At 69.6% G+C, this 108,923-nt stretch carries 119 protein-coding genes and 1 riboswitch (1 of these 120 running past the window's edge); of the genes, 57 read left to right on the forward strand and 62 right to left on the reverse strand.

What is annotated here, in order from left to right:
* Positions 1 to 291: 291 nt before the first annotated feature.
* Complete coding sequence (locus UG56_RS03215) at positions 292 to 1,917, reverse strand: GMC oxidoreductase (RefSeq protein ID WP_218145117.1); 1,626 nt, start codon at positions 1,915 to 1,917, stop codon at positions 292 to 294.
* Positions 1,918 to 2,197: 280 nt separating this feature from the next.
* Between UG56_RS03215 and UG56_RS03220 the strand changes: the two genes are divergently transcribed.
* The 10 genes from UG56_RS03220 to UG56_RS03265 all read left to right on the forward strand — a co-directional run bounded on the left by UG56_RS03220 (position 2,198) and on the right by UG56_RS03265 (position 10,439).
* Complete coding sequence (locus tag UG56_RS03220) at positions 2,198 to 3,541, forward strand: hemolysin family protein (RefSeq protein ID WP_045550369.1); 1,344 nt, start codon at positions 2,198 to 2,200, stop codon at positions 3,539 to 3,541.
* A gap of 82 nt (positions 3,542 to 3,623) precedes the next feature.
* Positions 3,624 to 4,682: a hemolysin family protein gene (locus UG56_RS03225; protein ID WP_045550365.1), complete on the forward strand. Its 1,059-nt coding sequence runs from the start codon at positions 3,624 to 3,626 to the stop codon at positions 4,680 to 4,682.
* 49 nt (positions 4,683 to 4,731) lie between these two features.
* Positions 4,732 to 5,424: a CDP-alcohol phosphatidyltransferase family protein gene (locus UG56_RS03230; RefSeq protein WP_084100426.1), complete on the forward strand. Its 693-nt coding sequence runs from the start codon at positions 4,732 to 4,734 to the stop codon at positions 5,422 to 5,424.
* Positions 5,417 to 6,337: a DUF881 domain-containing protein gene (locus tag UG56_RS03235; RefSeq protein ID WP_045550364.1), complete on the forward strand. Its 921-nt coding sequence runs from the start codon at positions 5,417 to 5,419 to the stop codon at positions 6,335 to 6,337. Before UG56_RS03230 ends, UG56_RS03235 begins: the two co-directional genes overlap by 8 nt.
* Positions 6,334 to 6,666 carry a small basic family protein gene (locus UG56_RS03240; RefSeq protein ID WP_008359542.1) on the forward strand — a complete coding sequence of 111 codons (333 nt, stop codon included), beginning with the start codon at positions 6,334 to 6,336 and terminating at the stop codon, positions 6,664 to 6,666. The genes UG56_RS03235 and UG56_RS03240 overlap by 4 nt, the downstream gene beginning before the upstream one ends.
* A gap of 19 nt (positions 6,667 to 6,685) precedes the next feature.
* Positions 6,686 to 8,008, forward strand: coding sequence for a DUF881 domain-containing protein (locus tag UG56_RS27430; RefSeq protein WP_052693919.1), 1,323 nt, complete (start codon positions 6,686 to 6,688; stop codon positions 8,006 to 8,008).
* Between the two features lie 93 nt (positions 8,009 to 8,101).
* Positions 8,102 to 8,488 carry a glycine cleavage system protein GcvH gene (gene gcvH / locus UG56_RS03250; protein ID WP_371264374.1) on the forward strand — a complete coding sequence of 129 codons (387 nt, stop codon included), beginning with the start codon at positions 8,102 to 8,104 and terminating at the stop codon, positions 8,486 to 8,488.
* Positions 8,489 to 8,690: 202 nt separating this feature from the next.
* Positions 8,691 to 9,173, forward strand: coding sequence for an FHA domain-containing protein (locus UG56_RS03255; RefSeq protein ID WP_008359550.1), 483 nt, complete (start codon positions 8,691 to 8,693; stop codon positions 9,171 to 9,173).
* 3 nt (positions 9,174 to 9,176) lie between these two features.
* Positions 9,177 to 9,929, forward strand: a complete 753-nt coding sequence (gene ftsR / locus UG56_RS03260; RefSeq protein WP_045550362.1) for a transcriptional regulator FtsR — start codon at positions 9,177 to 9,179, stop codon at positions 9,927 to 9,929.
* Between the two features lie 42 nt (positions 9,930 to 9,971).
* The gene (locus UG56_RS03265) at positions 9,972 to 10,439 is read left to right on the forward strand and encodes a bifunctional nuclease family protein (RefSeq protein WP_040755456.1); all 468 of its coding nucleotides are present in this window, start codon (positions 9,972 to 9,974) and stop codon (positions 10,437 to 10,439) included.
* A gap of 7 nt (positions 10,440 to 10,446) precedes the next feature.
* Here the strand turns inward: UG56_RS03265 and UG56_RS03270 are convergent, their stop codons facing one another.
* The gene (locus tag UG56_RS03270) at positions 10,447 to 11,274 is read right to left on the reverse strand and encodes a helix-turn-helix transcriptional regulator (protein WP_256206405.1); all 828 of its coding nucleotides are present in this window, start codon (positions 11,272 to 11,274) and stop codon (positions 10,447 to 10,449) included.
* A gap of 151 nt (positions 11,275 to 11,425) precedes the next feature.
* On the opposite strand from UG56_RS03270, the gene UG56_RS03275 reads away from it, so the two are divergent.
* The 3 genes from UG56_RS03275 to gcvP all read left to right on the forward strand — a co-directional run bounded on the left by UG56_RS03275 (position 11,426) and on the right by gcvP (position 16,717).
* A complete protein-coding gene (locus UG56_RS03275; protein ID WP_045550360.1) occupies positions 11,426 to 12,826 on the forward strand; it encodes an MFS transporter in 1,401 nt (466 codons plus the stop codon).
* 152 nt (positions 12,827 to 12,978) lie between these two features.
* Positions 12,979 to 13,596: a MerR family transcriptional regulator gene (locus UG56_RS03280; RefSeq protein ID WP_218145118.1), complete on the forward strand. Its 618-nt coding sequence runs from the start codon at positions 12,979 to 12,981 to the stop codon at positions 13,594 to 13,596.
* 82 nt (positions 13,597 to 13,678) lie between these two features.
* Positions 13,679 to 13,769: riboswitch (glycine riboswitch) on the forward strand.
* Positions 13,770 to 13,828: 59 nt separating this feature from the next.
* Positions 13,829 to 16,717, forward strand: a complete 2,889-nt coding sequence (gcvP, locus tag UG56_RS03285) for an aminomethyl-transferring glycine dehydrogenase (protein WP_045550359.1) — start codon at positions 13,829 to 13,831, stop codon at positions 16,715 to 16,717.
* Between the two features lie 119 nt (positions 16,718 to 16,836).
* On the opposite strand, the gene UG56_RS03290 is transcribed toward gcvP, so the two are convergent.
* From UG56_RS03290 to pepN, 4 genes are all read right to left on the reverse strand, one after another.
* Positions 16,837 to 18,060, reverse strand: a complete 1,224-nt coding sequence (locus tag UG56_RS03290) for a hypothetical protein (protein WP_045550358.1) — start codon at positions 18,058 to 18,060, stop codon at positions 16,837 to 16,839.
* A 123-nt stretch (positions 18,061 to 18,183) separates the two neighbouring features.
* A complete protein-coding gene (locus tag UG56_RS03295; RefSeq protein WP_071326853.1) occupies positions 18,184 to 21,105 on the reverse strand; it encodes an AAA family ATPase in 2,922 nt (973 codons plus the stop codon).
* Positions 21,105 to 22,313: an exonuclease SbcCD subunit D gene (locus UG56_RS03300; protein WP_045549780.1), complete on the reverse strand. Its 1,209-nt coding sequence runs from the start codon at positions 22,311 to 22,313 to the stop codon at positions 21,105 to 21,107. The genes UG56_RS03295 and UG56_RS03300 overlap by 1 nt, the downstream gene beginning before the upstream one ends.
* Before the next feature lie 60 nt (positions 22,314 to 22,373).
* Positions 22,374 to 24,824, reverse strand: coding sequence for an aminopeptidase N (gene pepN, locus UG56_RS03305; protein ID WP_052693772.1), 2,451 nt, complete (start codon positions 24,822 to 24,824; stop codon positions 22,374 to 22,376).
* Positions 24,825 to 24,861: 37 nt separating this feature from the next.
* Here pepN and UG56_RS03310 point away from each other — a divergent pair, with 37 nt between their 5' ends.
* Positions 24,862 to 25,299 (forward strand): OsmC family protein, encoded by a 438-nt coding sequence (locus tag UG56_RS03310; RefSeq protein ID WP_045549781.1) that lies wholly within the window; start codon positions 24,862 to 24,864, stop codon positions 25,297 to 25,299.
* Positions 25,300 to 25,309: 10 nt separating this feature from the next.
* Here UG56_RS03310 and UG56_RS03315 read toward each other — a convergent pair whose 3' ends face one another.
* On the reverse strand, positions 25,310 to 26,371 hold the full coding sequence (locus UG56_RS03315; RefSeq protein WP_045549782.1) for an S-adenosylmethionine:tRNA ribosyltransferase-isomerase: 1,062 nt from the start codon (positions 26,369 to 26,371) through the stop codon (positions 25,310 to 25,312).
* Positions 26,368 to 27,066 (reverse strand): SDR family NAD(P)-dependent oxidoreductase, encoded by a 699-nt coding sequence (locus UG56_RS03320; RefSeq protein WP_084100438.1) that lies wholly within the window; start codon positions 27,064 to 27,066, stop codon positions 26,368 to 26,370. Before UG56_RS03320 ends, UG56_RS03315 begins: the two co-directional genes overlap by 4 nt.
* Positions 27,067 to 27,127: 61 nt before the next feature.
* Here UG56_RS03320 and soxR point away from each other — a divergent pair, with 61 nt between their 5' ends.
* Positions 27,128 to 27,601: a redox-sensitive transcriptional activator SoxR gene (gene soxR / locus UG56_RS03325; protein ID WP_045549784.1), complete on the forward strand. Its 474-nt coding sequence runs from the start codon at positions 27,128 to 27,130 to the stop codon at positions 27,599 to 27,601.
* Positions 27,602 to 27,682: 81 nt separating this feature from the next.
* Here soxR and UG56_RS03330 read toward each other — a convergent pair whose 3' ends face one another.
* Complete coding sequence (locus UG56_RS03330) at positions 27,683 to 28,402, reverse strand: peptidylprolyl isomerase (protein WP_045549785.1); 720 nt, start codon at positions 28,400 to 28,402, stop codon at positions 27,683 to 27,685.
* Between the two features lie 186 nt (positions 28,403 to 28,588).
* Here UG56_RS03330 and UG56_RS03335 point away from each other — a divergent pair, with 186 nt between their 5' ends.
* Positions 28,589 to 29,059 (forward strand): GNAT family N-acetyltransferase, encoded by a 471-nt coding sequence (locus tag UG56_RS03335; RefSeq protein ID WP_084100441.1) that lies wholly within the window; start codon positions 28,589 to 28,591, stop codon positions 29,057 to 29,059.
* On the opposite strand, the gene UG56_RS03340 is transcribed toward UG56_RS03335, so the two are convergent.
* The 6 genes from UG56_RS03340 to UG56_RS03365 form a co-directional block, all read right to left on the reverse strand.
* Entirely contained in the window at positions 29,014 to 29,541 is a 528-nt protein-coding gene (locus tag UG56_RS03340) for a MauE/DoxX family redox-associated membrane protein (protein ID WP_045549786.1), read from the reverse strand. The genes UG56_RS03335 and UG56_RS03340 overlap by 46 nt on opposite strands.
* Entirely contained in the window at positions 29,538 to 29,729 is a 192-nt protein-coding gene (locus UG56_RS03345; protein WP_045549787.1) for a hypothetical protein, read from the reverse strand. The genes UG56_RS03340 and UG56_RS03345 overlap by 4 nt, the downstream gene beginning before the upstream one ends.
* Positions 29,730 to 29,830: 101 nt before the next feature.
* Positions 29,831 to 30,955, reverse strand: a complete 1,125-nt coding sequence (locus UG56_RS03350) for an endonuclease/exonuclease/phosphatase family protein (RefSeq protein WP_045549788.1) — start codon at positions 30,953 to 30,955, stop codon at positions 29,831 to 29,833.
* A gap of 22 nt (positions 30,956 to 30,977) precedes the next feature.
* Entirely contained in the window at positions 30,978 to 31,727 is a 750-nt protein-coding gene (locus tag UG56_RS03355; protein ID WP_045549789.1) for a VOC family protein, read from the reverse strand.
* 96 nt (positions 31,728 to 31,823) lie between these two features.
* Positions 31,824 to 32,099 (reverse strand): hypothetical protein, encoded by a 276-nt coding sequence (locus UG56_RS03360; RefSeq protein ID WP_045549790.1) that lies wholly within the window; start codon positions 32,097 to 32,099, stop codon positions 31,824 to 31,826.
* 84 nt (positions 32,100 to 32,183) lie between these two features.
* Positions 32,184 to 32,549, reverse strand: coding sequence for an MmcQ/YjbR family DNA-binding protein (locus UG56_RS03365; RefSeq protein WP_045549791.1), 366 nt, complete (start codon positions 32,547 to 32,549; stop codon positions 32,184 to 32,186).
* Positions 32,550 to 32,686: 137 nt separating this feature from the next.
* Between UG56_RS03365 and UG56_RS03370 the strand changes: the two genes are divergently transcribed.
* Positions 32,687 to 33,121, forward strand: a complete 435-nt coding sequence (locus UG56_RS03370; RefSeq protein WP_045549792.1) for an SPW repeat protein — start codon at positions 32,687 to 32,689, stop codon at positions 33,119 to 33,121.
* Positions 33,122 to 33,191: 70 nt separating this feature from the next.
* Here UG56_RS03370 and UG56_RS03375 read toward each other — a convergent pair whose 3' ends face one another.
* Positions 33,192 to 33,614, reverse strand: coding sequence for a PPOX class F420-dependent oxidoreductase (locus tag UG56_RS03375; protein WP_045549793.1), 423 nt, complete (start codon positions 33,612 to 33,614; stop codon positions 33,192 to 33,194).
* A gap of 152 nt (positions 33,615 to 33,766) precedes the next feature.
* On the opposite strand from UG56_RS03375, the gene UG56_RS03380 reads away from it, so the two are divergent.
* The 3 genes from UG56_RS03380 (at position 33,767) to UG56_RS03390 (ending at position 36,743) form a co-directional block, all read left to right on the forward strand.
* Positions 33,767 to 35,188, forward strand: coding sequence for a S28 family serine protease (locus tag UG56_RS03380; RefSeq protein WP_045549794.1), 1,422 nt, complete (start codon positions 33,767 to 33,769; stop codon positions 35,186 to 35,188).
* A 79-nt stretch (positions 35,189 to 35,267) separates the two neighbouring features.
* Positions 35,268 to 36,146 carry an LLM class F420-dependent oxidoreductase gene (locus tag UG56_RS03385; RefSeq protein ID WP_045549795.1) on the forward strand — a complete coding sequence of 293 codons (879 nt, stop codon included), beginning with the start codon at positions 35,268 to 35,270 and terminating at the stop codon, positions 36,144 to 36,146.
* Between the two features lie 96 nt (positions 36,147 to 36,242).
* The gene (locus UG56_RS03390; RefSeq protein WP_052693774.1) at positions 36,243 to 36,743 is read left to right on the forward strand and encodes a DUF5994 family protein; all 501 of its coding nucleotides are present in this window, start codon (positions 36,243 to 36,245) and stop codon (positions 36,741 to 36,743) included.
* A 93-nt stretch (positions 36,744 to 36,836) separates the two neighbouring features.
* Here the strand turns inward: UG56_RS03390 and UG56_RS03395 are convergent, their stop codons facing one another.
* The 5 genes from UG56_RS03395 to UG56_RS03415 all read right to left on the reverse strand — a co-directional run bounded on the left by UG56_RS03395 (position 36,837) and on the right by UG56_RS03415 (position 43,415).
* Positions 36,837 to 37,274 (reverse strand): DUF3592 domain-containing protein, encoded by a 438-nt coding sequence (locus UG56_RS03395; RefSeq protein ID WP_008359604.1) that lies wholly within the window; start codon positions 37,272 to 37,274, stop codon positions 36,837 to 36,839.
* A gap of 73 nt (positions 37,275 to 37,347) precedes the next feature.
* Entirely contained in the window at positions 37,348 to 38,847 is a 1,500-nt protein-coding gene (locus UG56_RS03400; protein ID WP_045549796.1) for an acyl-CoA carboxylase subunit beta, read from the reverse strand.
* Positions 38,844 to 40,664 carry an alkyl/aryl-sulfatase gene (locus UG56_RS03405; protein ID WP_256206406.1) on the reverse strand — a complete coding sequence of 607 codons (1,821 nt, stop codon included), beginning with the start codon at positions 40,662 to 40,664 and terminating at the stop codon, positions 38,844 to 38,846. Before UG56_RS03405 ends, UG56_RS03400 begins: the two co-directional genes overlap by 4 nt.
* Positions 40,664 to 41,848 carry an acyl-CoA dehydrogenase family protein gene (locus UG56_RS03410; RefSeq protein WP_071326854.1) on the reverse strand — a complete coding sequence of 395 codons (1,185 nt, stop codon included), beginning with the start codon at positions 41,846 to 41,848 and terminating at the stop codon, positions 40,664 to 40,666. Before UG56_RS03410 ends, UG56_RS03405 begins: the two co-directional genes overlap by 1 nt.
* Position 41,849: 1 nt before the next feature.
* Positions 41,850 to 43,415, reverse strand: coding sequence for a class I adenylate-forming enzyme family protein (locus tag UG56_RS03415; protein WP_045550449.1), 1,566 nt, complete (start codon positions 43,413 to 43,415; stop codon positions 41,850 to 41,852).
* Positions 43,416 to 43,525: 110 nt separating this feature from the next.
* On the opposite strand from UG56_RS03415, the gene UG56_RS03420 reads away from it, so the two are divergent.
* The 5 genes from UG56_RS03420 to UG56_RS03440 all read left to right on the forward strand — a co-directional run bounded on the left by UG56_RS03420 (position 43,526) and on the right by UG56_RS03440 (position 46,754).
* Positions 43,526 to 44,131: a TetR/AcrR family transcriptional regulator gene (locus tag UG56_RS03420; protein WP_045550448.1), complete on the forward strand. Its 606-nt coding sequence runs from the start codon at positions 43,526 to 43,528 to the stop codon at positions 44,129 to 44,131.
* 114 nt (positions 44,132 to 44,245) lie between these two features.
* Positions 44,246 to 45,565 carry an MFS transporter gene (locus UG56_RS03425; RefSeq protein WP_045550447.1) on the forward strand — a complete coding sequence of 440 codons (1,320 nt, stop codon included), beginning with the start codon at positions 44,246 to 44,248 and terminating at the stop codon, positions 45,563 to 45,565.
* Complete coding sequence (locus UG56_RS28205) at positions 45,562 to 45,930, forward strand: YidH family protein (protein WP_045550446.1); 369 nt, start codon at positions 45,562 to 45,564, stop codon at positions 45,928 to 45,930. Before UG56_RS03425 ends, UG56_RS28205 begins: the two co-directional genes overlap by 4 nt.
* A complete protein-coding gene (locus tag UG56_RS03435) occupies positions 45,927 to 46,190 on the forward strand; it encodes a DUF202 domain-containing protein (protein ID WP_045550445.1) in 264 nt (87 codons plus the stop codon). The genes UG56_RS28205 and UG56_RS03435 overlap by 4 nt, the downstream gene beginning before the upstream one ends.
* A gap of 42 nt (positions 46,191 to 46,232) precedes the next feature.
* A complete protein-coding gene (locus UG56_RS03440; RefSeq protein ID WP_045550444.1) occupies positions 46,233 to 46,754 on the forward strand; it encodes a hypothetical protein in 522 nt (173 codons plus the stop codon).
* Here the strand turns inward: UG56_RS03440 and UG56_RS03445 are convergent.
* The 4 genes from UG56_RS03445 to UG56_RS03460 all read right to left on the reverse strand — a co-directional run bounded on the left by UG56_RS03445 (position 46,751) and on the right by UG56_RS03460 (position 50,103).
* The gene (locus tag UG56_RS03445; protein ID WP_045550443.1) at positions 46,751 to 47,779 is read right to left on the reverse strand and encodes a glutathione synthase; all 1,029 of its coding nucleotides are present in this window, start codon (positions 47,777 to 47,779) and stop codon (positions 46,751 to 46,753) included. The two genes, UG56_RS03440 and UG56_RS03445, sit on opposite strands and share 4 nt — an antisense overlap.
* A complete protein-coding gene (locus UG56_RS03450; protein WP_256206407.1) occupies positions 47,776 to 48,957 on the reverse strand; it encodes a flavohemoglobin expression-modulating QEGLA motif protein in 1,182 nt (393 codons plus the stop codon). Before UG56_RS03450 ends, UG56_RS03445 begins: the two co-directional genes overlap by 4 nt.
* Positions 48,958 to 48,994: 37 nt before the next feature.
* The gene (locus UG56_RS03455; protein WP_256206408.1) at positions 48,995 to 49,501 is read right to left on the reverse strand and encodes a pyridoxamine 5'-phosphate oxidase family protein; all 507 of its coding nucleotides are present in this window, start codon (positions 49,499 to 49,501) and stop codon (positions 48,995 to 48,997) included.
* Between the two features lie 92 nt (positions 49,502 to 49,593).
* On the reverse strand, positions 49,594 to 50,103 hold the full coding sequence (locus UG56_RS03460) for a hypothetical protein (RefSeq protein WP_256206409.1): 510 nt from the start codon (positions 50,101 to 50,103) through the stop codon (positions 49,594 to 49,596).
* A gap of 287 nt (positions 50,104 to 50,390) precedes the next feature.
* On the opposite strand from UG56_RS03460, the gene UG56_RS27785 reads away from it, so the two are divergent.
* Entirely contained in the window at positions 50,391 to 50,768 is a 378-nt protein-coding gene (locus UG56_RS27785) for a hypothetical protein (protein ID WP_143054890.1), read from the forward strand.
* Here the strand turns inward: UG56_RS27785 and UG56_RS03465 are convergent.
* Entirely contained in the window at positions 50,748 to 51,974 is a 1,227-nt protein-coding gene (locus UG56_RS03465) for a M20 metallopeptidase family protein (RefSeq protein ID WP_045550440.1), read from the reverse strand. The two genes, UG56_RS27785 and UG56_RS03465, sit on opposite strands and share 21 nt — an antisense overlap.
* Positions 51,975 to 52,032: 58 nt before the next feature.
* Between UG56_RS03465 and UG56_RS03470 the strand changes: the two genes are divergently transcribed.
* Complete coding sequence (locus tag UG56_RS03470; protein ID WP_045550439.1) at positions 52,033 to 52,401, forward strand: hypothetical protein; 369 nt, start codon at positions 52,033 to 52,035, stop codon at positions 52,399 to 52,401.
* Here the strand turns inward: UG56_RS03470 and UG56_RS03475 are convergent.
* The 3 genes from UG56_RS03475 to UG56_RS03485 all read right to left on the reverse strand — a co-directional run bounded on the left by UG56_RS03475 (position 52,398) and on the right by UG56_RS03485 (position 54,898).
* A complete protein-coding gene (locus UG56_RS03475; RefSeq protein ID WP_084100444.1) occupies positions 52,398 to 52,841 on the reverse strand; it encodes a cytidine deaminase in 444 nt (147 codons plus the stop codon). The two genes, UG56_RS03470 and UG56_RS03475, sit on opposite strands and share 4 nt — an antisense overlap.
* Positions 52,842 to 52,850: 9 nt before the next feature.
* Entirely contained in the window at positions 52,851 to 54,212 is a 1,362-nt protein-coding gene (locus tag UG56_RS03480) for an FAD-binding oxidoreductase (protein ID WP_045550438.1), read from the reverse strand.
* Between the two features lie 83 nt (positions 54,213 to 54,295).
* Positions 54,296 to 54,898, reverse strand: coding sequence for a TetR/AcrR family transcriptional regulator (locus UG56_RS03485; RefSeq protein WP_256206410.1), 603 nt, complete (start codon positions 54,896 to 54,898; stop codon positions 54,296 to 54,298).
* 79 nt (positions 54,899 to 54,977) lie between these two features.
* Between UG56_RS03485 and UG56_RS03490 the strand changes: the two genes are divergently transcribed.
* Both UG56_RS03490 and UG56_RS03495 read left to right on the forward strand, forming a co-directional pair.
* A complete protein-coding gene (locus tag UG56_RS03490; RefSeq protein WP_045550436.1) occupies positions 54,978 to 55,940 on the forward strand; it encodes an NADP-dependent oxidoreductase in 963 nt (320 codons plus the stop codon).
* A 118-nt stretch (positions 55,941 to 56,058) separates the two neighbouring features.
* A complete protein-coding gene (locus tag UG56_RS03495) occupies positions 56,059 to 56,835 on the forward strand; it encodes a class I SAM-dependent methyltransferase (protein WP_045550435.1) in 777 nt (258 codons plus the stop codon).
* Here the strand turns inward: UG56_RS03495 and UG56_RS03500 are convergent, their stop codons facing one another.
* Positions 56,836 to 57,831: a tyrosine-type recombinase/integrase gene (locus UG56_RS03500; RefSeq protein ID WP_071326855.1), complete on the reverse strand. Its 996-nt coding sequence runs from the start codon at positions 57,829 to 57,831 to the stop codon at positions 56,836 to 56,838.
* A gap of 108 nt (positions 57,832 to 57,939) precedes the next feature.
* Here UG56_RS03500 and UG56_RS03505 point away from each other — a divergent pair, with 108 nt between their 5' ends.
* Positions 57,940 to 58,929 carry an alpha/beta fold hydrolase gene (locus UG56_RS03505; protein WP_045551712.1) on the forward strand — a complete coding sequence of 330 codons (990 nt, stop codon included), beginning with the start codon at positions 57,940 to 57,942 and terminating at the stop codon, positions 58,927 to 58,929.
* 40 nt (positions 58,930 to 58,969) lie between these two features.
* Positions 58,970 to 59,479 (forward strand): anthrone oxygenase family protein, encoded by a 510-nt coding sequence (locus UG56_RS03510; protein ID WP_256206411.1) that lies wholly within the window; start codon positions 58,970 to 58,972, stop codon positions 59,477 to 59,479.
* Positions 59,480 to 59,492: 13 nt separating this feature from the next.
* Here UG56_RS03510 and UG56_RS03515 read toward each other — a convergent pair whose 3' ends face one another.
* Positions 59,493 to 59,882, reverse strand: a complete 390-nt coding sequence (locus UG56_RS03515) for a DUF1304 domain-containing protein (RefSeq protein ID WP_218145119.1) — start codon at positions 59,880 to 59,882, stop codon at positions 59,493 to 59,495.
* A gap of 77 nt (positions 59,883 to 59,959) precedes the next feature.
* On the opposite strand from UG56_RS03515, the gene UG56_RS03520 reads away from it, so the two are divergent.
* The gene (locus tag UG56_RS03520) at positions 59,960 to 61,192 is read left to right on the forward strand and encodes a low temperature requirement protein A (protein WP_084100447.1); all 1,233 of its coding nucleotides are present in this window, start codon (positions 59,960 to 59,962) and stop codon (positions 61,190 to 61,192) included.
* Here the strand turns inward: UG56_RS03520 and UG56_RS03525 are convergent.
* Positions 61,156 to 62,073: a LysR family transcriptional regulator gene (locus UG56_RS03525; protein ID WP_045551713.1), complete on the reverse strand. Its 918-nt coding sequence runs from the start codon at positions 62,071 to 62,073 to the stop codon at positions 61,156 to 61,158. The genes UG56_RS03520 and UG56_RS03525 overlap by 37 nt on opposite strands.
* Positions 62,074 to 62,155: 82 nt before the next feature.
* Here UG56_RS03525 and UG56_RS03530 point away from each other — a divergent pair, with 82 nt between their 5' ends.
* Positions 62,156 to 63,085, forward strand: a complete 930-nt coding sequence (locus UG56_RS03530) for an EamA family transporter (protein WP_045551714.1) — start codon at positions 62,156 to 62,158, stop codon at positions 63,083 to 63,085.
* A gap of 13 nt (positions 63,086 to 63,098) precedes the next feature.
* Here the strand turns inward: UG56_RS03530 and UG56_RS03535 are convergent, their stop codons facing one another.
* The gene (locus UG56_RS03535; RefSeq protein WP_071326856.1) at positions 63,099 to 63,611 is read right to left on the reverse strand and encodes a putative immunity protein; all 513 of its coding nucleotides are present in this window, start codon (positions 63,609 to 63,611) and stop codon (positions 63,099 to 63,101) included.
* The gene (locus tag UG56_RS03540; protein ID WP_045550806.1) at positions 63,608 to 63,997 is read right to left on the reverse strand and encodes an MmcQ/YjbR family DNA-binding protein; all 390 of its coding nucleotides are present in this window, start codon (positions 63,995 to 63,997) and stop codon (positions 63,608 to 63,610) included. The genes UG56_RS03535 and UG56_RS03540 overlap by 4 nt, the downstream gene beginning before the upstream one ends.
* 182 nt (positions 63,998 to 64,179) lie before the next feature.
* On the opposite strand from UG56_RS03540, the gene UG56_RS03545 reads away from it, so the two are divergent.
* The 3 genes from UG56_RS03545 to UG56_RS03555 all read left to right on the forward strand — a co-directional run bounded on the left by UG56_RS03545 (position 64,180) and on the right by UG56_RS03555 (position 67,272).
* Positions 64,180 to 65,109: a zinc metalloprotease gene (locus tag UG56_RS03545; protein ID WP_045550792.1), complete on the forward strand. Its 930-nt coding sequence runs from the start codon at positions 64,180 to 64,182 to the stop codon at positions 65,107 to 65,109.
* A gap of 105 nt (positions 65,110 to 65,214) precedes the next feature.
* Positions 65,215 to 65,844: a GyrI-like domain-containing protein gene (locus UG56_RS03550; protein WP_045550793.1), complete on the forward strand. Its 630-nt coding sequence runs from the start codon at positions 65,215 to 65,217 to the stop codon at positions 65,842 to 65,844.
* 87 nt (positions 65,845 to 65,931) lie between these two features.
* Entirely contained in the window at positions 65,932 to 67,272 is a 1,341-nt protein-coding gene (locus UG56_RS03555) for a lipase family protein (RefSeq protein WP_045550794.1), read from the forward strand.
* Here the strand turns inward: UG56_RS03555 and ddaH are convergent.
* From ddaH to UG56_RS03575, 5 genes are all read right to left on the reverse strand, one after another.
* Positions 67,263 to 68,033 (reverse strand): dimethylargininase, encoded by a 771-nt coding sequence (ddaH, locus tag UG56_RS03560; RefSeq protein WP_045550795.1) that lies wholly within the window; start codon positions 68,031 to 68,033, stop codon positions 67,263 to 67,265. The genes UG56_RS03555 and ddaH overlap by 10 nt on opposite strands.
* 14 nt (positions 68,034 to 68,047) lie before the next feature.
* Complete coding sequence (locus tag UG56_RS03565; protein WP_045550796.1) at positions 68,048 to 68,542, reverse strand: GNAT family N-acetyltransferase; 495 nt, start codon at positions 68,540 to 68,542, stop codon at positions 68,048 to 68,050.
* A 64-nt stretch (positions 68,543 to 68,606) separates the two neighbouring features.
* Positions 68,607 to 68,792 carry a hypothetical protein gene (locus UG56_RS29095; RefSeq protein WP_371264372.1) on the reverse strand — a complete coding sequence of 62 codons (186 nt, stop codon included), beginning with the start codon at positions 68,790 to 68,792 and terminating at the stop codon, positions 68,607 to 68,609.
* Positions 68,708 to 68,977 (reverse strand): DUF5615 family PIN-like protein, encoded by a 270-nt coding sequence (locus UG56_RS29100; protein WP_177191413.1) that lies wholly within the window; start codon positions 68,975 to 68,977, stop codon positions 68,708 to 68,710. Before UG56_RS29100 ends, UG56_RS29095 begins: the two co-directional genes overlap by 85 nt.
* On the reverse strand, positions 68,974 to 69,204 hold the full coding sequence (locus UG56_RS03575) for a DUF433 domain-containing protein (RefSeq protein ID WP_045550797.1): 231 nt from the start codon (positions 69,202 to 69,204) through the stop codon (positions 68,974 to 68,976). Before UG56_RS03575 ends, UG56_RS29100 begins: the two co-directional genes overlap by 4 nt.
* 60 nt (positions 69,205 to 69,264) lie before the next feature.
* On the opposite strand from UG56_RS03575, the gene UG56_RS03580 reads away from it, so the two are divergent.
* Positions 69,265 to 69,891, forward strand: coding sequence for a class I SAM-dependent methyltransferase (locus tag UG56_RS03580; RefSeq protein WP_045550798.1), 627 nt, complete (start codon positions 69,265 to 69,267; stop codon positions 69,889 to 69,891).
* Here UG56_RS03580 and UG56_RS03585 read toward each other — a convergent pair whose 3' ends face one another.
* The 6 genes from UG56_RS03585 to UG56_RS03610 all read right to left on the reverse strand — a co-directional run bounded on the left by UG56_RS03585 (position 69,892) and on the right by UG56_RS03610 (position 74,827).
* The gene (locus tag UG56_RS03585) at positions 69,892 to 70,374 is read right to left on the reverse strand and encodes a GNAT family N-acetyltransferase (RefSeq protein WP_045550799.1); all 483 of its coding nucleotides are present in this window, start codon (positions 70,372 to 70,374) and stop codon (positions 69,892 to 69,894) included.
* A gap of 21 nt (positions 70,375 to 70,395) precedes the next feature.
* The gene (locus UG56_RS03590; protein ID WP_045550800.1) at positions 70,396 to 70,866 is read right to left on the reverse strand and encodes a VOC family protein; all 471 of its coding nucleotides are present in this window, start codon (positions 70,864 to 70,866) and stop codon (positions 70,396 to 70,398) included.
* 39 nt (positions 70,867 to 70,905) lie between these two features.
* Positions 70,906 to 71,403: a DUF6069 family protein gene (locus tag UG56_RS03595; RefSeq protein WP_052693990.1), complete on the reverse strand. Its 498-nt coding sequence runs from the start codon at positions 71,401 to 71,403 to the stop codon at positions 70,906 to 70,908.
* 112 nt (positions 71,404 to 71,515) lie between these two features.
* The gene (locus tag UG56_RS03600; RefSeq protein WP_045550801.1) at positions 71,516 to 73,888 is read right to left on the reverse strand and encodes an ATP-binding cassette domain-containing protein; all 2,373 of its coding nucleotides are present in this window, start codon (positions 73,886 to 73,888) and stop codon (positions 71,516 to 71,518) included.
* A gap of 49 nt (positions 73,889 to 73,937) precedes the next feature.
* Positions 73,938 to 74,360 (reverse strand): VOC family protein, encoded by a 423-nt coding sequence (locus UG56_RS03605; RefSeq protein WP_045550802.1) that lies wholly within the window; start codon positions 74,358 to 74,360, stop codon positions 73,938 to 73,940.
* A 5-nt stretch (positions 74,361 to 74,365) separates the two neighbouring features.
* A complete protein-coding gene (locus UG56_RS03610; protein ID WP_045550803.1) occupies positions 74,366 to 74,827 on the reverse strand; it encodes a helix-turn-helix transcriptional regulator in 462 nt (153 codons plus the stop codon).
* Between the two features lie 112 nt (positions 74,828 to 74,939).
* Between UG56_RS03610 and UG56_RS28215 the strand changes: the two genes are divergently transcribed.
* Positions 74,940 to 75,110 (forward strand): hypothetical protein, encoded by a 171-nt coding sequence (locus UG56_RS28215; RefSeq protein ID WP_177191414.1) that lies wholly within the window; start codon positions 74,940 to 74,942, stop codon positions 75,108 to 75,110.
* A 10-nt stretch (positions 75,111 to 75,120) separates the two neighbouring features.
* Here the strand turns inward: UG56_RS28215 and UG56_RS03615 are convergent, their stop codons facing one another.
* Both UG56_RS03615 and UG56_RS03620 read right to left on the reverse strand, forming a co-directional pair.
* The gene (locus tag UG56_RS03615; protein WP_045550804.1) at positions 75,121 to 75,792 is read right to left on the reverse strand and encodes a response regulator; all 672 of its coding nucleotides are present in this window, start codon (positions 75,790 to 75,792) and stop codon (positions 75,121 to 75,123) included.
* Positions 75,789 to 76,973, reverse strand: a complete 1,185-nt coding sequence (locus UG56_RS03620; RefSeq protein WP_071326857.1) for a sensor histidine kinase — start codon at positions 76,971 to 76,973, stop codon at positions 75,789 to 75,791. The genes UG56_RS03615 and UG56_RS03620 overlap by 4 nt, the downstream gene beginning before the upstream one ends.
* A gap of 132 nt (positions 76,974 to 77,105) precedes the next feature.
* On the opposite strand from UG56_RS03620, the gene UG56_RS03625 reads away from it, so the two are divergent.
* The 5 genes from UG56_RS03625 to UG56_RS03645 all read left to right on the forward strand — a co-directional run bounded on the left by UG56_RS03625 (position 77,106) and on the right by UG56_RS03645 (position 81,686).
* Entirely contained in the window at positions 77,106 to 78,014 is a 909-nt protein-coding gene (locus tag UG56_RS03625; protein WP_045551243.1) for an ABC transporter ATP-binding protein, read from the forward strand.
* A complete protein-coding gene (locus UG56_RS03630) occupies positions 78,011 to 78,856 on the forward strand; it encodes an ABC transporter permease (protein WP_045551242.1) in 846 nt (281 codons plus the stop codon). Before UG56_RS03625 ends, UG56_RS03630 begins: the two co-directional genes overlap by 4 nt.
* A 168-nt stretch (positions 78,857 to 79,024) precedes the next feature.
* Positions 79,025 to 79,963 carry a MetQ/NlpA family ABC transporter substrate-binding protein gene (locus UG56_RS03635; RefSeq protein ID WP_045551241.1) on the forward strand — a complete coding sequence of 313 codons (939 nt, stop codon included), beginning with the start codon at positions 79,025 to 79,027 and terminating at the stop codon, positions 79,961 to 79,963.
* Positions 79,960 to 81,006 carry a methionine ABC transporter ATP-binding protein gene (locus tag UG56_RS03640; protein ID WP_045551240.1) on the forward strand — a complete coding sequence of 349 codons (1,047 nt, stop codon included), beginning with the start codon at positions 79,960 to 79,962 and terminating at the stop codon, positions 81,004 to 81,006. Before UG56_RS03635 ends, UG56_RS03640 begins: the two co-directional genes overlap by 4 nt.
* The gene (locus UG56_RS03645; RefSeq protein WP_045551239.1) at positions 81,006 to 81,686 is read left to right on the forward strand and encodes a methionine ABC transporter permease; all 681 of its coding nucleotides are present in this window, start codon (positions 81,006 to 81,008) and stop codon (positions 81,684 to 81,686) included. The genes UG56_RS03640 and UG56_RS03645 overlap by 1 nt, the downstream gene beginning before the upstream one ends.
* A 10-nt stretch (positions 81,687 to 81,696) precedes the next feature.
* Here the strand turns inward: UG56_RS03645 and UG56_RS03650 are convergent, their stop codons facing one another.
* The 4 genes from UG56_RS03650 to UG56_RS03665 all read right to left on the reverse strand — a co-directional run bounded on the left by UG56_RS03650 (position 81,697) and on the right by UG56_RS03665 (position 84,563).
* On the reverse strand, positions 81,697 to 82,488 hold the full coding sequence (locus tag UG56_RS03650; RefSeq protein ID WP_045551238.1) for a class I SAM-dependent methyltransferase: 792 nt from the start codon (positions 82,486 to 82,488) through the stop codon (positions 81,697 to 81,699).
* A 47-nt stretch (positions 82,489 to 82,535) separates the two neighbouring features.
* Positions 82,536 to 82,838: a hypothetical protein gene (locus UG56_RS03655; protein ID WP_218145120.1), complete on the reverse strand. Its 303-nt coding sequence runs from the start codon at positions 82,836 to 82,838 to the stop codon at positions 82,536 to 82,538.
* Positions 82,839 to 82,942: 104 nt separating this feature from the next.
* Positions 82,943 to 83,440 (reverse strand): DUF4919 domain-containing protein, encoded by a 498-nt coding sequence (locus UG56_RS03660; RefSeq protein WP_143054893.1) that lies wholly within the window; start codon positions 83,438 to 83,440, stop codon positions 82,943 to 82,945.
* A 118-nt stretch (positions 83,441 to 83,558) separates the two neighbouring features.
* Positions 83,559 to 84,563: an LLM class flavin-dependent oxidoreductase gene (locus UG56_RS03665; protein WP_256206413.1), complete on the reverse strand. Its 1,005-nt coding sequence runs from the start codon at positions 84,561 to 84,563 to the stop codon at positions 83,559 to 83,561.
* A 746-nt stretch (positions 84,564 to 85,309) separates the two neighbouring features.
* Between UG56_RS03665 and UG56_RS03670 the strand changes: the two genes are divergently transcribed.
* Together UG56_RS03670 and UG56_RS03675 are read left to right on the forward strand one after the other, a co-directional pair.
* Entirely contained in the window at positions 85,310 to 85,999 is a 690-nt protein-coding gene (locus UG56_RS03670; RefSeq protein ID WP_045551234.1) for an alpha/beta fold hydrolase, read from the forward strand.
* A gap of 10 nt (positions 86,000 to 86,009) precedes the next feature.
* Positions 86,010 to 86,888 (forward strand): lytic transglycosylase domain-containing protein, encoded by an 879-nt coding sequence (locus UG56_RS03675; RefSeq protein WP_084100450.1) that lies wholly within the window; start codon positions 86,010 to 86,012, stop codon positions 86,886 to 86,888.
* Here UG56_RS03675 and UG56_RS03680 read toward each other — a convergent pair.
* A complete protein-coding gene (locus UG56_RS03680; protein ID WP_045547561.1) occupies positions 86,885 to 87,388 on the reverse strand; it encodes a GNAT family N-acetyltransferase in 504 nt (167 codons plus the stop codon). The two genes, UG56_RS03675 and UG56_RS03680, sit on opposite strands and share 4 nt — an antisense overlap.
* A gap of 57 nt (positions 87,389 to 87,445) precedes the next feature.
* Entirely contained in the window at positions 87,446 to 88,474 is a 1,029-nt protein-coding gene (locus tag UG56_RS03685; RefSeq protein WP_045547562.1) for a zinc-dependent alcohol dehydrogenase family protein, read from the reverse strand.
* Positions 88,475 to 88,612: 138 nt separating this feature from the next.
* Here UG56_RS03685 and UG56_RS03690 point away from each other — a divergent pair, with 138 nt between their 5' ends.
* The 4 genes from UG56_RS03690 to UG56_RS03705 all read left to right on the forward strand — a co-directional run bounded on the left by UG56_RS03690 (position 88,613) and on the right by UG56_RS03705 (position 93,104).
* Positions 88,613 to 90,139: a UDP-N-acetylglucosamine 1-carboxyvinyltransferase gene (locus UG56_RS03690; protein ID WP_045547563.1), complete on the forward strand. Its 1,527-nt coding sequence runs from the start codon at positions 88,613 to 88,615 to the stop codon at positions 90,137 to 90,139.
* A gap of 130 nt (positions 90,140 to 90,269) precedes the next feature.
* Positions 90,270 to 91,127: a glycerophosphodiester phosphodiesterase family protein gene (locus UG56_RS03695; RefSeq protein WP_045547564.1), complete on the forward strand. Its 858-nt coding sequence runs from the start codon at positions 90,270 to 90,272 to the stop codon at positions 91,125 to 91,127.
* Complete coding sequence (locus UG56_RS03700) at positions 91,124 to 92,476, forward strand: MFS transporter (RefSeq protein ID WP_045547565.1); 1,353 nt, start codon at positions 91,124 to 91,126, stop codon at positions 92,474 to 92,476. The genes UG56_RS03695 and UG56_RS03700 overlap by 4 nt, the downstream gene beginning before the upstream one ends.
* Positions 92,477 to 92,717: 241 nt before the next feature.
* Complete coding sequence (locus UG56_RS03705) at positions 92,718 to 93,104, forward strand: RNA polymerase-binding protein RbpA (RefSeq protein WP_008359714.1); 387 nt, start codon at positions 92,718 to 92,720, stop codon at positions 93,102 to 93,104.
* A 63-nt stretch (positions 93,105 to 93,167) separates the two neighbouring features.
* Here the strand turns inward: UG56_RS03705 and UG56_RS03710 are convergent, their stop codons facing one another.
* The 6 genes from UG56_RS03710 to UG56_RS03735 all read right to left on the reverse strand — a co-directional run bounded on the left by UG56_RS03710 (position 93,168) and on the right by UG56_RS03735 (position 98,654).
* Positions 93,168 to 93,650, reverse strand: coding sequence for an FxsA family protein (locus UG56_RS03710; RefSeq protein WP_045547566.1), 483 nt, complete (start codon positions 93,648 to 93,650; stop codon positions 93,168 to 93,170).
* Positions 93,647 to 94,447, reverse strand: coding sequence for a polyprenol monophosphomannose synthase (locus UG56_RS03715; protein WP_084100453.1), 801 nt, complete (start codon positions 94,445 to 94,447; stop codon positions 93,647 to 93,649). The genes UG56_RS03710 and UG56_RS03715 overlap by 4 nt, the downstream gene beginning before the upstream one ends.
* A 463-nt stretch (positions 94,448 to 94,910) precedes the next feature.
* On the reverse strand, positions 94,911 to 95,309 hold the full coding sequence (locus UG56_RS03720; protein WP_045547567.1) for a hotdog domain-containing protein: 399 nt from the start codon (positions 95,307 to 95,309) through the stop codon (positions 94,911 to 94,913).
* A complete protein-coding gene (locus tag UG56_RS03725; RefSeq protein WP_045547568.1) occupies positions 95,306 to 96,061 on the reverse strand; it encodes an OAM dimerization domain-containing protein in 756 nt (251 codons plus the stop codon). Before UG56_RS03725 ends, UG56_RS03720 begins: the two co-directional genes overlap by 4 nt.
* Positions 96,058 to 97,611, reverse strand: coding sequence for a lysine 5,6-aminomutase subunit alpha (locus UG56_RS03730; RefSeq protein ID WP_045547569.1), 1,554 nt, complete (start codon positions 97,609 to 97,611; stop codon positions 96,058 to 96,060). Before UG56_RS03730 ends, UG56_RS03725 begins: the two co-directional genes overlap by 4 nt.
* Positions 97,608 to 98,654, reverse strand: coding sequence for an L-erythro-3,5-diaminohexanoate dehydrogenase (locus tag UG56_RS03735; RefSeq protein WP_045547570.1), 1,047 nt, complete (start codon positions 98,652 to 98,654; stop codon positions 97,608 to 97,610). The genes UG56_RS03730 and UG56_RS03735 overlap by 4 nt, the downstream gene beginning before the upstream one ends.
* A gap of 111 nt (positions 98,655 to 98,765) precedes the next feature.
* Here UG56_RS03735 and UG56_RS03740 point away from each other — a divergent pair, with 111 nt between their 5' ends.
* A complete protein-coding gene (locus tag UG56_RS03740; protein WP_256206414.1) occupies positions 98,766 to 100,151 on the forward strand; it encodes a KamA family radical SAM protein in 1,386 nt (461 codons plus the stop codon).
* A gap of 25 nt (positions 100,152 to 100,176) precedes the next feature.
* Here the strand turns inward: UG56_RS03740 and UG56_RS03745 are convergent, their stop codons facing one another.
* The 3 genes from UG56_RS03745 to UG56_RS03755 form a co-directional block, all read right to left on the reverse strand.
* Positions 100,177 to 100,635, reverse strand: a complete 459-nt coding sequence (locus tag UG56_RS03745) for an Lrp/AsnC family transcriptional regulator (protein WP_256206415.1) — start codon at positions 100,633 to 100,635, stop codon at positions 100,177 to 100,179.
* 77 nt (positions 100,636 to 100,712) lie between these two features.
* On the reverse strand, positions 100,713 to 101,414 hold the full coding sequence (locus UG56_RS03750; protein WP_045547572.1) for a cache domain-containing protein: 702 nt from the start codon (positions 101,412 to 101,414) through the stop codon (positions 100,713 to 100,715).
* Positions 101,411 to 102,151 carry a FadR/GntR family transcriptional regulator gene (locus UG56_RS03755; RefSeq protein ID WP_084100456.1) on the reverse strand — a complete coding sequence of 247 codons (741 nt, stop codon included), beginning with the start codon at positions 102,149 to 102,151 and terminating at the stop codon, positions 101,411 to 101,413. The genes UG56_RS03750 and UG56_RS03755 overlap by 4 nt, the downstream gene beginning before the upstream one ends.
* An 86-nt stretch (positions 102,152 to 102,237) precedes the next feature.
* On the opposite strand from UG56_RS03755, the gene UG56_RS03760 reads away from it, so the two are divergent.
* The 7 genes from UG56_RS03760 to UG56_RS03790 all read left to right on the forward strand — a co-directional run.
* Positions 102,238 to 103,308 carry an ABC transporter ATP-binding protein gene (locus tag UG56_RS03760; RefSeq protein WP_045547573.1) on the forward strand — a complete coding sequence of 357 codons (1,071 nt, stop codon included), beginning with the start codon at positions 102,238 to 102,240 and terminating at the stop codon, positions 103,306 to 103,308.
* Positions 103,309 to 103,334: 26 nt separating this feature from the next.
* Positions 103,335 to 104,522 carry an ABC transporter substrate-binding protein gene (locus UG56_RS03765; RefSeq protein WP_045547597.1) on the forward strand — a complete coding sequence of 396 codons (1,188 nt, stop codon included), beginning with the start codon at positions 103,335 to 103,337 and terminating at the stop codon, positions 104,520 to 104,522.
* Complete coding sequence (locus UG56_RS03770; RefSeq protein WP_045547574.1) at positions 104,519 to 105,379, forward strand: ABC transporter permease; 861 nt, start codon at positions 104,519 to 104,521, stop codon at positions 105,377 to 105,379. The genes UG56_RS03765 and UG56_RS03770 overlap by 4 nt, the downstream gene beginning before the upstream one ends.
* The gene (locus UG56_RS03775) at positions 105,376 to 106,188 is read left to right on the forward strand and encodes an ABC transporter permease (protein ID WP_045547575.1); all 813 of its coding nucleotides are present in this window, start codon (positions 105,376 to 105,378) and stop codon (positions 106,186 to 106,188) included. Before UG56_RS03770 ends, UG56_RS03775 begins: the two co-directional genes overlap by 4 nt.
* A 24-nt stretch (positions 106,189 to 106,212) precedes the next feature.
* Positions 106,213 to 107,121, forward strand: coding sequence for a 5'-3' exonuclease (locus UG56_RS03780; protein WP_045547576.1), 909 nt, complete (start codon positions 106,213 to 106,215; stop codon positions 107,119 to 107,121).
* A 101-nt stretch (positions 107,122 to 107,222) separates the two neighbouring features.
* Positions 107,223 to 107,660, forward strand: coding sequence for an SsgA family sporulation/cell division regulator (locus UG56_RS03785; RefSeq protein WP_045547577.1), 438 nt, complete (start codon positions 107,223 to 107,225; stop codon positions 107,658 to 107,660).
* Positions 107,661 to 107,800: 140 nt separating this feature from the next.
* Positions 107,801 to 108,923, forward strand: the 5' portion of a protein-coding gene (locus tag UG56_RS03790) for an OFA family MFS transporter (RefSeq protein ID WP_143054894.1). It continues 275 nt past the right edge of the window; only the first 1,123 of its 1,398 coding nucleotides appear in the window; its start codon is at positions 107,801 to 107,803; its stop codon lies off the right edge, out of view.

Raw genomic sequence — 108,923 nt, forward strand, 5'->3', positions numbered from 1 at the left:
GCACCCTCCTCGAGGTCACCGGACCCGACCTGGCCGCGTTCTGCGACGCCCGGCTGCCCGAGCAGCACGACGCCTACCGCGCCAAGCTCCGGAGCAACCTCAACAAGGTCGCCGACAAGCTCGCCTGAGGTGCGGCGAAAACGTAAGAGCCCCGCTGGCGTCTCGGGTCACCAGCGGGGCAAGAACAATGTTGCCGCATCACCCAAGGGGTTGTCACCCCCTTTCGGCAAAATCTGCAGAATTTTGCATTGCAGTTTCTTGTGGCTCCGGGGGAGGACTCGGCAAGACCCTTCAGATGAGCGTTCCGACGTCCTTGGCGACGATGTTGTCCATCGCGCGCTCGGCGACGGCGGCGATGGTCATCGAGGGGTTGCAGGCGCCGGTGGTCCCGGGGATGAGCGCGCCGTCGAGGACGTAGAGGCCGTCCTGGCCCTGGACCCGGCCGTCGAGGTCGCACACGGTGCCCATGTTGGCGCCGCCGAGCGGATGCCAGGTGCTGTTGACGATGGTGTTGGTGTCGATCAGGGCGCCGATCCCGCGGCTGATCTTGGAGACCCGCTCGTGGATCGCGCGGTAGCTGGCCGAGTCGCCGCCGAACGGGAAGCGCAGCGACACGGAGTCGGTCAGCGAGCTGTAGCGGAAGCTGCCACGGTCGGCACTGACCCCGAAGCCGACCAGCATCGTTCCACCCAGGTCGAGGCCGAGGGGGAGGGGCGGCAGGGAAGCCTGGATGACGGTGTTGGCCGTGGTCGGGTCGTCCCACTCCTGGCTCTGGTAGACGACGGGGCCTCCCTGCGTACCGGTGAGGTCCTCGTCGAAGGGGCGCCACATGTAGATCCGGTCGCCGTTGGTGCCCCAGCCCTGGCCGAGCTGCTCGGGAAGGTCCGGGATGGTGCCCGTAGCGGAGGCGCGGACCAGGAGCTTGCTGGTGTTGAGCGAGCCGGCCGCCATCACCAGCGCGCGGGTGGTGAGGATCTTCTGCTCGACCACGTCGCCGGCGTCGTTCGTACGGTCGACGTGCACCTCCCATCGTCCGTCGGCGGCCCGGGCGACCGACGTCACGTTGTGGCGGGTGGCGACGTGCACCAGGCCGGTGGCCTCGGCCTGCTTGATGTAGGTGACGTCGACGGAGTGCTTGCCGCCGTTGTTGACGCCGAGTGCGCAGTCGCCGTTGGTGTAGGACGGCGCCATCTCGCCGCGCAGCTCCGCGAGCGCGTAGGACCAGTCGATCGGCATCGGGATCTTCCGCAGGTCGTAGCCGGCGGCCTCGACGCGCTCGCCGAACGTACGCGAGACCCGGTAGTTGTCCGAGGCGATCAGCTCGTCGGGGGCGGTCGCGGCCCCGAGCATCTTGGCGACGCGCGGGTAGTGGACCCGGTCCATGAGGTCGTAGTCGAGCTCGTTGGGGAACCAGGTGTTGAAGACCTCGGCAGAGGGCTGCAGCGTCATGCCCTGGTACACCAGCGAGCCGCCGCCGACCCCGGCCGCGCACATCGCGAGCATGTTCTGGCCTGCGACGGGCTCGAGCAGACCGACGTACGGACCGAAGTCCAGGGGAGTGCCGACCAGCTTCTGCAGCGGCTTGAGCGCCTCCGGGGTGGTGGTGTGGAACAGCACCCGCTTGTCGAGCGAACGGATCGTCGGGAAGGTCTGCGCGTCCGGGCCCGTCGGCCAGCGGCGGCCACGCTCGAGCACGGTCACCGGTACGCCGGCCTCGGCCAGCCGCAGCGCGGCGACCCCGCCACCGAACCCCGAGCCGATGACGACGACCCGGTGCTCCTCCCGCACCAGGGAGACCCGGCGAGGCGACGAAGCCGAGGCCGGCACGGCGAGCAGCCCCGCCGCGGCGGCGCCGGCTCCGGCTGCGCCGGCGAGGAACGTACGCCGGGAGGGTCTGGACAACGAGGACTTGGTCAAGGGGGCTCCCTGGGCTCGTGGAGTCGGTTGTTGCCGCGTAAGAGTTGACGAACGGCACGGGTGTGTCAAGGCTCACGGCGCCGTTCTGGACAACGGTGTCCGGATCGCGACACGTCCCCGAACCCGCGGCGCAGCAACGCAGGTGGCGCAACCACAGCCATGTAGGCTGACCGCACTTCCAACAGCTAAGGACGATCTGAACCCCGATGGACGGACCGCAACCCGGCCAATATCCATGCCCGCTGTCTGATCTGGGGCCGTGCCGATCGAGGTCGGCGCGATGACCGAGATCCTGTTCATCCTCCTGGCGCTGCTGCTGGTCGCCGCCTGTGGAGTATTCGTGGCGGCGGAGTTCTCCTTGGTCACGGTCGACCACTCCCAGGTGGAGATGGCCGCCGAGCAGGGCGACAAGGGCGCCCAGGGCGTGCTGCGCGCGATGAAGGAGCTCTCCAGCAACCTCTCCGGCGCGCAGGTCGGCATCACCGTGACCAACCTCGGCATCGGCTGGATGTCCGAGCCGGCGATCGCCGAGCTGATCGACGCGCCGCTGCTCGCCACCGGCCTGCCCGAGGGCGCGGTGGAGGCGATCGCGGTGACGATCGCGCTGATCCTCTCCACGATCGTGACGATGCTCTTCGGTGAGCTCGTCCCCAAGAACCTCGCGCTGGCCCTGCCTCTGGAGACCGCGCGCGTCACCCAGGGCCCGATGCGGGCCTTCACCCGGATCATGCGCGGCCCGATCAAGGTGCTCAACGGCACCGCCAACGCGATCGTGCGCCGCCTGGGTATGGAGCCCCAGGAGGAGCTGCGCTCGGCGCGCAGCTCGGCCGAGCTCTCCTCGCTGATCCAGCGCAGCGCCCACGAGGGCACGCTCGACGCCGACACGGCCGAGCTCATGGAGCGCTCGGTCGAGTTCGGCACCCGCACCGCGGGGGAGATCATGACCCCGCGCGTACGTGTCCACAGCCTCGACCACAACGACCGCGCCGAGGCGCTGATCGAGCTCACCCGGCGTACAGGCAACTCGCGCTTCCCCGTGCTCGACGACAACGAGGCCGTGGTCGGCACCGTGCACGTCAAGGCCGCCGTGGCGCTGCCGGTGCACGAGCGGTCCACGGCCAAGGTCAAGCACCTGATGGTGCCGCCGGTCGTCGTGCCCGACTCGCTGCGCCTGGACCCGCTGATGGCCCTGCTGCGTGCCGAGGGGTTCCAGCTGGCCGTGGTGCTCGACGAGTACGGCGACCAGGCCGGCATCGTCACCCTCGAGGACGTGATCGAGGAGATCGTGGGCGATATCGCAGACGAGCACGACCCGCTCAGCGCCCGTGCGCGCCTGCGCCGCGACGGCGGCTGGTCGCTGTCGGGGCTGCTGCGTCCCGACGAGGTCGAGGACATCACCGGTGTCGCCCTGCCCGAGGGGGAGGACTACGACACCGTCGCCGGCCTGATGCTGAGCCTGCTCGGCCGCATCCCCGAGCGCGGTGCGAGCGCGGAGCTGACCGTCCCCGGCAACCCGCCGCCGGATGCCGATGACGACGACGTCTACGCGAGGTACGTGAAGCTGACCGTGGAGGTCATGGACGGCCGCAGGATCGACCGGATCTCGATGCAGGTGATCGGCTAGTGAGCGAGCGTCAGCGAGTGAACCGCGGAGGCAACACGCCGCCGCGTCCGTATTCTTGCCTCTCCTCGACGGAGGTGGCGGCGTGACGACGACGATGGGACTCTTGCTCGGACTGGTGCTGCTGCTCGCCAACGGCTTCTTCGTGGGCTCGGAGTTCGCCCTGGTCTCGGCCCGGCGCAGCCAGATCGAGCCCGCCGCCCAGGCCGGCTCGCAGATGGCCAGGATCACGCTGCGGGCGATGGAGAACATCAGCCTGATGATGGCCGGCGCCCAGCTCGGCATCACGGTCTGCTCGGTGCTGCTGCTGGCGATCACCGAGCCGGCCCTCGCCCACCTGCTCGAGCCCGGCTTCGACCTGGTCGGTCTGCCCGAGGCGTTCCACCACCCGGTCGCGTTCGTGTTCGCGATGCTCGTGGTCACCTATCTGCACGTCGTGGTCGGCGAGATGGTGCCGAAGAACATCGCGCTCGCCGGACCCGACCGGGCCGCCCTGGTCCTCGGCCCGGCCATCTACGCGATCGTCTACGTCCTGCGCCCGATCATCGTCGCGTTCAACTACGTCGCCAACGTGTGCGTCCGGGCGCTCGGCATCGAGCCCAAGGACGAGGTGAGCTCCGCGTTCACCCGGGCGGAGGTGGCCGCGATGGTGGAGGAGTCCCGCGGCGAGGGGCTCCTGGAGGAGGACGAGTACGGCCGCCTGGCCGGTGCCCTCGGCTTCACCGAGAAGACGGTCGCCAAGGTGACCATCCCGATCGTCGACTGGACGATCGTGCCGCGGGGCGCCTCGGGAGCCGACATCGAGGCGGTGTGCGCCACGACCGGCTACAGCCGGTTCCCGGTCGCCGACGAGAACGGCGACCTGGTCGGCTATCTGCACATCAAGGACGTGCTCGAGCCCGATGACGTACGCCGCCACCAGCCGGTCCAGAACAAGTGGATCCGGCCGTTCGCGACGGTCACCCCCGATGACGCGCTCCACGAGACGCTGGAGACCCTCCAGCGTCGCGGCGCCCACCTGGCACGCGTGGTCCGCGAGGACGGCAGCACGATCGGGCTGGCGACCCTGGAGGACGTCATCGAGGAGCTGGTCGGCGAGATCCGCGACGCCGCCCATGCCGATGACTTCCCGACTACCGAGTAACCACTAGGGTTTGTCCGTGCCGCGTCTGGTGACAGAGGAGAGCCCGCAGATGCCCAACCGTCGATCCGGTGATCCCCGCCTGCAACATGGCCGGGGATCGCGGCAGCGACCGCAGGGCTCGGCCGACCGCAACCAGCCCGCGCTCGGCAAGCTGCTGAGCATCCTGCGGCTCGTCTACGCGCCGGTGATGCTGTGGGCGGTGGTGATCGCGAAGGACGACACGATCGCGCTGGCCGCGTTCGGTCTCGCGGTCGTCACCGACCTGCTCGACAGCTGGCTCAACCGCAAGCAGCTCGGCCGTCGCCGCGCGGGGGAGCTGCTCGACGTGGCGGCCAACACCGCCTTCGTCCTGGCGGGCACGTTCGCGCTCTGGCAGATCGACGTGATTCCGTGGCCGATCGCGCTGCTGGTGCCGCTGCGACTCGCCGGCCTGCTGGCGATGATCCCGGCGCTGCGCAGCCGCGGGGTGCGTACGCTGCCGGTCCATCTGCTCGGCAAGGTGGGCGCCTTCTTCATGCTGGCCTCCTTCCCGCTGCTCCACCTCAGCCACGACATCCCCGAGACGCTCGACCTCGGCCTGGAGCCGAGCCTCCCGATCCAGCTGGCGCAGGCGTTCGGCTGGGCGTTCGCGCTGTGGGGGATCCTGCTGCTGTGGTGGAGCCTGGTGCTCTATGCCCAGGAGCTGCGTCGCCTCATGGCCACCACGCCGCCGCTGGAGAAGGGCGGAGCGGCCCGTGCCTGACCAGATCCCCGGCTCCGAGGACCTGCGCGCCTACGTCACCAAGCCACTGCTCGACCGCATCACCGACCAGGCGATCGACTCCGACTACAAGGCCGCCGCCGCGCGCCGCGAGCCCTCGGAGGAGGAGTCGAACCGACGCCGCCGGCCGGGCCTGCGGGCGATGGTGATCGTGGGACTCTTCGCCCTGCTCGCCACGACCGCCGCGGTGCAGACCTCGCGCACCGAGGACATCCGCCAGACCAGCAGGCAGGTCCTGGTCGACCGCATCGAGCAGCGCCAGGCCCGGATCGCCGACCTGCACCGCCAGATCTCCGCGCTCCGGGAGGACAACCAGCGCAGCGAGGCGTCGCTGAACTCGCTCAACCTCCGGGCCAAGTCGGCGTCCTCGACCGCCGCCTCGACCGCGGAGGAGACCGGGTTCGCCCCGGTCACCGGCTCGGGGATCAGGATCACGATCGACAACGCCGCCGACGGGAACGAGGGCGGCACGGTCCGCGACTACGATCTCGCCGTGATCGTCAACGGCCTGTGGGAGGCGGGTGCCACCGCCGTGTCCGTCGACGGCCAGCGGGTCACCCCGCGCAGCGGCGTGATCACCTCCGGCTCCACGCTCCGGATGAACGACGTCTCGCTCTCGCCGCCCTATGAGGTCTCGGCCATCGGCGACCGGCGTACGCTGGCCGCACGCTTCGCCGAGACGGTCTCGGGCGCGATGATCCGCACCACGACGCAGGACTACGGGATGCCGTTCGAGATCGAGAACATCGACCGGCTGACGCTTCCCGCGGCACCACCTGATCTGCTGGAGTTGACCCAGCTCGGGACCAAGTCCGACGACAAGGGCTCCGCGAAGCCCACCGACAGAACCGACGAAGACAAGCAAGAGAACAGCGAAGGGGACCGCGAAGAATGATCGCCGTCATCGGCCTAGTGATCGGCATCGTGCTGGGACTGTTCTTCCAGCCCGAGGTGCCCGTCGGTCTGGCGCCTTACCTGCCGATCGCCGTCGTCGCCGCGCTCGACGCCGTCTTCGGTGCACTGCGCGCGTTCATGGACGGCATCTTCGACGACAAGGTCTTCGTCGTCTCGTTCATCAGCAACGTCGTCATCGCCGCCGGCATCGTCTACCTCGGTGACCGTCTCGGCGTCGGCGGCCAGCTGTCCACGGGCGTGATCGTCGTCCTCGGTATCCGCATCTTCACCAACGTCGCAGCCATCCGGAGGCACATCTTCCATGCCTGACCGGAAGAGGAGGCCGCCGGTGAAGCGCACCGCGGCCAAGCGGACCCCGGCGAAGAAGGCACCGGCCGCGAAGCCCGCCGAGCCCGTGGAGGAGACCGTCAGCGAGACGGTGGACGAGACTGTTGCCGACGACGGCGTCACCCCCGAGGCCGGGGACGAAGGTACGCCGGCCGCCGAGCAGGCATCGACGGGCGATTCTGCTGAGGCGCCCGAGACCGACGAGCCTGCCGAGGCGCCCGAGACCGAAGAGTCGTCGGTCGCGGACGAGGCCGATGAGGCCGGGTCCGTCGAGCCTGATGAGGCTGCTGCAGGCGATGCCGCCGAGTCCGAGAAGGCGCCCGAGGAGCCGAGCGACGCCGAGGTGGCGGAGGACGGAGCCCTCGGGTCGACGGACGAGACGGACGGCGTCGAAGAGGCCGACGAAGAGGCCGACGACGAGCCGTCCGGGACCGCTGAGGCCGACGAGCCCGCTGAGCCCGCTGAGCCCGCTGAGGCCGACGAGCCGGCCGAGAGCGACGAGCCCGCTGCGGCACAGGACGCGCCTGAGACCGACGAGGTCGAGGATGAGCCTGACGAGCCCGAGAAGCCCGAAGAGGTCGACCAGGCCGCCGAGCCCGAGGAGGAGCCGGCGCCGCTGGTCGGCCGGGCACGCCTCTTCGACGCGCTGACCCACTTCCGGCGCGGCCAGGCGGCCGTGGCGGTCCTGCTCTGCGTACTCGGCTATGCGGCCGTGGTGCAGGTCCAGACGAACACCGAGGACTCGACGTACGCCGGTCTGCGTGAGCAGGAGCTGATCGACATCCTCTCCGGCCTGGCCGGTACGACGCAGAAGGCCCAGGAGCAGATCGAGGAGCTCGAGAGCACCCGCGACGAGCTCGAGGACCAGACCCTCCAGCAGCAGACCGCGCTGCAGCGCGCCGAGGAGCAGGTCGACACGCTCCGGGTGATCGCCGGGACGGTGCCGGTCAGCGGGCCGGGGGTCACGATCGAGATCGACCCCGGCCCCGACCCGCTGCGGCTGACCGCTCTGCTCGACCTGATCGAGGAGCTGCGCACCAGCGGCGCCGAGGCGATGGAGATCGAGGGGGCCGACGGAGAGGCCGTACGCCTGGTCGCGTCGTCCGCGATCGAGGTCAGCCAGCCCGCTCCCGGACTCAACGTCGGCGGCGAGCTGATCAGCCCGCCCTACCGCCTCAAGGTGATCGGTCCGCCCGACACGCTGGCCGGTGCGATCGACTTCTACCAGGGCCCGCAGGACCAGCTCGAGCAGCAGGGCGCGGAGGTCAAGGTGGAGTCGGAGGAGAAGATCGACATCGAGTCGATTCACACCGTGTCCCGCTGAACCTTTCGCCGGTGGGTCGCAGTAGGGTTTCGTCAACAGGTTCGCGGGACGATCTTTCGCGGCCAGACCAGTACGCATGATGAGGAGATGCCCGTGTACCCCGAGGACCTGAAGTACACCAGCGAGCACGAGTGGCTGCGCAACCCTGGCGAGACCGAGGGCTCCGTACGGATCGGGATCACCGACTACGCCCAGGACGCGCTAGGCGACATCGTCTACGTCTCGATGCCGGCCGTCGGCGACACGATCAAGGCGGGCGAGAGCTGCGGTGAGCTCGAGTCGACCAAGTCGGTCAGCGACATCTACGCGCCGATCTCCGGCGAGGTCGTCGCGGTCAACGGATCGCTCGACGCCACGCCCGAGCTGGTCAACGACGACCCTTACGGCGGCGGGTGGCTCTTCGAGGTCACCCCGGCCGATCCGGCCGAGCTGGAGAGCCTCCTCGACGCCGCGGCGTACGAGGCATCACTCGACGCCTGAGGCAGTGCGCCAAGAATTGGCGCAGCCCAACCGAACACCTGGGCCGAGACGACCGAGCGAGGTCGGGCGGCGAGCTTCCTCGTCCGCACGAACCGAGCGAGGGAGTAACCGCGCGTAGCGCGGACCTGATAGGTTTCGAATACCATCCCTCAACGTTGACTTGAGGGTGTGTGCCGGCCCTCGATGAACCTGGAGCTACAAAATGTCCGTGTGCCCCGCTTGCGGCAGCCAGAACCCCGACGAAGCGCGGTTCTGCTCGCAGTGTGGCGTAAGCCTGACCGGGACCGACCAGACCTCGACGATTCAGCTCGGGGCTGACGCCGACACCTCCGACCGGGTGCTCAGCCCGATCGAGGCGGCCACCGTCGAGGCCCTGCCACGTGGCAACGGCATGCTCGTCGTGCAGCGTGGTCCCGGAGCCGGAAGCCGCTTCCTCCTCGACCAGGACACCGTGGTCGCCGGCCGTCACCCGGACAGCGACATCTTCCTCGACGACGTCACCGTCTCGCGTCGCCACGCCGAGTTCAAGCGCACCGGCGACACCTTCGAGGTCTCCGACGTCGGCAGCCTCAACGGCACCTACGTCAACCGTGACCGCATCGAGAACGTCGTCCTCAAGGACGGCGACGAGGTGCAGGTCGGGAAGTTCCGGCTCGTCTTCTACGCCGGGCACGAAGGGGCGTAGCCGATGGCCGCCGCCGCGATGCCCGACCCTCAACGGCCGGCCAGCGACTCGGGGGAGCGGCTCAACATCGGGCAGGTCCTGGACCAGCTGCGTCCTGACTTTCCCACGGTCACGATCCCGAAGATCCGGTTTCTCGAGGACAAGGGACTGATCAAGCCGGAGCGTACGCCCGCGGGCTACCGCAAGTTCTCCCGCCGTGACGTGGAGCGGTTGCGCTACGTCCTGCGGATGCAGCGCGACCACTACCTGCCGCTGAAGGTCATCGGCGAGCACCTCGACGCGATCGACCGCGGCCTCGAGCCGCCGGCGATCGAGCCGACCGTCCCGACTGTCCCGACGGTCGCTCTGACGCCCGACGGCGCGCCGGGGGCGGAGTCGTTCCGGCGTACGGATCACATGCGGATCTCGCGACGCGAGCTCCTCAAGATCGCCGAGGTCGACGACGCGCTGCTGAGCGAGCTGGAGAAGATGGCGCTGGTGGTGCCGCTGCGCAGCGGTCACTACGACACCGATGCCCTTGCGATCGCGCGCACGGCCAAGGAGCTGTCCGAGTTCGGCATCGAGCCCCGTCACCTGCGCGGCATGAAGGCCGCCGCCGACCGCGAGGTCGGGCTGATCGAGCAGATCGTGGCGCCGCTGCGACGCCCGGGCAACGCCGGAGCGCAGGGTCGCGCCGAGGAGATCGGCAGCGAGATCGCCTCCCTGGCGGTCCGTCTGCACGCCACATTGGTGAAGTCCGGGCTGCGCGCCCGCTGACCGGGCTGCTGTCGCGCCCCGGAGGCGGGTAGGGTGGATGACATGCGCGAGGTCGATGTGCTCGGAGTCCGAGTGGAGATGCCCTCCAACCAGCCGATCGTGCTGTTGCGCGAGGTGGCGGGTGAGCGATACCTGCCCATCTGGATCGGCGCGGTGGAGGCGACCGCGATCGCCTTCGCCCAGCAGGGTGTGGTGCCGCCCAGGCCGTTGACCCACGACCTGCTCAAGGACGTCGTGGAGGCGACCGGCAACGAGCTCACCGAGGTGCAGATCACCTCGGTGACCGACCGCGTCTTCTACGCCAACCTGGTCTTCGCCTCGGGCGTCGAGGTGAGTGCGCGGCCCTCGGACTCGATCGCGCTGGCGCTGCGTACGGGGACCAAGATCGTGGTCGCCGACGAGGTCCTCGACGAGGCCGGGCTCGCCGTCCCGGCCGAGCAGGAGGACGAGATCGAGAAGTTCCGCGAGTTCCTCGACGAGATCACGCCCGAGGACTTCGAGTCCCACTGAGACCTGTTCAGTCGCTGAGCGAGAGCATCGCCTTCTCGTCGACCGTGTCGGTCTCGGCCTGGTAGACGATCATGCGCTGGCCGCCGGTGCGGGCCAGCTGCATGACCTCGTAGGTGAGCGTCATCCGGCCCACCCGCGGATGCTCGAACGTCTTGGTGCCGCCGCTGCGCTCGCACACGTCGTAGAGCGCCCAGATCTCGGCGAACTCCGGCGACTTGAGCAGCAGCTCGCCGACCAGCGCGGCCAGCCGGGGTGAGTCGAGGTCGGTGCCACCGACGGCGCGCAGGTGGGCGACCGAGCTGGTCACCGTCTGGTGCCACGGGTCGAGCAGGTGTCGGCCGACCGGGTCGAGGAAGTGGTAACGGGTCAGGTTCCGGTGCTCCCGCGGTCCGTCCCACAGGCCCGGATAGAGCCGTCGACCCGGCCGATTGACCGCCAGGACGTCGTTGTGCCTGCTGACCACGAAGGCCGGCAGCGGTTCCAGCGTCTCCAACATGACGAGCACCGACGGACGTACGGTCGTATCGGTCGTCGCCCGGGGAACGCTGAAGCGTCCCGAGGCCACCTCGGCGAGCTCGTGCAGGCGCTGGTGGGCGTCCCCGGTGAGGCGCAGCGTACGGGCCAGGGAGTCCAGGACCGCCGCAGACGGGTTGGTCTCGCGGCCTCGTTCCAGCCGGGTGTAGTAGTCGACCGACACGCCCGCGAGGGCAGCCAGCTCCTCCCGCCGCAGTCCAGGGGTACGCCGCACCCCGGTGCCCGCGGGCAGACCTGCCTCCTCCGGGGTCACCCGTGCGCGCCGGGCCCGCAGGTAGCGCCCGAGCTCAGTTGCAGCCATATCGCTCATCCTCTCCAGTGTGCCGCACGTCGCCGCGGCGTGAGGGGCCGTGTCATACCCACCCCTGGCGGCACCGCGGCATCGCGCGGTCTGCCTCATCGCGCGAGGCGCGACCAGACTCTCCGGCAGGACGATCCTGAGGAGGAACCCGATGACCGTAGCTGCCGACGAGACGTCGACACGAGAGCCGGCCGCGCCGCCGGCGGGGAGCGTTCGAGCGCTCCTGGCCGCGTTGCTGGGCTTCACCGTGATCACCGTCGACGTCTCCGCAGTGAACATCGCGCTGCCGTATCTCCACCGGGACCTCGGCGGAGGGATGGCCGGTCTGCAATGGGTGGTGGACGCGTACACGTTGATGTTCGCGGCGCTGATGCTCTCTGCCGGGGCCGTGACCGACCGCATCGGTCCGGTGCGCGCCTACGGGCTGGGCGTGGTGCTGTTCACCGCTGCGTCGCTGGCCTGCGCGGCGGCCCCGGTGATGCCGGTGCTCATCGCGGCGCGGGTGTTCCAGGGCGCCGCCGCAGCGCTGGTGATGCCGGCCTCGCTCGCGCTGGTCCGGGTGGCCTATGACGACGCCCGGGCCCGTGCGCAGGCCATCGCGGTGTGGACGATCGGGGGATCGGCGGCGATGGCGCTGGGGCCGGTGGCCGGCGGCCTGCTGAGCGAGTACGCCGGCTGGCGCTGGGTCTTCCTGGTCAACGTGCCGATCGGGATCCTGATCGTGGCCCTGCTGGCAGGCCTCCGGATCCGGTCGATGAGGCACCGGGCGCCGCTCGATCTCCCGGGCCAGGTGCTCGCCGTGGTCGCGCTGTCCGCGCTCACGTACGCCGTCATCGAGGCCGGCCACACCGGCTGGCACTCGGGCGCTCTGCTCGCGGGGGCGACCTCCGTCGCGGCGGCCCTTGCCTTCGTCGTGGTGGAGCATCGCTCGGCCGCCCCGGTGCTGCCGCTCGGCCTGCTGGCTCGCGGCCGGGTGGCGGTCGCCCTGGTCTCCGGGTTCGGGATCAACTTCGGGTTCTACGGCGGCATCTTCCTGCTCGGGCTCTACTACCAGCAGGTGCGGGGCTGGACCGGCGCCGAGGCGGGGTTGATGTTCGTCGTCCCGGCGGCGCTGACCACGTGCGCCAACATGGTGGCCCCGCGGCTGGCGCAGGTCGTCGGCCGGCGCCCGCTCATCGTCGGCGGTCAGCTGATCCTGGCGGTGGCGATGCTCGTGCTGCTCCCGCTCGCGACGACGACGCCGGTCTGGCTGGTCCTCGTCCTCCTGGTCCCGCTGGCGACGGGCGGAGCCCTGGCGATCACCCTCGTCACCGCCGACCTGATCGACGCCGTCGAGCCCGCCCGGGTGGGCGTCGCGACCGGTGCGCTCAGCACGTTCCGGCAGACGGGTGGCGCCATCGCGGTCGCGGTGTTCGGTGGTCTTGCTGCCGGTGCGACCGGGATCCTCACCCTGCCCGGGATGCGGGCCTGTCTCCTCGTCGGTGGCGTCGTGCTCGTGCTGACGGCTGTCGTCGCCGCCGGTGGTGCGCGCAAAGCCTCATCCTCTGGTTGAGGGTTAGCCCCGGCGACACGCCGGAGGGGGTTCTTTGACCAGGGACCTTGCGGCGCTTACCTTGTAGTTGTCTCTGTTGTAACTCCAACGATGTGGTCCCCCCGCCGCAGCCGTTCATTCCCCGAGTGGAGTTACGCTCAACGGAGTAGACGATGGAGGACATCGTGTTCGACCACGAGCAGAAGCCCGGCCACGGCGCCGACGACGCGCAACGCGCGGCGGAGCAGGCTGACGAGCAGGGCCTTCTCTTCACCGACGATGTCTCGCCTCTGCCGAGCGACACCGGTTACCGCGGCCCGACGGCGTGCAACGCGGCCGGGATCAGCTACCGCCAGCTCGACTACTGGGCCCGCACCGGTCTCGTCGAGCCGAGCGTGCGCGGTGCCACCGGCTCCGGCACCCAGCGGCTCTACTCCTTCCGCGACATCCTGATCCTCAAGGTGATCAAGCGACTCCTCGACGCCGGCATCTCGCTGCAGCAGATCCGTGCCGCCGTGCAGCACCTGCGTGAGCGTGGCACCGACGACCTGACGCGCGTCACCCTGATGAGCGACGGCGCCTCGGTCTACGAGTGCACCAGCAACGACGAGGTCATCGACCTGCTCCAGGGCGGGCAGGGCGTCTTCGGCATCGCCATCGGCGGCGTCTGGCGCGAGATCGAGGGGACCCTCTCGGAGCTGCCGAGCGAGCGTACGACCGACGACGGCGAGGTGGTCGCTTCGGCGGCCGACGAGCTGGCCGCCCGCCGCGCCGCCCGCAACGCCGGGTGATCCAGGACTCATTCGAAACAGGGCCTCGAGGCCCCGCTAAGGCGGGACCTCGAGGCCCTGTCGTTTATGCTGGAGGTGCTGACCATCCCGCACGGGAGAGCCCCACTTGCTGGGGCGCCGAAGGGGCAATTCCTCCCCGGAAACTCTCAGGCACCCACGACTGTGCGGACCAGGCAACTCTGAAGCGGCACTGATGCCGTGACAGAGGGGGAGGGCTTACGAGTTGTCTCAAATGCCCTCAGGAGCCACTGTGTCCGACACGCCCACCCTGTCCGAGCTCGATGCCGCCTCCCCGTTCGTGGAGCGCCACGTCGGGCTCTCGGCCGCCGACGAGGCGACCATGCTCGCGCGGCTCGGCTACGACTCGGTAGCAGCGATGATGGACGCCGCCGTCCCGGCGGGGATCCGCTCGACGGAGTCCCTCGACCTGCCGGCCGCGCTGACCGAGGCGCAGGTCGCGTCGCTGGCGCGCGAGATAGCCGCGTCCAACAAGCCCGGTGAGGCCATGATCGGGCTGGGTTACCACGCCACCGTGACGCCGCCGGTGATCCGTCGCAACGTGCTCGAGGACCCGAGCTGGTACACCGCCTACACGCCCTACCAGCCCGAGATCTCCCAGGGCCGCCTCGAGGCGCTGATCAACTTCCAGACCATGGTCGGCGACCTGACCGGCCTGCCGGTGGCCAACTCCTCGCTCCTGGACGAGGGCACCGCCGCCGCTGAGGCGCTCGCTCTGGTGCACCGCGCCAACCGGAAGGGCTCCGGGCCGTTCGTCATCGACGCCGACGCGCTGCCCCAGTCGATCGAGGTCGTGAAGGTGCGCGCCGAGGCGATGGGCCTCGAGGTCGTCGTGGCCGACCTGTCGCAGGGTCTGCCCGAGGGCGATGTGATCGGCGTGCTGGTGCAGTACCCCGGTGCCTCCGGCCGCGTACCGGACCTGAAGCCCATCGTGGACGCCGCCCACGAGCGGGGTGCGCTGGCCGTCGTCGCGGCCGACCTGCTCGCGCTGACCGTCCTGGAGGCGCCCGGCACCCTCGGTGCCGACGTCGTCGTCGGCTCGACCCAGCGCTTCGGCATCCCGCTCTTCTACGGCGGCCCGCACGCCGGCTACATGGCCGTCCACGAGGGGATCGAGCGGCACCTGCCCGGTCGCCTGGTCGGCGTCTCCGTCGATGCCGAGGGGCGGCCGGCGTACCGGCTCGCGCTGCAGACCCGTGAGCAGCACATCCGTCGCGAGAAGGCGACCTCCAACATCTGCACCGCGCAGGTGCTGCTCGCCGTCGGCGCTTCGATGTACGCCGTCTACCACGGCCCCGCCGGGCTGAAGACGATCGCGACCCGCACCCACCGCTACGCCGCCGTGCTGGCCGCCGCGCTCAAGTCGGCCGGGCTGCCGCTGGTCTCGGAGACGTTCTTCGACACGCTGGGCGTCACCGTGCCCGGGCGGGCGGCCGACGTCGTCGCCGCGGCACGTGGTTTCGGCGTACATCTGCGTCTGGTGGACGCGGACACCGTCGGCATCTCGACCTCGGAGGCGACCACCCGGTCGACCCTGTCGGCGGTGCTCAACGCGTTCGGCGTCTCGGGCGTGGACCTGGAGGAGATCGACCGCACCACGGCGAGCGCGCTGCCCGACGGGCTGGTGCGTACGACCGACTACCTCACCCACGAGGTCTTCAACGCGCACCACAGCGAGACCCAGATGCTGCGCTACCTGCACAAGCTCTCCGCGCGCGACTACGCCCTCGACAAGGGCATGATCCCGCTCGGCTCGTGCACCATGAAGCTCAACGCGACCACCGAGATGGAGCCGATCTCGCTGCCCGGCTTCGCCGACCTGCACCCGTTCGTGCCCGCCGAGGACGCCGCCGGCTACACCCGTCTCGTCGGTGAGCTGGAGGGCTGGCTGGCGGAGGTCACCGGCTACGACGAGGTCTCGATCCAGCCGAACGCCGGCTCGCAGGGTGAGTTCGCCGGGCTGATGGCGATCCGTGGCTACCTCGACGCCCAGGGGGAGGGTCACCGCGACATCTGCCTGATGCCGTCCTCGGCCCATGGCACCAACGCCGCCTCCGCCGCGATGGCGGGCATGAAGGTCCAGGTCGTGAAGTCGGCCGAGGACGGCACCGTCGACCTCGACGACCTGCGCGCGAAGCTCGCCGACCACGGCGAGAAGGTGGCCGCGATCATGGTGACCTACCCCTCGACCCACGGGGTCTACGAGGAGGGCATCACCGAGGTCTGCTCGCTGGTCCACGAGGCCGGCGGTCAGGTCTACATCGACGGCGCCAACTTCAACGCGCTCCTGGGCTACGCCAAGCCCGGCGAGTTCGGCGGCGACGTCTCCCACCTCAACCTGCACAAGACGTTCTGCATCCCGCACGGCGGCGGTGGCCCGGGCGTCGGTCCGGTGGCGGTCCGCTCCCACCTGGCCCCCTACCTGCCGTCGCACTCGCTCCACCCGGACACCTCGAAGCGCTCGGGCATCGGCGCGATCTCGGCGGCCCCGTACGGCTCGGCCGGCATCCTGCCGATCTCCTGGGCCTACATCCGGCTCATGGGTGCCGAGGGGCTCACCCGGGCGACGGCGGCCGCGGTGCTGTCGGCCAACTACGTGGCCGCGCGGCTCAACGAGCACTTCCCGGTGCTCTACCGTGGCGAGACCGGCCTGGTCGCGCACGAGTGCATCCTCGACCTGCGGCCGATGACCAAGGAGACCGGTGTCACCGTCGACGACGTCGCCAAGCGGCTCATCGACTACGGCTTCCACGCCCCGACGATGTCCTTCCCGGTCGCCGGCACGCTCATGGTCGAGCCCACCGAGTCGGAGGACCTCGCCGAGCTGGACCGGTTCATCGACGCGATGATCGCGATCAAGGGCGAGGTCGACCGGGTCGCCTCGGGCGAGTGGACCGCGGAGAACTCCGTCCTGCGCGGAGCCCCGCACACCTCCCGTGCCCTCGTCGGCGAGTGGGACCGTGCCTACTCCCGCGAGGAGGCCGTCTTCCCGCGCGGCATCGACCCCGACAAGTACTGGCCGCCGGTGGCCCGGATCGACAACACCTACGGCGACCGCAACCTGGTCTGCTCCTGCCCGCCGGTGGAGTCCTTCGCGGAATGATCACCACCCGCCGAGTCGGCTCGTTCTGACCGAAATGCATGCCGAGTCGGCGCGTCATGACGCGCCGACTCGGCGTGGTTCTACGTCAGGATGAGCCGACTCGGCGGGGTTGTGCGTGATCAGCTGAGGGTCATGACGGGCTCGCCGTTGGCGGTGAGCCCGGTGCCGTGGGTGCACGTGCCGGACCGCGGCGCGCCGCCGTTGTAGGCCTGGCGCAGGCAGTTGCGCAGGGCGAGCTGGCCCCAGTAGTTGGGGTGCAGGCTCTCCTGGATGTAGTAGTTGCCGCTCGCGGTGGAGACGGTGCGGATCTGGTTGACCCACTCGGTCTTGTCGACCGCACCGGCGGCCTGCCAGCTCGACAGCCCCTTCTCCTCGAGGAGGCCCACGGTGTTCTCGCACAGGCGGCGGCCCGCGAACGCGCCGGTGACGTCGAGGGTCTTGATGTTGGTCAGCCCGGAGTCGGTCGCGGCACCCGAGATCGCGTTGTTGATCGTCGGCAGGATCGTGCTGTACGCGTAGTCGGCGTCCGCGTTCCAGAAACCGCAGCCGCCGGTGTTCTGACGAGTGTAGCCGGACTCGCTGTAGCGGTAGACCGACGAGGTCGCCAGCGGTGAGGGCACGTTCTGGACGATCAGGGTCCACGCGCTGTCGGAGTAGCCGGCGTTGCGCATGGCGGTGCGTACGTTCTGGAAGGCGGTGGCGATCCTTGCCCGCACCGCGGTGACGTTGCTCGGCGCCATCGCGCTGGTGACGACGGCGTCGTCCTTGCAGTAGTCCTTGAACCAGGACGGCGAGGCCAGGAAGTCCTGCACGCACTGGGTGACGATGGCGGCGAAGTTGAAGTCGTTGCCGCCGATGCCGATCGTCACCGCCTTGACGTTGTGGGTGGTCGCGAAGCTCTGCAGCATGAGGGCCTGGCCCTGGTTGCCGCCGCTGGAGTAGAAGTCGATGCCGGGCTTGAAGTAGCCCTCACTGGTCGTGGTCGTGGCGACCTTCGCACCCGAGCAGGCCAGGTTGAGCCCGCTCACGCCACCGCCGATGTAGGCCTCGGCCGCGGTGCTGCGGTGGCACCGGTTGATCGTCTCGGCGGTGTGGGTGGCGTTGTCGAAGTACGTCGCGCTGCCGCCCGCGTCGATGAGCGACTCGCCTGAGTTGGTGTTGCCGGCCCAGCGGCCGGCCTCACCGGAGACATAGCTGTCTCCGACGGTGACCACCCACGGGGTGCCGCTGCCGGGGCCGTCGGCGTGGGCTGGTGAGGCCAGCATCGTCGTTGCTGAGAGCAGGGACGCGGGTAGGAGAAGGGTCGCGGCGACCTTGGCGACACGGGTGGTGAGACGTGGCACGGAAACCTCCGGGTGGTCTGGGACGGCTTCCGCGGTGCGGAGCCGCCTCAGGCTAGTGACGTACGTCACTCCCGGGGAACTACTGCTGGGTAATAACCGTCGCCTCGACGGTTAATTTTCGGCTCAGGTGCCGAGGACGTGGAGGGTGGAGCCCTCGCGTCCCTTGGCGACGGCCAGCTGGGTGGGGATGCGTTCGCGCATCTCGGTGACGTGGCTGACCACGCCGATGATCCGACCGCCCTCGCGGAGGGTGTCGAGGACGTCGAGCACGTCGTCGAGGGTGTCGGCGTCGAGGGAGCCGAAGCCCTCGTCGACGAAGAGGGTGTCGAGCATCTGGCCGCCTGCCTCGTTCATGATCACGTCGGCCAGACCGAGCGCCAGGGCGAGGGAGACGACGAAGGTCTCGCCGCCGGAGAGCGTGGCGGGATCCCTCGACTCGCCGGACCAGTCGTCGCGGACCATCAGGGCCAGGCCGCCGCGGCGGTCGCCGGCGCCCTTGGCCGCGGAGTGCTCCAGGGCGTAGCGCTGGTCGCTCATCTTCGCCAGCCGCTCGTTGGCGGCCGCGACGACCTGGGTGAGGCGGTAGGCCACGACGTAGGCCGACAGGCTCATCTGGAGCTGGTTGTCGCTGCTCTTGCCCTCGGCGAACGAGGCGATCCGGGCGGCGACCTCGAGGTCGTCGCGTACGGGTGTCCAGGTGGAGAGCGCCCGGGTCAGGTCGCGCTGCAGGGAGTCGAGGCGGGCGGCGCGGTTGGCGGCGGTGTCGGCCGCCGAGCGAGCGGCGTCGGCCGCGTCGGCGGCCTTGCGGTGGGCCGCGGTGAGCGCCGGCAGGTCGGGCTCGTCGGTGGCCAGGATCTCGGCGGCGCCGGGGGAGTCCAGGGTGGCTCGGGCGGCCGCCAGGCTGTCGGCGTACGTCTTGATCTGACCGTTCAACGCAGCGACCCGCTCCGGCGGAAGGGCGGCGGCGAGGGCGCTCTGCGGGCTGTCGAAGCCGGCCCGGACCGCGGTCGCGGAGAGAGTGTTCTCGGCGCCGGCGAGCGCCTCGGCGGCGCGCGCGGCGGCCTCGAGGCGTTCGAGGGCGGTGGATGCCGACCGGTGGTCACGGTCGAGCGCGGCGAGGAGGGCGTCGAGATCGGGGTGATCGCCGCGGACGTCACGCAGCTGCTCCTCGAGACGTTCGCGTTCCTCGGTGAGATGACGCACGGTGGTCTCGAGCTCGGCGGCGCGGGTCTCGAGCTCGGCACGGAGGGTCGCCGAGCGTGAGCGGGCCTCCTCCGCGGCGGTGAGCTGGGCGCGCAGGCTCGGCTCACGCGCGGCGGTGCGCTCGAGCGCAGCCAGGCGCTCGGCCATCGACGCGGCGTCCTCGTCGGTCTCGCCGGCCGCCTCCTGAGCGAGCTCGAGACGGGTGATGAGGTCGCGCACGTGCTGGTCGCGGGCATGCTCCTCGGCGCTGGCGTTGTCGTAGGTCGCCTGCGCGGCCTTCTCGGCGGCCGCGTCGGGGGCACCCTCGGCGGGGGAGGCCTTGTGGGGGTGCTCGTGGGACCCGCACACCGGGCAGTCCGCGCCGACCGCCAGCGCACCTGCGAGCTCGGCGGCGATGCCGTCCAGCCGGGCCTGGCGTACGTCCAGATAGTGGGTGCGCGCCTCCATGGCGGCCGCCCGGGCCGACTCGTGCCGGGCCCGGGCCTCGGCCAGATCCCGGGTGAGCCGGCCGACCTCGGTGACCGCTGCGACCCGAGCGCGCAGCAGTGGGACCGCCGTGGCGGCCTCGGTGGCCGCGGCCAGCTCCGCGGCGAGCGCCTCGGTCTGCTGGGGCAGCTCCTCGGCGAGCCGTGCCTGCTCGCGGATCTGGGTGAGCACATGCTCGCGCTGAGCGCCGGTGGCCGTGAGCTCGCGACCAACCTCGCTGAGGCGGCGCTGGACCGGCACGAGGGCACGGGCCTGGGCGAGGCGTCCGGCAAGATCGTCGACGGCTGCCTTGGCATCGCTCAGGCTCAGGTCGCCCGGGGCGAGCGCCGCCGCCTTCGCGTGCTCGCGCCGCGCCTGCTCGGCGAGCTCGCTGACTCCGGCCACGGCTTCGGCGCGCTGGGCGGCCTCGACGCGGCGTACGCGCTCCTCCTGCTCCTCGGCCGCCGCGACCAGACGGCTCTCGGCGGCGGCCGCAGCACGGAGGCCGCGCTGCTTCTCGGCCATCGCGCGGCCGGCGTCGAGGGCGGCCAGGGTCTCCGACTCCGCCGCCAGGGCCTCCATCGCGGCGCCCGAGGTGACGGCCTGGGCCTCGGTGGCCTCCTCGGCCAGGGTGCGGGCCCAGGCGGCGATCGCGCCCTCGCCGGCTGGGAGACCGAGATCGTGGACGTCCCAGTCCTCGGGGAACGTGACGGCAGCGGTCTCGCTGATCCGGCTGACCACCTCGGCCACACCGGCGTTGAGCTCCTCGGAGCGGCGCCTCAGCTCGACGCGGCGCTCCCGCAGCCAGCGCTCCACATCGGCGAAGCGCTCGGTGCGGAAGAGCCGCTCCAGCAGGCGCTTGCGCTCCTCGGCGCTGGAGCGGAGGAAGGCCTGGAAGCGACCCTGGGGGAGCATCGCGACCTGCACGAACTGGGTGAGGGTCATCCCGAGCAGGTCGGAGACCAGGTGGCCGGCCTCGTCGAGGCGGTTGGTGAGGGTGCGCCACTCCGCGCCGACCTGCTCCATGAGCACGACGGAGGCCTGCTGGGTCGTGGTGCCGGAGCCACGTCGCTTGGGGCGCTCCCACGACGGCGAGCGGGTGATCCGGAAGCGGCGCTGGGCGAGCGTCGCCTCCAGGACGACACGGGTGGCGACCTCGGCCGGGGCTCGGTCGCTGCGCAGGCGCTTGGCGACCGAACGGTCGCCGGGGACGTCACCGTAGAGCGCGAAGCAGACCGCGTCCAGGACGCTCGTCTTGCCCGCGCCGGTGGCTCCGGAGAGCAGGAAGAGGCCCGCCTCGGAGAGCTGGTCGAAGTCGACCTCCACCGTGCCCGTGAACGGGCCGAACGCGGTCACCTCCAGATGATGAAGGCGCATCAGAAGAGCACCTCGAGCCATTCCTCTTCGTCGGCCGCGCCGGCGGCCGAGTCGAGGGAGTCGACCTCGGGATCCTCGCAGCACGCGTCCACGGCGGTCTGCAGCAGAGCCAGCTCGGCCTTGGCCGCGGGTTCGCCGCGCAGCTCGGCCACGAACTCGGTGACCAGGTCGATGTCCCGTCGCGGCCGGGCCGGGTCGGGCTGGGCGAGCGCGCCCAGGACCGGCGCGGTCGACTCGAAGCCCAGCACCAGGGTGTGCGGGAAACGCCGTCGAAGCCGCTCCATCGCCTGGGCCGGGCGGATCCGGTCGGTCAGGGTGATCTGCAGCCAGGACTGCTCGTGGACCTCGTGGCGTGGGTCGCTCAGCAGCTCCTCGAGCGTCCCCCGCAGCCGGGCCAGCGGGCGCGGGACCGGCGCCTCCACGAACTCGCTGGCGACGAAGCCCGACTCGTCGAGGTCGATGAGCCAGGAACCCTTCAGATGGTTGGCCTCGGAGAAGGAGTAGGCCAGCGGCGAGCCGCTGTAGCGCACCGTCTCGGTGATCGTGTGGCGGCCGTGGAGGTGGCCGAGGGCGGCGTAGGAGATGTCCTCGAAGAGGCTGGCGGGCACCATCGAGACACCGCCGACGGAGATGTCGCGCTCGGAGTCGGAGGGCTCCGCGCCGGTGACGAAGGCGTGGGCCATCACCACGCTGCGACCGCCCCGGCCGCCTCTGCTGTCGACGTCGGCACGGACCCGGCGCATCGCCTCGCCGAGGGCCGCCTGGTGGGAGCGCGACTCCAGGCCCCACGAAACCCGGGCGGCATCGGGGTCGAGATAGGGGAGACCGTAGAAGGCCACCTCACCGTGCTCGTCGGGGAGCATCACCGGGCGGCCGACCCCGGCCAGGTCGGTGCGTATGAAGATGCCGGCGGCGTCGATCAGCTCGGAGCCGAAGCCCAGCCGCTGGGCCGAGTCGTGGTTGCCGCTGGTGATGACGACCTTGGCCCGCGAGGCGGCCAGGCGGGCCAGAGCCTCCGAGGCCAGCCGCACGGCGTCGACCTGCGGAAGTGCACGGTCGTACACATCACCCGAGACGCACACCACGTCGACCTCTGCCTGCTCCACCACGGAGAGGAGATGGTCGACGTACGCCGCTTGGTGCCCGAGCATGCCCTCCCGGTGGAAGGACCGGCCCAGGTGCCAGTCGGAGGTGTGCAGGATCCGCATGAAACGAAAACTATCGGTGAGCACGGACACTCGTGCCGCCGACTCACCGCGACGCCTCGCCTACGCGGGATAGGTCACCTTCACCGCGAGCTGACGCTGCAGGTTGTCGGCCGCATCGGAGACCCGGCGGCGTACGCCTGGGTCCAGATCCAGCTCGATGACCGCCCGTGCGGCAGCGAGGGTCTGCTCGGTCACCGACCCGCTCGGGAAGAACGCCTCGGCGGCCTCGGCCAGGCTCCAGCCCGAGCGCTTCTCGGCGGTCGCGGGAAGCTCGGCGAAGTAGCGCTCGAGATAACCCTCGGTGAGCTCGGCCGGACCGGTCCAGAACGCCCGCCCGGCGGCGAGGATGTCGTAGTTGGGCAGGTCGGTCTCGCCGGTGAACACCGACCAGCCGTACGCCTTCGCCTCCGCGTCGGGAATGCTGACCAGCGCGCCGTTGAGGTGGATCCGGGCATCGTTGGCGGGCTCGGCGTCATAGGCAGCCTGCAGCTCGGCACGAGAGGCGAAGCCGTTCTCGGCGAGCTTGGCGAGGATGCGCCAGCGCAGGTCGAGGTCGGTCTCGATGCCCGCCGGAGGAGCGGCCAGCCATCCCCGCAGCAGCGGCTCGGAGCTCGCCGAGCGGATCGCCGCACGGAAGGCCGACAGCTGCAGCTCGGAGCCGGGCGTGACCTCGTCGAGCTTGCGGAGAGCCGCCTCGTGCAGTCGCTCGCGAGCCCCGGCGCGCGCCAGCGGCACCACCGCGCCGAAGAGCCACGGCATCGTGCGCCGGGGACTGTCCTCGACGTCCTCGATCGGCAGAGACGCCTCGGCGATGTCGATGACGTCGGCCGGGTCGACCGCGGCGTTGAACCAGGCGCTGCGCAGGTTGTTCCACACCCCCGCGCGCAGGCCGTCGTCGGTGACCTCCGGGAGGGCCGCCTTGAGCGCCTGGACGGTCTCCCAGTCGGGGATCGCGGCGGCCCAGGTGTCGTCGTAGGGGTCGAGCACGACCGCGTTGGCGGCGACCTTCAGCGGCGTCTGGTCACCGCTCACCGTGATCTCCTCGGTGGTCCACTGCGTGCCGTTGAGGATCGCCGCGCGGAAGGTGTGGGAGCGGTCGGCGGGGTGCAGGGACGGAGCGGTGCGGTTGACGACCATCTTCGCCGGGTCCCACGAGAGCGTGTCCGGGCCGGCGGTGAGCAGCCACTGGGAGGTGAAGGTGTCGAGGTCGAACTCCACCCCCGCGGAAGCCGCGGCAGAGGCCCAGGACGCGAACAGGTCGTGCATCGTCGCGTTGCCGAACCGGTGGCGGGTGAAGTGGTCGATCGCGCCCGCGAAGAAGACGTCGTCGCCCAGGGACGCGGCGAGCTGGCGCAGGATCGCGGAGCCCTTGGAGTAGGAGATCCCGTCGAAGTTCTGCAGCGCGGAGACCGCGTCCTCGGCGCCGTTGCCGGCGACCGAGTGGGTCGAGCCGCGCTGGTCGGCGGTGAGCCCCCACTGACGGCGGGCGTAGGACATGTCGGCCCAGGCGTCGTCGTACTCGGTGACCTCGGCGGTCACCCGGTTGCCCATGTATTCGGCGAACGACTCGTTGAGCCACAGGTCGTCCCACCACTGCGGGGTGACCAGGTCGCCGAACCACTGGTGGGCCATCTCGTGGGCGACCGTGGTGGCGCGCTGGATCCGCATGCCACGGGTCACCCGGGAGGTGAAGACCAGCGGGTCGCGGAAGGTCACGCAGCCCGGGTTCTCCATCGCGCCCGCGTTGAACTCCGGCACGAACGCCTGGTGGTAGTTGCCGAACGGGTAGCGGATGCCGAAGAGCCGGTGGAACTCGTCGAAGCACTGCTTGGTGATCGTGAAGAGCTCCTCGGCGTCCTTGTCGAGGTCGGCGGCGATGCTCTGCCGCGAGCTCAGCGAGAGCGGGATGCCGTCGTGCTCGTCGTGGATCATGTGCCACGGTCCGGCGACGAGCGTGACGAAGTACGTCGAGAGCGGCTGGCTCCGCTCGAGCTCCCACACGCCCGGCGAGGTCTGCGTGCCGGGCGCGTTGCCGATCACCGTCCAGTCCTGCGGCGCGGTGACGTGGAAGGTGTAGGGCGCCTTCAGGTCCGGCTGGTCGAAGCAGGCGAAGATCGTCGGGGCGGCGTCCATGAAGCACATCCCGTAGACGTAGGCCTTCCCGTCGGCCGGGTCGACGCTGCGGTGCAGCCCTTCGCCGTCGTTGCGGAACGGCATGGTCGCCTCGACGACGAGCTCGTTGGTGCCTTCCACCGTGGTGATCGGGAGACGCCCCTTGGCGAGCGTCGCGGGGTCGACCGGGCTGCCGTTGAGGCTGATCCGAGCCACCGAGACCGGCTTCAGGTCGACGAACGTCGGCCCGCCCTTCGAGGTGAACCGGATGGTCGTCACCGAGTGGAAGGTCTCCTCGCTGGAGGCCAGGTCGAGACGTACGTCGTAGTCCTCGATCTTCAGCAGTCCGGCACGGGCGATCGCCTCGTCACGGCGCAGGGGCAGGCTCTGGGTGGTCACGTCGCACAGGCTAACGGGCGGGTGGCACTCTTACCCCATGACTTCTGATGCGGCAGACCAGCGCTCGGTATCTCTGGAGAAGATCGGCGAGCACCGCTTCCGTGCCACCAACGCGCGCGGAGGCACCGTGGTGATCGGCCACGGCGACGACCCCGACTTCACCCCGGTCGAGCTGCTCCTCGCCGCCCTGGCCGGCTGCAGCGCCCTGGACGTCGACTTCATCACCGGAAAGCGGTCGCCGATGGAGACCTTCGAGGCCCTCGCCGCGGCCACCAAGATCCGTGACGAGCAGGGCAACCGTCTCGTCGACATCTCGGTCACCTTCGACATCACCTTCCCCGAGGGCGAGGCCGGCGACGCTGCCCGCAAGGTCCTCCCGGACGCGATCAAGAAGTCCGAGACCCGGCTGTGCACCGTCGGCCGCACCGTCTCGGTGGGCACCCCCGTCACCTACGGCGAGGGCGCCCTGTCCTAGCACTCAGGGTTCAGGGGAGCAGGAGGGCGGAGTCGCCGAACTCGTGCCACAGGTAGCCCTCGGCGACCGCGGCGTCGTAGGCCCGCTGGGTGAGCTCGGGGCCGGCCACCGCCTCGACGAGCAGCAGGTGGCTGGCCTGCGGGTCGTGCCAGCCGGTGATCAGCCCGTTGACGACGTACGGCGGGTTGGCCGGTGTGATGACCCGGTCGGTCCAGCCGCTGGCCGCCCTCATCGCACCGGTCGCCGGGACGACCGCCGACTCCAGGGCCCGGGTGACGGTGGTGCCGGCCGCGACGACGCGGCCACCGGCGTACCTGGTCTGCTCCACCAGCCTGGCCGTCGTCTCGGAGACCTCGAACCACTCCGCGCCCGGTGCCTCGCCGGCCTCCTGCGAGGAGACGCCGGTGTGCAGGGTGACCGGCGCGATCTGGATGCCGCGCGTCACCAGCTCGGTGACCAGTGGATGGGTGAACGGCCGCGCCGCCGACGGCATCTCGGCGCTCCCGGGGCGGTGCCCGAAGACGGTCTGGTAGGCGTCGAGCGGGTAGCGGCGGTCGAGATAGCCGTACGCGATCGGGCGGCCGGACCGCGCCAGCTCGGCGGCCACGTCGCCGGTGACCTCCGCGCGCCAGAGCCGGTTGCCCTCTCCGGTGGGGGAGGAGGGGCGGCCGTCGGGGTAGGGCTCGCGCAGGGTGACCCGCAGGCCGGCGGTCACCACCACGTCGCCCTCGGCCGCGTCGAGGACCGACCGCGAGGCGTCCGGCGCGGAGCGGAGCTCCACGGCCCAGCCCGTGTCGAGCCGCTGGGCGAGGTGGAGCACCACCCGGCCACGCCCGATCAGGTCGGCGTCGAGCTGACGCGCCTCGGTGATCGAGTCGTTGACCACGACCAGGTCGCCGGGGGAGAGGTGCTCGGCAAGGGAGCGGAACCTCGCATGTCGTACGCCCTCAGGGCTCGCCACGAGCAGACGCACGCCGTCACGCTCGAGGCCGCGCCACTCCGCGGGCGCGGGAGCGGTGGTGTCCTCGGGGAAGGGGAACGTGGTGGTCGGTCGTTCGGCGAGCATCGTCATCGGCTTGCTCCTGCGGGTGCGAGATCGGTGGCGCGGTAGCGCCCTGAGGGCTGCGTGCTCGTGAGCAGCGCGAGCAGGTGCGGAACGACCGATTCCGGGAGCGGGCGGTCGGAGATGTCCTCGCCGGGGAAGGCGGCCTGGTGCATCGCGGTGCGCATGTCGCCGGGGTCGACGGCGTACGCGCGGATGCCGTTCTCCTCGCCGAGGGTCAGGACCAGGTGGTCGAGGGCGGCCTTGCTCGCGGCGTACGTCCCCCAGGTCGGGTAGTGCTCGACGGCGGCGTCGCTGGAGATGCCGACGAGGGTGCCGCGCGAGGCGATCAGGTAGGGGAGGAGCCGCTGGGTGAGCGTGAGCGGGGCGAGCAGGTTCGTCTCCAGCACTTGCGAGAAGAGGCTCTCGGGGACCTCGGCCAGGGGAAGCATCGGGCCGAGCTCGCTGGCGTTGTGCACGAGCAGGTCGAGCCGCCCGTGCCGCGCGACGGCGGCGGCGATCGCGTCCTGATGGTCCCCGTCGCGTACGTCGCCCACCAGGCTCGTCACCCGCGAGCTGTCCGGCAGGGCGGCGTGGAGGCGGTCGGCGTCGCGGGCGTCGGTGACGACGCTCCAGCCGGTGTCGAGGAGCGCCGTGGCCAGGGCGAGCCCCAGCCCGGCGGAGCCGCCGGTGATGACGGCTACTTCGTTGTGTGATCTGGTCATGCTGGCTAGCATTCAACCTAAAGTGAACTTGAGATCAAGGCCCGTGACAGAAAAGAGTGAGATGAACACCCACGACCTGCTCACGATGGGCGAGGTGACCCGCCGCAGCGGCTACGCGGCCTCCGCGGTGCGCTACTACGAGAGCCAGGGCCTGATCCAGGCCGAGCGATCGGCCGGGGGACAGCGTACGTTCGAGCGCAGCGTCCTGCGCCGCCTCGCCTTCATCCGGGCGGCCGCCAACGTCGGGCTGTCGCTGGACGAGATCAAGGCCGAGCTCGACTGCCTGCCGGGGGACCGGACGCCCACCAAGGCCGACTGGGCCCGGATGTCCAAGCACTGGCGCCGCCGCCTCGAGGAGCAGATCCACGCCCTGGAGCGGCTGCGCGACAACCTCGACTCCTGCATCGGCTGCGGTTGCCTCTCGCTGCAGCGCTGCCGCATCTCCAACCCCGGCGACGCCGCGGCCGCGCAGAGCTCCGGCGCTGCGTACCTCCCGAAGGTCCTGCGCCGAGACCCGCCCCGCCGCCGCGTCTGACCCGCCGAGGCGTCAGCCCCGTCGGTCGAGATGGCACCGACGTGCCGACTCGGCCGGCGTACGTGACGCCTCGGCGGGGTTTCAGCCGACGGTGATCGTCTCGAAGTCGACGGGAGTGTTGGGGGCGCCGGTGCCGTCGGGGCCGGGCTCGCCCACGCCGGCCTTGCCGACCTTCTGGAGGGTCTTGACGGCGGCCTCGTCGAGGGTGCCGAAGACGGTGTAGGCCGGCGGGAGCTGGGTGTCGCCGAAGACCATGAAGAACTGGCTGCCGCCGGAGTCGGGCTGGCCGGTGTTGGCCATGGCGAGCGTGCCGGCGGGGAAGGTGTCGCTGGGCTCGAGCTCGTCGGGGATGGTGTAGCCCGGGCCGCCGGTGCCCTGACCGGTCGGGTCGCCGCACTGCAGCAGCTCGAAGCCCGGGTTGACGGCGAGCCGGTGGCAGCTGGTGCCGTCGTAGTAGTCCTGCGAGGCCAGCGAGAGGAACGAGTTGACCGTGCAGGGCGCCTTGTCGGCGTCGAGTGTGATCGCCAGCGGGCCGACGGAGGTGTTGATGGTGGCGGCGACCTTGCCGGTGTACTGCGCGGTCTTCTCCGGCACGTCCACCTCCTTCGAGGCGCCCATCGGGTCCTTGGCGTAGTCACAGCTGGTGGAACCGGCCTTCACGATCGACTTCCAGTCGCTCGACTCGCTCGACCTCGGGCCCTTGCTCTCCTGAGCCTCACCCGAGTCCCCGGAGGAGCCACAGGCGGAGAGCGTCAGAAGGAGGGCAGCGGCGGCAGCGGCCGGGAGCGTACGAGTCAGCATGCCCAGATGCTAGGGGAGCCGCCCGAATCCACCCTCGACCGACCCCGCATGGCGATGGCCCCGTCATCGTCCGCCAGCATCGGAGCCACGCACTATCGCACAGCATGGTTGCCGGCCGCGATACTGCACCAGCCTCGTCCAACCCCACGACGCCACGACGGGGGAGGGCTCGGCTAGCCTCCAGGCGTGCCCCTGCTCTCCCTGCGCTTCGAGCTCGACGACCTGACCCGCCCCGAGGTGGTCCGGATCCTCGAGGAGCATCTCGAGGACATGTACGCGGTGACCCCGGCCGAGTCGGTGCACGCGCTCGACCTCGCCGCGCTGAAGGTGCCCGAGATCGCGTTCTGGTCGGCCTGGGAGGACACCGAGCTCGTCGGCTGCGGTGCGCTGAAGTCGCTCGGAGAGGGCGACTACGAGCTCAAGTCGATGCGCACCGCCGCCGCGGCCCGCGGCCGCGGCGTCGCCACCGCGGTGCTCCGCCACCTCATCGAGCAGGCCCGATCACAGGGCGGTCGCCGGGTGCTCCTGGAGACCGGGACCGAGGCCTTCTACGAACCCGCCCGTCGCCTCTACGCGGGCAACGGCTTCACCGAGCGCCCGCCCTTCGGCAGCTACGTCCTCGACCCCAACTCGGTCTTCTTCGAGCTCTCGCTGTAGTCGTCGACCGGCGGCATGCCCCGCCGGAAGAGCAGGTCGTCGAGCGCCAGCTTGGTGCGGCGTACGACGAGCAGGTAGACGGCGATCGCCAGCCAGCCGAGATCGCGGAAGGTGTCGGCGAGATAGGCGGGATCGGCCGAGGCGCCGCCGCCACCGAAGCAGCCGCAGTCGATGTTGAGCCCGCGCGCCCAGGCCGAGGTGATCCCGATCAGGAACGAGCACAGGCCGAGCGCCGTGCCCAACGCCGCGGTCCGGGTGAACAGCCCGAGGATCAGCAGCACGCCGAGGACGATCTCGGCGACCGGCATCGCGATGGCGTACGCCGGGGCCAGCTGCCACGGCAGCAGCTGGTAGCCGCGCACGGCCTGCTCGGTGATCGTCGGCTCGGGCAGCTTGGCGAGCCCGGCGGCGAGGAAGACGAAGCCGAGGTAGAGGCGGCCGGCGAGCCCGATCCAGCCCAGCAGGTCAGCACGGGTCCTCATGAGAGCACCACCCAGGACGTGCGGAGCACACCGAAGACGACGAGTGCCGCCACGGCCGCGTAGCCGGCCCACAGCAACGGCGCCGGCGAGACCTGGTCCCGGATCTCACGCCGAACGAACCACACCCCGAACGCCAGCACGGCCACGGAGACCGCGACCAGCCCGACGACGTACCACACCTCGTTCACCTCGCCAGAGTGCCACAGCCGAGGCCCGGAACCACCGCCCGGACGCCCGCCCTCAGCGCATCTTCAGGCTGCAGGCCGCCTTCTCAGGAACCGGGGCCCGATCACAGGTCGGTGAAGTCGGCGTAGAGACAGGCGTGGTCGGAGGCCGCGTGCTGCTCCGCGGTCAGCGTGGGGAACAGGTCCCACGGATCCTTGGTGCGCGGCCCGTGCCACACGCCCTTGCGGAAGACGCCGCCGCCGGTCTGCTTCGCGCGCAGCGCGGGGGAGAGGAGCAGGTAGTCGATCTTCTCGTCCTCGTTGCCGGAACCATACGTTCCGCGGCGGTGGTTCCAGTCCCAGTGCTCGTGCTCGCTCGCATCGACGAGCCCTGAGACCGACAGCAGCGGCTGCAGCGCCTCGCTGGCGGGGGAGTCGTTGAGGTCGCCGGCGACACAGACGTGCTCGAAGCCCTCCTCGAGCAGACCGCGGTAGATCTCCGCGACCCGCGTGGCCTGCCGGGTTCGCCGCTTGGCGCCCTGGGGATCGCCCTTCTCCGAGTAGCCCTTGGACTTGAAGTGGTTGGCGAGCACCACGATCCGCGCACCGCTGGGCGCCTCGAGGTGATACTCGCAGCAGTCGCGGGAGAAGATCACGCCCTCGTCGTCGCGATCGAAGATGTGGGTGCGGATCTGCACGAGGCGATACCCGTCGCCGACCATCACCCCGACATCGATGCCGCGCTCGTCGTTGCCCTCGACCACCATCACCTGCTCGTACGCCTCGGCGCCGACCTCCGGCAGCAGCGTCTGGGAGAACATGTGCAGCCCCGGCCGGTCGTCGGCCTCGACGACCACCGCGACCTCGGCCCGCAGCTCGGCGAAGACGCGTGCGGTGTTCTCCGTGGCGACCTCGTCGACGGCGACGGTCTTGAGCTCGACGAACCCGACCCAGTCGTTGCGCCCCTTCGCGACCAGCTGGACGTCGCCCGACCGCGGCCGCTTCAGGAGCGCGCCGCGCAGCTTTCGCAGCCGCGCGAACTCGCCCTCGTCGCTCCGCAGCAGGCCGAGCTTCTCCAGGTTGTCCAGGATCTCCTGCTCGTGGCCCTGGTAGCTGGGCTGGGCGAGCAGGGTGGAGACGCGGGCGTGGGCGGTCAGGACCGCGCGCCGCGTCTTGGCGTCGGCCGCGTCGGCGTCCATCGCCTTCGGCCGTGCGAAGAGGTTCTCCACGTTGAACGATGCGAGCCGCATACCTCCAGGCTAGCCCTACATATCAGGCCGGCCGACCGGTCAGCGGGTCGCGATCGGTGAGGCAGTAGACCTGCCCGTACGGGGCACGCATCACCGTCCACCACTCGAAGACGCCGACCGTCTCGGCGCCGAGCGCCTCATGACGGCAGGTCTCCGCAGCACGGTGGGCGACCGCGACGTCCGGGTGCGCCTTCACCTCGCCGTCCTCGTCCTCCAGCCGTTGCAGCAGGATCCGGAGGCCACCGTGAGGGTCGGGGTCGGCGAGGCGTACGAACTCGGGGGTCTTGGTCGGCTCCGGGGTCCGTCCGGTCACCGCGGCCCAGAAGGCGACCTCCTCGTCCCAGCGGGAACGGGGGATGTCGATGCAGAGCTGGTCGAGCACCCGCTCGGGCTCCGAGCGGGCGAAACGGGGCGCGGCGCCCTCGCCCAGGGTGTGGCAGAAGAGCAGCCCGCCGGGGGAACGCATGACCGGCACCCCGTCGTACGTCCATGCCGGGTGTGCCCCGAGCGCCGTCGAACGCTCGACGGCGGCCTCACGATCGGTGGCGTCGAGATCGACATGGATCCGTGGCTCGCTGTCGTCGAACGCCTGCATCTTCAGCCAGGAGTCGCCCGTCTGCGGCACCAGGGTGAGGAACTGTCCGTCCTCGCCCCTCGGCGGCGAGAGCGCCCATCCCGTCGCCGCCGACCAGAACCCGACCGCCTCCTCCCAGCGCGGGCGCGGGACGTCGAGGAAGAGATGGAACCAGGCAGGTACGCCAGCGGTGCTCATGCCTGTCGACCCTACGCGCGCGACGAGACCGGCGCAGCGCAAAACGAGCCACGCCGGGGCACACCGCGAGTGCGGTGCGCCCCGGCGTGTGCGGGTTCAGCCCTGCTGAGAGATCCCGAACTGGACGTTGCCGGAGGCATCCATCCCGGCGTCGAGGATCTTGTCGTCGAGCTCGGCAGCGGCGCCCTGGTCCAGGAAGACCCGCGCGCCCTCCTGCTCGATGACCTGGTCCTCCGCCTCGGCGGTGGGGACCAGTGCGGCGCTCAAAGCACCGTCCGGTTCTGCGTTGGAGGCGAGCCGGAGGCCGGCGCCCTGGGACTGCTCGGAGATCGAGCGGACGATCGTGGTGGCGTTCTCGGTCAGCTGAAGCATGTCGAGATCTTCCGTGGTTGGGTTCGGAGTACCCGCTCCACCATTCCTCACCGAAGAGCCGCATTCAAGCCCGGCACCCCGTGATCAGGCGTCCCAGCCCTCCGGACGCAGCTTCTTGGGGAGCTTCGAGACGACCATGGCGTACGACTCGTCGACCGCTTCGAGGATCTCCTCGTCCGGGATCCCGCCGCCCCAGGCCAGGTCGTTCCACCCCGACCGCCCGATGTAGCCGGTGACCGTCACATCGGCCGGATAGCGCAGCAGCCACTCGTCGGCGACCTCGCGCGACGCACCGCACTTGAGCCCCACCTTCGTGGCCCCGAGGAACGCGAAGATCTTCCCGCGCTCACCCGGACCGACCTTGATCACCGGGTGCTCGTGGTCCCACGGGTTGTCCGGCCAGGCGCCGGGCTTGGTGAGGCAGTAGGCCTGCAGCGAGGTCACGTCCATGGCGCCCATCCTGCCACCGCTCAGGCGCCGTCGAGCGCCACGATTTCAGCCGGGTCAATCGGGGCGCCGCGGGCCTAGAATATTGGCCGAGGACAGTCGTTCTTCCTTTGGCATGGGGCTGAGGAGGTGAAAAACAAATGTCGTCTGAAAACCTGTCCATTCAGGAACACCCCGACATCGCGGCACTTCGGGACCGGTTCGATCTGACCGGGTCCTCCGCCACCGCTCAGGTGGTCGACGGTGTCACGATGATGGCCGGCCTCTACCTGGCCGTCTCGCCGTGGATCGTGGGCTTCAACACCACGGCATCATCTCTGATGGTCAGCAACCTGATCATCGGTCTCACGGTTGCTCTGCTGGCGCTCGGTTTCGCGTCCGCATTCGGCCGCACACACGGTCTGGCCTGGACCGTCCCGCTCATGGGTGTATGGGCGATCGTCTCGCCGTGGCTCATGAACGGCGTCGACACAACCGGAGGAATGATCGCTTCCAACGTGATCGTCGGAGCGGTCATCATGCTGTGCGGACTCGGCTCGTCCGGGTTCGGCACTTTCTTCAATCCGCGTAGGTAGCACTCGCGGAATCGTCCCGAATCGACCGGCCGAGCGAGGAGCGCTCGGCCGGCCTCAGACGGCCGCCGGTTCAGCCCAGGTCCGCGCCGTAGACCTTCGTCACGGCGATCGTGATGAGCACGCGGCGGTCGGTGACCATGACCTCGCGGTACTCGTCCCAGTCAGGGTGCTCACCAGCACCGCGACGGTAGTAGTCGACGAGCGCGTCGACCTCGGGGCCGGTGGGATCGGTGCCGGGCCCGGTGAGCGTGACGGTGCCCTCGGCCGTGGCCCAGGAGCGCCCGCCCGGGCCGTCGACCTCGATCGCCGCCCGCGGGTCGCGGCGGAGGTTCTTCGTCTTCACCAGGCCCTCGCGGGTCGAGATCAGGATCTCGCCACGCTCGCGGTCGTAGTACTGCCACACCGGCGAGAGCTGTGGGAGCCCGTTCGCCTTGATCGTAGCCAGGATCCCGTGGCGGGTCGTGGCGAGCAGCTCGTGCGGGTCGAACGTCATGGTGAAGCGCCTCCTCGTCGGGCGTTGCCCAGATGGTCGTCGCCTTCTAGAAGGCGCCCGGACGCGACTTCCTTCCCGCGTTCCTAATTCGGAGGTGCGCCCCGCGCGGGTCGGCTAGGTTGCCGAGCACCCCGCACCGAAGGAGACCCCACATGCGTGCATTGATCGGCCGGATTCTGGTGGCGATGGGGATGGTATCCCTGCTCCTCGTCACGCCCGCCCACCCCGCGACCGCGGCCGAGGCCGACATCCTCGACCGGCTCCTCGCCATCGACGGCGTCAGCCTGATCCAGGAGAAGCCCGTCGCCGGCTACCGCTACTTCGTCCTGAGCTTCACCCAGCCGGTCGACCACCGGCACCCCGACGGCGACACCTTCCAGCAGCGCTTCACCGTGCTCCACAAGGACACCGCCCGCCCGACCGTGTTCCAGACCAGCGGCTACAACGTCTCGACCAACCCCGGCCGCAGCGAGCCGACGCGGATCGTGGACGGCAACCAGGTGTCGATGGAATACCGCTTCTTCACCCCCTCGCGCCCCGACCCGGCCGACTGGGACGACCTCGACATCTGGCAGGCGGCCAGTGACCAGCACGCCATCTACACCGCGCTGAAGCCGATCTACTCCGCCAACTGGCTCGCCACCGGCGGTTCCAAGGGCGGTATGACCGCGACCTACTTCGAGCGCTTCTACCCCCGGGACATGGACGGTGTCGTCGCCTACGTCGCGCCGAACGACGTGGTCAACCGTGAGGACTCCGCCTACGACGAGTTCTTCGCCACCGTCGGCACCGAGGACTGCCGCGGCCGGCTCAACGGCGTCCAGCGCGAGGCGCTCGTCCGCCGCGAGGCGCTGAAGGCGAAGTACGCCGACCTGGCGGCAGCCGAGGGCTACACCTTCGACACCGTGGGCAGCCTGGACGCTGCGTACGAGATGGTGGTGCTCGACTACGTCTGGGCCTTCTGGCAGTACGCCGGCACCTCCCAGTGCTCCAACATCCCCGCCGACGCGGCGACCGCCACCGACCAGGCGATCTGGGACTCGATCGACTACTACTCGGGCTTCAGCTTCTACACCGACCAGGGTCTGAGCCCCTACACGCCGTACTACTACCAGGCCGGCACCGAGCTGGGCGCGCCGACGATCGGCTTCCCGCACATCGAGGACGAGCTGATCCGCTACGGCTACCAGCCGCCGCGCAGCTTCGTCCCGCGCGACATCGACATGCGGTTCGACCCCTCCGCGATGCGTGACGTCGACTCGTGGGTGCGCAAGCACGCCCACCAGATGCTCTTCGTCTACGGCGAGGCCGACCCGTGGGGTGCCGAGCGCTTCCGCCCGGGAATCTTCGCCACCGACTCCTACGTGTTCACCGCGCCGGGCATGAACCACGGTGCCAACGTGGCCGGTCTGGTCGCCGACGAGCGTGAGCTCGCCACCGCCCGGATCCTGGAGTGGGCCGGCGTCGCGACCGCCGCGGTCGAGGCCGACGCGACGAAGGCGAAGCCGCTGGCTGCGTACGACGCGAAGCTGGACAAGCACGACCTGCGCGAGGAGCGGCGCATGCGTCCGTGAGTCGACTGCGGGTCTCGGAAATGGGGGTCTCGGAAAGGGGCTTGTCTTCGAGCGCACTCGAAGGCCTAGCGTCTGAGGTATGGATCTTGGACTCCACTACTTCACGTTCACCCACCCCGAGTGGGAGACCACGCTCGCCGACAAGCTGACCGAGACGGCCCGGATCGCAGACGAGGGTGGCGTCGACCTGCTCACCGTCATGGACCACTGGTTCCAGATGGAGCAGGCCGGCGGCCCCTTCGAACCGATGCTCGAGGGCTACACCACGCTCGGCTACCTGGCGGGTATCACCGACAACGTACGCCTCAGCCTGCTCGTCACGGGGGTGACCTACCGCCACCCGGGGCTGCTGGCCAAGATCGTCACCACGCTCGACCGGCTCTCCGGCGGCCGTGCGCTGCTGGGCATCGGTGCGGCGTGGTACGAGCGTGAGCACCAGGGTCTCGGCGTGCCCTACCCGCCGACCGCCGAGCGGTTCGAGCGCCTGGAGGAGACCCTCGAGATCTGCCGCCAGATGTGGTCGGACAACGACGGCGCCTACGAGGGCAAGCACTACCAGCTCGCCGAGACGATCTCGCTGCCGCAACCGGTCAACGGCACCATCCCCGTCCTGATCGGCGGGGGCGGCGAGAAGAAGACGCTCCGCCTGGTCGCCAAGTACGGCCAGGGCACCAACCTCTTCGGTGCCGCCGGCCCCGACGCGGTCGCGAACGTCAAGCACAAGCTCGATGTGCTGCGTGGTCACTGCGACGACCTCGGCACCGACTACGACGCGATCGAGAAGACGATGCTCTTCCAGGGCCCCGCGGTCGAGGACCCGGACGCGTTCCTCAAGTCCATGGAGGAGTACGCCGCCCTCGGCATCACGCTCGTCGGGCTCATGCCGACGCCGTACGTCGATCCGGTTCCGTGGGCAACCGCCGCCGTCGACCTGGTGCCGCGGCTGAAGGAGATCTAGAAAGCCCGCTCCGGTTGGCCAGAGGCGTACACTTGTTCTAACCACGCTTCCAGCCGGGCTCGTCGAGTTCGCAGGGCAGCACGAAAGGTGATCGTCATGACGACGTCGCCGACAGATGAGCTCGCGACCGCAGTTCGGGTCGGGCTTCGGATCCGCCTCGACAACAGCTTCAGCTCGGGGCCGCTCGATGGCGCTTGGTGGCCACAGTCACGCGACCTCCAGGAGGAGGCCGCCGACCTGATCGACCACTTTCCCCATCGCGTGGGCCGGATCTCGCGGCTGTTGTACTCCCGGCCCGACTGGGACTCGGACGCGGGAGCGTCGAGCGCCCACAAGATCCGCGCCGCACGCGGGTTCGTGAAGGTGGGCTCGTTCCCGTCCGACGACACCCACCTCGTGGTGCTGTCGATGGCCTCCGGTTATCGGCTACGCCTGCTGGTGGTGCCTCACGACACCGACGCCGAGCGTGCCGAGGAGATCATGGAACAGGCGGCCGACGACCGGAACACCCAGCGCCCGGCGCAGCTGCTGGGCCTCGATGGCCCCGACCAGAGCCACATCGGTCAGCAGATCTGGGACAACGACGGCGCCCATTAGCCGTCCGGTCCGGTCCCTGATCGACCGGCGCCTCCCGTGCCGAGGTGGCGGCCCGAGCAGAGCGGCGCGGCTGCGAGCCTCCGGGAGGCTACGTCACATCGGAGCCCGAGCGAGCCCGAGGCCGACGCACGCGAACAGCAGCCCCATCCCACCGAAGATGATCCCGAAGACGATCGCGCAGCCGGTGCCTCCGCCGGATCCCGCGATCATCGACTTCGACGGGTCGAGCGGGTTGACCACGATGTCCAACGGCGGCACCGTCCCGTCCAGCCGGAACCGGCGGTCGGGCAGCGTACCCGAGCTCGCATAGGTGCCGCCGTCGGGACCGCGATACTCGTAGTGCGCGATCAGCCGGGTACGGCTGCCGTGGTCGCCGCTCGAGGTCGTCCTCGTCTCGACCTCGCGGATCGTGGCCTGCCACGGCGTCCAGGTCGAGAGCCGCTGGCGGCTGATGATCGACCAGACCACGATCCACACCCCGATGCCCGCGAACAGCAGGCCCATCCCCGCGAAGATCCAGCCGAAGAACATCCAAGTCTCCCATCGCCCGAGGCGAGAGCCGCCTGATGGCAGGAGGCTACGTCATCGCAGCGGGCTGGAGGACTTATCGGGCACGCCGGAGGGTCGCCGCCACGACGGCACGTGTCTCGGCGGGGTCGATCACGTCGTCGATCTCGAACATCCGGGCGGCGTTGAGGGCGCTGGCCTGCTTGCGGTACTCCTCCGTCAGCGCGGCGACCCGCGCCTCACGCTCCGCCTCGGGCATCGCGGCCAGCTCGGCGGCCATGGAGAGGCGTACGGCGCCCTCCAGGCCCATCGGGCCCAGGTGGGCGTCGGGCCAGGCGACGGTGAGGAGCGGGCGGTGGGTGCTGCCGCCGAGCATCGCCTGCGCGCCGAGCCCGTAGCCGCGGCGCAGGACGACCCCGACCAGCGAGGTCGAGAGCTGGGCGCCGGCGACGACCATCCGGGAGGCGTGCCGGACCAGGCCGCCACGCTCGGCCTCGGGACCGACCATGAAGCCCGGGGTGTCGACCAGCGAGACCACCGGGAGGTCCCAGCGGCCGCAGAGCGCGAGGAAGTCGGCCGCCTTGACCGAGGCGTCGCCGGTGAGCGCTCCGGCCAGGTGCGTCGACTGGTTGGCGATCACGCCGACCGGGATCCCGTCGATCCGGGCCAGCGCGGTGACCAGCTCGGGCGCGAACGCCTCACGGAGCCAGGTGACCGAGTCGAGGTCGGCGAGCGTCTCGACGACAGGCCGTACGTCGAAGGCCTCCCGGTCGTTGTGGGGGAGGAGCGTTCGCAGGTCGGCCTGATCGCCGGCCTCGCCGCCGTCAGCGGCCGGCTCGAGGCAGGAGAGGATGCTGCGTACGGCTTCGACGGCTGCCGCCTCGTCCTCGACGAGCAGGTCGATCACACCGTTCGCGGTCTGGTCCTTCACCGGCCCGATCTCCTCGGGGGCGAAGGTGCCGAGCCCACCGCCGGCGATCATCGCCGGGCCGGCCATGCCGAGGTTGGCGTCCGGGGTGGCGATGCGGAGATCGGCACAGCCGGCCAGGACCGCGTTGCCGGCGAAGCAGCGCCCGGAGACGACGGCGATGCGCGGCACGACGCCCTCGAGCTCGCCCCAGAGCGCGAACGAGCCGACGTCGAGCGCCGAGACCAGCGGGATGTCCGTGTCACCGGGGCGACCGCCGCCGCCCTCGGTGAAGAAGACGGTCGGCAGACGCATCCGCCCGATGATCTCGATCAGCCGATCCGACTTGCGATGCCCGCGCATGCCCTGTGTACCGGCCATCACCAGGTAGTCGTAGGACAGCACCGCGCACGGCTTCCCGCCGACGGTCGCGGTGCCGCCGATGATCCCGTCACCGGGCGTCTCGACGACGAGCTCGGCCAGGTCACGCCGCTGCTCCTGGGCCGCGGTGATGAACCGCCCGTACTCGACGAACGAGCCCGGATCGACCAGGTCGGCGATGTTCTCCCGAGCCGTACGCCGCCCCTTGGCGTGCCAGCGGGCCACCTTGTCGGCACGCGCCGCGTCCGTGGTCAGGAAGCGGCGGGCGTGCAGCTCGGTCAGTCCGGTGGCGGGTGTGTCGTCGGTCACGCTGTCACGATAGGGAATGCCGGGTCGGGTGCCTCGAGCACCCCCAGCAGCCGCTGGAGCACGCCGAGGTCGCCGGTGTGGGCGATCCCGTCGAGCCTGCGCGCGCCGAGCAGCCCGGCGAGCTGCCGCCGGGTGAGCGTCAGGGTGAGGCCCGCGCCCGGTTCCGGGGCGCTGTCGCGCCGCTGCACGAGCACCCCGTTGCGCAGCCGGGTGTGCCACCAGCCGCCCTCGGGCGTGTCGTCGTGATCGGTGAGATGCCAGTCGATGCGCAGATCGAGGTCCCAGGCGCGAGGGCCGTCGACCCGGATCGCCACGGAGTCGAGCAGCTGCGAGACGGTGAGCGCCGCCAGCAGGCCGCGGCCGCCGCCGCGCGGCGGCACCTTCGGCCCGTCGAGGAGCTCGCGGGCGCCGGTCAGGTAGACGTTGCGCCACGTGGCGTTCTCGGCGCCGTGTCCGAGCCGGGTGTAGACCTCCGCCAGCAGCTCTCGTGCCCCACGAGCGTCGGGCTCGGCGAAGACCACGTGGTCGAGCAGCGTCGCCGCGAATCTCAGGTCTTCGCTCTCCCCGCCGGCGACGAGCGCCGCCGCCTGCTCCACCGCAGGGGCCGCCCCTCCGAGCAGCCGCAGCCAGCGCTGACCCTCCTCGGCCGGCGGCAGCTCCCACAGGTGCGCCGGGTTGGCGTCGTACCAGCCCAGGTAGCGCTGGTAGATCCCCTTCACGTTGTGGCTCAGCGAGCCGTAGTAGCCGCGCGTCGACGGCTGCGCGTCGAGGGCCGGCGGCAGGACCAGCTCCTCGGCGATCTCCTTCGGTGTCAGGCCACGGTTGATGAGACGCACGGTCTGGTCGTGCAGGTAGGCGTAGACGTCGCGCTGCCCGGCCAGGAAGGCCTCGATCCGCTCCGCACCCCACGTCGGCCAGTGGTGCGTCGCGAACGCGACGTCCGCGCGCCCGGCGAACAGGTCGATCGCCTCGGTGAGGTAGCGCGCCCACAACCGGGCATCGCGCACCTCGGCGCCCCGCAGGGTGATGATGTTGTGCAGGGAGTGGACGGCGTTCTCGGCCAGGAGCAGCGCCCGGGTTCCCGGAAGGTAGATGTTCATCTCCGCCGGCGCCTCGCTGCCCGGCGTGAGCTGGAACTCCATCTCGACGCCGTCGATCAGACGCGTCTCCCCGGTGCGGGTGATCGAGTCGGTCGGCTCGGCCAGCCCGATGGTGCCCGACGCCAGCCGTGGGCCGAGGCCGCAGCCGAGGTGTCCGTCCGGCGCGACCGGCAGCATGCTGCCGTACATGAAGGTCGAGCGCCGGTTCATCGCGGGACCGACGTAGACATTCTCCGAGACGGCATGCTCCAAGAACCCCTCCGGAGCCAGCACGGGTACGTCACCATCAGCCGCCGCGAGCACGGCGGCGATCCCGCCGAAATGATCGGCGTGCGGATGGGTCAGCACCACCCCGGTGACCGGCCGGTCCCCACGGTGCTCCCGGTAGAGCCCCAGCGCGGCCGCCGCGGTCTCGGCCGTGGTGAGGGTGTCGACGACGATGATGCCGCGCTCGCCCTCGACGATCGTCAGGTTGGCCAGGTCGAGGCCACGGACCTGGTAGATGCCGTCGGTGACCTGGAACAGACCCTGCAGCGAGGTGAGCCGGCTGTGCTGCCACAGTCCCGGGTGTGCGGTGTCCGGCGCCGGGGAGTCGAGGAAGGCGTCGGCGTCCGCATCGAACGCGACGGTCCCGTCGGCCTTCGACACCAGCCCCGGCTTCAGGGTAGCGACGAACCCACGCTGCGCATCGGCCTCCTCCTGGGTGAAGTCGGTCATCATGCCCCCAGCGACGTCACGAGATCGCGGATGACGCCGTTGCGCTGGATCTCCGAGGATCCGGTCAGCACCCGGAACATCCGCAGCCGCCGCCAGATCACCTCGATCTCCGCGCCCCGGACCATCCCGGCCTTGCCGTGCAGCTGCAGCGCCGCATCGGCGATCTCGAACGAGCGTTCGGCCACGAACAGCTTGCACATGAACGACTCGATCCGCGGTCGCCGGCCGGCATCGAGATCGGCCAGGGCGTCGTAGGTCATCGACCGGGCGGCGTAGTAGTCGGTGGCCATGTCGGCGAGCCTGTGCTGGATCGCCTGCTTCTCCAGCAGCAGTCCGTCGAAGACGGTGCGGTTCGCGGCGTAGCCGAGCGCCAGCGCGAGCGCCCGCCGGGCGGCGCCGAGCGCGGTCGGGCAGTGCAGCAGCCGGTTCGCGGTGACCCGGCCCAGCGCGATCCGCAGCCCCTGGCCGACCTCGCCGAGCAGGTTCTCCTGCGGCACGAAGCAGTCCTCGAGGACGACGTCGCTCTCGATGTTCTGTCCCGACAGCGGCAGGTCCCCGGGCAGCACCCGGCAGCCGGGGGAGTCGAGGTTGACGAAGAACGCGGCGTACGACTCCTCCTCGCCGGCCATCCGCGCCACCAGGATCGCGAAGTCGGCGAAGGTGCCGCCGGTGCTGAACACCTTGTGGCCGCTGATCAGGAAGCCGCCCGGGGTCGGAGTCGCGGTGGTCCGCATGCGGCGTACGTCGGAGCCGGCGTCGTCCTCGGTCATCGAGAAGCAGCAGGCGCGCTCGCCGCGTACGACGGGCATCAGGTACTTCTCGATCTGGTGCTCGGTCGCGTGCTCGAAGATCGCGCCGACCCGGAGCGGGCCGCCCATGTCGCCGAGCACGCTGGTGGCGAGCTGGCGGCCGGAGGCGCCGATCTCCTCCTTGAGGGCAGCGAGCTCGGTGAAGCTCAGGCCCTGGCCGCCGAGCGACTCGGGCAGGTGGATGCCGTAGAAGCCGAGCTCACGGCTGCGCTGCCACACCGGCTCCAGCATCGAGCGGTCCAGCGGCGTCTCCGGGCCCAGGCCGAGGCCGCGCTCGTAGTCGGCGAGCTCGCCGTCGAGATAGTCCCGCAGCCTCGTGACCAGCTCGTCGAGCCGTGGGTTGTCGGGGTAGGACGGGGTGAGGGAGAAGGTCATCTCAGCCGACCTTCCGCTCGGTGCCGGCCCAGTCGCGCTCGCGCAGCGCCCGCCGGTCGACCTTGCCGTTGCGGTTGAGGGGGAGTGCGTCGGCGAACTCGATGATCCGCGGCACCTTCACGCCCGAGAGACGAGCGCGGCAGAAGTCGCGCAGATCCTCCTCGGTCGCGGTGGCGTCGGCAGCGAGGGTGACGTACGCCTTCACCGTCTCGCCCCACTTCTCGCTGGGCACGCCGACGACGCAGGCCTCGCTGACGGCCGGGTGCTCGTAGAGCGCGGCCTCGACCTCGGAGCAGTAGACGTTGTAGCCGCCCGAGATGATCATGTCCTTCTTGCGGTCGACGATGAAGACGAACCCGTCCTCACGGATCCGGCCCAGGTCGCCGGTGTGGACCCAGCCGTCCCGGAAGGTCTCGGCCGTCGCCTCGGGCGCGTGGAAGTATTCGCGTACGCAGTCCGGGCCGCGCGCGACGATCTCGCCGATCTGGCCGGCGGGCAGCGGGTTGTGGTCGTCGTCGACCACGATCACCTCGGTGTCGTAGACCGGACGGCCGCAGGAGAGCAGCAGCTCGGGGTCGGACTCGATGCCGCGGACGACGTCCTCGGAGCTGAGGAAGGTGATCGCGCTCGTCGTCTCGCCCTGGCCGTAGCCTTGGTTGACCACCGGGCCGAACGCCTCGACGGCCTCGCGCAGCCGCGCCGGACTGACCGGGGCGCCGCCGACGGTGATGCTCTGGAGAGCGGAGAGGTCGCGATCGGGCAGCGTGGGGGAGGCGAGAACGAGGTTGAGCATGACCGGGACGACGAAGGTGTGGGTGACCCGCTCACGCTCGAGCGTGTCGAGGTAGGCCTCGACCTCGAACGCCGGCAGCACGACCACGGCCGCCCCGCGGAAGAAGCAGCCGAGGATCACCATGCCGCTGGCATGGGTGATCGGTCCGGGGGCGAGGTAGACCGCCTCGGCCGAGAGCGATCCGTAGGGGTTCATGGCGAGCTTGCGCATGTTGGCCAGCCGGTTGCCGACGGTCTGGACCGCCGCCTTCAGGGTGCCGGTCGAGCCGGAGGTGAAGTTGAGGACCGCCGGGGCGTCCTCGTCGACGTCGACGGCGACCGGGTCGGTCGAGCCTTCGGCGACCAGAGCGTCGTACGCCACAGTGCCGTCGGCGCCGGGGGCGCTGTTGTCGAGGTCGACGACGAGGCAGTCCAGGCTGTGGGCGTCGACGATCTTGCGGACCAGCTCGAGGTGGGCGCCACCGGTGAAGACGACCTTCACGGACGCGTCGAGCAGGACGTGCTCGACCTCGGCGGCGGCGAGCCGGGCACTGATCGGGACCCGGAGCGCGCCCGCCTTGCAGATCGCCATCTCCGCGACGACGAGCTCGCCCCGGTTGGTGGCGAGGGTGGCGACGGGGGTGCCCGGCGTGCAGCCGCGGGCGATGAGCGCAGCCGCGAGTCGGTTGGTGTCGTCCTCGAGCTGGCGGTAGGTCCATCGGTCGGTGCCGGAGACCAGGGCGGTGGCGTCGGGGGTGAAGGTCGCGGTGCGGGTGAGATAGCTACCGAGATTCACGGATGCCCTCCTGGTGGTCGGGGTCGCTGCAGTGAGCGCGGTCACCCGAGATCATAGACAGAGTGTCCAGAAACAGTCCAGGCGTTCGGGAAAGTGCTAGAACAGTGCGCATGACGGTGGTTGAGGACCGGCGCAGCCGGCGAACGCGAGGAGCGCTCCGTGACGCGCTCGTCTCCCTGGTGCTCGAGCGTGGCTACGCCGCGGTGACGGTGGAGGACATCGTCGCCGCGGCCGACGTGGGCAGGGCGACCTTCTACACGCACTTCAAGGACAAGGAGGCGCTCTACGACCACGTGGTGTCCTCGGTGCTCCAGGACCTCAAGGGGCGGCTGGACGAGGTGCTGGCCCCCGAGGACGCCGGGTTCACCGGGGAGCCGGTGGCCGAGGTCTTCCGGCATGCGAGCGAGCAGCCAGATGCGTACCGGATGATCCTGCGGGGCGAAGGGGACGGCCGCGGCCTGCGGGCGTTCGAGGACGCCTGGAGCGCCACCGCCTTCGAGACCTTCACCGCACGGGTGAAGGCGAACGCCGTGCGCCCGCGCGTGGATCTCCAGGTGCTGGCGCGGGCGTGGGTCGGCGAGCAGATGGCGGTCCTGCTGTGGTGGCTGGACGCTCCCGAGCCTCGGCCGGCCACCGACCAGGTCGTCGAGACGCTCGTCGAGCTCTCGCGTCGTGGGCGCTTCTGGGCGACGGGATTCGATCCGGACGGCCGCTGAGCTGCAGCACCGACGTGGACGCCGTGTCTTGTGTGGTGCGGGTCACTCGTCCTACAGTCGGACGTGATGACCGTTACTAGACGCTCTGTCTAGCACCTTGAAGGGCGGATCTCCGTGTCCTACCGCACCCTGCTCACCGAGTACCCAGTCGGAGCGCGCCGTCGCGTGCTGCTGGCTGTCGTCGTGCTCGCCCTGTTCATCTCGGCGTTCGAGGGCCAACTCGCCCCCGTGCTGCCGTTGCTGCTCGACGACCTCGGGATGTCGCTGAAGACGTACGGCCTCATCACGGCCGCGTCCCTGATCTTCGGAGCCCTCGCCGGCTACCTCGGCGGCGAGCTCGCCGATCGCGTCGGCCGGGTGAGGATCCTGGTCCCGTTCATGTTCCTCTCCGCCGCCGCCTGCCTGTTCATGGCGACCGCCGACTCCGTCGGTCACTTCGCGCTCGCCCGGATCGTGCTCGCCTTCGTCGAGGGTGTCGCCGTCGCCGGCACCCAGCCGCTGATCCGCGACTTCACCCCGCGGATGGGTCGCGCCCAGGCGTTCGCGTTCTGGAGCTGGGGCTCGGTCGGCGCCAACTTCTTCGCCGCTGCCGTCGCCTCGGCAACGCTGGGTGTCTTCGGCAACCAGTGGCGCTCGCAGCTGTTCATCATGGCCGGCGCCGCCCTGGTCGGAGCCGTCGTGATCGCGCTGACCCTGCGCGACCTCGCCCCGGAGGTCCGCCGCGCCGTACGCCTCACCGAGCACGAGGCGCACACCGTCGAGGTCCCGCAGGGCACGAAGGGCCTACGGCTCCTCCTCGCCCGCCGGGCGTTCTGGACCCACGTGCTCGCGATGTCGTTCCTCTACGTCCTGCTGGCCACCATGAACGCCTACGCCCAGACGATGCTCGTCCAGCAGTTCGGGGTCTCGGTCCGTGCGGCATCGGCGATGACGATGGTCTTCTGGCTGAGCAACCTCGCGCTGAGCCTGGTCTTCGCCCGTCTCTCGGACCGTACGCAGCGCCGCAAGGCCTTCATGGTCGGCGGCGGCGTCGCCGCGGCGGTCTTCCTCGGCGCCTTCCTGGCGCTCATGGGCCGGGGGAACGAGGCGTCCACGAGCGTGGTCGTCGTCCTGTTCGTCGGCATCGGCGTGGCCCTTGCGGCGACCTTCGGGCCGTGGATGGCGAGCTTCTCCGAGCACGTCGAGGAGGTGCACCCCGACATCCAGGGCCGCGCCTTCGGCCTCAACCACCTGCTCAACCGCACGTTCATCCTGGCGACGGTCCTCTTCGCGCCGCGCGTGGTCGAGGCGACCGGTGGCTGGGAGCGCTGGATGACGATCGCCTGGGTCGCGACGGTGCTGTTCGCGATCACCGCGGCGCTGGTCCCCGGGGTGACCGGTCGTCACTCGCGCACCGGCGCGGACGCCGAAGCCGTCGCGCAGCCTGCGTCGTGAACCGCCCGGGCCGGGGTCGGCTGGACAGCTGGCTCTACAGCGAGACCGAGGAGCCCGACGTCCGGTTCACCCTGGCGAACGAGCGTACGTTCCTCGCCTGGATCCGCACCTCGTTGGCGTTCCTCGCCGTCGCAGTCGCCGTCGACACCCTGGAGGTCGGCGGCGGCACGGTGCTGGCCGTACTCGCCCCGCTCAGCCTCGCGCTCCTCGCGGCCGGCTGCGCGGCGTGGTCCTGGTGGAGCTGGGTACGCAGCGAGCGCGCGATCCGCCGACGCGACGCCCTGCCGACCCGCCGGGCACCGCTTCCCCTGGTGTTCGGAGTCCTGGGTTCCGTCGCACTCGTCTCGATGGCGCTGCTGGTGTGAGCGGGGGAGACCCCGGGCTGCAGCCCGAGCGGACCGAGCTCGCCTGGCGGCGTACGCATCTCTCGCTCGTCGTCGCCGCCCTCGTCGTCGCCCGCCATCCGCTGGCCGAGGGCCCGCTGTGGTGGCGTCTCGGTGCGGCGCTCGCGGTGGCCGCGCTGGCTGCCTACCTCCTCCTGAGCCGGCGCCGCGTGGGCGCCACCGCGGGCGTCGCGGCCGTGATCGCCCTCGTCGAGGTCGTCGGGATCGCCGGCCTCGGGTAGCCCACCCTTGAAATCGATCAGTAACGGGGTAAGCATGATTACATGCTTACAAACGAGTTGCGCGGGTGGTTCAGTGGACGGCTGCCCGATGGTGTGTACGACGAGATCGTCGATGTGGTGGTCGACCGCGAGGAGATCACCGTCGTCGGGCGGATCAAGGAGCCGAAGACCGCCGAGGGCGCTTCGGACGAAGAGCGAGCAGCAGCCAACGAGGGACGGGCGAGCGAGTTCCGCGAGCGCACCCGCGAGGACCGGATGGCCGTGGCGCGGCAGGCGGAGCGCCGGTTCGACCGGAAGGTGTCGTGGGGCGTGGAGGTCGGGGGAGAGCGCCACATGTTCACCACCGTCTCCGCGCCGGTCATGACCCGGCTGCGTCAGCCCGAGCGCAAGGTCCTCGACCTGCTGGTCTCCGGCGGTGTCGCCCGGAGCAGGAGCGACGCGCTCGGCTGGTGCGTCAAGCTCGTCCAGCAGCACTCGAGCGAGTGGCTCGACGAGCTCCAGGAGTCGCTGGTCAACGTCGAGCGCGTGCGTGCCAAGGGGCCTGGCGGATCGGCTGCGTCCTAGCAGGTGGCGTCAGGGGAGTGGTTGGGGCCGGCCGGTCGGCCGGAGGCGCGCTCCCGGAGGGCCTCGATGATGGCCGGGCAGATGTCGGTCTCGTAGAGCCACTCGATGCTCTGGATACCGCCCGGGCTGTCGGCATTGATCTCGAGCACCTTGTGGCCGACCACGTCGATCCCGACGAAGAACAACCCGTCGGCCGCGAGCTTGGGACCCATCGTGTCGACGATGTCCTTCTCGCGTGCGCCGATCTCGAGCGGCTTCATCCGCCCGCCCTTGCTGATGTTGGCGCGCGGGTCGTTGCCGTCGGGCACGCGCCGGAACGCGGCGTACGCCCCGTCGATCTCGATCAGCTTCCCGTCGAGCAGAAAGATTCTGGCATCGCCCTCCTCGCCGCCGTCCACGAACTCCTGGGCGATCGCATATCCGTCCTCGAAGACCGCCTCGATGATCTGCGCCAGGTTGGTCTCGTTCTCGTCCTCGACGACGAACACGTTGCGGCCCTTGCCGCCGTAGATCGGCTTGACGACGGACTTGCCCACCTCTGCGACGAACCGTCTGATCGCTCCGGCGTCGCGGGTGACGAGGGAGCGTGGCCGGACAGACTGGGGAAACTCCTCCAGATAGAGCTTGCTCGTCGCACGGCTCAACGTCACCGGGTCATTGACCACCGTGACACCTCGAGCGGCGAGCATCTGGCCGAAGACGGTGCCGAGCGGGCCGGCCCATGGTCGCTCCTGCATCTCGGTGGCCTCTTCGTTGCGCAGGAACAGGGCGTCCAGCGAATCCATCACCAGTCGCTCCGCATCACGTTTCTTGATCCGGGCCAGGAACGTCTCCAGCGTGTCGCCCTCGATGACCTCGGCGCGGCGCGCGCGGGCGAGGAGCTGTTGACTCGTGTCGAACTCGACATCGCCTGCACCGACGTACCAGACCTCGTGCGACCCCTCGACGGCCGCCTTGGCAAGTCGCGTGGTCGCCATCTCGGGGTGTTCGACTGCGATCTCGTTGACGAAGAACGCAAGCTTCATCTCTCTCCCTCTCCTTCGTAGAGGTCTGTGACCTGCAAGCCGCCGGCCATCCGGTCGAGGCGCTCGCGCGCGCCGGACACCTCGAGCCACCGCGGGCGCACCCACGGAGGCTCGAGCACGCCGCGCTCGAGGAGGTCCTGCACCAGGTCGATGTGGTCCAGCGCGAGCTTGCCGACCAGCAGCACGTCGAGATCGACTCCCGAGGCAACGGCCTCGAGGATGCGGCTGATCCCGCGCAGGTAGATCGCGTCGCGCACCATCCCGCCGGCGACGACCACACGGATCGCGACCGACCAGGCGGTCCGGCGGGGGAGCCGGTGCTTGCCCTCCAAGGTCTCGAAGATCTCCATGAAACCTCCGCCCGCGAGCATCAGGTCGACGGCGACGACCCGCGCCGCCAGCACCCGCAGCCGCCGTGGGTCCAGCCCGCCGGTGACGTACTCGGAGATGAGCGCCAGGCCCTCTTGGGTCTCGTCGTAGCCGGGCAGGCCGATCGTCAGCATCTTCAGCGGCTGCCGCGCGCCGTTCTGGTAGGTGACGACGTGCGTACCGACCTCGTGGTGAAGCAGCGGCTCGACCCGGTCGGCGCGGAAGGTCGCCGACGCAGGGATGAGCAGCTGCCCCGCGGACACCATCAGCTCGGAGACGTCCTCACGCACCTCGACGTGCGCGGGAAACCCGGGGTACGCCGCTCGATAGTGCTCCATCTCGGCGCGGGCTGCATCAGCGAACGCCCCGGACGTCACGTTCCCGCGGGCCGGCGCCGGCGGCGGGATGTCGGCGAGCAGTTGCTCGGCCGACGACACGAGACCGGCGGAGGGGTCGCCGAAGAGCTGCCGTGACCCGTGCACGAACTTCGTCGTGTCACGGTCCTCGAGCGCGGTGATCTGTCGCGCGATCTCGTCTCGTTTGGCCCGGAACAAGGAGTGCAGGGCTGGGTCGGCGACGTCCTCGATCTCGAGGTTGTAGAGATCACGACGCACCAGGTCAGGGTCGAAGTCGAGCTCTCGGAGCCGCAACGTCGGTGCGACCGTGAAGTCGGTCCGTTTGAAGTCGTCCCACGCCTCCGCTCCGTTGAGTGGGGTGAGGTTCAGCAGCGGGTCGATCTGGCGCTCGATCGCGGTGAGTCGGGCGTCGATGCTGAGGGCGGGCTCGCTCTCTTGGGTCGAAGCAGTCACACCCCCAGGGGTACCCAGACCCCGATGCGATCATTCCTCACCGCGTGCGCTCGGCGCGCTGCCGGACCAGCTCCTCGACCGGTGTCGGAAGGGTCGTCTCGAAGTCGATCAGCTTCGCCCAGGTCGGGGTGACGACGATGCGCACCATGCTGTCGTACAGCGAACGCACCTCCGCCTCCCAGGCGACCCGTTGCTCCGGTGTCATCTCGTAGGAGCCGTTCATCTCGAGGTACTGCTCGGGGATCCCGTCGACGAGGTCCAGCTCGGCGGTCCCGCGAATGAGCAGCATCTTCGGCGGGTGCGCCTCGGTGTCGATGGTCAGGGCGACCGCCGGGTTGTGCCGCAGCGCGATGAGCTTGGGGGAGTTGGGGGTGGTGCACATGACCACCTGCGAGCCGTTCCAGGTGAACGCGATCGGGATGTTCCTCGGCGTGCCGTCCTTGGCGACGTACGCCAGGCGGGTCAGGTCTCGCGCCAGGAGCTCGCGGCTCAGCGGACGGCTCAGGACCGCCTGGATCTCGTCGGCCTGCATGGTGTTCGACATCGGGTTCTCCTCGGTTCGGGCGACCCGGTCGGTCGCTCTCACCCCAGGGACGGAGCCGTTCCCATGTTCTCTACATCCTGGCGACGACGTCGTCAGTCGACCGGCTTGCCGAAGGAGTACGTGCCCGCGACGGAGACGGTCGCCGAGGTGTCCGCATCGGTGACCGAGACGTTCGACCACGTCGACACCGTGTGCACCGACGTCTGCCCGCTGGGGCAGTCGAGAACACTGCTCGCCGCGGGTGCGGTGACGGTCAGAGAGCCGGTGACGTTGCCGTTCCGGGCGGCCGTGAACTCGCCGGACTTCGAGTAGTCGCCGCTGATCACGGTCTTCTTCGGGTCATCCGGGTTGTGACCGCCGCGGTTGACGCACTGGTAGGTCGCCTCGAGGTGGGCGGTCACGGTGATCGTCTCGACCGACCCGCTCTCGAGGCCGGCCTCCTTGAACGCGACGGTGATCGAGGTCAGGTCGGCGCTGGTGACCTTGGTCAGGTTGTTGATGAAGTGCGGGCTGCCGCTCGCGAAGGCCGGTGCGGCGGCCAGGACCGCCGCGCCGGCGGTGGCTGCGATCGCGGTGAAGACGTTCTGGATGCGCATGCTCATGTTCCCCCGTAGATGGAATGTGCTGGGCGCAGTTGCCCCGACGCGGGGAGTCTGGCACGTCGATTCCACAGGCAGCCATAGCCCTTTCACGTCATTTGAAGGGAAACAGGATGAAACGACGGCCAATCAGATTGGCCCGGGTCACAGACACTGTTCGGGACGATTTTCGAGGAGGCCGGCGGAACCATGTGCCGTCGGGCCGGGGACCTTGGTCCTTGTGACCGCAGACGTGGCGGGACGACGATCGGATGGGAGCCGTCGACGTACGCAGAGGGGGTGATGGCGCGATGTCCGGACCTGCCGGCCCACCGCCTGCCGAGGTGGGTGGATCAGCTCGCCGAGTCCTGCGTACGGGCTGGGTCGCGTTCGCCCTTCTCCCGGTCGCGTTCGTGGGTGCTGCGATCCTGGGCGACTGGTTGCTCTCCGTTCAGGGCTACTCGAGCGGAGAGGGGGATCTGCCGACCGCGGTCGTCCTCAGGGCAGGACTTCCCGCGCTCTTGGTGCTGGTAGCGCCCTCGATCGCCGGCGCATGGTGTGGCCACCGGGCCGAGCGTCTCGGCCACCCGGGAGGTCGTGCGCTGTTCATCGTCGGAACCGTTGTCGCGGCAGCGTCGGTCGTGCTCAACCTCGTGCAGGTGATTGCTTCATGGGTGCTCGGTCTCTGACCCGTCACGGCTGCTGACGGTCAAGGCGTCGAGCGCGAGCAGCGCGAGCGCTGCCGCCTGGTCGCCGAGGACGCTGTCGTCGAAGGCGGCGTCAGGGGAGTGGTTGGGTGCGGCCTCGTCGGTCGGCGCGGCGCCCAGCAGGATCATGGCGGTCGGGACCTGCTGGCTGACGTACGAGAAGTCCTCGGCGCCCATCGTCGGCCGTGGCACCTCGACCACCCGCGGCCCGAAGGCATGACGGAGCGTCTCCAACGCCCGCAGGGCGGTCGCCTCGTCGTTGACCACGCTCGGGTAGCCGGTGTCGAGCGCGACCGTCGCGACCAGCCCGTGAGCCGCCGCGATGCCCTCGACGAGCCGAGGAAGCTCCTCCTCGATCCTGGACAGCGTGTTCGGATCGACCGTACGTACCGTGCCGGTGAGCTGTGCCGATCCAGGGATGACGTTGTCGGCTCCCGTGCCCGCGGTCAGGTTCGTCACCGAGATGACGACCGGGTCGAAGGAGTCGAACCGGCGCGCGGTGTAGCTCTGCAGCGCCAGCACGATCTCTGCCGCGATCGGCACCGGGTCGAGAGTCTCGTGGGGACGTGATCCGTGCCCACCGTGGCCTTCGAGGTCGATCGTCAGGTGCGTCGAGCTCGCGGTCACCGTGCCCGGGCGGGTGAGGAAGATCCCGCGCGGCGCGTTGCCGACATGGATCGCGTACGCCGCGACCGGCCGGCCGCCGGCAGCGTCGAGGACACCTTCGTCGATCATCAGCCGGGCGCCGCCGTGCCCCTCCTCGCCCGGCTGGAACATCAGGATGACGTTCCCGGCCAGTTCGGAGCGGTGCTCGGCGAGCAGCCTGGCCGCGCCGACCAGCCCGGCCACATGCAGGTCGTGACCGCAGGCATGCATGGCGCCGTTGGTCGAGCGGTAGGGAACCTCCACCGCCTCGGTGATCGGGAGGGCATCCATGTCGGCGCGGAGGAGGACGGTCGGCCCGGGCTTCTCGCCGCGCAGAACGGCGGTCACCGACGACAGCGACCGTCCTTCGGAGATCTCGAGGTCGAGGCCCGAGAGTGCCTCGAGCACCCGGCGCTGCGTCGCGGGCAGATGGAGCCCGAGCTCGGGCTCGGCGTGGATGCTCCGCCGGAGCTCGACCAGGTCGGGTGCGAGAGCCTCGGCAGAGGCGATGATCTGGGCCTCGAGAGCATTGCTGGACACCATGTCCAGAAATTATCAGACGAAGCGCCTCGCCTCACCACCCGTCGGACAGGATGGCTTCATGGACTCTGAGAGTGCGCGGCGCTCGGCCGCCGTCGTCGGGATGGCCACGCTGCCGATCGGGGCGGCGATCCTCCTCGCGCCTGAACGGGTGGGCCGGGCACTGAGGCTCGGCGACCATCCCGTGGCGCTGCGTGTGATCGGAGCGGCCGACCTGGCGCTCGTGCCCGGACTGCTGGCCGGTCGCCGACGACTGCCATGGATGGCGGCTCGCGCCGGCCTCAACGTGGCGATCGCGGCGTACTGCACCCATCTCGCGCGCAGCGAGGGCAACGTCGCGCCCAAGATCGCCGCGTCGGCTCTGATGATCGCGACCGCCGCCGATGCCCGGACGATCCTCGCCCTGCGCCGGGACGAGCGCCGTCCCTAGTTGCGCACCCAGTCGGGGACTTCCTCCGGGATCACCGTGAGCCAGTAGTGGGGGAGCGCCTCCCTGAGCGTGACCCACCGGACCTCGGTGCCGTCCGAGCTGCCGGGCACGGCCACCAGCACATCCGGACCGTGGCCCGCGAGCCGCTCACGGCACACGCCGCACGGGCTGAGGACGACATGCCGGCCGTCCTCGAATCGGTGCAGGCAGACGGAGGCGAGGATCCTGCGGTCGAGCCGGAAGGCGGCACAGTACGGCTCGGCCTCGTGGCACAATGTGGTGCTGGAGTTGAGGAAGTCCGGGCTGGTTCCGGTCAGGATCGTGCCGTCGTCGAGCAGCACGGCGGCGGCTCCACGGGACTCGTCTGCTGCGAACCGGGTGGCGATGAGATCCCTGCACTCGGCGAGGGTGGATTCGAGGCTCTCGGGGGTGGCTGGCACGCGCCAACCCTAGGGCGTGATGTTCTGGTTGTGGCGGAACAGGTTCTCCGGGTCGTAGGTCTGCTTGATCTTCTTGAGGCGGGCGTAGTTGCTGCCGTAGGTGTCGGTGACGCGGCCCTGGTCGTCCTCGGACATGAAGTTCACGTAGCCGCCAGGCTCGGAGTGCGGCGTGAGTGCGGCGGCGTAGTCGCGAACCCACGCGATGTGGGCAGCGTCGTCGGAGGCGTCCGGCCAGGCCGAGACGATGACCGTCGAGAAGGTCGCGTGGCGGTAGGAGAACGCGGTGTCCGTCGCGCCGACGCGGGAGGCGGCACCGTTGATCGGGTAGAGGTGCATCGTCGAGCTCGCGTTCGGTGCCTTGGGGCCGTGGGCCAGGTGCGCCTCGATCGCCTCATCGGTCAGCTCGGTGACGTAGTTGCCCTTCCAGTAGCTGCGTACGCCACGGGGGAACAGGTCGTCGAACGCGCTGTTGAGCCACGGGTACGGCATCGGCGCGACCATCTCGCCGACGCGCGGCGCAAGGTCGCGGAACGGCTGCATCACCGCCTCGCCCTCCTCGGCCGGACCGCTCCAGTGGACGACGGCGACGCAGAAGGTGTCGCCGTGGCGCTCCTCCGGGACGAAGGGCAGGGGAGGGGCGATCTGGAACGCAGGGAAACCCCCGCAGCGCTCGTCGGCGTCGGTCACCCACGTGCGGAAGAAGCGCAGCAGGTCCCCGGCGTGCTCGAGCTCGTAGAAGAAGAGTCCGACGACGACCTCGTCCACCGGGTGCAGGTCGAACTCGAAGCTGGTGACGACCCCGAAGTTGCCGCTGCCACCGCGCAGCGCCCAGAACAGGTCGGGGTTCTCGGACTCGCTGGCGCGCCGGAGCTGCCCGTCGGCGGTGACGACGTCGGCCGATCGGAGGTTGTCGATCGTGAGACCGAACCCACGCGTGAGGTAGCCGATACCGCCGCCGAGTGTCAGGCCACCGACACCGGTCGTCGACACGATCCCGCCGGGCGTGGCGAGGCCGTGCGCATGGGTCGCTTCGTTGAGATCGGCCAGCGTCGCGCCGCCACCCACGCGAGCGGTCCGAGCGGCGGCGTCGACCTCGACGGACCGCATGGGGGACAGGTCGATGACCAGACCGTCATCGATCGTTCCGTAACCCGGCGCGCTGTGTCCGCCTCCGCGCACGGCCAGCAGAAGGCCGGCGTCGCGGGCGAAGTTCACCGCGGCGATGACGTCGTCGGCGTTCTCGGCCGGCACGACAGCCGCGGGGCGCCGGTCGATCATGCCGTTCCAGACGCCTCGAGCGTCGTCGTAGTCGGAGTCGTCGGGCGTGATGACCCGGGTGACCTGTTTGCGAAGTTCGTTGATGGATGTCATGCCGCCAGCGTCATCCGCTGTCGTCGCGCCAGCCGATCCTGATCCGCCACATCATCGAGTTCCGGTACACGTCCTCTGTCACGTCAGTGTCCGCGGGCTCGGCGAGACTGCTGTGGCCGGAGACCGTCGAGGAGAATGTCGAGCAGTCGGTCTGCGGCGACGGGGTTGCCGGGCTGCTGGGTGACGGTGAAGATGCCGATCAGGGCGGCAGAGACCTCCTCAGGAGTTACATCTGGGCGGAGGTCGCCTGCTGTGACGCCTGCATCGAGGATGGCCGCGATCGCCGCCAGGAGCTCGTCTCTGGTCTGAGCGTGGGCGAGGTCGCCGGAGTCGATCATCGACAGCAGAGTGGCGAGCATGCCGTTCTTCGCTGCAACCCAGGTGCCGAACAGGTCCATCCACCGTCGCAGCGCCACCGACGGGCTCTCCTGCTCGAGCAGCTCGCGGGCTCCGCTGGTGAGGCGATCGACCTGGTCCTGGTAGACGGCCGCCACGAGCGCCTCCCGGGTGGGGAAGTGCCGGTAGAGCGTCGCGATGCCGACGCCGGCTTCCCGCGCGATGGCACGCAGCGAGGGCTCGCCCTCTGCTGAGGCGAGCACGCGGGTGGCGGCAGCGAGCAGTCCATCCCGGTTGTGAGCGGCGTCGGACCGCAGCGCCCTGCCGGTCGGGGTTGTCAAACGGATCACGCTCCGGTTATGGTCGAAATCAATAACCGGAGCATAGTCCACATAGGGCTTGATCCGCAGGCAACAGGGGAGAGGCCTCATGGCACAGCACCGCGACGAGCGGCAGAAGAGCCCGAGCCGGGCGGTCCTGCTCGAGAAGTTCGGGGGACCGGAGAACCTGACCGTCCAGAGTGTGCCCGAGCCGCATGCGGGCGCCGGCCAGATCCGCATCCGGGTGACCGCCGGGGGACTGAACCCGATGGATTGGGTGATGACCTCTGACGCTGGAACCGCCGCGCGGTTCGGCCTGAGTCTGCCCTGCGGATTCGGCACCGACTACGCCGGCGTCGTCGACGAGGTCGGGCCCGACTCGACCGGATACGCCGTCGGCGACCGCGTGTTCGGCACCGCGGTGTCCCGCGCGCTGGCCGATCATCTCGTGATCGAGTCCGCTGGAAACATCTCGACCGGGGTCGCGCACCACACTCCGGACGGCGTCGATGATCGCACCGCAGCGACGCTGTCGATCGCGGGCAGCACCGCCGCCGCAGCGCTCGCCGTGCTCGGCCTGGGGCCGGATGACACGGTGCTGATCGGTGGAGCCGGGGGCGGAGTAGGCGTCTTCGCGGTGCAGCTGGCCCGCATCGCGGGCGCCCGGGTCATCGGGACCGGCTCCGCCTCGTCGGCGGACTACCTGCGCAGTCTGGGCGCCGAGCCGGTGACGTACGGCGACGGGCTGGCCGACCGGGTCCGAGCCATGGACGGCGGTCCGGTCACTGCGGCGTTGGACCTCCACGGGACGGACACGGTCGATGTCGCCCGCGAGCTGGGCATCCCGGACAAGCGCATCTGCACCGTTGCGGCCGCCATCGAGGGCGTACCTGCGGCCAGCGGCGCGAACGCCGGCCCCGAGGCGCTCCGTCGCATCGCACGGCTCGTCGATACCGGTGACATCCGCGTACCGATCGCGGCGACCTTTCCGGTCGAGGAGATCCGATCGGCCGTCGAGCTGCAGGCGGAACGCCACGTACGCGGCAAGATCGTCATCGACCTTTCCGCCTGATCACCCTCAGGGGAGACCTCGTCACGGTTCCTTCAGAGCGTTACTTGACATAATGTGCATTATCGGCGTCGAACAATGAAACGGCGAGAGTGCCACGAGACCGTTACAGTGCACTGCTGTGGCAGAGGACTTCGACCCGGTCGCCCACAACCGCGTCGCCTGGGACGGACTGGTCGACAGCGACAACGAATGGTCTCGGCCGGTCGGCCCCGAGGTCATCGCCCGGGCGCGTGAGGGCGACTGGTCCGTCGTTCTCATCGGCCACCAGCCGACGCCACGCGATTGGCTGCCGTCCGATCTGAGCGGTGTCCGCGTGCTCTGCCTGGCTTCCGGTGGTGGCCAGCAAGGACCGATTCTCGCTGCAGCGGGCGCTGAGGTGACCGTCTTCGACAACTCGCCCAAGCAGCTGGCACGTGACGACGAGGTGGCTGCTCGCGAGGGTCTGGAGCTGCGTACGGTGCTCGGTGACATGCGCGATCTCGGTGCCTTCGACGACGCCAGCTTCGACGTCATCGTCAATCCGGTCTCGAACGTGTTCTCGCCCGACCTGGCTCCGGTGTGGAACGAGGCGTTCCGCGTGCTGCGGCCCGGTGGGTCGCTCCTGACCGGCTTCATGAACCCGGACGTCTACATCTTCGACGAGGTGGCGCTCGACCGGCGGGAGCTGGTCGTACGTCACCGGCTCCCGTTCAGCTCGCTCGATCTCTCCGAGGCCGACCGGATGCGTGCCTACGGGGACGGCCCGATCGAGTACAGCCACTCGCTGACCGAGCAGATCGGCGGGCAGCTGGCCGCAGGATTCGTCCTGACGCACCTGAGCGAAGCCCCGCACCATGCGGACGTCACCGCCGAGCACTTTCCGGCCTACATCGCGACCCGGGCGCTCAAGCCCTAGTCACTCGGGGCGCTCGAACGGCTCGGCCGTCTCGCGCAGCACCTCACGTGCCGGAGAGAGCAGGACGGCGTCGCGGGTGTCGGAGGCCGTCGCCTTGACGTAGATCCCGGTGGTCTTGAGGTCTTCATGACCGAGCAGGCCCTGAACCGCAGGCACCGGTACGCCGGAACGGATCAGTCCCTTGGCAGCACTGTGCCGAAAGGCGTGCGCGGCCTCACCCGGCTGCTTCGGGACGCCGGCGAGGCGGATCCAGGTCTCGACCAGATGGTTGAGCGCCCCCGGACGCAGCTGCTTGCCCGAGGTCAGCACGAAGAGGCTGTCGGCCGGGTCGCGAGCGCCGAAACGGGCTTCGAGCTCGGCCAGGTAGGCGTCGACCGCATCCACGGCCTCGGGCGGCAGCGGCAGGTTGCGCTGCTTGTCGCCCTTCCCGATGACCCGCACCAGCGTCTCGCCGTCGGGCTCACGACGGATGGAGCCGACGGTCAGCCCGCACAGCTCGGCGGCGCGTACGCCGGTGGTGACCAGCACCGCGAAGATCGCCCGGTCGCGCGCCGGCCAGCGGCGCCGGTCGGTGCCCTCGCGTGGCGTCGAGGCGACCCGCGCCAGCCGGCGGAGCTCGTCGACGCTCCAGCCGGCCGGCAGCCGGCTGGGCCGCTCGGGCGCCTCGATCCGCAGCGTCGGGTCCACCAGCAGATGTCCCTCGAGCTGCAGCCAGTGCGTGAAGAGCCGCAGCGTGCCGACGCGGCGCTGACAGGTCGCGGCGGCCGAGTTCTCGCGCAGCGACCTGTAGGCGATGCGTACGTTCTGGTCGGTCAGCGCCGAGATCGGGACCAGCGCCAGCACGTCGGCCTCGGGCTCGCCGCCGGCGTCGACGTGCAGCTGCCGGGCCCAGGCGGCGATGTCCTGCCGGTAGGCGTTGCGCGACTTGTCGCTGAGCCCGCGGCGCGTGAGGGTCGCGCGGTCGGTCAGGAAGTCCTCGACGACGTCGCCGAACATCACACCATCCTCAGGTACGCTCACATCCCCTGATATTACAGTCTTTTCGAACATTTCTGCGATAGGGGGTACTATCGCGGATCTCCGGGGAGGTGGCAGACTCCAGCCGTGCCCGACACCGCTGTCACCCACCACACCGAGCACGTCAACGGGATCGACCTGCACTGGGTGGAGTCAGGGCCGGCAGACGGCCCGCTCGTGATCCTGGTGCACGGGTTTCCGGAGTCCTGGTACTCGTGGCGGCACCAGATCGCCGCGCTCGCCGACGCGGGCTACCGGACGGTCGCGATCGACGTGCGTGGATACGGCGGCTCCTCGAGACCGAGTGCCGTCGAGGACTACCGGATGCTGCGCCACGTCGGCGACAACGTCGGCCTCGTGCATGCTCTGGGTGCGGAGACCGCCACCATCGTCGGTCACGACTGGGGCGCACCCATCGCCTGGACATCGGCGCAGCTGCGGCCGGACGTCTTCACCGCCGTGGCCGGTCTGTCGGTGCCGTTCAGTCCCTCCGGGCGCCGTCGGCCGACCGAGGCGATGGCCCAGGCCGGCGGTGATAACGAAGATTTCTACATCACCTACTTCCAGGCCCCGGGTGTCGTCGAGGCCGAGATCCTGCCGGACGTACGCCGCTGGCTGCTGGGTATCTACTACTCGATCTCCGGCGACGGCGTGCTCGCCGCCGGCAGGGGTCCGCGCGGGGCGCTCGGGCTGGTGCCACGTGGCGACCGGCTCTCCGACCAGTTCGTCCACCCCGTCGCGATGCCCGAGTGGCTGACCGAGGCCGATGTCGACTTCTACGCGGGCGAGTTCGCCGGCTCGGACTTCTTCGGTCCGCTCGCCCGCTACCGCAACATCGATCGCGACTGGGAAGATCTCGCGGCCTTCAGCGACGTGCCGATCACCGTGCCGTCGCTGTTCGTCGCCGGCGAGTACGACGGCCCCGCGATCACCGGTCGCCGTCAGATCGAACGCTTCGACACGACCCTGCCCGGACTCACGCGGTCGGTGGTACTCCCCCGGTGTGGGCACTGGGTCCAGCAGGAGCGCCCCGAGGAGACCAACCAGCTCCTGCTCGAGTTCCTCGCTCGACGGTAATTCGTTGGCTCCAGCCGCCGAAACCCGGTTGTCTGGCTCCGTGATCGAGGATCTCCGCACGCTGGCGCTGGTCGCCGCGACGATGACGATGGGCCTGATGGCGGGCTACTTCGCGCTCTACGCGCACACGATCATGCCCGGCTTGGGCGCGACCGACGACCGTACGTTCGTCGGCTCGTTCCAGGCCATCGACCGGGCGATCATCAACCCGTGGTTCATGGTGAGCGGGTTCCTCGGCGCGCTCGTGTTCACGATCCTGGCGGCCGCGCTGTCCCTCGGGTCGGAGCAGCGACGCCTGCTGGTGTGGGTGGTGGTCGCGCTCGTCCTCTACCTGATCGCCTTCGTCCTCACGATCGCGGTGCATCTCCCCCTCAACGACGCGCTCAAGGCGGCGGGATCACCGGACCGGATCGCCGATCTCGCACAGGTGCGCGAGGCGTTCGACGAGGCGAAGTGGATCCGCTGGAACGTCGTACGCACCATCGCCACGACCGCTGCGTTCGGCTGCCTCGCGTGGAGCCTCGTGGTTCAGGGCCGCCTGACCGCCTGATCTCCGAGGAGGCTCAGGCGAGCAGGCCGACAAGCAACGCGACCACGGCGAGCAGCGGGACGACTCCCTGCTTGAGCGCCGCACCCCGCTTGTCGGGCGAGGCGACGAGCAGCACCGTCGCGGCCGCAGCCACCGACCCGGCGCCGGCGAACACCAGCGCCGCGCCCGCGGCCTCCGAGCCCGCGGCGACCAGGACGATGCCGACCGCCGTGACGATCGCCAGGAACAGGTTGTAGAAGCCCTGGTTGTAGGCGAGCTCCTTGGTGGCCTCGGCCTCCTCGGCGCTCGTCCCGAAGACGGCGCGCGTCTTCGCGCTCGTCCAGGTCAGAGACTCCATCACGAAGATGTAGACGTGCACCAACGCAGCCAGCCCGGCGAGCACCAACGCCACAACGACCATCATGGGCTGAGAGTAACCGGCTGAGAAGCGCTTGCCGTGCTCCCTCCCCGAGACGGCTCCGTGGTGGCAGGATCTTCGCCATGACCGCCGTACGACCGCATCGGCTGATGCGGATGAGCGGACGCGACCCGGACGAGATCGGCCGCTCCGCCACTCCCCTGGAACTGCTGTTCGATCTCGCCTTCGTCGTCGCGTTCGCGCAGGCCGGCGACGCGTTCGCCCACCTTGTCGCCGAAGAGCATCTGTCGACGGCGATCGGTGGCTTCCTGTTCACCGCTGTGGCGATCTGCTGGGCCTGGATCAACTTCTCCTGGTTCGCCTCCGGGTTCGACACCGACGACTGGGTGTTCCGTGCCCTCACGATCGTGCAGATGGCCGGTGCCATCGTGGTGGCCCTGGGCGTGGCGCCGTTGTTCGAGTCGATCGACCACGGCGGAGTGCTCGACAACCGTGTCCTGGTCGCGGGCTACATCGTGATGCGCGTCGCGATGGTCGCGCAGTGGCTGCGAGCCGCGTCGCAGTCCCCCACCTACCGCCGCACCGCGCTCACCTACGCCGGATCGATCCTCATCGCACAGATCGGCTGGGTCGCCCTCGCGGTGGCGCAGACGAGCTCGGTGGTGCTCGTCGTGCTCGCGGCAGTCGTCTGCTACGGCGTCGAGATGATCGCCCCGATCTACGCCAAACGCCGCTGGGGCATGCCGTGGAACGCCGAGCACATCGCCGAGCGCTACGGGCTGCTGCTCATCATCACGCTGGGCGAGGTCATCCTCGGCACGGTCGCGGCGGTGGCGTCCGCCGTCGAGCACGTCGGCTGGTCGCAGGAGTCGATCCTGCTGGTGGTCGCGGGCACCCTGCTGACGTTCGGGATCTGGTGGGACTACTACATCATCCCGTTCGCGCACTTCATCGAGCGTCGCCGCCACCGGGCCTGGATGTTCGCCTACGGCCACATCCTCATCTTCGCCTCGGTGGCGGCCTTCGGCGGTGGCATCCACGTCGCGGCGTACGTCGTCGAGGGCGAGGCGACCATCGGTGTCGTCGGGGCGGTGCTCGCGGTCGTGATCCCGCTGGCGATCTTCACGATCGTCTACTTCGGCATCTACTCGGCACTGATGGGTCGCGTCGACATGCTGCACGTCAACCTCGCCGTCGGCATGCTCGCGGTCCTGGTGCTCGCGGTCGTGGCGGCGGTGACCGGTGTCTCGCTCGGCTGGTCGCTGCTGATCGTGGCCGCGGCGCCGTACGTGACGGTCGTCGTCTACGAGAGCTGGGGCTACCAGCACGTGGCCGCGGATGTCGAGGCCGTCTGAGCGGCGCTCGGGCCTTCACTCGCTTGGACCAGTCGGTTCAGCACAGCCCGCAGAGGCGGCCATCGGTCGCGCCCGCGGCGGGTCATGGCGAAGGCGCGCAGGCGCACCGTGGGATCGGTCAACGGCCGCACGGCGACGCCGCGGCGGGAGCTGCGTCCGCGCGGCAGCAGCGCGAGTCCGTGGCCGGCGAGAATGAGGTCGTCGACCAGCTCGAGCGCGTCGACCCGGTGAACGATCCGAGGGGTGAACCCCGCCATCGACGCGAGCGTTCGAAGCACCTCCTCGTCGGCCGTGTGGCGCGAGTTCACGATCCAGTCCCGGTCGGCGAAGGTCGCGAGCGGGGCCCGTGGCTCACGGGACGGCATGCCGAGGCCCCAGGTGACCTCCCACAGCGGGAGGGTGTCGTAGTCGCTGCTCCAGGAGGCGGGAGCGACGTTGTAGTCGTAGACGAGCGCCAGGTCGACGTCGTCGCGGGCGAGCAGTCCCAGTGCCTCGGGTGGTTCGTGCTCGCGCAACCGCACCTCGATGCCGGGGTGCTCGTGCCGGAGGCCGTCGATCGCGGGCATGAGGGATCGTCGGATCGCGGTGGCGAAGCCGGCCACCCGGAGCACGCCGGCCGGCTCGGCGTCCGGGTCGAGGTCGAGGCGAGCGGCCTCGACCGCCGCGAGGATGGTGACGGCGTGCTCAGCAAGACGGTGGCCCGCAGGAGTGAGGCGTACGCGCCGGCCGTCGGGTTCGACGAGGGCCGTTCCGACCTCTCGCGCGAGCGCTGCGACGGCTTGCGAGACGCTGGACGTGCTCGTGCCGATCTCGGCGGCGACCTCGTGCATCGAACCGAGGCGCGAGAGCTCGAGCAACATCCGGAGCCGGCGTACGTCCACCGGCTCATTGTTTCGACATCGCGAACATAATGTCCAGCAATGTCACGTGGACGCGAACGGATTCCGTGGGTTCACTGGACGCATGACCACCTCACACTCCGCCCGCGACGGTGCCTCCATGGCGATGACCTCCATGCTCTGCGTACAGCTGGGCCTCGCGGTGTCGGTGGGTCTGATCGACGAGCTCGGTCCGGCGGGGGTGGCCTGGTTGCGTCTGTTCTGGGCGGGCATCCTTCTCCTGGTCCTCGTCCGGCCGCGCCCTGCGGCATTCAGCCGGGAGACGCTGCTGTGCGGCGTCGCGCTCGGTGCGGTCACGGCCGGCCTGACGCTGCTGTTCATGGCCGCCCTGGCCCGGCTCCCGCTCGGCACCGCCGCTGCGCTGGAGTTCCTCGGGCCGCTGGGGGTGGCCGTGGTCCGGACCCGCGGCACCGCACGTGCGTGGGCACTCGTGGCCGCCGGCGGCGTCCTGTGCCTGACCCAACCCTGGAACGGCGCGGTGGACGCGCTCGGTGTCGCGTTCGCGCTGAGCGCGGCCGCCTGCTGGGCGTCCTACATCCTGTTGACCCAGCGGGTCGGCGATGCGGTCAGCGGCATCGGCGGACTGGCGATCTCCATGCCGGTCGCGGCCGTGGTCGCCACTGTCGCGGTCGGACCCGGCATCGTGGAACGGCTCACGCCCGAGCTCCTGCTCGCCGGCCTGGGTCTGGCTCTGCTGGTGCCGGTGGTGCCCTTCGCCCTGGAGATGATGGCGCTGCGTCGCCTCACCGCCGGGGCCTTCGGGACGCTCATGGCGCTCGAGCCGGCGTTGGCGCTGGTGATCGGGTTCGTCGCCCTCCACCAGGTGCCGAATCTCGTCGCCGTGCTCGGGGTCGGGCTCGTGGTCGCGGCCGGAGTGGGCGCCGAACGTGCCGGCGGGCGCACCCCGGACGTCGAAGCCGGCACTCCCCCGGCTCAGCGTCCCCTGGACGCGCACGTGCTGCAGGCGCCCGCGTCCGAGCTCTCCAGCTGTTAGCGGGCTCGGTCGGTCATTCGAAGACCGACCAGCAGATGTCGTTGCGGATCCGCTGGTCGTCGAGGACGAGCTCGCGGACGGCGTCCGGGAGCTGCTCCCGCTGCCAGCGGCACTCCCGGCGCCCGGCCTCGATCGCCTCGCCGGGAGGGACGGCGTCGCGTACGGCCTTGATGGCGTACGCAGCCGCCCCCAGGTCGTGGGCGGCGACATGGGCGACCACGCCGGCCTGACCGGCGGCGTAGGCGGCGTTGCGGGCGGCCCCGCGCAACGGCCGGGCCGCGCCCATCGCATGGCCGCCGAGGGCGCGGGCCTCCATCATCTTCAGCTCGCCACGGGTCCAGGCGCGGGCCGCCTCGATGGCCTCCCGCGGACGCGGGTCGCCGGGGCACTCGGACTCGAAGAGGTGGAGGACGTGCTCGGCACAGGTCGCCGCCCACAGCGCGAGCAGGTGGTGGTCGGCGTCGGTGAGCGTTCCGCCACGGCGGACCGTGATCAGGCGCGGGTCGCGCTCCTTGGCCAGGATCATCGCTCTCCTCGGTTCATCGGGTGGTCGGGTCCGGGGCCGCCGGGATGGGTGAGGTCGTAGGCGGCCGAGACCTTCTTCGGTACGCACAGGCGCCAGGCGTCCACGACGAACTCGCACGCCTCGATCGGGTCGAGCTCGCCCAGGGACGACTCGACCCAGTTGAACCGCATCTCGGACTCCCGGGGCAGGTGGAATTTCTCGGGTGCGCCGGCGACCAGCGCGGCCCGTTCCTCCTTCGGGAAGCCGAAACCCATCTCGGTCTCGTCCAGGGAGAAGGCGACGTAGACGATCGAGCCGACCCGGAACTTCAGTCGGCCGCGTACGAATACTTCGTAGGACCTTTCGAGGCTGGAGGCGAGCCACCGGACATCTTCCACGGTTGCCATGCTCCGGAGCGTACCCATGTCTCGACGGTGCCGGCGTCCGTTACGGATCAGTTAAATCCCTCCGGTGAGAGACAAATCTGCGAACGTTACATTCCCGTGCAACGAAATTTGGTGTTGAGTCAGCGTTCGAAATCCGGGCCCCAGACCCCGTGGGCCCGGACTGAGTGAGAGGACCTCATCACATGACGTTGAATCGTTCAGCTCGCATCGCAGCCACGGCGATCAGCCTGGCGCTCGGTGCCGCCTCGGTGGCGATGACCGCCGTCCCGGCAGCGGCGTGGGCACCCGAGTCGAAGGCCGCCTGTATCGAGCCGACCGGCCAGGACGAGGCCGACGCCGCCCGAGGTGGCTCCGGCGGGGACCACCGCGACATCTCCGCGGCGGAGCAGAAGCGGATCGAGGCCCGCACCGCGGCGATCCTGGCCAAGAAGGGCAGCAACGCGCGCACGGCGGCCACCGTTCCGGTCTACATCCACAAGATGCTCGGCACGGACGGTTCCGGCGACGTGACCCAGGCGCAGATCGACGCGCAGATCGCCGAGCTCAACCAGGACTTCGCGGGTCAGGAGCTGGCCGGCACGGCTGCGGACACCGGTTTCACCTTCACGCTCGCCGGCGTCGACGCCTACTACAACAACACCTGGCACAAGGACCGTCAGTCGACGACCTACCGGACCAAGACCCGTCTGGGCGGCAAGAACGCGCTCAACATCTGGCTGGTCGACTTCAGCTACCTCGGCATCGCGACCTTCCCGTGGGACTACGCGAGCAACCCGGGCATCGACGGTATCCGCGTGCAGTACAGCTCGCTTCCCGGCGGCTCGGCGACCAACTACAACGACGGCAAGACCGCGACCCACGAGGCCGGTCACTGGTTCGGGCTCTACCACACCTTCCAGGGTGGCTGCACCGAGACCAACGACGAGGTCGCGGACACCCCGGCCCAGGCCAGCTCGACCTCGGGCTGCCCCGCCGGCCGTGACTCCTGCAGCCTGCCCGGCCTCGACCCGATCCACAACTACATGGACTACAGCTACGACAGCTGCTACAACCAGTTCACCCTGGGTCAGAGCACCCGGATGGACCAGATGTGGGCGGCGTACCGCGCCTGATCCTCGGGCCTGATCGTCGGGCCTGATCATCACCGCTGCTCGTCCGGCGCGTCCTTCGTGGCTCGCCGGGCGAGCAGCTGCCATGTCCGGGGGCATCATGTCTCCATGGCGGCGAAGACGGACCTGAAGAAGACGCTCGACGGCTATCGGGCGCGGCGAGGTGAGTTCCGGGTGCTCGAGCTGCCGCCACTCCCCTACCTGATGGTCGACGGACACGGCGATCCCAACGCCCAGGAGTACGCGGACGCGCTCGCGGCGCTCTACCCGGTGGCGTACAGGCTGAAGTTCGCCAGCAAGAAGGACGGCCGCGACTACGTGGTGCCGCCGCTGGAGGCGCTGTGGTGGGCGGAGGACATGGACGCGTTCACAACGGCGCGAGACAAGTCGAGGTGGGACTGGACAGCGATGATCATGACACCGGACTGGATCACCGCGGCGATGGTCGACGCGGCGATCGAGGACGTGGCCGCCAAGGACCGCCCGGCCAGCCTGGACAAGGTCCGCTGGGAGACGCTGAGCGAAGGCACCTGCGTGCAGACCCTCCACCTCGGCCCGTACGACGACGAGGGCCCGGTCCTCGAGGAGATGCACGAGCGGTTCATCCCCGAGCACCGGCTGCGGATGACCGGGAAGCACCACGAGGTCTATCTCGGGGACCCGCGGCGGGTCGAACCGGCGAAGCTGCGCACGATCCTGCGCCAGCCGGTGGTTCGCATTTCGGTGAACGAATGTTGACCGAAACCCTTGTCGACGTGACTGCGCTCACATTACTCTTCAGTAACTCGGGACGAAGCGGTCCCGCTTACGTGAGGAGAGTCCCCCATGTCTCAGCACGCACCAAAGATGCTCGTGGCCACCGCCCTGGCCGTCGCCGCGGTCACTCCGGCCGCCCTGGTCGCCCCGGCCGCAGCCGCTGACAGCGGCACCACCGTCGTCTCCCGCGGGGTCGAGATCCCGGAGTTCTACAACCCGCCGGCGACGCTTCCGGCGGGCGACGGTGAGCTGGTACGCACCGAACCCCTCCCCCTCGGCGCCGGACTCTCGATCCCGGGGATCGGCTCGCTCCCGGGCACCGCGACCCGGGTCATGTACAAGACGACCGACAACAACGGCGCCCCGGCAGCCGTGACCGGCGCCTACATCGAGCCGTTCGCGGCCTGGGGCGGCGCCGGCGACCGGCCGCTCGTGGTCGTCGCCCCCGGCACCATGGGACAGGGCGACCAGTGCTCGGCGTCGCTGGGGCTGGAGCGTCCGATCCTCTTCAACGGCAGGACCGTCTCCGTCGGCTACGAGGACATCGGGATCTACCGGCTCCTGGCGCGTGGCGTGGCCGTGATGGTGACCGACTACGTCGGCCTCGGCACCACCGACCGGCTGCACACCTATGTCGACCGGGTCGACGGCGGCCACGCCGTCCTCGACGCCGCCCGCGCAGCCCGCGGTGTTCCCGACGCATCGGTGACCAGCGGGTCGCGGGTGGCGCTCTACGGCTACAGCCAGGGCGGCGGCGCGACCGGGTCGGCTTCCGAGCTCGCCGCGGAGTATGCACCCGACGTCAACCTCGTCGGCGCCTATGTCGGCGCACCGCCGGCCGATCTGCGCGCGACGGCGGAGGGCATCGACGGGTCCGCCCTGGTGGCGGCGCTCGGCTGGACCATCAACGGTCTCGCGCAGTCCCACCCGGCGCTGCAGCCGATCCTCGACGAGAACCTCAACGCCAAGGGGAAGGCGGCGCTCGAGGACCTGTCGACGGCGTGCGTCGCCGACGGCATCGCGAGCTACCCGTTCCAGCGGAGCAGCAGCTGGACCACGACCGGCGAGAGCCTCGATGACATCATCGAGCGCGAGCCCACCGTGCAGGCGATCATGGCCGAGCAGAAGCTCGGGAAACAGGCTCCGCGGATCCCGGTACGTCTCGCCACCGGCACCCAGGACGACATCGTCCCGCACCGGCAGGCCCGTCAGCTCGCCGTCGACTGGTGCGACCGGGGTGCCAAGGTGACTTACCAGGCGGTCGTGCTGCCCAACCTCGGTGACGGGCTGATCACCAACCACGTCACCCCGCTCCTCGCCGACCAGACCGCCGCGATCAGCTGGATCACCGATCGGGTCGGCGGTGCCGCGGCCGGGTCGAACTGCTCGACGCTGCCGCTTCAGCACTGAGCGGCGCGTAGCCGCACGGACAGGCAGGTCACGCAGCCTTCGAGCTTCTCGAACTCGGAGATGTCGACCGCGACGACCGTGTAGCCACGTTCCTCGAAGATGGCTCTGGTCAGCGGCGCCGAGGCGGCCATCAGCAGCGTGTCGTCGTCGAGGACGACGACGTGGGAGCCCGATTCCTCCGGGACCGGCAGGAACCGGGCTCCCCACACGCCCGGGTCGTCGACGAGCGGCTCGTGGCCGATGACGGTGCCGTCGGGCAGCGCCGTGACGGCCGACTTGAGGTGGAGGACCTTGGAGACCGGGACGGCGACGACGTCTGCGCCCAGCGGGCCGAGCAACGCCCGGAGCTGGGCGATGCCGTCGGCGTTCGTACGCCCGCCCTCCCCCACCCACACGGTGTCACCGTGCTTGAGCACGTCGCCGCCGTCGAGCGTGCCGGGCGCCTCGATGTGGGCGATCCGGTATCCCCGCGCCCGGACGGCATCCTCGGCCGCGGCGGTCTCCGGCCGCCGCTCCAGCGCGCCCGGGCGGCTGATCACGGCCAGGTCCCCGAAGACCACCATCGTGTCCTCGACGAAGACCGAGTCCGGGCAGTCGTCGGCGGGATCGACCTCGTGGGTCGTCCAGCCGGCGGAGCGCATCGCGGCGACGTACGCCTCCCACTGGGCGTTGGCGAGGTCGACGTCGACCGGGCTCCGCTCGATGTGGGTGACGAGGCCGTCGGCGAGGCGCGGCGAGGGGCGGCGTACGAGAGCGTGCATGGGGTGAAGTATCCCTAGCCGATCCAGAACCGGAGCTCGCTGCCCAGCTGTTCGTCGGGTACGCCGCCGTTCTTCTCGATCACCCGCCGGGACGCGTCGTTGTCGGGGGCGCACGTCAGCAGGGCACGCGAGATGCCGCGCTCGCGGGCCTTCTCGAGGCCGAGGCCGAGCATGCGGCTGGCGTGGCCCTGGCGCCGCCACGGGGCGACGACGTGGTAGCCGATGTGCCCGCCTTCGACGGAGAGCTCGGGCGTCAGCGTGTGCCGCACGACGAGGGTGCCGAGATAGTGCTCGCCGGAGACGTACCAGAAGACCGTCGACATCACCTGCCAGCGCTCCTTGTCGTGGTCCCGGGCGGCGACGAAGGCGTCGAAGTCGTCGCTGGCCGGCCCGAGCCAGTCGGTGTCGGTGCCGCGGAGCAGGCAGTCGGCCTGCTCGCCGGTGAGATAGGAGGTGCGTACGGCCGTCGTCGGCCGGATCAGGCGAGGCGGTTCGTTCAGGGTGATCATCGCGGGTCAGGCAATCACACGGCCTGCTCCGGACGCACCGGGTTTTGGCGGGCCGTGCGCGGTATCACCCGATGGGCAAACGCCTGATTCTCATGGTCTCGTCGCCGAAGACAACGACAGCGCCGGCCAGGAGATCCTCCTCGACATCGTCGAGGTTGTCGATGATCACACGGGCAATCTCGTGGACACGTCGGCCGACGAGGCGCCGGATGAGGACGAAGGAGGGTGACGCTGCGTGGGTCCGCGCCAAGAGCGTGCCGAAATCGGTGTCCGCCGAGACCAAGACGCGCTCACCGCGCGGACTGCAAGATCGAGTACGTCCGGGTCCAACGTTCCGGCAAGTCCGAGCTGTCGAACGTGTGTGACGTCATGCCCTCCCGCTATGAGCAGCGGCACCAACTTCTCGGAGAGGTTCTCGTCGAGAAGGAGCCTCATGCGCTCGGACGTAGAGGCAGTTCCCGCTCACGCACGGCCTCGGCCGCGTAGCGGAGGGCCGCGGCGATATCTTCGGCGACGAGATCAGGGAGGTCATCGATGATCTCTTCTGTGGTCATGCCGTCCGCGACCATTGCGACAACCGTCGCCACGGGAATGCGCATGCCCCTGATCGTCGGGACGCCGCCCATCCGATCCGGGTGCACTGTAATTCGCTCGAACGTCACGTTCAGAGGTTACCTCTCAGTTGCGCACTTCGGCGCGAAGTATGTGCGTAGTTTGGACCTATGAGCGAGCACGAAGGACGCGAGATGTTCGAGCCGGAGTCGTGGGAGGAGCGCTATGCCGGCGAGGAGAAGGTCTGGAGCGGCAACCCGAACGCGCAGCTCATCGCCGAGATCGGGGCCCTGACGCCAGGGACGGCACTCGATGTCGGCTGCGGTGAGGGTGGCGACGTCATCTGGCTCGCCCAGCAGGGCTGGACGGTGACCGGGGCCGACTTCTCGGCCAACGGGCTGGCCCGGGCACGGCGGCACGCCGAGGAGGCCGGGGTGGCGGATCGCACGTCCTGGTGGCAGGTCGACGCCCGCACCTTCGACGCCGAGGGCCGGGAGTTCGACCTGGTCACGTGCCATTTTCTGCACACGCCCGACGGGAGCATGGTCGACGTCGCCGGCCGGCTCGCCACCGCGGTCGCGCCCGGCGGCCACCTCCTGGTCGTCGGCCACGCACCCTCGGAGGTCTTCGCGCGCCACAGCCACCACAACGCGATGTTCCTCGCCTCCGACCTGCTCCCCGGGCTGCCGGACGGGTTCGAGCCGCTCGTCGTCGAGCAGCGGCCCCGGCTGACCATCCGCGACGGCGTCCCGGTCGAGATCGACGACTCGACGCTGCTCGCGCGACGTACGTCCTGACTAGGCGCGGACCATCCGGCGGTGGAGGCCGAGGGGCTCGGCCTTGGTCTCCCCGTCGAAGCTGAATCCCTGGCGCTCGTAGAACGCGGTCGCGCGCTGGTTGCCGTCGAGAACCCACAGGTACGCCGCCGAGGACCCGATCGCCTTCTCGAACAGCCGGTGACCGAGGCCGGTGCCGTACCTCTCCGCGCGGACGTAGAGGGCGGAGAGCTCCAGCGGCGGTAGGCCGGGATCGGTGTCCCGGCCCGGTCCGGCCCTCGCGAAGCCGAGCAGCCGTCCCGGCACGTCGTCCTCGGCGACCAGCGTCGAGAACGGGCCGGTCCCGAGGTTCGTGCGCCACCGGTCGACCCTCGCGGCACGCTCGGCGCGCCGTTCGGCGAAGATCGCGTCCGGCATCAGGCCGGCGTACGCCTCCTCCCACACGTCGAGGTGGAGATCGGTCAACGCTTCGGCGTCATCGACGACGGCCGCTCGGATCAGCATGGCGCGAGGATAGGGAGAACCTCAGTCGAGGCACCACTCGTTTCCCTCGGGGTCCTGCATGACGATGAAGCCGTTGCTCATCGGCGGGTCGGGCTCGAAGCGGCGGACCCGGGTGGCGCCGAGGGCGACGACCCGCTCGCACTCGGCCTCCAGCGCTGCCATCCGCTCCTCGCCCTGCAGCCCCGGAGCGGCCCGGACGTCGAGGTGGACACGGTTCTTCGCGGTCTTCGACTCCGGCACGCGCTGGAAGAAGACGCGCGGACCGGTGCCGGCGGGATCCTCGATCGCCGAGGCGTTGTTGCGCTGGTCCTCCGGCACCCCGACACGAGCGAGGAACTCGTCCCAGGCGTCCAGCGGGTCGCTGCCCTCGGGAACCTCGACTCCCGGCGGACCGGGGTGGACGTAGCCGAGCACGTCACGCCAGAACGTGGAGAGGGCGCGGGGGTCGTGTGCGTCGAAGGTGACCTGGAAGGTGCGGGTCTCGTGAGCCATGGCCCCACCCTGACACCGATTCAGGACAGTCGGCGTCCGCTATCGACGAGTCGGCTGTCGACGGTGGGTGGGAACGTGCAGCCCGAGGCCGCGACGCTCCTCCAGCCGTACGGCGATCATCGGCACCACGATCGAGGCAGCGACGAGGTGGGTCAGGCAGAGCACGCCGACGAAGGTCAGGTCGAACTCGAAGAACGGCAGCACGTCGGGGACCAGGGACAGCCCGGTCAGCACGATCATGGTGATCTGGAAGGTCGAGCGCGGCATCGTCGCCACCCGGATGATCACCTCGGCGATGATGATCCCGATCACCGAGCAGTAGACGGTGAGCATCGGGAACGCCGAGATCGGTACGTCACCCACGCTGCTCCCGAAGTCGACGCCCGCCACCTTGGCGATCACGGCCATGAGCGTCGTGACGACCGCGGCGATGGCCGTGGCCACCAGCCCGCGCGGCCACACCGGCGTGGGACGCTCCCGGTCCGGGGTAGCCTCCACCGCCTTGGTCTGCCTGTGCTCGGGGAGGTAGAGGGTCATCAGGTGCTCCTTGATTGATACTGCAACCAAATCACACTAAGCGTGACCCTCTACCACGACCGCATCCAGATGCGCGCAAACAGGCGTGATTCGCGCCACCTGCGCGTCGGTGTCACGCCCCGACGTACGTCGCCAGGTGCTCGCCGGTGAGCGTCGACTTCTTCGCGACGAGCTCGGCGGGCGTACCTTCGAAGACGACCAGGCCGCCGTCGTGACCGGCGCCCGGGCCGAGGTCGATGATCCAGTCGGCGTGAGCCATGACGGCCTGATGGTGCTCGATCACGATGACCGACTTGCCGGCGTCGACCAGCTTGTCCAGCAGCGCGAGCAGGTTGTCCACGTCGGCGAGGTGGAGGCCGGTGGTCGGCTCGTCGAGGACGTACGTCCCGCCCTTCTCCCCCAGGTGCATGGCCAGCTTGATCCGCTGCCGCTCACCACCGGAGAGGGTGTTGAGGGGCTGGCCGAGCTTGAGGTAGCCGAGGCCGACGTCGGTCATCCGCTCCAGGATCTTGGCGGCCGGGGGCACCTTCGACTCGCCCGTGGAGAAGAACTCGTGCGCCTGGGCGACCGAGAGGTCGAGCACCTCGGCGATGTTGAGCCCACCGAGACGGTATTCCAGCACCAGCGCCTGGAACCGCTTGCCGCCGCAGTCCTCGCAGGGCGAGGCGACGGTCTCCATGAACCCGAGCTCGGTGTAGATCATCCCGTTGCCCTTGCAGGTCGGGCAGGCACCCTCGGAGTTGGCCGAGAAGAGCGCCGGCTTGACCCCGTTGGCCTTCGCGAACGCCTTGCGGATCGGCTCGAGCAGACCGGTGTAGGTCGCCGGGTTGCTCCGCCGCGACCCCTTGATCGCGCTCTGGTCGACGAACTCGACGTCCTCGCTCGCGGGGATGGAGCCGTGGATCAGGGACGACTTGCCCGAGCCGGCGACGCCGGTGACGACCGTCAGCACGCCGAGGGGGATGTCGACGTCGACGTTGCGCAGGTTGTGGGAGGTCGCCCCACGGATCTCCAGCTTCCCCTTCGGTGTGCGGACGGTCTCCTTGAGCGAGGCCCGGTGGCCGAGGTGGCGCCCGGTGAGGGTGTCGGCCTCCGCGAGCCCCTCGAAGGTGCCTTCGAAGCAGATCGTGCCGCCGTCGCTTCCGGCGCCGGGACCGAGGTCGACGACGTGGTCGGCGATCGCGATCGTCTCCGGCTTGTGCTCGACGACCAGGACGGTGTTGCCCTTGTCGCGCAGGTCGAGGAGCAGCTTGTTCATCCGCTGGATGTCGTGCGGGTGCAGCCCGACCGTCGGCTCGTCGAAGACGTAGGTCACGTCGGTCAGTGCCGAGCCGAGGTGACGGACCATCTTCGTACGCTGCGCCTCACCGCCGCTCAGGGTCCCCGAGGGCCGGTCGAGGGAGAGATAGCCCAGGCCGATCTCGACGAACGAGTCGAACAGGTGCAGCAGGCCGGCGACCAGCGGCGCCACGCCCGGGTCGTCGATGCTCCGCAGCCACTCCGCCGCATCGGTGACCTGCATCGCGCACACGTCGGCGATCGACTTGCCGCGGATCTTCGAGGAGAGGGCGGACTCGTTGAGCCGGGTGCCACCACAGGCCGGGCACGGCTTGAAGACGGCCGCCGCCTCCACGAACTTCTTGATGTGCGGCTGCAGCGCCTCGACGTCCTTGCTGAACATCGACTTGCGGATCTTCGGGATCAGGCCCTCGTAGGTCGCGTTGATGCCCTCGAGCTTGATCTTGCGCGGCTCGGCGTAGAGCAGGTCGTGGCGCTGCTCCTCGGTGAGGTCCTTGATGGGTACGTCCGCAGGCACGACCACCTTGAACGCAGCCACCATCCACCCGTCGGCGGTGTAGCCGGGCACCAGGATCGCCCCGTCGACCAGGGACTTCGACTCGTCGATGATCACCGCGAGGTCGAGGTCGGAGATCGTCCCGCGGCCCTCGCACTCGGCACACATGCCACCGAGATAGACGGCGTCCTTGACGATCTTCTTCTCGCCGTTGGGGCCCGTCATCACGCCCGACGCCCGGGTGGTGGGGATGTTGAAGGAGAACGCGGTCGGCCCGCCGATGAACGGCTCCCCCAGCCGGCTGAACAACGAGCGCAGCATCGCGTGGGCGTCGGTGACCGTGCCCAGCGTCGAGCGCGGGTTGGCGCCGAGCCGCTCCTGGTCGACCAGGATGGCGGTGGTCAGCCCCTCCATCGCATCGACCTCGGGTCGCGGCAGGCTCGGCATGAAACCCTGGATGAAGGTCGAGTAGGTCTCGTCGATCAGCCGTCGCGACTCGGCCGCGATCGTCCCGAAGACCAGCGACGACTTCCCGGATCCCGACACGCCGGTGAACACCGAGAGCCGGCGCTTGGGGATCTCGACCGAGATGTCCTTGAGGTTGTTCTGCCGGGCCCCCTGGACCCGGATCACGTCGTGCGTGTCTGCGCTGTGCTCGCTGTTGTGCTCGTTCGAGCCGGGGTCGGTCATGGCGATCAGGCTAGTCGGAGGCGTGAATCCAGGCCTGCACATTCGTGACTCACTTGATCTGCTGGAGACGGATCGTGTTGCCGGCCGGGTCGCGGAAGGAGCAGTCCCGCATGCCCCAGTCCTGATCGGTCGGCTCCGACATGATCTCGCCGCCGGCGGCATCGATGCCGGCCTGGATCTTCTCGAAGGCGGCGTCGACGTCCGGCGAGGAGAGCATGAGGCTGGCGAAGGTTCCCTTGGCCATCATCTCGAGGATGGTCCGGCCCTCGTCCTCGCTGATGTTGGGGTCGGCGAGCGGCGGGTAGAGCACGACGCTCACAGCGGGCTGGGAGGGCGGTCCGATGGTGAGCCAGCGCATCGCCTCGTACCCGACGTCCTTCCTCACCTCGAATCCCAGCAGGTCGCGGTAGAACCTCAGCGACGCCTCGGGGTCGGTGTGCGGAAGGTAGCTGTGGCAGATGTTGATGTCCATGGACCTCAACCTATGTAGGGATCCGGCACCTTCGCTTCTCGATTTCTGACCGGTCTGGTGACCTGTTTCGAGACGCAGGGCGGGATGCCGGCCCCACCGCTCGTCGCCTTGTCGCGGTAGACGCTCGGCGACATCCCGACGAGCTCGCTGAACCGCGTGGAGAACGTCCCGAGCGAGCCGAAACCGACCGCGAAGCAGATGTCGGTGACGCTGAGGTCCCCGCGCCGCAGCAGGGTCATCGCCCGCTCCACCCGGCGGGTCATCAGGTAGGAGTAGGGCGGCTCGCCATAGGCCTTGCGGAACTCCCTGCTCAGGTGACCGGCAGACATGTGTACGCCGCTGGCCAGCGCCTCCACGTCCAGCGGCTGGGCGTACTCGCGGTCGATCCGGTCCTTGACCTTCCGCAGCAGCTTCAGGTCGCGCAACCGCTGCTCCTGGCTCTGCGCGCCACCGGGTCTGGTCGTCACCCTCCGATCCTCCCATTTGATGAATCTGCCGCGTGTCGAAGTAAAGATGTCGAAATCGGGCGCGCACACTCGTGGAGTAGGTGAAGGCACAGAACACGGATAGGAGAAAGTCATGTGGGACACAGCTCAGGACACCGAGAACACCAACGTACACAGCTTCCCGATGTCGCACTTCCTGCCGTGCCCGCGCTGCGGCCACGAAGTGCACACCTACCTCGCGTGCAGCGACACCTGCCCCTGCGCCCCCGTGATCATGCCCGGCAGCGTCTCGCTCGCCGCCTGATCCAGCCCGGTCAGATCTTGAGGCCCGACTCGATTGCGAAGACGACCAGCTGGGCGCGGTCACGGGCATGCAGCTTCACCATCGCGCGCGAGACGTGGGTGCGGACGGTGTCCGGGCTGACCACGAGCTCGGCGGCGATCTCGGCGTTGGAGCGGCCGGTCGCCACCCAGGCGACCATCTCCCGCTCACGCTCGGTCAGGTCACCGAGCCGCGGATGCGGGTTGGCGGCCCGGCGGGAGGAGCCGAACTCCTCGATCACCCGCCTGGTCACCGTCGGCGCGAGCAGCGAGCCGCCGTCGGCGACGACGCGGATCGCATCCAGCAGCGCGACCGGCTCGGCGTCCTTGAGCAGGAAGCCGCTCGCACCCAGCCGGAGCGCCTCGAAGACGTACTCGTCGAGCTCGAAGGTCGTCAGCATCACCACCCGTACGTCCTTCAGGGAGGCGTCGCGAGTGACCTGCTCCAGCATCCCGAGCCCGTCGAGGACCGGCATCCGGATGTCGCAGAGCACGACGTCGGGGTGGGTGCGGCGCAGCATCGGCAGCGCGGCACTGCCGTCGGCGGCCTCGCCGACGACCTCCAGATCGGGCTCGGCGCCGATCATCGTCGCCAGGCCCATGCGTACCAGGGGCTGGTCATCGACCAGAGCGACGCTGATCTTCCCCGGATCAACACTGCTCATGCCAGCCCCTCCGCGCCACCCGCCGAGGACCCAGAAAGCGGGATGGAAGCCCGCAGCCGGAAGCCCCGTACCTCCGGCCCCGCCTCTAGGGTGCCCCCAAGTGCCTCCACGCGCGACCGCATTCCCACAATTCCCATCCCAGGACGCCTTTCTTTGCCCGGGATGTCCGATCCCCGCCCGTCGTCGCGCACCGTCACGACCATCTCAGCTCCGGACGAGGCGACGACCGAGACCTCGGCTCGCGACGCACCGGCATGCCGCAGCACGTTGGTGAGCCCCTCCTGGACCACCGCGTAGGCAGCCCGCTCGGCCTCCGCCGGCGCCGAGGTCACCTCGAGTCGGAGCGAGACGTCCAGACCGCCGGAGCGCACCCGCTCGACCAGGGCGGGCAGGTCGGCGAGCCCGTGCTCCGGCGCCCGTGGCGCCGACCCGGCGGGGGCGTCCGTGTCGGTCAGCCGGGCCAGCTGGCGGCGGAGCAGGTCCAGGGACTCCTTGCTCTCGGCACGGATGGCCTCCAGGTTGCGGCGGGCCGCCTCGGGGTCCCGGTCGAGCACGTGCAGCGCGGCGCCGGCCTGCATCGCGATCACTGCCAGCCCGTGCCCGACGCCGTCGTGCAGGTCGGTGGCCATCCGGACCCGCTCGTCGCTGACCGCACGGCGCTGCCGCTGGGCGCGGGCCTCGTTGCGCGAGCGCAGCGCGGTGGCGATCGCACCGCTCGCGGCGATGAGCGCCACCTGCCCGAAGGCCTGCCACGTCGAGATGTCACCCTCGAGTCCCGCTCCCGAGCGCCACGGCCTGGCTGCGGGACCACCGTCGAATCGTGGCCCGTCCGGGTTCAGCAAGATCCCGGCAACCACCAGCACGGCAGCCAGGAGAGCCCACCCGACCCAACGTCGCGGGGGCGAGGACAGCGCCACCGCGAAAGTGACCGCGGGGAGCGCCATGAAGATGGGACCCTCGGAGTATCCCGCAGCGAAGTAGCCGCCGACGCAGAGTCCGCTCGCGGCGAGCATCCAGGCCCGCGGCCGGGTCAGCAGCACCGGGAGCACCGCGGCGAGAGCGAGCAGCGCGCCCAGCGCGGCCGGCCCCCGGGTGTCGGCGCGGGCGTTGCTGCCCAGCGAGCCGACCAGCTCCACCACGACGACGAGCCACGGCAGCCAGTGGCGATGGATCCGGGACATGGACACACCGTAGTTCGCGCGGGCGCCCGAGACGTACGACAGACATGGCCGACGGCCTACGCAGATCTGCGTAACCCGGAGCCTCCGCGACGCCGACGCCAGCCCAGGGGTGGTCACGAGAGCGTGGGAGGCATGAACGAACTCGTGGTTGAGACCGACGGGCTGACCAAGCGGTACGGCGACAGGCTCGCCGTCGACCGGGTCAGCATGACCGTCGAGCGCGGCGAGGTGTACGGCTTCCTCGGCCCCAACGGGGCCGGCAAGACGACCACCTTGCGGATGATGCTCGGCCTGATCCGGCCCACGGCCGGCTCGGCCCGCATCCTGGGGCAGCCCGCCGGGCGCCCCGACGTCACCGCACGAATCGGGGCCCTGATCGAGGGTCCCGGCTTCTACCCCTACCTGAGCGGGCGCGACAACCTGCGTACGCTCGCCCGCTACCGCCGCCTGCCCGACACCGAGCTGGACCGGGTGCTGGAGCTGGTCGACCTCACCGACCGCGCGAAGGACGCCTTCAAGGGCTACTCGCTCGGAATGAAGCAGCGCCTCGGCGTCGCCGCCGCGATGCTCGGCTCCCCCGACCTGCTCGTGCTCGACGAGCCGACCAACGGGCTCGACCCGGCCGGCATGGCCGACATGCGCGCCCTGGTCGTCTCCCTGGCAGAGGCCGGCCAGACGGTGATCCTCTCCAGCCACATCCTGGCCGAGGTGCAGGAGATCTGTGACCGCGTCGGCGTCATCAGCAACGGCCGTCTGCTGCGCGAGTCGACCGTCGCCGAGCTGCGCGGCGGAGCCACGCTTCGCCTCCGGGCGACCCCTGAGGACGCCGCCCTGGCCATTGTCATGCGGTCGGCCGGCGAGGACGGCGTACGCCGCCTCGGCGACGGCGCACTCGAGATCGGTCTGCCTGCCACCGCCGCTCCCCGGCTCGTCAAGGAGCTGGTCGGCGCCGGGGTCGACGTCCACGAGGTCACCGCTGCGGAGCGGTCCCTCGAGGACGTGTTCTTCGAGATGACCAGCACGAAGGAGCTCGTGTCATGAACGCACTGATCAACAGCACCAGCGCCGAGCTGCTGCGCCTGCGCAAGTGGTCGGCGACCTGGGTCGTCGTGGGCGCCTGGATGGCGCTGGCCCTCGCTTTCGGCTATGTCTTCAACTACGTCGCGTACGTCTCGGGAGAGGAGAACTTCACCAGCGACGGCGGCACCCGCGCGGGCCTGCTCGCCCAGATGCTCCCGCCGGCCCTGCCGGACATCCTGGTCCAGGGGCTGCCGATGTTCGGCGGCGCGCTCGCCATGGTGATCGGCGCGCTGGCCGCCGGCAACGGCTTCGGCTGGGGCACCTGGAAGACGGTCTTCACCCAGGGTCCGTCACGGCTGGCGACCGTCGGTGGCTCGCTGCTCGCGGTGACCCTCATCGTCGTGGCGATGATCACCGCGACCCTCGTCCTCTACCTCGGCGTCTCGTCCCTGATCGCCGTCACCGAGGGCCACGAGATCGCGATGCCCTCGCTGGAGGCGGTCGCCAAGGCGTACGGCACCGGGTTCCTGGTCCTGGAGATGTGGGCCGTGCTGGGGTTCCTGGTCGGCGTGATCGCCAAGGGGCCCTCCATCGCGGTCGGCCTGGGGCTGGTCTGGGCGTTGGTCGTCGAGAACCTGCTGCGCGGCGTCGGCGGGCTGATCTCCGCGGTCGAGACCTTCACCCACGTGCTCCCCGGCACCGCCGGCGGGTCGCTGGTCGGTGCGCTGGTCGGCGACCAGTCCGGGACTCCGGGCGTCGTCACCACGATCGGAGGCGAGCAGGCGCTGATCACCGTCGCCGCGTACGTCCTGGTCGCGGTGGTCGCCGCGGTGGTCCTGATGAGGCGGCGGGACCTGGCCTGACCTCGGGAAACATCGCTCTAGCACACGCCGGGACGGGTCCGTGACACGTCTCGGCGTGTGACCGACAATCGGGATGTGATCCTCGTTAAGTCTACTGTTTTGGTGGACAACAACCAGGTTGCCCGCTCTCAATGTCGAGACTCTCCCGTCTAGAAGAGGTTCCCACCCGTGTCCTCCAACACGCCCGAGCCCATCCCGCTCATCGAGGCTCCCAAGTCCAAGCTCCCGCTGATCATCGGGATCGTGGTCGCCGCCGCTGTCGTGATCGGCGGTCTCGCGTTCTTCCTCACCCGCGACGACGACTCCAGCGCCGACCTGACCAAGGTCACCATCGGTGTCGTCGGCGCCGACGACCCCTACTGGAAGACCTTCCAGGATGCCGCCCGCGAGGAGGGCATCGACCTCGAGGTCAAGAACTTCGGCGACTACAACCAGCCCAACCCGGCGCTGTCGGAGGGCGAGCTGGACCTCAACCAGTTCCAGCACATCATCTTCCTGGCCGACTACAACGTCCAGAACGACGACGACCTCGTCGTGCTCGGCTCGACCGCCACCTACCCCTTGGGCCTCTACTCCTCCAAGTACAAGAGCCTCGACGACATCAAGCCCGGCGAGACGGTGATCGTCCCCGACGACGAGACCAACCAGGCCCGCGGCCTGGTCCTGCTGCAGTCGAAGGGCCTGATCGAGCTCACCGACGGCGGCACGCCGTTCAGCACCATCAAGGAGGTCGACACGGCCGCCTCCAAGGTGAAGATCAAGGCTGTCCAGGCCTCGATCACCGCCTCCTCGCTCCCCGACGTCGCCGCGGCGATCATCAACAACGACTTCGTCGAGGACGCCGGCCTGAAGTTCGAGGACGCGCTCGCGACCGACGACCCCTCGGACCCGAAGGCGCTGCCCTACGTCAACATCTTCGCCGCACGCGCCGAGGACAAGGACAACGCGATCTACCAGAAGCTCGTCAAGATCTTCCAGACCGACGAGGACGTGCAGAAGGGGGTCTACGAGACCTCCGGCAACACCGCCGAGCTGGTCAAGATCCCGGTCGAGGACCTGCAGAAGTCGCTCGAGGACACCGAGAAGCAGGTTGAGGAGCGTCAGTGACGCATCCGGCCACCGTTGCGGAGCCGCTGGTGCGGCTCCGCAACGTCACCAAGACCTACCCGGCGGCCCGGGGGCGCAACGAGGTCCGCGCGGTCGACGACGTCGACCTGGACATCGCCGCCGGTGACATCCAGGCGATCGTCGGCTACTCAGGTGCCGGCAAGTCCACCCTCGTACGCCTGCTCAACGGCCTCGAGCCGGCCACCTCGGGCTCCATCCAAGTCGGCGGCACCGAGCTGGTCGGTCTGCGCGAGCGCCAGCTGCGGCCGATCCGGCTCGGCATCGGGATGATCTTCCAGCAGTTCAACCTCTTCGAGTCGCGTACGGTCTGGGGCAACCTGGCCTACCCGCTGCAGATCGCCGGCGTCGCCAAGGCCGAGCAGCAGCGCCGGATCTCCGAGCTGCTCCACTTCGTCGGGCTCCCCGACAAGGCCCACACCTACCCGCGCAACCTCTCGGGCGGGCAGAAGCAGCGTGTCGGCATCGCCCGCGCGCTGACCACCAATCCCTCGCTCCTGCTCGCCGACGAGGCCACCAGCGCACTCGACCCGGAGACCACCCACGAGGTGCTGCGGCTGCTGAAGCGGGTCAACGAGGAATTCGGCACGACCATCGTGGCGATCACCCACGAGATGGAGGTCGTCCGCGAGCTGGCCGACCATGTCGCGGTCATGGAGAACGGTCGCGTGGTCGAGTCCGGTGCCGTCTACGACGTCTTCTCCTCGCCGAAGCAGCCGGTGACGCGGCGCTTCGTCGGCACCGTCGTCGACGACGAGCCCGACGCCGAGGCGCTCGCTGCGCTCCGCTCCCGCCATCCCGGCCGGTTCGTGAAGGTGGAGCTGCGCGAGGGCGGACCCCGCCAGACCGACATCTTCGCGGTCCTCCTCGAGCGCGGTATCTCCTTCGAGCTCGTCTTCGGCGGCATCGAGGAGATCCAGGGCGCCACCTTCGGCAACCTGACGCTCGCCCTCGACGGCCCGGAGACCTCGGTCGATGAGGCCGTACGCGAGCTGGCCGCCCTCGTCACCACCAAGGAGGTGTGATGCTGACCGTTCTCCCCACCGACACCCGTCTCGGCGAGCTGTGGCCCGACATCTGGCAGGCCACCGGCGAGACGCTGCTCATGGTGGCATTGACGATGCTGATCGGCGGCACCCTGGGACTTCTGCTCGCGCTCGGGCTCTATCTGACCCGCAAGGGCGGGCTCTACGAGAACGTCGTCGTCTCGGTCGTCCTCAACGTGCTGGTCAACTTCTTCCGGCCGATCCCGTTCATCATCTTCATCGCCGCCGTCCAGCCCGCCGCGCGGCTGATCGTCGGCACCGGGATCGGCTTCTCGGCGGTGGTCTTCTCGCTGATCCTGGCCTCGATGTTCGGCATCGCCCGGATCATCGAGCAGAACCTGGTGACCGTCCCGCCGGGGGTCATCGAGGCGGCCCGCGCGATGGGTGCGAGCCGCGCCCGGATCGCCGCGACCGTCGTGCTTCCCGAGGCGCTGGCGCCGATCATCCTCGGCTACACCTTCGCCTTCGTCGCGGTGGTCGACATGTCAGCGGTCGCCGGCCTGATCGCGGGTGGCGGTCTGGGCAGCTTCGCCCAGACCTTCGGCTACCGGCAGTACGACCCGACCGTCACCTGGGTCTGTGTGCTCATCCTGGTCGCGCTGGTGCAGGTCATCCAGCTGCTCGGCAACACGCTCTCCTCGCGGATCATGCGTCGCTGAGCCCCGCTCCTCAGGCGCGAGCCAGGATCTCGCCGTGGAGGACGGAGAACCAACCGTCCTCCGCCTCAGTCCACGACCGCCACCCGTCCGCGACCCGGGCGAGGTCGGCGGTCGTGGCGTCTCCCGAGTCGACCAGCTGGCGGGCGACCGCGGAGTCGGTGAACCGGTCGGCCCACATCCCGCCCCACCACGCCCGGTCCTCGGGGTCCGCGAAGCACCAGGTGCTCGAGGTGGCTTGGATGTCGGTGAAGCCGGCCGCGCGTGCCCAGGAGACCAGGCGCCGGCCCGCGTCGGGCTCACCGCCGTTGGCCCGCGCCGCGAGCTGGTAGAGACGCAGCCACTCGGTCAGCTCGGCCGACTCCGGCCACCAGACGAAGCCCGCATAGTCGCTGTCCCGCACGGCAACGACGCCGCCGGGCTTCGTCACCCGGCGCATCTCCCGCAGCGCCTGCACCGGGTCCGCCACGTGCTGCAGCACCTGATGCGCATGGACGACGTCGTACGCGGCGTCCTCGATGCTCAACGCGTGCACGTCCTCGACCCGGAAGTCGATGTTCGTGACTCCCCCGGCCTCGGCTGCACGCCGTGAGAGCTCGAGCTCGGTCTCCCCGATCTCGGTCGCGGTCACCCGGGCGACCCTGCCGGCGAGGTCGAGCGTGATCGTCCCCGGCCCGGCACCCACGTCGAGCAGTTGCTGCTCAGGGCTCAGTCGCGGCAGCAGGTAGGCCGCGGAGTTCTCCGCCGTACGCCACCTGTGCGAGCGCAGCACGGACTCGTGATGGCCATGGGTGTAGGTCGACATGGATCGACCTTAAGCGGCGAATCCCGAAAAATGAGACGCAATTCTCGCTATACGGACAGATTGGGCAGAGCAGCGTCGGCGTGGCCGAGCCGGCGCCGGCCCCAGAGGATGCCGCCGAGGAGTCCACCGAGCAGCAACGTGTTGACCACGATCACCACGCCGGTCTCGAACGGTGCCGCGCCGCCACCGGGCCGCGCGTCCTCGGGGGCCACCTCGTGGCGCTCGAACACGGTCTGGCCCTGGTCGGACTCGCGCGGCACGTCGGTCCCCGCCGACGCGCTCAGCACTGCGGAGGCGAAGATGGCGGCAACGATCCCGGCGAGCAGAATCCGCAAGGTGCGACTCATCATGCTCCCGAGCGTGAGTGCCGGGGCCGTCAGGAACCCGACGCACACCGTCCCTACCGGCAACAACCCGGTGAACAATCAGCACACGTCTGCGCGTGCCTTCGCGGTCACGTCCTGGCGAAGTCGTTGCTGGTGTCGAAGAACCAGACGGTCGAGTCGGTGCAGACGATCCGGTCGAGCTTGCCGACCGCTACCTGTGAACGCGGCGTCTTGCCCGAGGCGAGCACCACGTCGTAGGCGTCGCTGGTGCGCAGCACCGTCCACGGCTCGGTCTCGGTGCCCTCCCCCGTGCTGATGATGCTGTCGAGGGCCGCCTGGGCCAGGATCGACTCGCGCTGGGCCTGCTCGGGGTTGCCGAGGCCACGCTGGGCGTCGGCGAGCGCGGCGTGGGCGGACGGGCTGAAGATCGCGCCCGGCATCAGCGCATGGACGGCTGCGACGGCACCGGCGTAGTCGCCGGCCGACATCATCGGGGCGATCATCTCGGTGATCTCGAGATCGGGCCGGAAGTTGGGAGCCTCGAGGATCGCCTCACGCAGGGCTCTCAATGACTCCGGGCCAGGATCGCGAAGGTAGCCGTCCAGCAGCTCAGCGTACGTAGCCAACAGGGTCCCCCTTGAATAACGGTCGCCGTGCACGGTAGCCAATAGCGTGGCCACGTGGGGCGGTTGACAACGATTATGCGCCCTTTTGTGACCCGGAAGTTGCGCGACCCGGAGGTTTCTACCGCCAGCCGAGACCCGGTGCGACGTGGGTCAGGATGCTCTCCAGGGCATGCGTGTTGTAGTCGACGCCGAGTTGGTTCGGGACGGTGAGCAACAGTGTGTCCGCGGCCTGGATCGCCTCGTCCTCGGCGAGCTCCTCGATCAGGACGTCGGGCTCGGCGGCGTACGAGCGCCCGAAGATGGCGCGCGTCTGATCGTCGATGTTGCCGATCTGGTCCTTGGTCTGCCGATCGAGCCCGAAGTAGCGCCGGTCCTCGTCGTTGACGAGAGCGAAGATGGAGCGCGAGACCGAGACCCGCGGCTCACGCTCGTGCCCGGCCTCCTTCCAGGCTTCACGGAAGGCCTCGATCTGCTCGCGCTGCTGGACGTGGAACGGCTTGCCGTTCTCGTCGGTCTTCAGGGTCGAGCTCTGCAGGTTCATGCCGAGCCCGGCGGCCCAGCGCGCGGTCGCCAGCGAGCTCGAGCCCCACCAGATCCGGTCGCGCAGGGTCTCGGAGTAGGGCTCGACCCGGAGCTTGCCGGGCGGGTTGGGGAACATCGGCCGCGGGTTGGGCTCGGCGAACTGGGCGCCCTCGATGATCTTGAGGTAGGTCTCGGTGTGGGCGCGGGCCATGTCGGCCTCGGAGGCGTTCTCGCCGGGGTCGTAGCCGAAGTAGCGCCAGCCGTCGATGACCTGCTCGGGTGAGCCGCGGCTGATCCCGAGCTGGAGGCGCTCGCCGGAGATCAGGTCGGCGGCCGCCGAGTCCTCGGCCATGTAGAGCGGGTTCTCGTAGCGCATGTCGATGACGCCGGTGCCGATCTCGATCTTCGAGGTGCGGGCTCCGATCGCGGAGAGCAGCGGGAAGGGCGAGGCGTACTGCCGGGCGAAGTGATGGACACGGAAGTACGCGCCGTCGATGCCGATCTCCTCGGCGGCGACGGCCAGCTCGATCCCCTGGATGAGTGCGTCCCGTGCCGACTGGGTCTGTGAGTAGGGCGACGGTGTCCAGTGACCGAAAGACAAGAATCCGATGTTCTTCACGAGTAGTAGAACTCTCAACAGCCCGCCAGGATTCCCTTGGTTCGGGGTCGGACCCGGGCTGGGCCGGCATGGCCACGGCGACCGGGACCTTCGCCTCTGGGTGTTCTGCACTCCGGAACCGTCTCCGAGATGACACCACCTTGTCGGTGGTGACGTGCCGGTCTGCGTTCTGTTTTCATTCCGTCAACACCGCGAGACCGCCGTCGTGCCCGATGTAAAGCAGATGTCCACACGGCACCAACAACTGCCCCTTATGAGTTTATCTATCGGTCGACCGAATAATCATATCGGTCGACTGACCAGGGAAAACATTGTCTCGGCGTGTTGTCCGAGCCCTTCCGAAGTCGCGGATTATCGTGTTACATATCAGGCAGCTTCACCGATAAACACCGACCAACATTCTCTGGGGGATGAATTAATTATGTGGGACACCGTTGAGGTGCAGAGCTTCACGCTTTCTCACGACATGCCGTGCCGCGACTGTGGACACGCACGTCACCGCTTCCTGCCGTGTGACGCGGACTGCGACTGCCGCGCCCACGAGGTCGCGGAGCTACTGGAGGTCGCCGGCGCTCGCTGAACGACCTGACGTCAGCTGTCTCGGGCGTCCCGAACGGTGACCACCGCGGTTGCGGTGGTCACCGTTCTTTTGTTCGAAAGCCGGCACGTTCGAAAGAAATCGTGGGTGCCGGAAGCGGATCGTCCGCAACCGGGCAGAGGATCGTGTGATGGACATCGTTCTCGTACCCGGCCTCTGGCTGGACGCATCCTCCTGGGACCTCGTGGTCCCCCACCTGACCACCGCCGGCCACACCCCGCGGCCGCTCACCCTGCCGGGCCTCGAGTCGGCCGAGACCGACCGGTCCGACGTGCACGTCGCCGACCAGGTCGCCGCCGTCGTGGGCGCCATCGACGAGTCGGACGGCCAGGTGATCCTCGTCGGCCACTCGATGGGCTGCGCGGTGGCCGGCGCCGCCCTCGATGCCCGGGTCGACAAGGTCGCTGCCGTGGTCTATGTCGGCGGCTGGCCGGCCGAGCCGGGCATGATCCCGGCCAAGAACTTCCCCACCGACGGCGCCGACCTGCCGCCGGTGCCCTGGGAGGAGTTCGACGAGGCAGACGTACGCGACCTCGACCGCGCCACCTTCGAGGCACTGCTGCGACCCTCCCCCGCCACCCTGACCACCGAGCCGTTCGAGCTCGGCGACGAGCGGCGCTATTCGGTCCCGGCGGTCTTCGTCTGCCCCGAATACCGTTCTGCCGACCTGAAGGCGTGGATCGCCGAAGGCACCGAGTCGGTCGCCGCCATCCCGAAGCACAAGGACGTCACCTACGTCGACCTGCCCACCGGTCACTGGCCGCAGCTGAGCAAGCCGGCCGAGCTCGCGGCCGTCATCGCGGAGACCGCCGTCAGGTAGCGTCGGGTGCGTGCGCACCCGGCTCGCTGCCCTGACCGCCATCACGGCCCTGTCGGCGCTCGTCGCCGGCTGTGGCGGTGGGCCGTCCGCAGAACCGACCCGCAGCCCGTCGGTCTCCTCGGCGGCACCGTCCGGGACGACACCGGCGCTGGATGACGCCACCGTCCCGGTTGCCGAGCGCCTCACCCAGGCGATGGCGACGGTCGCCGCCGGGGATCCGGGGGCCGAGGACGTACGGGAGGCCGCGCTGTTCGAGCAGACCACCGCCCGCCACCTCGCCCGCGGGTCGAAGGCGAGGACCGACGCCGTGCTGGGCGCGCTCGGCCGTGCCGACCGCGCCCAGCTCGCCGCGGACATCGCCGCCGCGCGCGAGCTCCTGGCGATGACCGACCCCCAGCCGAAGCTGCCGGACTGGAGGATCCTGACGCCGCCGTCGCCCGAGGAGCTGAGGCCGCTCTACCGCAAGGCCCAGCAGGAGACCGGTACGCCGTGGCAGTACCTCGCCGCCGTCCACCTGGTCGAGACCCGCATGGGCCGCATCCGCGGCACCAGCACGGCGGGTGCCCAGGGGCCGATGCAGTTCCTGCCCTCGACCTTCGCCCAGTACGGCGCCGGCGGCGACATCAACGATCCGGGCGACGCGATCATGGCTGCCGGCCGCATGCTCGCCGCCAACGGCGCTCCTGGCGACATGGCCGGCGCCCTGTGGTCCTACAACCACTCCGGCCACTACGTGGCGGCCGTCAGCGCCTACGCCGAGCAGATGAAGCGGTCCCCCGCTGCGTACGACCTCTACTGGCACTGGCAGGTCCTCTACCGCCACCAGGACGGCACGATGATGCTCCCGGAGGGCTACCCGGAGCAGAAAGCCGTTCGCATCAGCGACTAGTAGGGCCGCTCGACGGCGTACTGGACGAGGCTGACGTCCTCGCCGCGGTAGGTGTCGGTGCCGTGGCGGCCGGTCTCGATGAAACCGGTCGCGTCGAAGAGCTTCTTGGCGCGGGTGTTGGTCTCGTGCGTCTCGGCCCAGATCCGGGTCAGGTCGAGGACGGAGAAGCCGTAGGTCAGCGCGGTCTTGATGGCTCGCTGGCCGAGGCCCTGCCCCCAGCGTGAGCTCGGGCCGATGGCGATGCCGAGCTCCCGGGTGTCGGGAGCCAGGCCATGGAGGTCCGCGTAGCCGACGACCTCCTCGTCGACCTCCACCGCGAGCCTGATGAGCTCGGGCGGCGGAGCCTCGATCAGCCGCCGCCAGTGGCGGAGGTGGCCGTCGCGGTCGCGCTCCGGCCAGCCGTTGGCCACCCGGAACTCCTCGTCGAGCGCCCAGCCGGCGTACACGTGTTCGTCGCCCGGTGACAGCGGGCGCAGGCGCATGGTGTCGGTGCGGGGCATCGGCCGAGTGTGTCAGACGTACGGCCCGGCCGATCCCCCGCCCGGGATCACCACGCGTCAGTAGGTGAGCTGGACCTTCGTCGCGAGCCGCTCGTCCATGAGGCGATATCCCTCGGCCGCCTCGGTGAACGGCAGCGCCTTGTCGAAGACCAGGCCCGGGTTGATCGTGCCGTCCAGGGTGAGGCGCAGCAGGTCGGGGAGGTAGCGGCGCACGGGCGCCATCCCGCCCTTGAGACCGACGTTGGTGCGGAAGAGCGCGTTGACCGGGAGGTTGACGTCGTGGGGCACCCCCACGAACCCGACGGTCGCGCCGGGGCGGGCGACCTTGGAGGCCGTCTTGAAGGACTGGTCGGTGCCGACGCACTCGAGGACGTAGTCGGCGCCGACGCCGCCGGTGAGCTCGCGGACGGCGGCCTCGCCCTCCTTGCCGCGGGCGGCGATGATGTCGGTGGCGCCGAACTTCTTGGCGATCTCCTGGCGGGCCTCGTGGCGCGACATCGCCACGACCCGCTCGGCGCCGAGCTGGGCGGCAGCGAGCACACCGCACAGACCGACGGCGCCGTCACCGACGACGACGGCGGTGCCACCCTTGGTGCCGGAGCCGAGGCCGGACATCACCGCGGCGTGCCAGCCGGTGGCCATCACGTCGGTGAGGGCGAGCAGATCGGGGTACATCGCCGCGTCGGGTGTCTCGTCGAGCTTGACCAGCGAGCCGTCGGCCTGGTTGACCAGGGCGTACTCGCTCTGTCCGCTGACCGTGAAGCCGAGGTTCTCGCAGACCGACTGGACCCCGGCGAGGCAGTGCGGACAGGTGTTGTCGCAGTGGTCGAACGGGACGATCACGAAGTCGCCCGGCTTGAAGTCGCGTACGTCGGCGCCGACCTCCTCGATGACGCCGATGCACTCGTGGCCGATCGTGCGTGGCTCCTCGATCTCGCCGTTGGAGCCACGGTAGTTCCACAGGTCGGAGCCGCAGATGCAGGAGCCCACCACCTTGACGATGGCGTCGGTGGGCTTCTGGAGAGCAGGATCGGGTACCTGGGTGGAGCGGATGTCGCCCACCCCATGGATCGTCGTCGCGCGCATGGTGGCATCCTGTCACCCGGCGTACGAGATGTTGCACACGGTGGCCATCGCAGGGGCCAGGCAACAGTCCTGAAACGAAACGCCGACACTTCGCGGGGAATCCAGGCTTATCTCATATATGAGTTACGGTGGTGCACCATGACCGACGGATACAAAGGTCGTATCGGGAATCTGATTCGCGATGCGCGCAAGCACAAGGGCCTCACGCAGGCACAGCTCGCTGACCTTCTCAACACCAGCCAGAGTGCGATCAACCGCATCGAGCAGGGGCAACAGAATCTGTCCCTGGAGATGATCGCCAGGGTCGGTGCCGCGCTCGACTCCTCGCTGGTCGACATCGGGGCGGGGCCGACGCACCTGCGCGTCACCGGTCCGACGACCCTGTCGGGTGAGATCACGGTCAAGACCTCCAAGAACGCCGGGGTCGCCCTCCTGGTCGGCTCGCTCCTCAACCGGGGCCGTACGACCCTGCGCAAGGTCGCGCGCATCGAAGAGGTCAACCGGATCATCGAGGTGCTCAACTCGATCGGCGTGCAGACCCGCTGGCTCAACGACGACAACGACCTCGAGATCGTCCCGCCCAAGGAGCTGCGCTTGGACGCGGTCGACGAGGCAGCCGCCCGCCGTACGCGCTCGGTGATCATGTTCCTCGGCCCTCTGCTGCACCGCCTGGACACCTTCGAGCTCCCCTACGCCGGTGGCTGCAACCTCGGCACCCGCACCGTCGAGCCGCACATGTCGGCCCTGCGCCCCTTCGGCCTCGAGGTCAAGGCGACCGACGGCGCCTACCACGCGAGCGTCAACCGCGAGATCCAGCCGGGCCGCCCGATCGTCCTGACCGAGCGTGGTGACACCGTCACCGAGAACGCTCTGATGGCCGCCGCGCTGCACCCGGGCACCACGGTGATCCGCAACGCTTCCTCCAACTACATGGTCCAGGACCTCTGCTTCTACCTGCAGAAGCTGGGCGTCGAGGTCGAGGGCGTCGGCACCACCACGCTGCGCGTCACCGGCCGCGAGGTCATCGACGTCGACGTCGACTACGCGCCGAGCGAGGACCCGATCGAGGCGATGTCGCTGCTGACCGCCGCGATCGTGACCGACTCCGAGATCACCATCAAGCGGGTCCCGATCGAGTTCATGGAGATCGAGCTGGCGACGCTCGAGGAGATGGGCTTCAACTACACCCTCTCCGAGGAGTACCTCGCCCTCAACGGCAAGACCCGCCTGGTCGACATCAACACCAAGCACTCGGTCCTGCACGCCCCGCTGGACAAGATCCACCCGCTCCCCTTCCCGGGCCTCAACATCGACAACCTGCCGTTCTTCGCCGCGATCGCCGCGGTCGCGCAGGGTCAGACGCTGCTGCACGACTGGGTCTACGAGAACCGGGCGATCTACCTGACCGAGCTCAACAAGCTCGGCGGCAACGTCACGCTGATGGACCCGCACCGGGTGATGATCGAGGGCCCGACGCACTTCTCCGGCACCGAGATCGTCTGCCCGCCGGCGCTGCGTCCGGCCGTCGTCGTGCTGCTCGCGATGCTCGCGTCGAAGGGCACCTCGGTGCTCCGTTCGACCTACGTCATCGCCCGTGGCTACGAGGACCTCGCCGAGCGGCTCAACCAGCTCGGCGCCAACATCACCGCCTTCCGCGACATCTGAGGCAACTGAGCGAGCGCAAGCGAGCGAACATCGGGCTCAACATGCCGGCGGCTGCGTATTCTGGATTTCTCTACGCAGTTGCCGGCATGAGTCTCGGGGCTCATGTGATCGGTCCCTCACGGGTGGTTAGATGCTCCCCGTGAGGGAGCAGCAACGACGCGTACGCGCCTACGCGCACCGTGGTGGAGCGCTCCATCCCGACCTGGTCGGGATGGAGAACACCATGGAGGCGTTCCGACATGCGGTGGCGCTCGGCTACACCCATCTCGAGACCGACGTGCATGTCACCCGTGACGGTGTCCTCCTCGCCTTCCACGACGCGGCGCTCGACCGGGTGACCGACGTGAGCGGGCTGATCGCGGAGATGACGTACGCCCAGGTGCAGGCGGCCCGCATCGGCGGCGAGCACGGAGTGCCGACCATGGCGGAGCTCTTCGCGGCGTTCCCCGAGGTCACCTTCAACATCGACCTCAAGTCCGACGGCGCTGCGGCTGCGCTCGCCGAGCTGCTCGCGGCGACCGGCCACGAGGACAAGGTCATCGTCGGCTCGTTCTCGGGCCGCCGGATCAAGGAGTTCCGGCGGCTGACCGAGGGGCGGGTGCGGACCTCGGCGAATCCTCGGGAGGTGCTGGCCTATGTGCTGGCCCCCACCACCGGCATCGCCAGGCGGCTCGCCGGCGGGGAGTTCGACGCCTTCCAGATCCCGCACCACCAGCGCCTCCTCGGCCCGCTGGCCGTGCGGGTGGCATCGCGTGGGCTGGTCCGCCGCGCCCACAAGGCCGGCAAGGAGGTCCACGTCTGGACCATCGACGACCCGGCCGAGATGAAGCGGCTGATCGAGCGAGACGTCGACGGGCTGATGACCGACCGCACCGACGTACTGAAAGCGTTCCTGGAGGAACGTGGCCTGTGGGAGGCTGTGCCGTCTCGGGTCGACCCCGTCGACGAGGCCGAATCCGATGAGAATGGCGAGGAGCCCGAGAAGTGACCACATCAGCCGGTATCGGCGACTTCAGGCCTGTCGAGCGGGCGCGGGAGCAGAAGGGCTGGTTCTTCACCGACTGGGCCGTCTCCGCGTTCCAGACGACGGTCGCCGGCGTGCTGTTCGCGCCCTACCTGATCGAGATCGCGAAGGCAGCCGCCGTCGACAACCGGATCGACGTGCTCGGTCTCTCGATCGCGCCCGGTGCGCTGCCGTCGTACGTCATCACCTTCTCCACCCTCCTCTCGGCTCTCGTCTACCCGCTGGTGGGTGCGATCGCCGACCGCACCTCGCGCAAGCCGGACCTGATGACCGGCTTCGCGTGGGCCGGTGCGCTCTGTGCGGGGCTGCTGTTCTTCATGACCGGGGACAACTGGTGGTTCGGGTCGATCATGTTCATCATCGCCAACCTGTGCGCGGGTGCGGCGGTGGTGGTCAGCGACTCGATCCTTCCGCTGATCTCGACCGAGAACGAGCGCGACCGGGTCTCCTCGATCGGCTGGGCCTACGGGTACGCCGGCGGCGGCCTGCTGCTCGCCGTCAACTTCCTCATGGTCACCTTCGCCGACCAGCTCGGGCTCGGCACCGCACTGGCCGTGCGGCTCTCGATGCTCTCGGCCGCGCTGTGGTGGGCCGGGTTCGTCATCATCCCGTGGCGCCGGATCCGCCGACACGAGCCCGCCGACGTCGAGGACGTCTCCGGCGGTGTCGTGGCGCGCTCCTTCGGTCAGCTGTTCGTGACGCTCAGGGAGCTGCCGCAGTATCCGGTCGCGCTGACCTTCCTGCTGGCCTACCTCTTCTTCAACGACGGCATCCAGACCGTGATCAGCTCGGCCTCGACCTACGGGGTCGAGGAGCTCGGGTTCGAGACCGGCACGATGCTCGGCATCTACCTGCTCGTGCAGTTCGTCGCGGTCGGCGGGGCGATCTTCTTCGGCCGCCTGGCCAACAGCTTCGGCACCAAGCGGGTGATCCTCGGCGGTCTGGGCGGCTGGATGGTCATCGTCGTCGCCGCCTACTTCGTGCCGGAGCAGACCTTGTTGCCGCTCCTGGTCGTCGCGGTCGGGATCGGTCTGGTGATGGGTGGCACCCAGGCGCTGGCCCGGTCCTACTTCTCGCTGTTCATCCCGGCGGGCAAGGAGGCGGAGTACTTCAGCCTCTACCACGCCATGGACCGGGGCACCTCCTGGCTCGGCACCCTGGTGTTCGGACTGGTCTACCAGCTGACCGACTCCTACCGGCCCGCGATCCTGGCGCTGATCGCCTTCTTCGTCCTCGGCGGCGGGCTCCTCGCCCTGGTGAACACCACGAAGGGCATCGAGCAGGCAGGCAACCGGGTGCCCGACCGGGCGTGAGAACGCTCCCATCAGGTGGCGGTTTCGGGACACCGACGGCTCAGGACTTTCTCAGGGAGATCCGCAGGTCAGGCGGGTCCTGTGTCGAACAACACGGCGAGGATCTCGACAATTCACGGAATCATCACCTCCTCTGTACCGTTGTTGGTGTGAAGAGGCCCGGCCGGCCTGCGTCATGAGTCCGCAGACCGCTCGCTCTTCAGCTCATTCAACGGGGGACGATCGACTCAGGAGGTGCTTCATGGCCGAGCGCACGTTGCGCGGCGCCCGACTGGGCGGACAAAGTTTTGAGGACGAACGCGGCATCGAGTTCGCGGGCCGTCAGCAGGTGGCCTACCGCTGCCCGCAGGGCCACGACTTCGAGATCACGATGTCGGACGAGGCCGAGGTTCCGGCGATCTGGGAGTGCCCGCGCTGCGGCATGGAAGCTCTCAACCTCTCCGGCGCCAAGCCCGAGGAGAAGGCCGAGAAGCCGGCGCGTACGCACTGGGACATGCTCCTGGAGCGGCGCTCGGAGAAGGAGCTCGAGGACATCCTCAAGGAGCGCCTCGACCTGCTTCGCGGTGGCGAGATCGGCCCGGCTCACCTGCACCGCAAGGGACCGGGCAAGAAGAAGGCCAACGCCTGACCTCTGCCACAGCCAGATACGCCGAAGGCGGCCTTCCACCAGGAAGGCCGCCTTCGGCGTATCTCAGGCCAGGTTGTCCTTGTCGATGACCTCGCCGGTGACGATGTCGTCGTTGCGCGGCCGTGCACCGGCACCGAACGTGGAGGGCATCGCGGCGGTGACCAGCCGCTTCTGCACGAGGGTCGCCAGGATGCGGCGGAAGAAGGGCCGGGTGAACGGCAGGATCAGCACGATGCCGAAGATGTCGGTCACGAAGCCGGGGCTGAGCATCAGCGCGCCGCCGAGCAGGATCAGCGCACCGTCGGCGATCTCGTTGGACGGCAGCTTGCCCGAGGAGAGCGCCGTCGTCAGCGCGCTCCAGGCCCGCGACCCCTCACGGCGCATCAGCCAGGCACCGAAGATCGAGTCGGCGACCAGCAGCAGGATCGTCCACCAGACGCCGATCACCTGGCCGACCTGGATGAGCACGAACAGCTCGACCAGCGGCATCACCAGGAACAGCAGCACCAGCACCCAGGACAACCTGCGGCGTCCGGTGGTGGTCATCGACGGCCTCCCACGAGACCGTCCAGCCCGAGCCGGCGCAGCAGCCGGAGCAGCTGGTCGCGGCGCTCGGCCAGCCCCCAGCGGGTCACCCGCCGCATCGACTCGGCGGCGACGGCGGGGCTCATCTTCGACTCGCCCCGGACCCGCTCGATGAACTGGATCGGGACCTCCTTGACGGTGAGGCCGGCCCGCAGCGTACGCGTCACCATCTCGGTCTGGAAGACATAGCCGGTCGACTCGACGCTGTTCAGCTGCAGCTTCTCCAGGGTCGTACGCCGGAAGAGGCGGTAGCCCGCGGTGGCGTCGTGGACGCCGATACCGAGCAGGAGCCTGACGTAGAAGTTGCCGCCCACCGACAGCAGCCGTCGCGACAGCGGCCAGTTGACCACCGAGCCGCCGCGGACCCAGCGGGCGCCGATCACCAGGTCGGCGGAGGTCAGCGCCTCCAGGAGCAGGTGGAGCTCCTCGGGCTGGTGGGAGCCGTCGGCGTCCATCTCCCCCACGACGTCGTAGCCCTGCTCGAGGGCCCAGCCGAACCCGTGCAGGTAGGCGGCCCCCAGACCGGCCTTCTCGGTGCGGTGCAGCACGTGGATCTGGTCGTCGTTGTCGGCCAGCTCGTTGGCGATCGTGCCGGTGCCGTCGGGTGAGCCGTCGTCGACGATCAGGACGTCGACGCGCGGTTGAGCCTTGCGCAGCCGTCCGACGATCCAGGCGAGGTTGTCCGCCTCGTTGTAGGTCGGGATGACCATGACCGCCCGGCCGATCTCGGTCCAGGGTGGAAGCTGCTCGTTCGTCACGTACGCCGGCCTTGTCAAGGAATGAGGATGGAGATCACAGGATATCCGGCCGTTGGTCGCCGATCGAATGCCAGCCGATCGAATGCGCCAGCAGAGGCGCGGGAGGATCAAGACGTTCTTCGGGCCGTTCCGATCCCTGCTGGATGCAGGGGGACGATCGTTGTCTAAGGGCGCCTCGGCCCTCCCGCGTTGCCCTCACGGTCGTTGACCGCGTTCGCGAAAACGCATCGATGGCATGCCTGGCTCGAACCCCCCGACCCGATTCGTCGAGCGCCGGTCCGCCGACCGCGACTCTGCATGGGCGAACGCTGCCACCATCACCCGCTGGCTCGACGGAAGTCAACAACGCGCTGACCTGCGGAAACAGGTGTTTCCGCAGGTCAGCCACAGCCTTCCGGCCGCGAAAAAGTGAGGAATTCTCGGGGAACCTCGGCGTGTCGCCTTCGTGTACCCGTTACGCCGCTCAGGGAACGACGACGGTCCCTCGCGCGGAGGTGGCGAGGACCGGCTCGGCCAGTATCTCAGCAGCCCCTGGACGAGCCTCGGTGGCGGCTCCCCGGGCCACGACGTACACGGCGAACTCCATCACCCGGGACCGGGTTCCGGCCTTGACCAGCTCGCAGGTGATCTCCAGGACGTCGCCGGCGCGGACCGGTGCCTTGAACTGCACGTCGTCGTAGGAGGCGAACAGGCCCTCGTCGCCGTCGGTGAGGATGCACATCTCGGTCGCGACGTCGCCGAAGAGGCCCAGGCTGTAGGCCCCGTCGACCAGGTTGCCGGCGTAGTGGGCGTGCGAGTAGGGCACGTAGCGACGATGGACGACCTTGGTGCCGATCGCGGGCCCGGTCTCGGGTGACGTCATGCGGCAGGCTCCTTCATGGTGGTGCGGTGGACGAGGTAGGAGGCGACCTCGGCAGGGGTGGTGCCGCGGCCGAAGATACGGTCGACGCCGAGCTCGGTGGTCATCGACTCGTCGAACCGCGGCCCGCCGACGACGAGGAGCGGCCGCTCCCCCGCCGGGTAGGCCTCACGGAACGCCGCCGACATCTCCCGGGTGTTGAGCAGGTGGGCGTCACGCTGGGTGACGACCTGGGAGACGAGCACGGCGTCGGCACCCCGGGTGACGGCCGCCTCGACCAGGGCCGGCACCGAGACCTGGGCGCCCATGTTCACGACCTCGATCTCCTTGTAGTACTCCAGCCCCTTCTCCCCCGCGAACCCCTTGATGTTGAGGATCGCGTCGATGCCGACGGTGTGGGCGTCGGTGCCGATGCAGGCGCCGACGACGACCATCGGGCGTCGCAGCGTCTCCTTGATCACCGCGTTGGCCTCCTTGGGCGTCAGCAGCGGGAAGTCGCGCTCGACGACCTGCACCTTGTCGGTGTCGACGAGATGGTTGACCTGCCCGTAGACGACGAAGAAGGTGAAGTCGTCGCCCATCGGCTTGGAGTGCACGACCATCGCCGGCTCCATGCCCATCTTGTTGGCCAGCTGCAGCGCGGCGCCGTCGGCGACCTTGCTGTGCTTGATCGGCAGCGTGAAGGAGACCTGCACCATCCCGTCGCCGGTGGTGTCGCCGTACGGCCTGATCAGGTGCCTATTTTCCTTGGTCATTTCCCCTCCAAGATGTCGCTGGCCGGGTTGTAGTACGCCTCGGACTTCTCGGCCACGCCCTCCAGGCCCTTGCCGGCGTCGGCGGGGCGCTTCATCAGGCCGAAGGTGCCGTCCGCGATCGCGTCCAGGAGCCCGTTGGGCTCGTCGATGATCTTCTCGAGCAGGTCGATCGACTCCCCCAGCACCTCGCGGGCCCGGTTGGCGATGAAGCCGTCGGGGGCCGGGTGGAAGTCCTCGCCGAGGCGGCCGGCCGCGTCCATGACGTACCGGACGTTCTGCAGCGCGAGGTCGCGGTCGGAGAGCCACGGCGTCACGACCGCCTCGGTCATCATCCCGACCAGCAGGATGCCCTGGTCGGTCATCGCGCCGGCGAGGTTGAAGAACCCGTCGAGCAGGTAGCCCTTGAAGATGTCGCCGGTCATGTGCCGGGTCGGCGGCATCCACTTCAGCGGCGCGTCGGGGAAGATCGTCTTCGCCAGCAGCGCGTGCGCGAGCTCGAGCCGGAACGAGTCGGGCACGTCGGGGTTGATCTCGAAGGCGTGACCGAGGCCGAGCTGCCAGTCCTCGAGGCCGGCCTCCTTGGCGAAGTACTCGTTGAGCAGCTGGCTCGTGGTGACGGTGTGCGCCGCCTCGACCGCGTCGGCGGTGGTGAGGTAGTTGTCCTCGCCGGTGTTGATGATGATGCCCGCGCGGGCGTGGATCTGACGCGAGAGCCGCTGGTCGACGAACGTACGCACCGGGTTGATGTCGCGGAACAGGATCCCGTACATCGAGTCGTTGAGCATCATGTCGAGACGCTCCATGCCGGCCAGCGCCGCGATCTCGGGCATGCACAGCCCGCTCGCGTAGTTCGTGAGCCGTACGTAGCGGCCCAGCTCGCGGCTCGTCTCGTCGAGGGCCGCCCGCATGAGCCGGAAGTTCTCCTGCGTCGCGTACGTCCCGGCGAACCCTTCCCGGGTGGCGCCCTCGGGCACGTAGTCGAGGAGCGACTGGCCGGTCGAGCGGATCACCGCGATGATGTCGGCGCCCTCGCGGGCGGCCGCCTGCGCCTGCGGGATGTCCTCGTAGATGTCGCCGGTCGCGACGATCAGGTAGATCCAGGGCTTGCGGGGTGCGTCGCCGGTCTCGGCGATCATCCGCTCCCGGGTCACCCGGCTGGCGTCGAGCCGGGCGATGCCGGCCCCGACCGCCTCGCGGGCGTGCTTCGCGGCCAGCTCGGCCTCGGCGCCCTCGGGCAGTCGGAATGTCACCTGGCCGGCGGCGGCCTCCTCGGCGAGACGGGTCAGGTCGTTGTTGCGAGCGGCCAGCGCCTGCCAGACGGGCAGGGCGATGCCGTGCTCGAGGCCGATGTCGGCACGCACCGCGTCGACCAGATGGTTCACCCACGGGGTGCCGTCCGGGTCGGCGCCGGCGAGCCCGGCCAGCCGCAGCGTGGCGCGCTCGACGGCGACGGTGGTGTGCTTCGTGGCCAGCTCGACGATCGGGTCGCCGACCTTCGCGGCGAGCGCGCGGGCCTGGGCGATCGTGCGTGGGTCCAGATCGAGTCTCACTGGGCCAGTCTCCCCTCGAAGAGTGTCCGGACGCCTCGGTTCGCGCGGAGGAGATCCAGCGCGTAGGCGGCGTGCCCGGGGACGTAGCCGTTGCCGACGAGCATCGTGACGTCGGCGGCGAGGCCTTCGGCGCCGAGCGCGGCGGCGGAGAAGGAGGTCGCCATCGAGAAGAAGACGACCGTGCCCCGGTCGGCGGTCGTGAGGATCGCTCCGCCCTCACAGCCGGGCACGTCCACGCAGACGACGGTGACGTCGGCAGGACCGCCGGCCTTGGCGACCGCGTCGCGCAGCGCCACCGGGTTGCGGGCGTCGGCGACCACGACCTCGTCGGCCAGGCCGGCCTCGCGGAGGCGCTCGGCCTCGGCCTCGGTCGGCACGATGCCGATCAGGTGGCGAGCCCCGGCGTCACGGGCCGCGGCCAGGGACAGCGACCCGGACTTGCCGCCGCCACCGATCACGGCGACGACGCCGTCCGCGTAGCGCTCGGAGACGACCCGCCGGGTCAGCGCCGGGGCGCCGCAGACGTCCATCACCGACAGCGCGAGCTCGGGGGCGAGGTCGTCAGGGAGGACGGCTGCGATCGAGCGGCCGAAGAGGATGGCGTAGCCGTCGCACGGCACCTGCTCGGAGTCGCCGCTCCAGCCGGCGAGCCCGTCCTCGATCACGAGCGGGGTCAGCGTCAGCGACACCAGGGTGGCGACGCGATCGCCCACCGCGAGTCCCAGAGGCGACTCGGGGCCGACCTCCTCGACGACGCCGACGAGCATGCCGCCGGACCCGGTCACCGGGTTCTGCATCTTGCCGCGGTCGGCGACAATGTCGAGCACCTCGCGGCGTACGGCATCACCGTCGCCGTCGTGTGCGGACTCGAGCTGCCGGAAGGAGGCGGCGTCCAGGTTCAGTCGCTCCACCCGGATCCGCACCTCGTCGGGCCACAGCGTCCTTCGGGTGTCGAGTCTTCGGGCCGCCTGGGGCAGGGGCAACGAGCCGCCCACCGGCTCGTCGAGCACCCGGTGCAGGCCTGTCGGGTCAGAAGTGGTCATCGGTCGTACGCCTCCTTGCGTGCATCTCACGCCGGACCCTACCAGCGGTTGATGGAAGAATTGCGGCCTAGGCTTGCGAACACCGGAGGATCTCCCGCTATGGTGGAGAACATGACGGCAACCATCGAGCCCACTACCCGAGACGGACAGCCCTACGCCTACCAGCGTGTCGAGCTGGTCGAGCCCGACTGGACCCGGTTCCCGGGGTGGGCCGACGTGACCGAGGAGCAGTGGCGCGACGTGCAGTGGCAGCGCGTCAACTGCATCAAGAACGTGCGCCAGCTGCGCGCCCTGATGGGCGATCTTCTCGAGGAGCGGTTCTACGCCGACCTCGAGAAGGACATGGCCGAGCGCGCGACCATGTCGATGCTGGTGCCGCCGCAGATGATGAACACCATGGTGGTCTCGACGAGCTCGACGACCGATCCCGGCGAGTTCACCGATGCGTTCTACGCCGACCCGATCCGCCACTACATGATCCCGGTCTTCTCCGACCGCCGCACCGACTGGCCCTCCCACCCGCAGGCGAGCCGCGACTCGCTGCACGAGCACGACATGTGGGTGGCCGAGGGGCTGACCCACCGCTACCCGACCAAGGTGCTCGCCGAGCTGCTCTCCACCTGCCCGCAGTACTGCGGGCACTGCACCCGGATGGACCTGGTCGGCAACTCGACCCCGGTCATCGACAAGCTCAAGCTGACCGGCAAGCCGGTCGACCGCCACGAGGCCATGCTCGACTACCTGCGCAACACCCCGCAGGTGCGCGACGTGGTCGTCTCCGGCGGCGACGTCGCCAACCTGCCCTGGCCGCGGCTGGAGGACTTCCTCACCAAGCTGATGGAGATCGACAACATCCGCGACATCCGGCTGGCCACCAAGGGCCTGATCGGCCTCCCCCAGCACTGGCTGCAGGAGCCGCTCCTGGAGGGGATGAACCGGGTCACCACCATCGCCCGCGAGCGTGGCGTCTCACTGGCCGTCCACACCCACGCCAACCACGCCAACTCGGTCACGCCCCTGGTCGCCGAGGCGGCCAAGGCACTGATGGCGGCAGGTGTTCGGGACGTACGCAACCAGGGCGTGCTGCTCGCCGGCGTGAACGCCGACACCCACAGCCTGCTCGACCTCTGCTTCCGCCTCCTCGACGGCGCGCAGATCATGCCCTACTACTTCTACATGTGCGACATGATCCCGTTCAGCGAGCACTGGCGGGTCTCGGTCGCCGACGCGCAGCGGATGCAGCACGACCTGATGGGCTACCTGCCCGGGTTCGCCACCCCGCGCATCGTGTGCGACGTACCGTTCGTCGGCAAGCGCTGGGTCCACCAGGTGGCCGACTACGACACCGAGCGCGGCATCTCCTACTGGACCAAGAACTACCGCACCTCGATCGAGGCCTCCGACCCCGAGGCGCTGACCCGGACCTACGAGTACTACGACCCGATCCACACCCTGCCCGAGTCGGGCCAGGAGTGGTGGCGCACCCACGCGGAGTGACCGGGCCCGCCCGGCCCTGACGGAATCAGTGAGTCAGGGTCGGGCGGTTCTCGTAGTAGGTGTACATCGCGATGGTGGTCCGGGTGGACACGTTGGCGACCGAGCGGATCCGGCCGAGCAGCTCCTCGAGCGCCTCGGGCGTGGCCACCCGCACCTTGAGCATGTAGGACTCGACGCCGGCGATCGACCAGCAGGCCTCGACCTCGTTGAGGTCGGCGACGCGCTCGGGGCAGTCGTCGGGCTGGGAGGGGTCCATCGGCTGGACCGCGACGAACGCGGTCAGCGGCACGCCGATCGCGGCGTAGTTGACGGTGGCGCCGTAGCCGGTGATGAGGCCGCGCTGCTCGAGCCGCTTGACGCGCTGATGCACAGCCGAGGTCGACAGGCCGGTCGCCTTGCCCAGGTCGGTGTAGGACATCCGACCGTCCTCCGCGAGGAGCTGGAGGATTTTACGGTCGGTGGCCTCGATCTCAGGTGCAGTCACGGCGACAGCGTACCCACAACAGCAATATCTCCGCCGCAACGTCCAAAAAAGTAGTTGATGTCGAAAGATTTGCTGCCTCAGGCGGGCCAGCCGGCAAGCGACTCGAGCTGCTCGCGACCGTCGGCATCAGCGAGCCGCACCACGGACAGCAGTCGCTCCGCGCCGCCCTCGGCGGGGACGCCGATCATCTCGCCGGTCGCCCGGTGCGGGTCGGCGGAGACGACCACCCGGCCGTGCGCGTTGACCAACGTCGCGCCGAGCTCGCGCAGACCCGGCAGCAGCATCGTCTCCAGGGTCTCGACCGAGGTGTCGGCACCCGCGACACCGGCCATCCGGCCGCCGGCGTAGACCGGGAGCGTCGTGGTCATCACGTACTCGTCGGCGCAGATGAAATCGACGTAGGGTCCGGCGATGTTGAGCTTCCCGGTGCGCTCCGGGGTGCGGAACCACGGCTGGCGGGTGTAGTCGATGGCCTCACCTGTCGCCGGCACCTCCGCCTCGCCGAGGAAGTCGCGGCCCGCGCCCTGCCACCAGGCCAGGTAGAGGCGCCGGTCGCTGAGCGCGTCGGGTGCGGCGACGAAACCGCTGCCCAGCAGCGTGGGGTCCTGGAGGAACGCCAGGGTGTCGGCCTCGATATGCGCGCTCAGCCGGTCGGTGGTGACAGGACCGTCGTCGAAGAGCGCTGCGACCGAGGCGCGCATCCGCTCGAGCTCGGTGAGGATGGCGCCGAAGTGGTGCTCGATCCGGGCGGCGCAGTCGGTGGAGACATCGACGTTCACTGGCGTACCCCCTCATGGATCTCGGTCAGACGTTCGACGGCGTGGCTCACGTGGTCGCGTACGCTCGCGCGGGCCGCGGCAGCGTCGCCCGACCCCAGTGCGGCGACCAGTGCCCGATGCCGCTCGCCGGCTGCCTGGCGGAAGTCCGGCTCGCTGAGCGGCACTCGCAGCAACGTACCGAAGTCGGCCTCCTGACGCACCACCTCCCGGGTGAGCCGCGCCGACTGGGTCAGCGCCGCCACGGAGAGGTAGAGCTCGCTCTCCGCGTCCCGCCACCTGCCGACGTCGTCCTCCTCCAGGGGGATCAGCAGGTCCCGGAGGTCCTCGACCTCGTCCGGGGCCGCCCGTTCGGCGGCGAGCTCGGCGCACCCGGTCAGCACCACCAGATAGAGGCTCGCTCGGTCGCGCAGCTCCACCCGTGACATGGTGGCGAGCCTCCCCTTGACGATGTCGCCGGGCTCGGGAGCGCGTACGAACGAGCCGCCGCCGCGGCCCCGCGTCGTCACCACCAGGCCCTGCGCTCGCAGGGAGACCAGGGCCTCCCGGGCGGTCACCGTCGCGACTCCCAGCATCTGGGCGAGCTCGAGCTCGCTCGGGAGGCGGTCGCCGTCGGCGAGCACACCGGAGCGGATCGCCTCCGCCAGCCGGTTCTCGACACGTACGGCTCTGCCTTCGTCGCCGATCGGCGCGAAGATCGCCGACCGGGCGCGCGAGCTGATCGCGCGGGGGTTGGCCACGATCGGGCTCCTCCTTCGAGTGGGTTTACGAAGAACTTACGCAGAAGGTCTTTAAAATCTAAGATCTGGTTCCATATGATTCACGAATGCGACCGACCGAATCCCCGCAGATCCAGCTCGAAGCCGTGTCCAAGGCCTACGGCGACGTGACGGCCGTCGACGCTCTCGACCTGACGATCGGCGACGGCGAGTTCTTCTCGATGCTCGGGCCCTCCGGGTCCGGGAAGACGACGGTGCTGCGTCTGATCGCGGGCTTCGAGCGTGCCGACGCCGGCACGATCCGCCTCGGCGGCGAGGACGTCACCGCGCTGGCCCCGTTCGACCGCGACGTCACCACGGTCTTCCAGGACTACGCCCTGTTCCCACACTTCAACGTGCTGGAGAACGTCGCGTACGGCCTGCGGGTGCGGGGTGTCCCGAGGTCCGAGCGGAGCTCGCGGGCACGGGAGGCGCTGGCGATGGTCCGCCTCGACCACGTCGCGACCCGGAAGCCGACCGAGCTCTCCGGCGGGCAGCGGCAGCGGGTGGCGCTGGCCCGCTCCATCGTCGTACGTCCCAAGGTGCTGCTCCTCGACGAGCCGCTCGGCGCGCTCGACCTCAAGCTCCGCGAGCAGATGCAGGTCGAGCTCAAGCAGATCCAGCGCGAGCTGGGGATCACCTTCGTCTTCGTCACCCACGACCAGGAGGAGGCACTCACCCTCAGCGACCGGATCGCGGTCTTCGACAGCGGCCACATCGTGCAGCTGGGCACCCCGAAGGAGATCTACGAGCGGCCGACCTCCCCGTATGTCGCCGACTTCGTCGGCACCTCCAACGTCTTCGACGAGGAGGTGGCCAAGCGGGTGCTGAAGATGGAGGGCGCCTTCGCGCTGCGGCCCGAGAAGATTCTGCTCTCCCCTGCGACCGCGACCGCCCCGGTCGGCGCGATGACCGCCACCGGGGTGATCACCGAGTCGATCTACATCGGCACCGGTCATCGCGTCCACATCGAGCTCGAGGACGGCACCAGGCTGGTCGCCCTCGAGCAGAGCCGTGGCGCCCTGCACCCGGATGCCGCCGAACCAGAGTCTCGGGGCGACCGCGTGGTCGCCTCCTGGTCGCCGGGCGACCTGGTCCCCCTGGGCACCGATTCGTCCCGTGCCGTGCAACACCGATGAGCGAGAACCACCAGAGAGGTTTGATCATGCGCACCATCCCAACCAGATCCGCCACCAGCCGCACCCTTGGCGGAGCGATCGCGGCACTGTCCCTGATCACGCTGAGCGCCTGCGGCAGCGACAGCGGCGACTCCTCGACCGGAGCGGTCGAGAAGCTCGGCAAGAACGAGGGTGAGGTCTCGATCCTGGCCTGGCCCGGCTACGTCGAGGACGGCTCGACCGACCCCGAGGTCGACTGGGTCTCGAGCTTCGAGAAGGAGACCGGCTGTCAGGTCACCGCGAAGGTCTACGGCACCTCCGACGAGGCTTTCAACCTGGCCAAGTCGGGCGAGTACGACGTCGTGGCCGCCTCCGGTGACCTCACCCTGCGCATGATCGCGGCAGGCGAGGCGGCCGAGGTCAACACCGACCTGATCCCCAACTACGAGGGCATCTACGACTTCCTCAAGGACCGCGAGTGGAACACCGTGGACGGGAAGAACTACGGCATCCCGCACGGCTACGGCGCGAACCTGCTGATGTACAACACCGAGGACGTCAGCCCCGCCCCGACCTCGTGGAAGGCGGTCTTCGAGGACGCACCCGAGCACAAGGGCAAGGTCACCGCGTACGACTCGCCGATCTACATCGCCGACGCCGCGGTCTACCTGATGGCCCACCAGCCCGACCTGGGCATCGAGAACCCCTACTCGCTCGACGAGAAGCAGCTGGCCGCGGCCGTCGACCTGCTGAAGGCGCAGCGCGCCTCCGTGGGTGAGTACTGGTCCGACTACACCAAGACGCAGGCCTCCTTCGAGACCGGCGACACCGTGGTCGGCACCACCTGGCAGGTGATCGCCAACCTGATCGACCCGAAGAAGGCCTCGGTCGAGGCGATCCTGCCCTCCGAGGGCGCCACCGGGTGGAACGACACCTGGATGATCTCCTCGAAGGCGAAGTCGCCCAACTGCGCCTACGCCTGGCTCGACCACATCTCCGACCCGGAGGTCAACGCCCAGGCGACGGAGTACTTCGGCGAGGCCCCCAACTCCGACAAGGCCTGCGAGTTCGCCTCCGAGGGCCACTGCGAGACCTTCCACGCCGGCGACGAGAAGTACGCCGAGAAGATCTGGTTCTGGAACACCCCGATCGAGAAGTGCCTGGACGGCCGGACCGACGTGAAGTGCACCGACTACCAGGACTGGACCAAGGCCTGGGCAGAGATCAAGGGGTGACCTTGAGCTCCATCAGCAGCACGCTCAGCAGGAGGCCGGGCATCCGTCTCGGCCTCCTGCTGGCCGCTCCCCTGACCTGGCTCGTGCTCGTCTACGTCGTCGCCCTCGCCGCGCTGCTGGTGACGGCCTTCTGGACGATCGACTCCTTCACCAACGAGCTCGAGCGCACCTTCACCCTCGACAACATCCGCGAGATCACCGGCGAGGCGCTCTACCGGACCGTCACGCTGCGCACCCTCGGCGTGGCGCTGCTGGTGACGCTGATCGACTGCGCGATCGCGCTGCCGGTCGGTTTCTACATGGCCAAGATCGCCTCCCGGCGCTCCCGTCACCTGCTGGTGATCGCGTTCCTGATGCCGTTGTGGGCGTCCTACCTCGTCAAGGCGCTCGCCTGGCGCTCGCTGCTGTCCCACGGCGGCCTGCTGGACTGGGCCGGCGGCCTGGTCGGTCTCGGCTCGCCGGGATTCGGCTTCACCGCGATCGTGCTCACCCAGGCGTACATCTGGCTTCCGTACGTCATCCTGCCGGTCTACGCGGCCTACGAACGTGTCCCGGACTCGCTGCTCGACGCCGCCGGAGACCTCGGTGCCCGACCGGCGCTGACGTTCCGGACCGTGGTGCTGCCGCTGGTGGTCCCGGGGCTGGTGGCGGGGTCGATCTTCTCGTTCTCGCTGACCATGGGCGACTACATCACGGTCAACATCGTCGGCGGCGCCAACCAGATGCTCGGCAACCTCGTCTACATCAACTCGGGGTCGAACCTGCCGCTGGCCGCCGCGATCGCGCTGATCCCGATCGTCGTGATCATGATCTACCTGGCGTTGGTACGCCGCACCGGAGCTCTGGAGAACCTATGACCATCTCGCGATCGACCCGACGCCTGCTCGCCGCGGTGACCGGCCTGGTGCTCGTGGTGCTCTACGCGCCGCTGGCCCTGGTCGTGGTCAACTCGTTCAACACCTCCCAGGCGCTGACCTGGCCGCCCAGCGGCTTCACCACCCAGTGGTGGCAGCGGGCGGCGGTCAACCCGGGCGCCCACGACGCGATCCTCACCTCGCTGACGGTCGCGGCGTGCGCGACGGTGATGGCGCTCGTCCTCGGCACCCTGCTCGGCCTGGCGATGCAGCGCTACTCCTTCTTCGGCAAGGACACCGTCAACCTGCTGGTCGTGCTCCCGATCGCCCTGCCCGGCATCGTCACCGGGATCGCGCTGTCCAACGCGTTCTCGTCGATCCTCGGCGTACGCCTGGGGTTCTTCACGCTCGTGGTGGCCCACGCGACGTTCTGCATCGTGACCGTCTTCAACAACGTGCAGGCACGGCTGCGGCGGATGGGCGGCAACCTCGAGGAGGCCTCCGCCGACCTCGGGGCTGGCATGTGGACCACGTTCCGGCTGGTCACGCTCCCGCAGCTGCGCTCGGCGCTGCTGGCCGGCGGGCTGCTGGCGTTCGCGCTCAGCTTCGACGAGATCATCGTGACGACGTTCGCGGCCGGCCCGGGGGTGACCACGCTGCCGGTGTGGATCCTGACCAACCTGTTCCGCCCCGGTCAGGCGCCGATCGTCAACGTGGTGGCCGTCGTCATGATCGTGGTCTCGGTCGCGCCGATCTGGCTCGCCCAGCGACTCTCGTCCGACCCGACCGACACGACGCGGGCGATTCACTAGGCTGCACTCGTGGCTGAACCTCGAATGCTCCTGCTGGACACCGCGTCGCTCTACTTCCGGGCCTACTTCGGTGTGCCCGAGATCAAGGCCGAGGACGGCACCCCAGTCAACGCCGTCCGCGGCCTGCTGGAGTTCATCTCCCGGCTGGTCAACGACTACTCCCCCACCGACCTGGTGTGCTGCTGGGACAACGACTGGCGGCCGCAGTGGCGGGTGGACCTGATCCCGTCCTACAAGGCCCACCGGGTGGTCGAGGAGCTCGAGACCGCGCCCGACGTGGAGGAGGTGCCCGACCCGCTCCAGGTGCAGGTGCCGATCATCCGTGAGGTGCTCGCCGCGGCCGGGATCCGCGTGATCGGCGCGGACGGCTACGAGGCGGACGACGTGATCGGCACCCTCGCCACCGGCGCGGGGATGCCGGTCGACGTCGTCACCGGCGACCGTGACCTCTTCCAGCTCGTCGACGACGCCGCCGGCGTACGCATCCTCTATCCGACGCGGGGTGTGGGCGACCCGGATCTGGTGGACGAGAAGTGGGTGCTGGCCAAGTACGGCATCACCGCCGCGCAGTACGCCGACTTCGCCACCATGCGCGGAGACACCTCCGACGGGCTTCCGGGCGTGAAGGGCGTCGGCGAGAAGACCGCGGCCAAGCTGCTCGAGCAGTACGGGGACCTGGACGGGATCGTCGCCGCCGTCGCCGACCCGACCACCTCGCTGACCAAGGCGCAGCGGCAGAAGTTCATCGACGCGGTCCCGTATCTGGCCGTGGCTCCGAAGGTCGTTGCGGTGGCGCGCGGCCTGGACCTGGACCGCAGCGGGACCGCGCTGCCGAGCGCTCCTGCCGACCCGGACCGGCTTCACGAGCTGGCCGCGACCTACAACCTCAGCTCCCCCGTCGCCCGTCTGGAAGCCGCGCTCGCGCGGGTGTGATCGGGGTCTCCCCGAATCAGTTCAGAAAGTTTGTAGAAACGGCATCATCACCCGTTCACCGCTCCGTCTCCTTGGCAAGACCACCAAGAAGGAGCGGACGAATGAGCGACATCAAGCACCCGGCAGTGCAGCAGGACATCAAGATCTCGTGCCTCGACCCCTGGGGTCGAACGGTGGAGGTGCCGACCACCCTCGGCTACCGCGAGAACGACCCGTACGCAGTGAGCCTGACCTTCCACTCCGGTGGCGGTGACGTCGAGTGGGTCGTCTCCCGCACCCTGATGCTGCAGGGCCTCTCGGCCCCGGCCGGCGAGGGCGACGTGAAGATCTACCCGAGCATCGACGAGGACGCCAAGGCGGTGGCCGTCTTCGACTTCAGCTCCCCCGACGGCCGCCTGATCGCGACCGCCGACTCCAGCGAGGTGCAGACGTTCCTCGGCAAGTCCTTCGCCGCGGTCCCGGTCGGCTCCGAGGGTCAGCACATGGATCTCGACGGTCTGATCGCGGACCTGCTGGGCAGCTCCTTCGACGCTGAGTAGGCACTCCGCCCGCCTGCTCTTTCGTTTCACGAGCCCTTCCTTCCCGGAATCCTGGGGAGGAAGGGCTCGTGTTTTTGCTGGCCGTTGCCACATCAACTGTGGTAGTGATGTGCGTCACCCTCACCATCTCGGAGGTCACAGTGCTGCCAGTTTTCCTTTCTCGCGAGCGGACGGTGGCCGGTCCCGGCTTCAGCCGTTGGCTCATCCCGCCCGCCGCTCTCGCGGTCCATCTCTGCATCGGCCAGGTGTACGCCACCAGCGTCTACAAGACCGCCCTGGTCGAGCACTTCGACTCGAGCCAGACCGCGATCGGCGTGATCTTCTCGATCGCGATCGTGATGCTCGGCCTCTCCGCCGCGGTGATGGGCACCTGGGTTGACCGCAACGGGCCGCGGGCGGCGATGACCGCGGCCGCGGTCTTCTGGGCGTCCGGCTTCTTCATCGGCGCCCTCGGCATCGGGACCGGCCAGCTGTGGCTGGTCTACCTCGGCTACGGCTTCATCGGCGGCATCGGGCTCGGGATCGGCTACATCTCCCCCGTCTCCACGCTCATCAAGTGGTTCCCGGACCGGCCGGGCCTGGCGACCGGCATGGCGATCATGGGCTTCGGCGGTGGCGCGATGATCGCCAGCCCGTTGAGCGGCCGGCTCCTGTCGCTCTACGACCCCTCCTACACCGGTGACGCCACCACCGTCCCCGACGGCCACGCGGTGATGATGCTCTTCCTCACCCTCGGTGTCGTCTATCTGGTCTTCATGTCCTTCGGCGCTGCCACCGTCCGGGTCCCCGCGGAGGGCTGGGCGCCCGCCGGCTGGGATCCGGCCAGCGTCAAGGAGAAGAAGCTCGTCACCACCGCGAGCGTGTCTGCTCGCAACGCCGTCCTCACCCGCTCCTTCTGGCTCGTCTGGATCGTGCTCTTCTGCAACGTCACCGCCGGCATCGGCATCCTGGAGCAGGCCGCGCCGATGATCCAGGACTTCTTCCGCTCCGACGGGACCTCGTCCGTGAGCGCCGTCGCGGCCGGAGGCTTCGTCGGGCTGCTCTCGATCGCCAACATGGGCGGCCGGTTCGTCTGGTCCTCGACCTCCGACGTCATCGGCCGCCGGCCGATCTACATGATGTATCTCGGGGTCGGACTGGTCCTCTACCTCCTGCTGGCGACCGTCGGACACGCCTCGATGGCGCTGTTCGTCCTGCTCGCCGTGGTGATCCTGTCCTTCTACGGCGGCGGCTTCGCGACCGTCCCCGCCTACCTGCGTGACC

The sequence above is a fragment of the Nocardioides luteus genome (assembly GCF_000960475.2).
Classification (GTDB): Bacteria; Actinomycetota; Actinomycetes; order Propionibacteriales; family Nocardioidaceae; genus Nocardioides; species Nocardioides luteus_A.

What these genes read in the sequence shown, in the direction of transcription:
- UG56_RS03580 (WP_045550798.1), top strand. Translation starts at nt 69,265, where the DNA reads ATGAGCGAGCACGAAGGACGCGAGATGTTCGAGCCGGAGTCGTGGGAG.
- UG56_RS03465 (WP_045550440.1), bottom strand. Translation starts at nt 51,974, where the DNA reads ATGGTGTCCAGCAATGCTCTCGAGGCCCAGATCATCGCCTCTGCCGAG.
- UG56_RS03315 (WP_045549782.1), bottom strand. Translation starts at nt 26,371, where the DNA reads ATGACGATGCTCGCCGAACGACCGACCACCACGTTCCCCTTCCCCGAG.
- ddaH (WP_045550795.1), bottom strand. Translation starts at nt 68,033, where the DNA reads ATGCACGCTCTCGTACGCCGCCCCTCGCCGCGCCTCGCCGACGGCCTC.
- UG56_RS03295 (WP_071326853.1), bottom strand. Translation starts at nt 21,105, where the DNA reads ATGCGCCTTCATCATCTGGAGGTGACCGCGTTCGGCCCGTTCACGGGC.
- UG56_RS03535 (WP_071326856.1), bottom strand. Translation starts at nt 63,611, where the DNA reads ATGATCCTGGCCAAGGAGCGCGACCCGCGCCTGATCACGGTCCGCCGT.
- UG56_RS03460 (WP_256206409.1), bottom strand. Translation starts at nt 50,103, where the DNA reads ATGAGCATGCGCATCCAGAACGTCTTCACCGCGATCGCAGCCACCGCC.
- UG56_RS03785 (WP_045547577.1), top strand. Translation starts at nt 107,223, where the DNA reads ATGAGCGACATCAAGCACCCGGCAGTGCAGCAGGACATCAAGATCTCG.
- UG56_RS03780 (WP_045547576.1), top strand. Translation starts at nt 106,213, where the DNA reads ATGCTCCTGCTGGACACCGCGTCGCTCTACTTCCGGGCCTACTTCGGT.
- UG56_RS03230 (WP_084100426.1), top strand. Translation starts at nt 4,732, where the DNA reads ATGCCCAACCGTCGATCCGGTGATCCCCGCCTGCAACATGGCCGGGGA.
- UG56_RS03275 (WP_045550360.1), top strand. Translation starts at nt 11,426, where the DNA reads ATGACCGTAGCTGCCGACGAGACGTCGACACGAGAGCCGGCCGCGCCG.
- UG56_RS03355 (WP_045549789.1), bottom strand. Translation starts at nt 31,727, where the DNA reads ATGAGCACCGCTGGCGTACCTGCCTGGTTCCATCTCTTCCTCGACGTC.
- UG56_RS03330 (WP_045549785.1), bottom strand. Translation starts at nt 28,402, where the DNA reads ATGCTGACTCGTACGCTCCCGGCCGCTGCCGCCGCTGCCCTCCTTCTG.
- UG56_RS03360 (WP_045549790.1), bottom strand. Translation starts at nt 32,099, where the DNA reads ATGCTTCAGCTGACCGAGAACGCCACCACGATCGTCCGCTCGATCTCC.
- UG56_RS03565 (WP_045550796.1), bottom strand. Translation starts at nt 68,542, where the DNA reads ATGATCACCCTGAACGAACCGCCTCGCCTGATCCGGCCGACGACGGCC.
- UG56_RS03380 (WP_045549794.1), top strand. Translation starts at nt 33,767, where the DNA reads ATGCGTGCATTGATCGGCCGGATTCTGGTGGCGATGGGGATGGTATCC.
- UG56_RS03555 (WP_045550794.1), top strand. Translation starts at nt 65,932, where the DNA reads ATGTCTCAGCACGCACCAAAGATGCTCGTGGCCACCGCCCTGGCCGTC.
- UG56_RS03685 (WP_045547562.1), bottom strand. Translation starts at nt 88,474, where the DNA reads ATGCGCGCGACGACGATCCATGGGGTGGGCGACATCCGCTCCACCCAG.
- UG56_RS03625 (WP_045551243.1), top strand. Translation starts at nt 77,106, where the DNA reads ATGAACGAACTCGTGGTTGAGACCGACGGGCTGACCAAGCGGTACGGC.
- UG56_RS03370 (WP_045549792.1), top strand. Translation starts at nt 32,687, where the DNA reads ATGTCGTCTGAAAACCTGTCCATTCAGGAACACCCCGACATCGCGGCA.
- UG56_RS03720 (WP_045547567.1), bottom strand. Translation starts at nt 95,309, where the DNA reads ATGACGTCACCCGAGACCGGGCCCGCGATCGGCACCAAGGTCGTCCAT.
- UG56_RS03280 (WP_218145118.1), top strand. Translation starts at nt 12,979, where the DNA reads ATGGAGGACATCGTGTTCGACCACGAGCAGAAGCCCGGCCACGGCGCC.
- UG56_RS03775 (WP_045547575.1), top strand. Translation starts at nt 105,376, where the DNA reads ATGACCATCTCGCGATCGACCCGACGCCTGCTCGCCGCGGTGACCGGC.
- UG56_RS03605 (WP_045550802.1), bottom strand. Translation starts at nt 74,360, where the DNA reads ATGGACATCAACATCTGCCACAGCTACCTTCCGCACACCGACCCCGAG.
- UG56_RS03410 (WP_071326854.1), bottom strand. Translation starts at nt 41,848, where the DNA reads ATGACCTTCTCCCTCACCCCGTCCTACCCCGACAACCCACGGCTCGAC.
- UG56_RS03740 (WP_256206414.1), top strand. Translation starts at nt 98,766, where the DNA reads ATGACGGCAACCATCGAGCCCACTACCCGAGACGGACAGCCCTACGCC.
- UG56_RS28215 (WP_177191414.1), top strand. Translation starts at nt 74,940, where the DNA reads ATGTGGGACACAGCTCAGGACACCGAGAACACCAACGTACACAGCTTC.
- UG56_RS03760 (WP_045547573.1), top strand. Translation starts at nt 102,238, where the DNA reads ATGCGACCGACCGAATCCCCGCAGATCCAGCTCGAAGCCGTGTCCAAG.
- UG56_RS03385 (WP_045549795.1), top strand. Translation starts at nt 35,268, where the DNA reads ATGGATCTTGGACTCCACTACTTCACGTTCACCCACCCCGAGTGGGAG.
- UG56_RS03255 (WP_008359550.1), top strand. Translation starts at nt 8,691, where the DNA reads ATGTCCGTGTGCCCCGCTTGCGGCAGCCAGAACCCCGACGAAGCGCGG.
- UG56_RS03735 (WP_045547570.1), bottom strand. Translation starts at nt 98,654, where the DNA reads ATGACCACTTCTGACCCGACAGGCCTGCACCGGGTGCTCGACGAGCCG.
- UG56_RS03340 (WP_045549786.1), bottom strand. Translation starts at nt 29,541, where the DNA reads ATGAGGACCCGTGCTGACCTGCTGGGCTGGATCGGGCTCGCCGGCCGC.
- UG56_RS03480 (WP_045550438.1), bottom strand. Translation starts at nt 54,212, where the DNA reads ATGACATCCATCAACGAACTTCGCAAACAGGTCACCCGGGTCATCACG.
- ftsR (WP_045550362.1), top strand. Translation starts at nt 9,177, where the DNA reads ATGGCCGCCGCCGCGATGCCCGACCCTCAACGGCCGGCCAGCGACTCG.
- UG56_RS03550 (WP_045550793.1), top strand. Translation starts at nt 65,215, where the DNA reads ATGGCGGCGAAGACGGACCTGAAGAAGACGCTCGACGGCTATCGGGCG.
- soxR (WP_045549784.1), top strand. Translation starts at nt 27,128, where the DNA reads ATGAACACCCACGACCTGCTCACGATGGGCGAGGTGACCCGCCGCAGC.
- UG56_RS03690 (WP_045547563.1), top strand. Translation starts at nt 88,613, where the DNA reads ATGACCGACGGATACAAAGGTCGTATCGGGAATCTGATTCGCGATGCG.
- UG56_RS03405 (WP_256206406.1), bottom strand. Translation starts at nt 40,664, where the DNA reads ATGACCGACTTCACCCAGGAGGAGGCCGATGCGCAGCGTGGGTTCGTC.
- UG56_RS03655 (WP_218145120.1), bottom strand. Translation starts at nt 82,838, where the DNA reads ATGATGAGTCGCACCTTGCGGATTCTGCTCGCCGGGATCGTTGCCGCC.
- UG56_RS27785 (WP_143054890.1), top strand. Translation starts at nt 50,391, where the DNA reads ATGTCCGGACCTGCCGGCCCACCGCCTGCCGAGGTGGGTGGATCAGCT.
- UG56_RS03270 (WP_256206405.1), bottom strand. Translation starts at nt 11,274, where the DNA reads ATGGCTGCAACTGAGCTCGGGCGCTACCTGCGGGCCCGGCGCGCACGG.
- UG56_RS03725 (WP_045547568.1), bottom strand. Translation starts at nt 96,061, where the DNA reads ATGACCAAGGAAAATAGGCACCTGATCAGGCCGTACGGCGACACCACC.
- UG56_RS03350 (WP_045549788.1), bottom strand. Translation starts at nt 30,955, where the DNA reads ATGCGGCTCGCATCGTTCAACGTGGAGAACCTCTTCGCACGGCCGAAG.
- UG56_RS03500 (WP_071326855.1), bottom strand. Translation starts at nt 57,831, where the DNA reads ATGTTCGGCGACGTCGTCGAGGACTTCCTGACCGACCGCGCGACCCTC.
- UG56_RS03705 (WP_008359714.1), top strand. Translation starts at nt 92,718, where the DNA reads ATGGCCGAGCGCACGTTGCGCGGCGCCCGACTGGGCGGACAAAGTTTT.
- UG56_RS03320 (WP_084100438.1), bottom strand. Translation starts at nt 27,066, where the DNA reads ATGACCAGATCACACAACGAAGTAGCCGTCATCACCGGCGGCTCCGCC.
- UG56_RS03440 (WP_045550444.1), top strand. Translation starts at nt 46,233, where the DNA reads ATGCTTACAAACGAGTTGCGCGGGTGGTTCAGTGGACGGCTGCCCGAT.
- UG56_RS03515 (WP_218145119.1), bottom strand. Translation starts at nt 59,882, where the DNA reads ATGATGGTCGTTGTGGCGTTGGTGCTCGCCGGGCTGGCTGCGTTGGTG.
- UG56_RS03630 (WP_045551242.1), top strand. Translation starts at nt 78,011, where the DNA reads ATGAACGCACTGATCAACAGCACCAGCGCCGAGCTGCTGCGCCTGCGC.
- UG56_RS03445 (WP_045550443.1), bottom strand. Translation starts at nt 47,779, where the DNA reads ATGAAGCTTGCGTTCTTCGTCAACGAGATCGCAGTCGAACACCCCGAG.
- UG56_RS03585 (WP_045550799.1), bottom strand. Translation starts at nt 70,374, where the DNA reads ATGCTGATCCGAGCGGCCGTCGTCGATGACGCCGAAGCGTTGACCGAT.
- UG56_RS03590 (WP_045550800.1), bottom strand. Translation starts at nt 70,866, where the DNA reads ATGGCTCACGAGACCCGCACCTTCCAGGTCACCTTCGACGCACACGAC.
- UG56_RS03545 (WP_045550792.1), top strand. Translation starts at nt 64,180, where the DNA reads ATGACGTTGAATCGTTCAGCTCGCATCGCAGCCACGGCGATCAGCCTG.
- UG56_RS03645 (WP_045551239.1), top strand. Translation starts at nt 81,006, where the DNA reads ATGCTGACCGTTCTCCCCACCGACACCCGTCTCGGCGAGCTGTGGCCC.
- UG56_RS03620 (WP_071326857.1), bottom strand. Translation starts at nt 76,973, where the DNA reads ATGTCCCGGATCCATCGCCACTGGCTGCCGTGGCTCGTCGTCGTGGTG.
- UG56_RS03600 (WP_045550801.1), bottom strand. Translation starts at nt 73,888, where the DNA reads ATGACCGACCCCGGCTCGAACGAGCACAACAGCGAGCACAGCGCAGAC.
- UG56_RS03765 (WP_045547597.1), top strand. Translation starts at nt 103,335, where the DNA reads ATGCGCACCATCCCAACCAGATCCGCCACCAGCCGCACCCTTGGCGGA.
- UG56_RS29100 (WP_177191413.1), bottom strand. Translation starts at nt 68,977, where the DNA reads ATGAGGCTCCTTCTCGACGAGAACCTCTCCGAGAAGTTGGTGCCGCTG.
- UG56_RS03710 (WP_045547566.1), bottom strand. Translation starts at nt 93,650, where the DNA reads ATGACCACCACCGGACGCCGCAGGTTGTCCTGGGTGCTGGTGCTGCTG.
- UG56_RS03365 (WP_045549791.1), bottom strand. Translation starts at nt 32,549, where the DNA reads ATGGACGTGACCTCGCTGCAGGCCTACTGCCTCACCAAGCCCGGCGCC.
- UG56_RS03220 (WP_045550369.1), top strand. Translation starts at nt 2,198, where the DNA reads ATGACCGAGATCCTGTTCATCCTCCTGGCGCTGCTGCTGGTCGCCGCC.
- UG56_RS03470 (WP_045550439.1), top strand. Translation starts at nt 52,033, where the DNA reads ATGGACTCTGAGAGTGCGCGGCGCTCGGCCGCCGTCGTCGGGATGGCC.
- UG56_RS03695 (WP_045547564.1), top strand. Translation starts at nt 90,270, where the DNA reads ATGCTCCCCGTGAGGGAGCAGCAACGACGCGTACGCGCCTACGCGCAC.
- UG56_RS03375 (WP_045549793.1), bottom strand. Translation starts at nt 33,614, where the DNA reads ATGACGTTCGACCCGCACGAGCTGCTCGCCACGACCCGCCACGGGATC.
- UG56_RS03455 (WP_256206408.1), bottom strand. Translation starts at nt 49,501, where the DNA reads ATGTCGAACACCATGCAGGCCGACGAGATCCAGGCGGTCCTGAGCCGT.
- UG56_RS03680 (WP_045547561.1), bottom strand. Translation starts at nt 87,388, where the DNA reads ATGCCCCGCACCGACACCATGCGCCTGCGCCCGCTGTCACCGGGCGAC.
- UG56_RS03530 (WP_045551714.1), top strand. Translation starts at nt 62,156, where the DNA reads ATGACCACCTCACACTCCGCCCGCGACGGTGCCTCCATGGCGATGACC.
- UG56_RS03520 (WP_084100447.1), top strand. Translation starts at nt 59,960, where the DNA reads ATGACCGCCGTACGACCGCATCGGCTGATGCGGATGAGCGGACGCGAC.
- UG56_RS03265 (WP_040755456.1), top strand. Translation starts at nt 9,972, where the DNA reads ATGCGCGAGGTCGATGTGCTCGGAGTCCGAGTGGAGATGCCCTCCAAC.
- UG56_RS03650 (WP_045551238.1), bottom strand. Translation starts at nt 82,488, where the DNA reads ATGTCGACCTACACCCATGGCCATCACGAGTCCGTGCTGCGCTCGCAC.
- UG56_RS03540 (WP_045550806.1), bottom strand. Translation starts at nt 63,997, where the DNA reads ATGGCAACCGTGGAAGATGTCCGGTGGCTCGCCTCCAGCCTCGAAAGG.
- UG56_RS03670 (WP_045551234.1), top strand. Translation starts at nt 85,310, where the DNA reads ATGGACATCGTTCTCGTACCCGGCCTCTGGCTGGACGCATCCTCCTGG.
- UG56_RS03395 (WP_008359604.1), bottom strand. Translation starts at nt 37,274, where the DNA reads ATGTTCTTCGGCTGGATCTTCGCGGGGATGGGCCTGCTGTTCGCGGGC.
- gcvP (WP_045550359.1), top strand. Translation starts at nt 13,829, where the DNA reads ATGCCCTCAGGAGCCACTGTGTCCGACACGCCCACCCTGTCCGAGCTC.
- UG56_RS03615 (WP_045550804.1), bottom strand. Translation starts at nt 75,792, where the DNA reads ATGAGCAGTGTTGATCCGGGGAAGATCAGCGTCGCTCTGGTCGATGAC.
- UG56_RS03595 (WP_052693990.1), bottom strand. Translation starts at nt 71,403, where the DNA reads ATGACCCTCTACCTCCCCGAGCACAGGCAGACCAAGGCGGTGGAGGCT.
- UG56_RS03310 (WP_045549781.1), top strand. Translation starts at nt 24,862, where the DNA reads ATGACTTCTGATGCGGCAGACCAGCGCTCGGTATCTCTGGAGAAGATC.
- UG56_RS03300 (WP_045549780.1), bottom strand. Translation starts at nt 22,313, where the DNA reads ATGCGGATCCTGCACACCTCCGACTGGCACCTGGGCCGGTCCTTCCAC.
- UG56_RS03490 (WP_045550436.1), top strand. Translation starts at nt 54,978, where the DNA reads ATGGCACAGCACCGCGACGAGCGGCAGAAGAGCCCGAGCCGGGCGGTC.
- UG56_RS03420 (WP_045550448.1), top strand. Translation starts at nt 43,526, where the DNA reads ATGACGGTGGTTGAGGACCGGCGCAGCCGGCGAACGCGAGGAGCGCTC.
- UG56_RS03390 (WP_052693774.1), top strand. Translation starts at nt 36,243, where the DNA reads ATGACGACGTCGCCGACAGATGAGCTCGCGACCGCAGTTCGGGTCGGG.
- UG56_RS03240 (WP_008359542.1), top strand. Translation starts at nt 6,334, where the DNA reads ATGATCGCCGTCATCGGCCTAGTGATCGGCATCGTGCTGGGACTGTTC.